95 protein-coding genes and 1 pseudogene are annotated in these 100,527 nt (G+C 64.0%); 59 read left to right on the top strand and 37 right to left on the bottom strand.

Annotation, left to right across the window (positions count from 1 at the left end; translation table 11 throughout):
• Positions 1-53: 53 nt before the first annotated feature.
• The 5 genes from V6M89_RS24270 to V6M89_RS24250 form a co-directional block, all read right to left on the bottom strand.
• The gene (locus V6M89_RS24270) at positions 54-482 is read right to left on the bottom strand and encodes a VOC family protein (protein ID WP_332855604.1); all 429 of its coding nucleotides are present in this window, start codon (positions 480-482) and stop codon (positions 54-56) included.
• Entirely contained in the window at positions 479-907 is a 429-nt protein-coding gene (locus V6M89_RS24265) for a DUF6265 family protein (RefSeq protein WP_332855603.1), read from the bottom strand. Before V6M89_RS24265 ends, V6M89_RS24270 begins: the two co-directional genes overlap by 4 nt.
• Before the next feature lie 79 nt (positions 908-986).
• A complete protein-coding gene (locus V6M89_RS24260) occupies positions 987-1,961 on the bottom strand; it encodes a sensor domain-containing diguanylate cyclase (RefSeq protein WP_332855602.1) in 975 nt (324 codons plus the stop codon).
• Entirely contained in the window at positions 1,958-2,584 is a 627-nt protein-coding gene (locus V6M89_RS24255; protein ID WP_332855601.1) for a chemotaxis protein CheC, read from the bottom strand. Before V6M89_RS24255 ends, V6M89_RS24260 begins: the two co-directional genes overlap by 4 nt.
• 2 nt (positions 2,585-2,586) lie before the next feature.
• Complete coding sequence (locus V6M89_RS24250) at positions 2,587-2,958, bottom strand: response regulator (RefSeq protein ID WP_332855600.1); 372 nt, start codon at positions 2,956-2,958, stop codon at positions 2,587-2,589.
• Between the two features lie 226 nt (positions 2,959-3,184).
• Between V6M89_RS24250 and rpiA the strand changes: the two genes are divergently transcribed.
• Together rpiA and V6M89_RS24240 are read left to right on the top strand one after the other, a co-directional pair.
• Positions 3,185-3,862 (top strand): ribose-5-phosphate isomerase RpiA, encoded by a 678-nt coding sequence (rpiA, locus tag V6M89_RS24245; protein ID WP_332855599.1) that lies wholly within the window; start codon positions 3,185-3,187, stop codon positions 3,860-3,862.
• 118 nt (positions 3,863-3,980) lie between these two features.
• Positions 3,981-4,343 carry a hypothetical protein gene (locus V6M89_RS24240; protein WP_332855598.1) on the top strand — a complete coding sequence of 121 codons (363 nt, stop codon included), beginning with the start codon at positions 3,981-3,983 and terminating at the stop codon, positions 4,341-4,343.
• Between the two features lie 44 nt (positions 4,344-4,387).
• Here V6M89_RS24240 and V6M89_RS24235 read toward each other — a convergent pair whose 3' ends face one another.
• Together V6M89_RS24235 and argA are read right to left on the bottom strand one after the other, a co-directional pair.
• Positions 4,388-4,660: an oxidative damage protection protein gene (locus V6M89_RS24235; RefSeq protein WP_116990319.1), complete on the bottom strand. Its 273-nt coding sequence runs from the start codon at positions 4,658-4,660 to the stop codon at positions 4,388-4,390.
• A 34-nt stretch (positions 4,661-4,694) separates the two neighbouring features.
• On the bottom strand, positions 4,695-6,005 hold the full coding sequence (gene argA, locus V6M89_RS24230; RefSeq protein ID WP_332855597.1) for an amino-acid N-acetyltransferase: 1,311 nt from the start codon (positions 6,003-6,005) through the stop codon (positions 4,695-4,697).
• Between the two features lie 55 nt (positions 6,006-6,060).
• Between argA and hrpA the strand changes: the two genes are divergently transcribed.
• The 4 genes and pseudogenes from hrpA to V6M89_RS24210 all read left to right on the top strand — a co-directional run bounded on the left by hrpA (position 6,061) and on the right by V6M89_RS24210 (position 12,359).
• Positions 6,061-10,356, top strand: a complete 4,296-nt coding sequence (hrpA, locus tag V6M89_RS24225) for an ATP-dependent RNA helicase HrpA (protein WP_332855596.1) — start codon at positions 6,061-6,063, stop codon at positions 10,354-10,356.
• Between the two features lie 78 nt (positions 10,357-10,434).
• Positions 10,435-11,616 carry an extracellular catalytic domain type 1 short-chain-length polyhydroxyalkanoate depolymerase gene (locus V6M89_RS24220; RefSeq protein WP_332855595.1) on the top strand — a complete coding sequence of 394 codons (1,182 nt, stop codon included), beginning with the start codon at positions 10,435-10,437 and terminating at the stop codon, positions 11,614-11,616.
• A gap of 131 nt (positions 11,617-11,747) precedes the next feature.
• A pseudogene (locus V6M89_RS24215) lies at positions 11,748-11,999 on the top strand (type II toxin-antitoxin system RelE/ParE family toxin); the annotation flags it as partial.
• Positions 12,000-12,005: 6 nt separating this feature from the next.
• On the top strand, positions 12,006-12,359 hold the full coding sequence (locus V6M89_RS24210) for an addiction module antidote protein (RefSeq protein ID WP_332855607.1): 354 nt from the start codon (positions 12,006-12,008) through the stop codon (positions 12,357-12,359).
• Here the strand turns inward: V6M89_RS24210 and V6M89_RS24205 are convergent.
• Positions 12,295-13,548, bottom strand: coding sequence for a putative Na+/H+ antiporter (locus V6M89_RS24205; RefSeq protein ID WP_332855594.1), 1,254 nt, complete (start codon positions 13,546-13,548; stop codon positions 12,295-12,297). The two genes, V6M89_RS24210 and V6M89_RS24205, sit on opposite strands and share 65 nt — an antisense overlap.
• 133 nt (positions 13,549-13,681) lie before the next feature.
• On the opposite strand from V6M89_RS24205, the gene imuA reads away from it, so the two are divergent.
• From imuA to V6M89_RS24185, 4 genes are all read left to right on the top strand, one after another.
• Entirely contained in the window at positions 13,682-14,401 is a 720-nt protein-coding gene (gene imuA, locus V6M89_RS24200) for a translesion DNA synthesis-associated protein ImuA (RefSeq protein ID WP_332855593.1), read from the top strand.
• Positions 14,331-15,809 (top strand): Y-family DNA polymerase, encoded by a 1,479-nt coding sequence (locus V6M89_RS24195; RefSeq protein ID WP_332855592.1) that lies wholly within the window; start codon positions 14,331-14,333, stop codon positions 15,807-15,809. Before imuA ends, V6M89_RS24195 begins: the two co-directional genes overlap by 71 nt.
• Before the next feature lie 31 nt (positions 15,810-15,840).
• Complete coding sequence (locus tag V6M89_RS24190) at positions 15,841-16,596, top strand: alpha/beta hydrolase family protein (protein ID WP_332855591.1); 756 nt, start codon at positions 15,841-15,843, stop codon at positions 16,594-16,596.
• Positions 16,597-16,666: 70 nt separating this feature from the next.
• A complete protein-coding gene (locus tag V6M89_RS24185) occupies positions 16,667-17,656 on the top strand; it encodes a thioredoxin fold domain-containing protein (protein ID WP_332855590.1) in 990 nt (329 codons plus the stop codon).
• Between the two features lie 21 nt (positions 17,657-17,677).
• Here the strand turns inward: V6M89_RS24185 and V6M89_RS24180 are convergent, their stop codons facing one another.
• The 4 genes from V6M89_RS24180 to V6M89_RS24165 form a co-directional block, all read right to left on the bottom strand.
• Positions 17,678-18,025 carry a hypothetical protein gene (locus tag V6M89_RS24180; RefSeq protein WP_116990312.1) on the bottom strand — a complete coding sequence of 116 codons (348 nt, stop codon included), beginning with the start codon at positions 18,023-18,025 and terminating at the stop codon, positions 17,678-17,680.
• 48 nt (positions 18,026-18,073) lie between these two features.
• Positions 18,074-18,712, bottom strand: coding sequence for a glutathione S-transferase family protein (locus V6M89_RS24175; protein ID WP_332855589.1), 639 nt, complete (start codon positions 18,710-18,712; stop codon positions 18,074-18,076).
• Positions 18,713-18,815: 103 nt separating this feature from the next.
• The gene (locus tag V6M89_RS24170; protein WP_332855588.1) at positions 18,816-19,685 is read right to left on the bottom strand and encodes a sensor domain-containing diguanylate cyclase; all 870 of its coding nucleotides are present in this window, start codon (positions 19,683-19,685) and stop codon (positions 18,816-18,818) included.
• Between the two features lie 117 nt (positions 19,686-19,802).
• The gene (locus V6M89_RS24165) at positions 19,803-21,677 is read right to left on the bottom strand and encodes a M61 family metallopeptidase (RefSeq protein ID WP_332855587.1); all 1,875 of its coding nucleotides are present in this window, start codon (positions 21,675-21,677) and stop codon (positions 19,803-19,805) included.
• A 267-nt stretch (positions 21,678-21,944) separates the two neighbouring features.
• Between V6M89_RS24165 and V6M89_RS24160 the strand changes: the two genes are divergently transcribed.
• From V6M89_RS24160 to V6M89_RS24135, 6 genes are all read left to right on the top strand, one after another.
• A complete protein-coding gene (locus tag V6M89_RS24160; protein WP_332855586.1) occupies positions 21,945-22,403 on the top strand; it encodes an Hsp20 family protein in 459 nt (152 codons plus the stop codon).
• Between the two features lie 231 nt (positions 22,404-22,634).
• Positions 22,635-24,137 (top strand): Do family serine endopeptidase, encoded by a 1,503-nt coding sequence (locus V6M89_RS24155; protein ID WP_332855585.1) that lies wholly within the window; start codon positions 22,635-22,637, stop codon positions 24,135-24,137.
• Between the two features lie 43 nt (positions 24,138-24,180).
• The gene (locus V6M89_RS24150; RefSeq protein WP_020701705.1) at positions 24,181-24,840 is read left to right on the top strand and encodes a response regulator; all 660 of its coding nucleotides are present in this window, start codon (positions 24,181-24,183) and stop codon (positions 24,838-24,840) included.
• Entirely contained in the window at positions 24,837-26,243 is a 1,407-nt protein-coding gene (locus V6M89_RS24145) for an ATP-binding protein (protein ID WP_332855584.1), read from the top strand. Before V6M89_RS24150 ends, V6M89_RS24145 begins: the two co-directional genes overlap by 4 nt.
• 32 nt (positions 26,244-26,275) lie before the next feature.
• Positions 26,276-27,424: a pantetheine-phosphate adenylyltransferase gene (gene coaD, locus V6M89_RS24140; RefSeq protein WP_332855583.1), complete on the top strand. Its 1,149-nt coding sequence runs from the start codon at positions 26,276-26,278 to the stop codon at positions 27,422-27,424.
• Positions 27,425-27,546: 122 nt separating this feature from the next.
• The gene (locus V6M89_RS24135) at positions 27,547-29,220 is read left to right on the top strand and encodes a phospholipase D-like domain-containing protein (RefSeq protein ID WP_332855582.1); all 1,674 of its coding nucleotides are present in this window, start codon (positions 27,547-27,549) and stop codon (positions 29,218-29,220) included.
• A 4-nt stretch (positions 29,221-29,224) separates the two neighbouring features.
• Here V6M89_RS24135 and V6M89_RS24130 read toward each other — a convergent pair whose 3' ends face one another.
• From V6M89_RS24130 to V6M89_RS24105, 6 genes are all read right to left on the bottom strand, one after another.
• A complete protein-coding gene (locus V6M89_RS24130) occupies positions 29,225-29,731 on the bottom strand; it encodes a hemerythrin domain-containing protein (RefSeq protein ID WP_332855581.1) in 507 nt (168 codons plus the stop codon).
• Positions 29,732-29,925: 194 nt separating this feature from the next.
• A complete protein-coding gene (locus V6M89_RS24125) occupies positions 29,926-30,669 on the bottom strand; it encodes a tetratricopeptide repeat protein (RefSeq protein ID WP_332855580.1) in 744 nt (247 codons plus the stop codon).
• 59 nt (positions 30,670-30,728) lie between these two features.
• The gene (locus V6M89_RS24120; RefSeq protein WP_332855579.1) at positions 30,729-32,825 is read right to left on the bottom strand and encodes a bifunctional 2',3'-cyclic-nucleotide 2'-phosphodiesterase/3'-nucleotidase; all 2,097 of its coding nucleotides are present in this window, start codon (positions 32,823-32,825) and stop codon (positions 30,729-30,731) included.
• 302 nt (positions 32,826-33,127) lie between these two features.
• Positions 33,128-34,903: a DUF3443 domain-containing protein gene (locus V6M89_RS24115; protein WP_332855578.1), complete on the bottom strand. Its 1,776-nt coding sequence runs from the start codon at positions 34,901-34,903 to the stop codon at positions 33,128-33,130.
• A 10-nt stretch (positions 34,904-34,913) separates the two neighbouring features.
• Positions 34,914-35,375, bottom strand: coding sequence for a DUF2844 domain-containing protein (locus tag V6M89_RS24110; RefSeq protein ID WP_332855577.1), 462 nt, complete (start codon positions 35,373-35,375; stop codon positions 34,914-34,916).
• Between the two features lie 139 nt (positions 35,376-35,514).
• Positions 35,515-37,917, bottom strand: coding sequence for a TonB-dependent receptor plug domain-containing protein (locus V6M89_RS24105; RefSeq protein WP_332855576.1), 2,403 nt, complete (start codon positions 37,915-37,917; stop codon positions 35,515-35,517).
• Between the two features lie 223 nt (positions 37,918-38,140).
• Between V6M89_RS24105 and V6M89_RS24100 the strand changes: the two genes are divergently transcribed.
• Positions 38,141-41,314: an error-prone DNA polymerase gene (locus tag V6M89_RS24100; protein ID WP_332855575.1), complete on the top strand. Its 3,174-nt coding sequence runs from the start codon at positions 38,141-38,143 to the stop codon at positions 41,312-41,314.
• On the opposite strand, the gene V6M89_RS24095 is transcribed toward V6M89_RS24100, so the two are convergent.
• Positions 41,311-41,496: a hypothetical protein gene (locus tag V6M89_RS24095; protein ID WP_332855574.1), complete on the bottom strand. Its 186-nt coding sequence runs from the start codon at positions 41,494-41,496 to the stop codon at positions 41,311-41,313. The genes V6M89_RS24100 and V6M89_RS24095 overlap by 4 nt on opposite strands.
• Complete coding sequence (locus V6M89_RS24090) at positions 41,496-41,915, bottom strand: PRC-barrel domain-containing protein (protein WP_332855606.1); 420 nt, start codon at positions 41,913-41,915, stop codon at positions 41,496-41,498. Before V6M89_RS24090 ends, V6M89_RS24095 begins: the two co-directional genes overlap by 1 nt.
• 223 nt (positions 41,916-42,138) lie before the next feature.
• On the opposite strand from V6M89_RS24090, the gene V6M89_RS24085 reads away from it, so the two are divergent.
• From V6M89_RS24085 to V6M89_RS24020, 14 genes are all read left to right on the top strand, one after another.
• Complete coding sequence (locus V6M89_RS24085; RefSeq protein ID WP_332855573.1) at positions 42,139-43,827, top strand: CTP synthase; 1,689 nt, start codon at positions 42,139-42,141, stop codon at positions 43,825-43,827.
• Positions 43,824-44,678 (top strand): 3-deoxy-8-phosphooctulonate synthase, encoded by an 855-nt coding sequence (gene kdsA / locus V6M89_RS24080; protein WP_116990293.1) that lies wholly within the window; start codon positions 43,824-43,826, stop codon positions 44,676-44,678. Before V6M89_RS24085 ends, kdsA begins: the two co-directional genes overlap by 4 nt.
• Positions 44,679-44,807: 129 nt before the next feature.
• A complete protein-coding gene (gene eno, locus V6M89_RS24075; protein WP_332855572.1) occupies positions 44,808-46,091 on the top strand; it encodes a phosphopyruvate hydratase in 1,284 nt (427 codons plus the stop codon).
• A gap of 43 nt (positions 46,092-46,134) precedes the next feature.
• Entirely contained in the window at positions 46,135-46,455 is a 321-nt protein-coding gene (ftsB, locus tag V6M89_RS24070) for a cell division protein FtsB (protein WP_332855571.1), read from the top strand.
• Between the two features lie 7 nt (positions 46,456-46,462).
• Positions 46,463-47,260: a hypothetical protein gene (locus tag V6M89_RS24065; RefSeq protein WP_332855570.1), complete on the top strand. Its 798-nt coding sequence runs from the start codon at positions 46,463-46,465 to the stop codon at positions 47,258-47,260.
• 24 nt (positions 47,261-47,284) lie between these two features.
• Complete coding sequence (locus V6M89_RS24060; protein ID WP_332855569.1) at positions 47,285-47,764, top strand: DUF2846 domain-containing protein; 480 nt, start codon at positions 47,285-47,287, stop codon at positions 47,762-47,764.
• A gap of 21 nt (positions 47,765-47,785) precedes the next feature.
• Positions 47,786-48,181, top strand: coding sequence for a VOC family protein (locus V6M89_RS24055; RefSeq protein WP_332855568.1), 396 nt, complete (start codon positions 47,786-47,788; stop codon positions 48,179-48,181).
• Between the two features lies 1 nt (position 48,182).
• On the top strand, positions 48,183-48,563 hold the full coding sequence (locus V6M89_RS24050) for a VOC family protein (protein ID WP_332855567.1): 381 nt from the start codon (positions 48,183-48,185) through the stop codon (positions 48,561-48,563).
• 64 nt (positions 48,564-48,627) lie between these two features.
• A complete protein-coding gene (locus tag V6M89_RS24045; RefSeq protein ID WP_332855566.1) occupies positions 48,628-49,542 on the top strand; it encodes a L,D-transpeptidase family protein in 915 nt (304 codons plus the stop codon).
• A 78-nt stretch (positions 49,543-49,620) separates the two neighbouring features.
• The gene (locus V6M89_RS24040; RefSeq protein WP_332855565.1) at positions 49,621-49,932 is read left to right on the top strand and encodes a DUF4124 domain-containing protein; all 312 of its coding nucleotides are present in this window, start codon (positions 49,621-49,623) and stop codon (positions 49,930-49,932) included.
• A gap of 52 nt (positions 49,933-49,984) precedes the next feature.
• Positions 49,985-50,374 carry a VOC family protein gene (locus tag V6M89_RS24035; protein WP_332855564.1) on the top strand — a complete coding sequence of 130 codons (390 nt, stop codon included), beginning with the start codon at positions 49,985-49,987 and terminating at the stop codon, positions 50,372-50,374.
• 93 nt (positions 50,375-50,467) lie between these two features.
• Positions 50,468-51,160 carry an aspartate/glutamate racemase family protein gene (locus V6M89_RS24030; protein WP_332855563.1) on the top strand — a complete coding sequence of 231 codons (693 nt, stop codon included), beginning with the start codon at positions 50,468-50,470 and terminating at the stop codon, positions 51,158-51,160.
• Between the two features lie 14 nt (positions 51,161-51,174).
• Entirely contained in the window at positions 51,175-51,801 is a 627-nt protein-coding gene (locus V6M89_RS24025) for a glutathione S-transferase (RefSeq protein ID WP_332855562.1), read from the top strand.
• A gap of 4 nt (positions 51,802-51,805) precedes the next feature.
• Positions 51,806-52,336, top strand: a complete 531-nt coding sequence (locus tag V6M89_RS24020; RefSeq protein ID WP_332855561.1) for a gamma carbonic anhydrase family protein — start codon at positions 51,806-51,808, stop codon at positions 52,334-52,336.
• On the opposite strand, the gene V6M89_RS24015 is transcribed toward V6M89_RS24020, so the two are convergent.
• Both V6M89_RS24015 and V6M89_RS24010 read right to left on the bottom strand, forming a co-directional pair.
• A complete protein-coding gene (locus V6M89_RS24015; protein WP_332855560.1) occupies positions 52,321-52,812 on the bottom strand; it encodes a hypothetical protein in 492 nt (163 codons plus the stop codon). The genes V6M89_RS24020 and V6M89_RS24015 overlap by 16 nt on opposite strands.
• An 18-nt stretch (positions 52,813-52,830) precedes the next feature.
• Positions 52,831-53,907 (bottom strand): extracellular catalytic domain type 2 short-chain-length polyhydroxyalkanoate depolymerase, encoded by a 1,077-nt coding sequence (locus V6M89_RS24010; RefSeq protein ID WP_332855559.1) that lies wholly within the window; start codon positions 53,905-53,907, stop codon positions 52,831-52,833.
• Between the two features lie 198 nt (positions 53,908-54,105).
• Between V6M89_RS24010 and V6M89_RS24005 the strand changes: the two genes are divergently transcribed.
• Genes V6M89_RS24005 through V6M89_RS23995 form a run of 3 tightly spaced genes read left to right on the top strand, consistent with a single transcriptional unit; the run spans position 54,106 to position 58,443 of the window.
• Positions 54,106-56,442 carry a TonB-dependent receptor domain-containing protein gene (locus V6M89_RS24005; RefSeq protein WP_332855558.1) on the top strand — a complete coding sequence of 779 codons (2,337 nt, stop codon included), beginning with the start codon at positions 54,106-54,108 and terminating at the stop codon, positions 56,440-56,442.
• 9 nt (positions 56,443-56,451) lie between these two features.
• The gene (locus V6M89_RS24000; protein ID WP_332855557.1) at positions 56,452-57,633 is read left to right on the top strand and encodes a hemin-degrading factor; all 1,182 of its coding nucleotides are present in this window, start codon (positions 56,452-56,454) and stop codon (positions 57,631-57,633) included.
• 57 nt (positions 57,634-57,690) lie between these two features.
• Positions 57,691-58,443 (top strand): DUF4440 domain-containing protein, encoded by a 753-nt coding sequence (locus V6M89_RS23995; RefSeq protein ID WP_332855556.1) that lies wholly within the window; start codon positions 57,691-57,693, stop codon positions 58,441-58,443.
• 8 nt (positions 58,444-58,451) lie between these two features.
• On the opposite strand, the gene V6M89_RS23990 is transcribed toward V6M89_RS23995, so the two are convergent.
• Together V6M89_RS23990 and V6M89_RS23985 are read right to left on the bottom strand one after the other, a co-directional pair.
• The gene (locus V6M89_RS23990) at positions 58,452-58,709 is read right to left on the bottom strand and encodes a Txe/YoeB family addiction module toxin (protein WP_332855555.1); all 258 of its coding nucleotides are present in this window, start codon (positions 58,707-58,709) and stop codon (positions 58,452-58,454) included.
• Positions 58,710-58,716: 7 nt separating this feature from the next.
• The gene (locus V6M89_RS23985; RefSeq protein ID WP_332855554.1) at positions 58,717-58,983 is read right to left on the bottom strand and encodes a type II toxin-antitoxin system Phd/YefM family antitoxin; all 267 of its coding nucleotides are present in this window, start codon (positions 58,981-58,983) and stop codon (positions 58,717-58,719) included.
• A gap of 152 nt (positions 58,984-59,135) precedes the next feature.
• On the opposite strand from V6M89_RS23985, the gene V6M89_RS23980 reads away from it, so the two are divergent.
• A complete protein-coding gene (locus tag V6M89_RS23980; protein ID WP_332855553.1) occupies positions 59,136-60,422 on the top strand; it encodes a selenium-binding protein SBP56-related protein in 1,287 nt (428 codons plus the stop codon).
• The gene (locus V6M89_RS23975) at positions 60,403-61,104 is read left to right on the top strand and encodes an SCO family protein (RefSeq protein WP_332855552.1); all 702 of its coding nucleotides are present in this window, start codon (positions 60,403-60,405) and stop codon (positions 61,102-61,104) included. Before V6M89_RS23980 ends, V6M89_RS23975 begins: the two co-directional genes overlap by 20 nt.
• Here the strand turns inward: V6M89_RS23975 and V6M89_RS23970 are convergent.
• Positions 61,098-61,877, bottom strand: coding sequence for a MipA/OmpV family protein (locus tag V6M89_RS23970; RefSeq protein WP_332855551.1), 780 nt, complete (start codon positions 61,875-61,877; stop codon positions 61,098-61,100). The two genes, V6M89_RS23975 and V6M89_RS23970, sit on opposite strands and share 7 nt — an antisense overlap.
• Positions 61,878-62,035: 158 nt before the next feature.
• On the opposite strand from V6M89_RS23970, the gene V6M89_RS23965 reads away from it, so the two are divergent.
• The 3 genes from V6M89_RS23965 (at position 62,036) to V6M89_RS23955 (ending at position 64,814) form a co-directional block, all read left to right on the top strand.
• A complete protein-coding gene (locus V6M89_RS23965; protein ID WP_332855550.1) occupies positions 62,036-62,731 on the top strand; it encodes a response regulator in 696 nt (231 codons plus the stop codon).
• On the top strand, positions 62,728-64,134 hold the full coding sequence (locus tag V6M89_RS23960; RefSeq protein WP_332855549.1) for an ATP-binding protein: 1,407 nt from the start codon (positions 62,728-62,730) through the stop codon (positions 64,132-64,134). Before V6M89_RS23965 ends, V6M89_RS23960 begins: the two co-directional genes overlap by 4 nt.
• A gap of 77 nt (positions 64,135-64,211) precedes the next feature.
• Positions 64,212-64,814, top strand: coding sequence for a PEP-CTERM sorting domain-containing protein (locus tag V6M89_RS23955; RefSeq protein WP_332855548.1), 603 nt, complete (start codon positions 64,212-64,214; stop codon positions 64,812-64,814).
• A 6-nt stretch (positions 64,815-64,820) separates the two neighbouring features.
• Here the strand turns inward: V6M89_RS23955 and V6M89_RS23950 are convergent, their stop codons facing one another.
• Together V6M89_RS23950 and V6M89_RS23945 are read right to left on the bottom strand one after the other, a co-directional pair.
• Positions 64,821-65,993, bottom strand: a complete 1,173-nt coding sequence (locus V6M89_RS23950) for a glycerophosphodiester phosphodiesterase (RefSeq protein ID WP_332855547.1) — start codon at positions 65,991-65,993, stop codon at positions 64,821-64,823.
• Positions 65,993-68,392 (bottom strand): TonB-dependent receptor, encoded by a 2,400-nt coding sequence (locus V6M89_RS23945; RefSeq protein WP_332855546.1) that lies wholly within the window; start codon positions 68,390-68,392, stop codon positions 65,993-65,995. Before V6M89_RS23945 ends, V6M89_RS23950 begins: the two co-directional genes overlap by 1 nt.
• Before the next feature lie 114 nt (positions 68,393-68,506).
• On the opposite strand from V6M89_RS23945, the gene V6M89_RS23940 reads away from it, so the two are divergent.
• Positions 68,507-68,830, top strand: a complete 324-nt coding sequence (locus V6M89_RS23940) for a hypothetical protein (RefSeq protein WP_332855545.1) — start codon at positions 68,507-68,509, stop codon at positions 68,828-68,830.
• A gap of 199 nt (positions 68,831-69,029) precedes the next feature.
• Here the strand turns inward: V6M89_RS23940 and hslO are convergent, their stop codons facing one another.
• Complete coding sequence (gene hslO / locus V6M89_RS23935) at positions 69,030-69,995, bottom strand: Hsp33 family molecular chaperone HslO (RefSeq protein ID WP_332855544.1); 966 nt, start codon at positions 69,993-69,995, stop codon at positions 69,030-69,032.
• A gap of 3 nt (positions 69,996-69,998) precedes the next feature.
• Entirely contained in the window at positions 69,999-70,523 is a 525-nt protein-coding gene (locus V6M89_RS23930; RefSeq protein WP_117014813.1) for a gamma carbonic anhydrase family protein, read from the bottom strand.
• 166 nt (positions 70,524-70,689) lie between these two features.
• On the opposite strand from V6M89_RS23930, the gene V6M89_RS23925 reads away from it, so the two are divergent.
• The 10 genes from V6M89_RS23925 (at position 70,690) to bamC (ending at position 80,162) form a co-directional block, all read left to right on the top strand.
• Entirely contained in the window at positions 70,690-71,574 is an 885-nt protein-coding gene (locus V6M89_RS23925) for an alpha/beta fold hydrolase (protein WP_332855543.1), read from the top strand.
• A 262-nt stretch (positions 71,575-71,836) separates the two neighbouring features.
• Positions 71,837-72,877 (top strand): threonine ammonia-lyase, encoded by a 1,041-nt coding sequence (locus V6M89_RS23920; protein ID WP_332855542.1) that lies wholly within the window; start codon positions 71,837-71,839, stop codon positions 72,875-72,877.
• A gap of 29 nt (positions 72,878-72,906) precedes the next feature.
• On the top strand, positions 72,907-73,740 hold the full coding sequence (locus V6M89_RS23915; RefSeq protein ID WP_332855541.1) for a 3',5'-nucleoside bisphosphate phosphatase: 834 nt from the start codon (positions 72,907-72,909) through the stop codon (positions 73,738-73,740).
• Positions 73,741-73,855: 115 nt separating this feature from the next.
• Positions 73,856-74,740 (top strand): protease HtpX, encoded by an 885-nt coding sequence (htpX, locus tag V6M89_RS23910; protein WP_332855540.1) that lies wholly within the window; start codon positions 73,856-73,858, stop codon positions 74,738-74,740.
• Between the two features lie 43 nt (positions 74,741-74,783).
• A complete protein-coding gene (locus V6M89_RS23905; RefSeq protein ID WP_332855539.1) occupies positions 74,784-75,407 on the top strand; it encodes an L-threonylcarbamoyladenylate synthase in 624 nt (207 codons plus the stop codon).
• 107 nt (positions 75,408-75,514) lie between these two features.
• On the top strand, positions 75,515-76,192 hold the full coding sequence (locus V6M89_RS23900; RefSeq protein WP_332855538.1) for a site-2 protease family protein: 678 nt from the start codon (positions 75,515-75,517) through the stop codon (positions 76,190-76,192).
• Between the two features lie 8 nt (positions 76,193-76,200).
• A complete protein-coding gene (locus tag V6M89_RS23895; protein ID WP_332855537.1) occupies positions 76,201-77,403 on the top strand; it encodes a tryptophan--tRNA ligase in 1,203 nt (400 codons plus the stop codon).
• The gene (locus V6M89_RS23890; protein WP_332855536.1) at positions 77,400-77,948 is read left to right on the top strand and encodes a class I SAM-dependent methyltransferase; all 549 of its coding nucleotides are present in this window, start codon (positions 77,400-77,402) and stop codon (positions 77,946-77,948) included. Before V6M89_RS23895 ends, V6M89_RS23890 begins: the two co-directional genes overlap by 4 nt.
• A gap of 84 nt (positions 77,949-78,032) precedes the next feature.
• Positions 78,033-78,908, top strand: a complete 876-nt coding sequence (gene dapA / locus V6M89_RS23885) for a 4-hydroxy-tetrahydrodipicolinate synthase (protein ID WP_332855535.1) — start codon at positions 78,033-78,035, stop codon at positions 78,906-78,908.
• A gap of 138 nt (positions 78,909-79,046) precedes the next feature.
• Positions 79,047-80,162, top strand: a complete 1,116-nt coding sequence (gene bamC, locus V6M89_RS23880; RefSeq protein WP_332855534.1) for an outer membrane protein assembly factor BamC — start codon at positions 79,047-79,049, stop codon at positions 80,160-80,162.
• A 110-nt stretch (positions 80,163-80,272) separates the two neighbouring features.
• Here bamC and V6M89_RS30450 read toward each other — a convergent pair whose 3' ends face one another.
• From V6M89_RS30450 to V6M89_RS23865, 3 genes are all read right to left on the bottom strand, one after another.
• Positions 80,273-80,515, bottom strand: a complete 243-nt coding sequence (locus V6M89_RS30450; protein WP_116990225.1) for a hypothetical protein — start codon at positions 80,513-80,515, stop codon at positions 80,273-80,275.
• Positions 80,516-80,812: 297 nt separating this feature from the next.
• The gene (locus V6M89_RS23870; RefSeq protein ID WP_332855532.1) at positions 80,813-81,289 is read right to left on the bottom strand and encodes a DUF7931 domain-containing protein; all 477 of its coding nucleotides are present in this window, start codon (positions 81,287-81,289) and stop codon (positions 80,813-80,815) included.
• Positions 81,290-81,310: 21 nt separating this feature from the next.
• Positions 81,311-82,432, bottom strand: a complete 1,122-nt coding sequence (locus tag V6M89_RS23865) for a cupin domain-containing protein (protein ID WP_332855531.1) — start codon at positions 82,430-82,432, stop codon at positions 81,311-81,313.
• A gap of 103 nt (positions 82,433-82,535) precedes the next feature.
• Here V6M89_RS23865 and V6M89_RS23860 point away from each other — a divergent pair, with 103 nt between their 5' ends.
• Positions 82,536-83,078 carry an FKBP-type peptidyl-prolyl cis-trans isomerase gene (locus V6M89_RS23860; RefSeq protein ID WP_332855530.1) on the top strand — a complete coding sequence of 181 codons (543 nt, stop codon included), beginning with the start codon at positions 82,536-82,538 and terminating at the stop codon, positions 83,076-83,078.
• Positions 83,079-83,163: 85 nt separating this feature from the next.
• Here V6M89_RS23860 and V6M89_RS23855 read toward each other — a convergent pair whose 3' ends face one another.
• From V6M89_RS23855 to V6M89_RS23845, 3 genes are all read right to left on the bottom strand, one after another.
• Positions 83,164-84,117 (bottom strand): hypothetical protein, encoded by a 954-nt coding sequence (locus tag V6M89_RS23855; RefSeq protein ID WP_332855529.1) that lies wholly within the window; start codon positions 84,115-84,117, stop codon positions 83,164-83,166.
• Positions 84,114-86,804: a DNA mismatch repair protein MutS gene (gene mutS / locus V6M89_RS23850; RefSeq protein ID WP_332855528.1), complete on the bottom strand. Its 2,691-nt coding sequence runs from the start codon at positions 86,802-86,804 to the stop codon at positions 84,114-84,116. The genes V6M89_RS23855 and mutS overlap by 4 nt, the downstream gene beginning before the upstream one ends.
• A gap of 118 nt (positions 86,805-86,922) precedes the next feature.
• Positions 86,923-87,708, bottom strand: coding sequence for a CPBP family intramembrane glutamic endopeptidase (locus tag V6M89_RS23845; RefSeq protein WP_332855527.1), 786 nt, complete (start codon positions 87,706-87,708; stop codon positions 86,923-86,925).
• Positions 87,709-88,143: 435 nt separating this feature from the next.
• On the opposite strand from V6M89_RS23845, the gene V6M89_RS23840 reads away from it, so the two are divergent.
• Positions 88,144-91,056 (top strand): M12 family metallo-peptidase, encoded by a 2,913-nt coding sequence (locus tag V6M89_RS23840; protein WP_332855526.1) that lies wholly within the window; start codon positions 88,144-88,146, stop codon positions 91,054-91,056.
• 88 nt (positions 91,057-91,144) lie between these two features.
• Positions 91,145-91,729 (top strand): cohesin domain-containing protein, encoded by a 585-nt coding sequence (locus V6M89_RS23835; RefSeq protein ID WP_332855525.1) that lies wholly within the window; start codon positions 91,145-91,147, stop codon positions 91,727-91,729.
• On the opposite strand, the gene V6M89_RS23830 is transcribed toward V6M89_RS23835, so the two are convergent.
• Positions 91,726-92,538, bottom strand: coding sequence for a substrate-binding periplasmic protein (locus V6M89_RS23830; RefSeq protein ID WP_332855524.1), 813 nt, complete (start codon positions 92,536-92,538; stop codon positions 91,726-91,728). The two genes, V6M89_RS23835 and V6M89_RS23830, sit on opposite strands and share 4 nt — an antisense overlap.
• A 93-nt stretch (positions 92,539-92,631) precedes the next feature.
• Between V6M89_RS23830 and V6M89_RS23825 the strand changes: the two genes are divergently transcribed.
• The 5 genes from V6M89_RS23825 (at position 92,632) to V6M89_RS23805 (ending at position 96,674) form a co-directional block, all read left to right on the top strand.
• Entirely contained in the window at positions 92,632-93,567 is a 936-nt protein-coding gene (locus V6M89_RS23825) for an alpha/beta fold hydrolase (RefSeq protein WP_332855523.1), read from the top strand.
• 105 nt (positions 93,568-93,672) lie between these two features.
• Positions 93,673-94,146: a VOC family protein gene (locus V6M89_RS23820; protein ID WP_332855522.1), complete on the top strand. Its 474-nt coding sequence runs from the start codon at positions 93,673-93,675 to the stop codon at positions 94,144-94,146.
• Positions 94,147-94,158: 12 nt separating this feature from the next.
• Complete coding sequence (locus V6M89_RS23815; RefSeq protein WP_332855521.1) at positions 94,159-94,572, top strand: YciI family protein; 414 nt, start codon at positions 94,159-94,161, stop codon at positions 94,570-94,572.
• Positions 94,573-94,606: 34 nt separating this feature from the next.
• Positions 94,607-95,419, top strand: a complete 813-nt coding sequence (locus tag V6M89_RS23810; RefSeq protein ID WP_332855520.1) for a YciI family protein — start codon at positions 94,607-94,609, stop codon at positions 95,417-95,419.
• Positions 95,420-95,450: 31 nt separating this feature from the next.
• Positions 95,451-96,674 carry an RNA polymerase sigma factor gene (locus V6M89_RS23805; protein WP_332855605.1) on the top strand — a complete coding sequence of 408 codons (1,224 nt, stop codon included), beginning with the start codon at positions 95,451-95,453 and terminating at the stop codon, positions 96,672-96,674.
• Positions 96,675-96,742: 68 nt separating this feature from the next.
• Here the strand turns inward: V6M89_RS23805 and V6M89_RS23800 are convergent, their stop codons facing one another.
• On the bottom strand, positions 96,743-99,427 hold the full coding sequence (locus tag V6M89_RS23800) for a TonB-dependent receptor (RefSeq protein ID WP_332855519.1): 2,685 nt from the start codon (positions 99,425-99,427) through the stop codon (positions 96,743-96,745).
• 287 nt (positions 99,428-99,714) lie between these two features.
• Between V6M89_RS23800 and V6M89_RS23795 the strand changes: the two genes are divergently transcribed.
• Positions 99,715-100,458, top strand: a complete 744-nt coding sequence (locus tag V6M89_RS23795; RefSeq protein WP_332855518.1) for a GntR family transcriptional regulator — start codon at positions 99,715-99,717, stop codon at positions 100,456-100,458.
• Positions 100,459-100,527 lie beyond the last annotated feature (69 nt).

The following is a 100,527-nucleotide window of genomic DNA, read 5'->3' as shown; positions in this document are numbered from 1 at the left end:
GAGTTCGGCTGTATCAGCCGAACTCATGCTCAAATGGGGGACCTGACCCCGGATTAAAGCAGCGTGCCGCCCCAGGCGGCTGGATCGACGTCGGCGATGGTTTGCGTGAAGGTCCACACGTGCCCGCCCGGATCGGCCACCGAATACTGCCGCTCGCCGAACGGATAGCCGGTCGGCGGACTGAGCGAGCGCGCCTTGGCGGCCAGCGCGCGCTTGTAGTGCTGGTCGATGTCGCTGATGCGCACCATGATCGAGTGGCAGGGATGCGGGCAGGGCGGCGCCGGCGCGGGCCCCTGCCCCACCACCACCGCGCCGGCCCCGCCGGCGATGTCGAGCTGGATGCGGTGGTCGCCGATGCGCAGCCGCTCGCTGAAGCCGAACGCCTCGCACAGCCATTGCGCCGCCACCGCCACATCCTGGTAGTGCAGCACCGGGATCACCATCACGTCCTGGATCGAACGGTTGGGCGCCAGCTGCGTCACAGGGTGCCTCCGCAGGCGCCGCGCACCAGCGGGAACTCGATGCGCTTGAGTGTGCCATTGCGCATGCCTTCGATGCTGGCGCGCAGCGTCGCCGGCGCTTCGTAGCGGTAGCTCACGCGCTGCGGAAAATCGTGCTCCAGGTTTTCAAACACCACTTCCGTGGCGTTGAGTTTGATGGCGCCGAAGCTGGCCGCCGGCTTGCCGGCCGGCTGCGCATGGAACACCGCCTTGCCGTCGCCGCCGTCGGCGATGCGCATGAATTCATACGTGACCAGCTTGCCGCCCTTGACGGTGCGGCCCATGCCCAGCATGGAGCCGCCGGCCTGCGTGGTCCATTGCTCGCCGGAGCCGGCCTCGCCGCCCGGGTCGACCCAGCAGCCGCTCAGCCAGGACAGCTGCTCCAGCGGCGCCGCGTGGGCGGACAAGATTGCGCTACAGGCTGCCAATAAAGCGACATTGCGCATGGTGATCCTCGGTGAAAGATACAGGTCGTAAAGGGGGAAATCAGGCCGGCAGCAAGGCTTCGGTGCGGTTGCGGCCGTTGCGTTTGGCGAGGTAGAGCGCGCGGTCGGCGGCGCCGATCAGTGCTTCTATCTCCACCGCCGCGTCGACCTTGCGCGTGGCGATGCCGATGCTGATCGTGACCTGGCGCGTGTCGCCGCTGTTGCGCTCGTGCGGGATGGCCAGCTCCTGGGCGCGGGCGCGGATCGCCTCGGCCATCATGGTGGCCTGCTCGACGTCGGTCTCGGGCAGGATCATGGCGAACTCCTCGCCGCCGTAGCGCGCCATCAGGTCGCACGGGCGCTTGAGCATGGCCGCCAGCGCGGCCGCCACCTGGATCAGGCACTGGTCGCCCTTCTGGTGGCCGTAGTAGTCGTTGTAGGCCTTGAAGTGGTCGATGTCTATCATCAGCAGCGACAGCGGCGTGCCGCCGCGCTTGGCGCGCCGGTGCTCCTTTTCCATCGCCACGTCGAAGTGGCGGCGGTTGGCGATGCCGGTCAGGCCGTCGGCGAAGGTCTGCGAGCGCAGCACCATGGCCTGCTCGCGCAGCAGCTTCTCGCGGCCGACGGCGAGGCTGACGTCGTTCACCTGGATCAGGCAGTGGCGCGGCGCGCCCTCGACCGCGATCGGCGTGATCTCCACCGCCTGCTGGATGCGCTCGTTGCGGGCGGCCGCCACCGGGCTGGCGTGCAGCGCGAACGGCGCCTTGTTCAGCGTCTGCGACAGCAGCGAGGGGAAGTTGTTGTACAGCGCCTGCTGGATCGCCGCCTCGACCCGGCCGCCGCGCAGGCCGGGGCAGACGGTGAAGAAATCGGCGCCGATCACCTTCTCGTGGCCCAGGCCGGAATGCTTGATCATCCAGGAATTCCACAGCACGATGCGGCGCTCGTTGTCGAGCACGATGGCGCCCAGGTTCACCGCGCACAGCACGCTGTGCAGCAGATGCAGGCGGTGGGCTTCGGGCAACAGACTCATCATGCCTGGCCCATGGCGCGGGCGATGTAGAGGTTGATCTGCTCCTTCAGGTCGTGCAGCGCCGTGACGTCCAGCACGAAGGCGACGTAGCCGTGGATCTGGTGCTTTTCCAGCAGGAAGTCGATGTGCAGCATCAGCACCACGGTGTCGGGCAGGCTGCCGGAGGCGACCAGGATTTCATCGCTGGTGCCGACGTGGTATTGCGGCAGCGAGCCGTGCAGCTCGCGCTGGAAGATGTTGGCCAGGGTGCCGACGCAGGAATTGAGGATGATGTTGCCGATCTCGCACATGGCCTCCTGCTCCATCTCGGTCAGCTCCTTCAGGGGCACCGATTCGCCCACCATCAGGCGCACGATCTCCAGGCTTTTATCTTCGGGGAACATGAGGATGGCCTCGGTCGCGAACGCGCCCTCGTAGTGCTGGCTGACGCCGCAGATGTTCTCGGCCTCGGGCGACTTGCCGTCGAGCAGGCGGGCGGCCTCGGTGCGGTTGATGAAGCTCACCGACGGCACCGACATGCGCACCGCCTCGTTGACGATGGCGCTCATCGAGGCGGCCGCCTGGCCGACGCCGATGTTGAAGATCTCGATCAGCGCGTCGTTTTCCAGCTCGGACAGGGCGAACATGGTCAGACCGCTTCCAGCGTGGCCAGCAGCTGCGCGATGCGCGCCTCGGTGATCGGCTTTTCCATGAAGCCGATGCCGAGCTGGCTGGCGCGGTCGCGCGTGGCCGACTGCACATTGGCCGTCAGCAGCGAGATCGGCACGGCGGGGAATTCCTGGCGCAGCAGCTCGGCGGCGGCGATGCCGCCCATGCCGGGCATGTTGACGTCCATCAGGATCAGGTCCGGCGGCACGGCGCGCGCCTTGAGCAGCGACTCCTCGCCGGTGCCCGCTTCCTCGACGATCCAGTCGGCATGCAGGCTGGCGATGTACTGGCGCGCCATCAGGCGCGAGACGCGGCTGTCATCGACTATCAAGACTGTTTTGGTAGGCGTCATGTCTCATCCCCGGCGATCGTTTCTAGGACCTGCGTGATGACCATTCTCGCATATCCCGCCCCGTCGCTGGCAACCATCGTTGCGTCGCCGCAGCGCTTGTGCGAGTCTGCGACACCGGCACTGGATTGGTGTTGTCTGAGCGCAATTTTTAGCCGAAAACGGTGGCGGGCAGGGGCGATCCGTTAAAATAGCGGAATTGAATTCCCCTCTCTCTTATAGAAACATCATGACCCAAGACGAACTGAAACAAGCCGTAGCCCGCGCCGCCATCGAATACGTGGTGGAAAACGAGATCATCGGCGTCGGCACCGGCTCGACCGCCAACTTCTTCATCGATGAACTGGCCAAGATCAAGCACCGCATCAAGGGCGCGGTGGCCTCGTCCGAAGCGACCGCGGCGCGCCTGCGCGGCCACGGCATCGAGGTGTTCGACCTCAACGACGTGCCGGAAATCGCCGTCTACATCGACGGCGCCGACGAGATCACCAATGCCGGCGCCATGATCAAGGGCGGCGGCGCGGCGCTGACGCGCGAGAAGATCGTCGCCTCGGTGTCGAAGCAGTTCGTCTGCATCGCCGACGGCTCCAAGCTGGTCGAGGTGATGGGCAAGTTCCCGCTGCCGGTGGAAGTGCTGCCGATGGCGCGCGCCTCGGTCACCCGCGCGCTGGCCAAACTGGGCGGCACGCCCAAGCTGCGCCTGAAGCCGGGCAGCGAGGAAGCCTTCATCACCGACAACGGCGGCATGATCATCGACGTGGCCGGCCTGGCGATCGCCGATCCGGTGGCGCTGGAGCAGCAGATCAACCAGATCGTCGGCGTGATCGCGGTCGGCCTGTTCGCCGCGCGCGGCGCCAACGTCTGCCTGCTGGGCATGGCGGACGGCGTCAAGACGCTGAAATTCTAACCCGCAAGGCGTGGTGGGGTCAGACCCCTGCGGGGTCTGACCCCTATGCGGCGGAGCTGGCTCCGCCGGGCATGGTTGCGGGGTCAAACCGCCGCCAATTACTCTGAGAGCTCCCCCTATGAAACGATCGCTGGTATTGCTGTTGTGCTGCGCCTCGCTGCTGAGCGCCTGTTCCTGGCTGCCATCGATAGGCAAGTCGCGCGACGAGCAACCGCCGCCGCGCAAGCCGGCGCCGCGCACCACGGCCGACGACGGCACGCCGCTCAGCTATGTGAACGGCGTCGAAATCCAGAAAGTACCGTTCCGCGCCGGCGTCTCGTCGGCGACGGTGGAAAGCCTGGCCAAGCAGCAGGGCTGCACGGGCGGCTGGGGCGCGGGATTGGTGAGCGAACCGGGACCGGTCGAGGTGTATCGCATGACTTGCGAAAACGGCAAAGTTTTCATGGCCAAATGCGAACTAAAGCAGTGTAAAGCGATGTAAGAATGACACGCCGGCAGCAGGCGCCGCCGGCGGTTCCAGCAGACTTATTCAGCCGGCGGCACGTAGCCCATGGCGGCGTCGGCGCCGTCGCCGAAGAAGTGTTTCTCCATCTGCGTCGCCAGGTATTTGCGGGCGCGCTGATCGGCCAGGTTCAGACGGTTTTCGTTGACCAGCATGGTCTGGTGCTTCAGCCAGGCCGCCCAGGCTTCCTTCGAAACCGATTCATAGATCTTCTTACCCAGTTCACCCGGATATGGTGGAAAGTCCAAGCCCTCGGCTTCCTTGTTGAGTTTGATGCATTGAACGGTGCGGGCCATCTGTGTTGCTCCTAAAGCGGTAGGTAAAACGAGATTATAAGGTCTTAATCAAAACCTGGGATTTGCGCTGCCAGTTATACATGCGCTGGCGGTCCTTCGGCAGGGCGTCCACGGTGGACGGCACGAAGCCGCGCTTCTGGAACCAGTGCGAGGTGCGGGTGGTCAGCACGAACAGCTTTTGCACGCCGATGGCGCGCGCGCGGTTCTCCATGTGCTTGAGGATGCGCTCGCCGTCGCCCTGGGCCTGGACTTCCGGGTTGACGGTCAGGCAAGCCATTTCCGCCATCTTCTGTTCCGGGAACGGGTACAGCGCGGCGCAACCGAAGATCACGCCATCGTGGTCGATGACGGAGAAGTAGTCGATCTCGCGCTCGATCAGCTCGCGGCCGCGCTTGACCAGCGTGCCGTCCGCCTCGAGCGGCTCGATCAGCTTGATGATGCCGCCGACGTCCTCGATGGTGGCCTGGCGCAGCGATTCCAGGTTCTCGTGCGCGATCATGGTGCCGACGCCATCGTGGGTGAACAGCTCCAGCAGGGCCGAGCCGTCCATCGCGAACGGCACGATGTGCGAGCGCTCGACGCCGTTGTCGCAGGCCTTGACGCAGTGCTTCAGGTAGAAGGCGGTGGCGTCCGGCAGGAAGCCGGCCTGCAGCACGGCTTCGGCCTGGTGCGAGGACAGTTCGTGGATCTCGGTGCCGCCGGCGTCGGTCATCATCGGCGTTTCGGTGATGAAGATCAGCTTGTCGGCGTGCAGGGCGATGGCGGTGGCGCACGCCACGTCTTCCATGGTCAGGTTGAAGGCCTCGCCGGTGGGCGAGAAGCCCAGCGGCGACAGCAGCACCAGGCCGTCCGAACCGAGGATGGAGTGGATGGTCTCGGCGTCGACCTTGCGGGTGATGCCGGTCAGCTCGAGGTCGACGCCGTCGATCACGCCCAGCGGACGGGCGGTGATGAAGTTGCCGGAAATGATACGGATGGCCGCGTGCGACATCGGCGTGTTGGGCAAACCCTGGCTGAAGGCGGCTTCGATGTCGAGGCGCAGCTCGCCGGCGGCCTCCTTGGCGCACTCCATGGCGGCGATATCGGTGATGCGCAGGCCGTTGTGGAAGCGGCCTTCGACGTTACGCAGGGCCAGTTGCTCGGCCACCTGCGGGCGCGAGCCGTAGACCACGGTGACGTTGATGTCGAGCGCGTGCAGCAGCGACAAATCGTGCGCCAGCACCTGCAGCGCGCCGGCGCTGACGAGTTCACCAGGGAAGGCGACCACGAAGGTCTTGCCACGGAAGGCGTGGATGTACGGCGCGACTGAGCGCAGCCATTGGACGAATTGGGTAGGGTTTTCCATTAGCCGCATTATAATTCGGTGCGCGACTTCCGCGCCAAAACCTTTGTAAAAAACAATGTCAGAAGCCAGCAACAAGTCTAAAGGCGCGTCCAGCACGCCCGCCAGCACGCAGAACGCCCCCTCCCGCACTCCGCAAGCGCCCAACGCCCGGCCAGGGCAGGGCCAGCCACGCCCGCAAGGGGAGGCGCGCCCGCGCAGCGGCGAACCGCGTCCGGCCGGCCAGCAGCAACCGCGCGGCCCGCGCCGCGCAACCCAAGGCGTGGCGGGGTCTGACCCCGTACGGGGTCAGACCCCTGTGGCTGCAGTGCGGGGTGGCGGCCGCGCGCCGCTGCCGGATGGCGAGGGCGGACTGATTGCGCCTCCGCGCCGCGAGCCACGGCCACGGCTGACTCCTGAAGAACAGGCCGCCCGCGATGCCGAACGCGCCTTCCGCAACCCGCTGCCGCCGATTACCTATCCCGAAGACCTGCCGGTCTCCGGCCGTCGCCACGAAATCGCCGAAGCGCTGCAAAACAGCCAGGTCATCATCGTCTCCGGCGAAACCGGCTCCGGCAAGACTACCCAGTTGCCGAAGATCTGCCTGGAACTGGGCCGCGGCCAGAAAGGCCTGATCGGCCACACGCAGCCGCGCCGTATCGCCGCCTCGTCCACCGCCAAGCGCATCGCGCAGGAGCTGGGCACGCCGCTGGGTGTAACGGTGGGCTTCAAGGTCCGCTTCGCCGACACGCTGACCAAGGGCGCCTCGGTCAAGCTGATGACCGACGGTATCCTGCTGGCCGAAACGCAAACCGACCCGCTGCTGCGCAACTACGACACCATCATCATCGATGAAGCGCACGAGCGCAGCCTGAACATCGACTTCCTGCTTGGCTACCTGAAGCAGCTGCTGCCGCGTCGCCCCGACCTGAAGGTGATCATCACCTCCGCGACCATCGACGCCGACCGCTTCTCGCGCCACTTCGGCACGCCGGAGAAACCGGCGCCGGTGATCGAAGTCTCCGGCCGCCTGTACAAGGTGGAAGTGCGCTACCGCCCGATCGAAAGCGACATCGTCAATCCTGCGGTGGCCAACGCCGAAGGCAAAGGCCAGCGCACCGCCGCCGCCCGCGAAAAGCGCGACCTGATGGACGCAGTGATCGACGGCGTCGACGAACTGTCCCGCCTCGGTTCCGGCGACGTGCTGGTGTTCCTGCCCGGCGAACGCGAAATCCGCGACGCCGCCGAAGCCCTGCGCAAGCACCATCCGCCGCACGTGGAAATCCTGCCGCTGTTCGCCCGCCTGTCGGCCGAAGAGCAGGAGCGCGTGTTCAAGCTGACCAACGCGCGCCGCATCGTGTTGGCCACCAACGTCGCCGAAACCTCGCTGACCGTACCGGGCATCCGCTACGTGGTCGACGCCGGCCTGGCGCGCGTGAAGCGCTACAGCTACCGCAACAAGGTCGAACAACTGCAGATCGAACCGATCGCGCAATCGGCGGCCAACCAGCGCGCCGGCCGTTGCGGCCGCGTGGCCGATGGCGTCTGCATCCGCCTGTATGAAGAGCAGGACTACTTGCAGCGGCCGAAGTTCACCGAGCCGGAAATCCTGCGCTCGTCGCTGGCCTCGGTCATCCTGCGCATGAAGTCCCTGCATCTGACGGACGTGGAGACCTTCCCGTTCATCGAACCGCCGCTGGCGCGCGCCATCGCCGACGGCTACCAGCTGCTGCAGGAACTGGGCGCGGTCGACGAATACAACCAGCTGACGCCACTGGGCAACAAGCTCTCCAAGCTGCCGCTGGATCCGCGCGTAGGCCGCATGATTTTGGCCGCGCTGGACAACGTCTGCCTGGACGAAGTGCTGATCATCGCCTCCGCGCTGTCGGTGCAGGACCCGCGCGACCGTCCGATGGAGCACCAACAGGCCGCCGACGAAGCGCACAAGAAGTTCGCCGACGAGAAGTCGGAGTTCCTCAGCTACCTCAAGATCTGGAAGTGGTTCGACAACGCGATTGAGCACAAGAAGACCAATCGCCAGCTGATGGACAACTGCCGCACCAACTTCCTGTCGCAGCTGCGGCTGCGCGAGTGGCGCGACGTGCACTCGCAGCTGCTGACCATCGTCAAGGAGCAGGGCTGGCGCATCAACGAAGCCCCAGCCACCTACGAGAACCTGCATATGGCGCTGCTGACTGGCCTGCTGGGTAATATCGGCTTCAAGGGCGAGGACGAACCGGGCGCCGGCTACCTGGGCGCGCGCGGCATCAAGTTCAATATCTGGCCGGGCTCCTCGCTGCTGAAGAAGCCTGGCAAGTGGATCATGGCGGCGGAACTGGTCGACACCACGCGCCTGTATGCACGCTGCGTGGCGCAGATCCAGCCGGAGTGGCTGGAGAAGGTCGGCGGTCACCTGTTGAAGAAATCCTGGGGCGAACCGCGCTGGGAGAAGAAGTCGGCGCAGGTCAGCGCGTCCGAACGGGCCACTTTGTACGGACTGGTGGTGTACAGCCAGCGCCGCATCAACTACGGCTTGTTCAATCCGACCGAGGCGCGCGAGATCTTCATTCGCGATGCGCTGGTCGGCGGCGACTACGAAACGCGTGCGCCGTTCTTCGCGCACAACCACAAGTTGATCAAGGAGATTGAGAACCTTGAGCACAAGTCGCGCCGTCTCGACGTGCTGGTGGACGATGAACTGATCGCCGCCTTCTACGACAAGCTGATACCGGCCGACGTGGTCAACGGCGCCGGCTTCGAGAAGTGGCACAAGGATGCGACGGCCGCCGAGCCCAAGCTGCTGTACCTGAACCGCGACGAATTGATGCGCCACGAAGCGGCCGGCGTGACCACCGACCTGTTCCCGAAGATGATGTCGGTGACGGGGCTGGAGATGCAGCTGACCTACCACTTCGAACCGGGCAGCGTGCGCGATGGCGTGACCATGGCGGTACCGCTGTTTGCCTTGAACCAGCTGCCGCGCGAGCGTTGCGAGTGGCTGGTGCCGGGTATGTTGAAGGAGAAGGTGCACCTGCTGCTCAAGTCCCTGCCGCAAAAGCTGCGCCGCCATTGCGTGCCGTTGCCGGATTACGCCGCCAAGTTCTGCGAGCGTGTGCATGAAGCGGGTGTGTTCGGCCGTGGCGACCTGGTTGACGCGATCATCGCCGATATCCGCAAGCAGATCACGATCTCGGTGCTGACCAGCGACTTCAAGCCGGAAACGCTGGCGGCTCACCACTTCATGAACTTCAAGGTGATCGACGAGCACGGACGCCAGCTGGAGATGGGCCGCAACCTGGCCACGCTGCAAGCGGAATTCGGCACGCAGGCGCGCGAGAGCTTCCAGAAGATGGCCGAGTCGTCGGGCGGCCAGGGCGTCAGCATGCGGGCGTTGGGCAGCGGTGGCAGTGCTGCGTCGTCTGCTGCATCGCCTGCGGCGTCGGCGAAAGCCGGCGCACCGGCGGCGCAAGGCAAGGGGGCTCCCGCAGCCGCCGGCGCCGCGCCGACAGCCACCAGCGGCATCACGTTGACCGGCCTGACCTCGTGGACCTTCGGCGAGTTGCCGGAGCTGCTGGAAATCGCGCAGGGCAAGCTGACGCTGATCGGCTTCCCGGCACTGGTCGACAAAGGCACGCACTGCGACCTGGAGGTGTTCGACGATCCGACCGTGGCTGCGCGCACGCACCGCATCGGCTTGCGTCGCCTGTTCTCCTTGCAGATGAAGGACCAGATCAAGTTCATCGAAAAAGGCATCCCCGGCTTGCAGCAGATGGGCATGCAGTTCATGAGCATGGGTACGCAGGAAGAACTGCGCGAGCAGATCATCAACAAGGCTTTGGACATCGCCTGCCTGCAAGATCCGTTGCCGCTGGATGCTGCTAGTTTCGCTAAACGCAAGGACGAGGGGAAATCGCGCCTGGTGCTGCTGGTGAACGAGATCGCGCGTTTGCTGTCGCAGGTGCTGACCGAGTTCCATGGTTTGCCGAAGCGCTTGCAAGGGCTGCCCGCGCAGGCGGCGGCCGACATGCAGTCGCAATTGCAGGGATTGGTCAACAAGCGCTTCTTGTCGGAGAACGAGTACAGTCAGCTGTCGCACTTCCCGCGCTATCTGAAGGCGATGAACGTGCGTATCGAGAAGCTGCGCGGCGATCCCGCGCGCGACGCCAAGCTGATGGCCGAATGGCAGCAAGCGGCGACGTTGTACCAGCGCGCCAACAAGGATAAATCGGCCGGCAAGAACACCGATCCGAAGATGGTGGAATTCCGCTGGATGCTGGAGGAGTTGCGCGTGTCCCTGTTTGCGCAGGAGCTGCGCACGCCGATGCCGGTATCGGCCAAGCGGTTGTTGAAAGTATGGGAGTCGATGCAGCGCTGATCGGCTGTTATGAGCGCTGCCGCACGCAGGATAGGGCGGGTTTCAGGGTAGACTTTATGGCAACAGGAGATCGTCGCCATGAAGAGAGCAGCCAGCAGTTTGTTACGCACTTTGGTCCGCTCAGGGACGCGGCAGAGCCGGTCCGTCAGCAAGTTGGTGACGGCGCTGTTCGCCGTCCCCGCAGCCGCCAAGCCCAAACGAAAACGCAAGCCGGCCGCCAAGGCCACGAGCACCGTCAAGCCGGCCAAGCCGGTCGCGCCACGAGTGCGCGCCACCACGCCCGCCGCGCCGCGCGCCAAGGCACGCAGCAGTGCCGTTCCATCGGTCGCCATACACGTGCCGCCATCGCCGGGCAAATGGCTGGCGTCACACTTCAGCGCACCGCCAGGCGTCGGCACGTCGGCGCGCCGCATGAGCTACTGGCTCTACCTGCCAAACAATCCGCCCGAAGAGACGCAACGCAAAGGCTTGCCGCTACTGGTGATGCTGCACGGCTGCCAGCAGACCGCGACCCAATTCGCGCAAGGCACGCGCATGAACCAGTGGGCCGAGCAGATGGGCTACGCCGTGCTCTATCCGCAGCAACTGGTCAGCGTCCAGGCGCAGCGCTGCTGGAAATGGTACGACCGCGCCACGCAGGAGGGCGGCGGCGACGTCCCCGTCATCGTCGGCATGATCAACAAGGTGATGTCGCAGTACGCCATCGACCGTTCGCGCATCTACATCGCCGGCCTTTCGGCCGGCGCCGCCATGGCCAACATCGTCGCGCTGAATCATCCGCAGCTGTTTGCCGCCGTCGGCCTGCATTCGGCCCCGGTGTTCGGTGCTGGCCACAACACCATCGGCGCGCTGGGCGTGATGCAGCACGGCGCCGCCACGCGGTCCGAGGCCGCCGCGCTCGAGGTGATGATGCGCCATCCACAATTTCCCGGCATGCCTGCGATTTTGATCCAGGGTGAGGGCGACAAGATAGTCCGCCCGATCAACCAGCTCCAGCTGGCGCGCCAAAGCCGCTTGTTGAACCGACTATCGGCCGCGCCGAAGACCACCCACAAGCCGCAAGGACGCGGCGGCCGCCACAACGCCCACCAGCTGCACGATTTTTACGAAGGAAGAAAACTGCTGCTGCGCGTCGCCCAGATCGCCGACCTGGAGCACGCCTGGAGCGGCGGCGATCCCTCCCTGGCCTTCAACGCCAAGGCCGGACCGGATGCCAGCAAGATGATGCTGGAATTTTTCTCACGCCACCAGCGCACCTGATTAGTAGTAGCTCGTTTCGATCTCGATTGATGGGATAACATCGTTCTTGTTTTGGTGTATCCCATGGAATACAATCGGATTGAGCCCTCCAGAATATGGATATCCTTCAGCCTTAACTTTTTAGCTCATGGTTTCATGGCCTGAAAGATCGCAGAGCCCGTGCTTACGTTCAGGCACGCATTGATCGCGCTGAGGACGGTAACTTGGGTGACCATAAGTTTGTAGGCGATGGTATTTCCGAGCTGCGTATCAATTACGGCCCAGGATACCGGGTGTACTACACGTTTCGAGGTGCTTCGCGGATTATTTTGTTGGCTGGTGGAGATAAGTCGTCCCAAGCCAAGGACACCGCGACTGCGCAAGCGCTGGCACGACAACTGTAGGAGGTCATCGTGGAGCTTAAGTTGAAAAAATGGGATAGTGCCGAGTATCTTCAGACCAAAGAAGACATGGCTCTCTACTTCGAGGTTTGCCTTGAAGAGGCAGAGGGCGACGTGGCGTTCATCGCCAAGGCATTGGGCAATATCGCTAGAGCGTACGGGATGACGCAGCTTGCCAACGAAACTGGAATGGGCCGCGAAAGCTTATACAAGGCTCTCTCGGCCGATGGCAATCCAAGCTTCGCGACTATCCTGAAAGTCATGCGCGCGCTTGGATTGAAATTCCAGGTTGAGGTGGCTACAGCAAAAAAGCCAGCGCAGCCACGGCCGTCGGCGCCAGCGCGCCGGCCAGCAGGCCGATAGCGCCTATCGATTCGTCCTGGAAGCCGCGCCGCAACAGCGATACGCCGGCCGGATTCGGCGCATTGGCGATCACCGTCAGGCCACCGCCGGCCACCGCGCCGGCCACCAGCATGTATTGCGACTGCGCCGAAATGCCCTGGATCAGCGAACCGAGATAGGTTAGCGCGGCGTTGTCGGTAATCGCCGTCAGGCCAAGCGCGCTGAAGAACAGCGCCACCGGCGGCAGGCTCTCGACGATGGGCTGCAACCACCACTGCTGCATGCCGCCCAACACCACCAGCCCGGCCAGGAAGAAGCCGACCAGCAAGCCCTCCTTGATGATCAGCGGATTCTGGTAGCGCTGGTAAGCCTGGGTGAATCCCAGGAACAGCATGAAGATGCCGAGGAACAGCACCGGGTGATGGCCCAGCACCACCACCGCCGCCAGGAAGACCAGATGGATCGCGGTGACCGTCAACGGCACGGCCGGCGCGGCCACGACGTCAGCCGACGGCGCGGCCGGCGCGCGCAAATGTTTGCGCAGCACGAAAGTGATCACGGTCGCGTTGATCAGCACCGCGATGGACGCCTTCCAGCCGAAATGCGTGGCCATGAAAGCGCTGTCCCATTGCCAGGTGCTGGCCACCATCAACACCGGCGGCGCGGCGTAGGCGGTCAGCGTGCCGCCGATCGAGACGTTGACGAACAGGACGCCCAGCGCGCCGTACTTCAGCCACTCCGGCATGCCGTCGCGGAAAATCAGCGGCGCCAGCATCAGCGCGGCCAAGGTCATCGCGGCCGGCTCGGTGATCAAGGAACCGGTCAGCGGCACCAGCGCCAGGCCGAACCACACCAGCGCCAGTTCGGCGCGCATCGGCAGCAGCCTGGCCAGCACCAGCAGCATGCGTTCCATGATGTCCAGCACCGGCCGCGAAGCCGCCACCACCATCACGGTGAACACGAACAGCGGCTCGGTGTATTGGCGCGATTCGGCGTACTGGATGGCGGCATCGCCTCCGCTCAGCAGCGCCATGGCGATAATCAGGATAAAGGCCCAGAAGCCGAACACCACTTCCACTTCGCCCAGCAGATGGAACAGGCCCGCATGGCGTGGATGTCGGTGCGACAGCACCTCGAAGGATTTGGCTGCGAAGGTGTGCAGCAGCGCCAGTCCGAACAGGATGGCGCCGACCAATTGTATGGTTTGCAAAGGAAGTCCTTGTTAAGTTGCCTGAGCTACATGGTACAGCATGGGGTGCACGATACAGATTGGCCTTGCCAAAAACGCCAACAAATAGTACTGTGTATTTATACAGTATTTGCGGTAAAATCAGTTTCATATCATGAACCGATCCGCCACCCCTTCCGCCACCCTCGCGCCCGAAGCCGTCCATCCGGCGTTATGGCTGGCGTCGCAACTGGCGCACAGCGCCACGCGCTGCGTCGACACCGGCTTTGCCGCCTTGTCGGCGCAGTTGCCGGGCGGCGGCTGGCCGCTGGGCGTGCTGACCGACCTGCTGGTGCAGCAGCACGGCATCGGCGAGTTGCGCCTGCTGCGGCCGGCCTTGCTGGGCCTGGGCAAGCGGCCCATCGTGCTGCTGCAACCGCCGCATGCGCCGCAAGCGCTGGCGCTGGCGGCCCTGGGGCTGGAGCCATCGCAGCTGATCTGGATACGCAGCGGCGCCAAGAGCGGCGACGCCTTGTGGGCCGCCGAACAAGTGCTGCGCAGCGGCTGTTGCGGCGCGCTGCTGTTGTGGCAAAACCATGCGCGCGGCGAAACGCTGCGCCGCCTGCATCTGGCGGCGCAAAGCGGGGACACGCTGTTCTGCATGCTGCGGCCGCTGGCTGCCGCGCAGGATGCCTCGCCGGCGCCGCTGCGGCTGTCGCTGCACACGGCGCCGGGCGGCATCAACATCGGCTTTGTCAAACGACGAGGACCGCAGCGCGACACCCCATTATTTTTGCCATTAACCCCATCGCTCTTACAACGCCATGCGCCTCTGGATCGGACTACACCTGCCACGGCTCCCGCTCGAAGTATTCTGCCCGCGCTGGTCGGATGACGGCTGCACCGTGGTGCTGGAGCAGGAGCGGGTAGTGGCCATGTCGGCGCTGGCGCGGCAGGCCGGCGTCGACGTCGGCATGCGGCGCGGCGGCGCGCTGATGCTGGCACCGCAGTCGCAGTTCCAGCAGCGCGCACCGCAGCGCGAGGTGGACGCGCAACAGGCGGTGGCGATGGCGCTGCTGCAATTTACGCCGCAGCTGGCGCAAGCGGAGGAGGCCACGCTGCTGCTCGATGTCGGCGCCAGCCTGCGCCTGTTCGGCGGTATCCGCGCGCTGTGCCGGCAGGTGTCGGCCAGCATGGAGGCGCTTGGTTTTACGGCCACGCTCAGCTGCGCGCCCACCGCGCGCGGCGCCTGGCTGCTGGCCCGCAGCGATGCCGGACGGGCCTTGACGATGGACGCGTTAGTGCGGCGCATGGACCGCTTGCCCAGCAGCCTGCTGCCTCCGGCTCGGCCCTACCTGAGCTGGTTCGAAGGCATAGGGTGCTTGACGCTGGGCGAGATGCGCCGCCTACCGCGTCCCGGCTTGCAGCGCCGCTGCGGCCGGGCCTTGTTGGATATGTTGGACGATGCCTACGGCGAACGCGCCGAGATGCATCGCTGGCTGGAAGCGCCGGCTAGCTTCAGCGCCAAGCTGGAATTGTTCGACCGCGTGGAGAACGCCGAAGCGCTGCTGTTCGGCGCGCGCCGCTTGTTGCAGCAGCTGACCGGCTGGCTCAGTGCGCGACAGTTCGCGGTCGAGCGCATCCGGCTGTTGCTGGAGCATGAACGCGGCAAGGTGGCCGGTCCTCCGACGGTGATCGACATCGTGCTGGCCGAGCCGACCTGGCGCGACGAGCACCTGGTGCGCCTGCTCAAGGAGCGGCTGGCCAAGCAGGTGCTGGATGCGCCGGTGATCGGCCTGTGCCTGGAGGCGCCGCAGGTGCAGCCGATGGCGCCGCCCAGCGATTCATTGTTCCCCGAGCCGGGCGGCAGCAAGGAGGACTGGCAGCGCCTGCTGGAATTGTTGACCGCGCGGCTGGGGCCGGACAACGTGCTGCAAGCGGCGCCGCGTGCCGATTACCGCCCCGAGCAGGCCAACGCCTGGGTCAGCGTGCAGGAAAAAATCCGGCCCGCCGACGCCCGCGCCCAGCTGCCGCCGGACATGCCCGGCCTGCCGCGTCCGGCCTGGTTGCTGGCCAAGCCGATCCCCTTGCTGATGCGCGACCACCGGCCGTTCTACGGCTCGCCGCTGAAGATCATGTCCACCGGCGAGCGCATCGAGGCCGGCTGGTGGGGCGCCATGCAAACCCGCGACTATTTCATGGCCGAAGGCGAGGACTTCGCCCACTACTGGCTGTACCGCGAGCGCACCGGCCACGAGGGTGAGCAGTCGGCGCGCTGGTATCTGCACGGTTTGTTTGGTTAAATAGCGTCTGGCATCAACAACGGGACAGCGCATGCGATCACAACGACAGGAATTCCTCGGCGCCGACGGCCAGAAGCTGGCGGCCCGGCTGGATGTGCCGGACGGCGACATCCGGGCCTACGCCTTGTTTGCCCATTGCTTCACCTGCGGCAAGGACGTGTTTGCCGCCAGCCGCATCGCGCAGGCGCTGACCGAGCATGGCTTTGCCGTGCTGCGTTTCGACTTCACCGGCCTGGGCGCCAGCGAGGGAGAATTCGCCAATACCAATTTCTCGTCCAACCTGGCGGACTTGCTGGCGGCGGCCGCGTACCTGCGCGCCAGCCACAAGGCGCCCAGCCTGCTGATCGGCCACAGCCTCGGCGGTGCGGCGGTGCTGGCGATGGCCGGGCAAGTGCCGGAGGCCAAGGGTGTGGTGACACTGGCCGCACCCAGCGATCCGGTGCGCGTGACCGGCATGTTCAGCCAGCATCTGGACGAGATCGCCAGCGAGGGCGAGGCGCAGGTGCAACTGGCGGGCCGGCCGTTTCGCATCAAGCAGCAATTTGTCGAGGATGCGGGCGGGCACAATTTGAAGCTGAAGATCGCGGGCCTGAAGCGGGCCTTGCTGGTGATGCACGCGCCGGGCGACGATACGGTGGGCATCAGCAACGCGATGGAAATTTTCACCGCCGCCAAGCATCCGAAAAGCTTCATTTCGCTCGACAGCGCGGACCATCTGCTGACCGATCGCGACGATGCCGTCTACGTGGCCAACCTGATCGCGGCCTGGAGCGATCGCTATATCTGAACAACGTTGTTATATAATATTTTCTTTTGTTTAATGCCTGGCTGCGCCGGCAAATCAGGAGAGGTTAGCGATGAACGTATTCAAACAGAGCTTCAGGCAATGGCGCGCACTGGGCGCGGTCGTGGGCATGGCCGGCGCGATGCTGGCGCCGCCGGCGCAAGCGGATGGCCGCAGCGCGACCCATAACCTGCTGGCCAATATGGCGCGCGCCAACCGCAGCCTGGGCATCACGGAAAACAATAGCCGCGCCATACCGACGCTGGTGCGCGGCATGTACGTGTTGAACGACAATAAGGGCGCATTCGTCGGCCTCATCAACGAAGCCGGTACGATCTACGGCGACGTCAATGGCTTCCAGGTACTGAGCACCACCAGCACCCCGCCACGCAAGATGACCAAAGAGGAAATGAACGATTTGCAGCAGGAAGTGATCGCGGCCATCGACTACGATAAGCTGATCAAGGTCAGCTACGGCGACGGCGGCGGTCGCAAGATGGTGCTGTTCTCGGCGGTGGATTGCGGCTTCTGCCAGCGCTTCGAGCAGGACTTGCTGAAAAAAGGCAGCGGCGTGAACACCACGTTCTACGTCGTGCCGATGTCGCTGCAGGATATCAATGCCGGTGCCGCGAAGTGGCAGACTGTGTCGCGCATCTGGTGCGCCGACAACAGCACCGCGGCATGGAAGAAATACTGGAACACGTTGGATGCGGCGCCGGGTCGCACCTGCGAATTCGATCCGAAAAACGCCGAGCAATCGGCGCGCCATCTGGAGCAGGTGCTGGCGGCGGTGGGCAGCCGCGTCGGCGGCACGCCAACCATTCTGCGCGAAGACGGTACCGTATTACAGAACAAGCCCGATATGGACTTGCCGTACATGAAGAAGAACTTCGGCAGCGACGGCATGCCCAAGCTGGCGGCGGCCAAGCAGCCGCAGTGGCTGGTGGCGGCGGCGGACAATGCCAACGACCCGCAGCAGCCGGCTGCCGCGCAGGCGGGCGAGCAGCAGCCGAAGAAAATCAAGATTGATGTGAAGGACGCGTTGAAGAAGCTCTTCAACTAAGAGCCCGCTTCAAAAAGAAGATTACTCGTCGTCGAATTCTTCGGCGAGGTCTTTCCAGCCCTTGCCGGCGGCGAAGGTGTTGAATTCGTCCGGCGCTTCCAGCACCAGCAGTTTGCTTTCCTGGAGCACGGAATCGCCGGCGGTCAGGGCAGGGCCCTTGTAGCCAACGGTGCGCAGCTGCGCGACCACGGCGTCGATCAGCGATTTGTCCTTGTGCAGGCCGCTGATCGAGGCAGAAAAGTCCACATACACGTCGATCGCGCCGTAACCTTCGTCGAAGATACGGATCGCCTTGGCGTCGTGGGCACGGCCGGAGCCGTCGGAGGCCTTGAAGGGGCCGCTGAGTTGGATGTCGGTGTCTTTGTTCATAGCGATTAGCATACACCAAAACAGCAAAACGCCAAGGCTACGCCCGTGTTAACCCAGCTTCGGCAAGGCCATGCCGCGCTGCACCGCCGGACGTTCGGCCATCAACGCCATCCAGCGTTGCAGATGGGGTTTGCTGGCCAGCTTGTCGCCCAGCGCCGGCTTCAGCATCAGGGTCAGGCCGAAGGTCCACGGATAGCTGGCGATGTCGGCGATGCTGTAGTCTTCGCCGGCCAGGTAGGTATGCTGGGCCAGTTGACGGTCCATCACGCCCAGCAGGCGGTCCGCTTCGTCGATGAAGCGCTGGCTGGCCAGCGCCGATTTCTCTTTCGAAAACACCTCGAAGAAGCCGACCTGGCCCAGGATCGGGCCGAGGCCGCCGATCTGCCAGTTCAGCCATTCCAGCACCTTGTAGCGCGCCGCGCCGGCGGCCGGCAGCAGCTTGCCGGTTTTCTCCGCCAGGTAGGTCAGGATGGCGCCGCTTTCAAACACGCTGACGGTTGCGCCGTCGGCGTCGGTGTCGACGATAGCCGGGATCTTGTTGTTGGGGGCGATCGCCAGGAATTCGGGCTTTAGTTGTTCGCCCTGGGTGATGTTGACGGTCTTGATCTCGTAGGGGATGCCCAGCTCTTCCAGCATGATGGAAATCTTGCGGCCGTTCGGGGTGGTCCAGGTGTGCAGCGTAATCATCGTGTTCCTTGATTGTTAAGTGCCTGCACTGTAGGCCTTTCAAGGGACGAGATAAAGCGGCAAAAGCTGACTACGGTGTTTCGATATCCTGAACAATGACGGGCTAGCGCGACACCGTGTTGCGGCCATTGTGCTTGGCCCGGTACAGGGCCTGGTCGGCCTGTTCGTAGATGTCTCCCTGGGTCAGCATCGCGTCCGGCGCGACGAAGGCCAGCCCCAGCGACAGCGTCACGTGGCCGCAGGGCGGGTTGCCCTGGTGCGGGATCAGGCGGGCCTCCAGGTCGGCGCGGATCTGTTCGGCCAGCGCCTCGCTCTCGTCGGCGCTGTTGCTGGCGAACAGGCAGGCGAACTCGTCGCCGCCAATCCGAAAGCTCAGGTCGCCCGGACGGCTCAGCGCCTGGCGCATGGCGTCGGCCACCGCCTTCAGCACCTGGTCGCCTTGCGGATGGCCGTAGCTGTCGTTGTATTCCTTGAAGCGGTCGACGTCGATCAGCAGCAGGGTCAGCAGGCGCTGGTCGCGGCGCGCGCGCTTCTGTTCTTCGTTGAAGCGGATGTTGAAGTAGCGCCGGTTCTTCAGTCCGGTCAGCTCGTCGGTCACGCTGTCGGCCTGAGCGGACTTGGCTTCCGTGATGTCGGTGGAGACGGCGCAGGTGGCGTAGACCTGGCCGTCGTTATCGAACAGCGGGAACTTCACGGTCATATAGGTGTGCAGCGTCTTGTCGCGGTGGTAGACCGATTCTTCTTCCTGGATGGCGCGCTGTTCCAGCGCGGCGATGCGGTCGTTGCGCCACAGCTGTTCGGCTATCTCGCGCGGAAACAGTTCGAAGACATTGGAACCGACGAAGGTGGCAGGATTGTAGCCGTCGAGGATGTCGAAATGGCGGTTGGCCATCGTCACCGTGCCTTGCAAATCCTTAGTCGAAATCAGGATGGGCGCGTTGTCGAGCAGTGCATGGAATATGCGGTCTGACACGCGCAGCTCGTCTAGCTCGGTGCGCGGTGGAGGATGGGTGTCGGTCCGATCGGGCATGGCACCAGTATAACCCGGTGGCGAGCCGGCACAATTCGCCGGCTCCCTCCAGGATGATAATTACTTCAATGGTTGCAGAATTGCATCAAGGCGGTCCGGCGTACCCTCGATGCGCTCAAGGCGCGGATACTTCAGGCCGCCGTGATAATCGAGCGCATAGGTCTGGTACAAACTGCCTTTTTTGACCAGCAAGTTGATAGGCTCCTTGCCGGTCTTGGCGGCGGTGACGGCGGCGCGCAGCACCTCGGCCTTGTAGGCGCGGCCGTTGACGGCCAGCAGCGTGCCGCCGCCCGACAGGCCCGCCTTGAAGCCCACGCCTTCCCATTGGAAGGCTTCCAGCTTGCCATCCGTACCGACCGAGAAGCCCAGCGAGTACTGGAAGTTGGCCGATTTGTTTTGCTCTTCCTGGGCTTTGAGGAAGTCGGTCGGTTTTTCGGTGTAGACCAGTTTCCAGCCGGCGCGCGTCAGGCCGTCCAGTGGCGCGCCGGGGCCGTGGCCGTCCAGGCGGGTGCGCAGGAAGCTGGCCCAGTCGTAAGGCTGGATCGCGTTGAGCGCCTTCACCACGTCGTCGAAGGTGTAGTGCTTGGCGACGTTGACGCCGTCGTCGACGCCGAAGAAGTTGCGGGCAAAGTCGTTGAGCGAGCGCTTGTCGCCGGATTTTTCGCGGATCAGCGTGTCGGCGTCTAGCCAGATCAGCTCGCCTTCCGAATAGTAATCCTCGGCGCGCTGCCAGTTGTTCCAGCCTTGCGGACGGCGGGCGTTGACAATCGGATCGTTGGTGGTGTCCTGCACCGCGCGCCATTCGCGGCCCTTGGTGTTGTCGTAGCGGGCGGCGGTGGCGGCCAGCAGGTCGCGCGTGTGCTCTTGCTTGATCAGGCCGGAACGGGCGGCGATCACCGCGCCCCAGTACTGGGTCTGGCCTTCGTACACCCACAGCAGCGTGTTCTGCAGCGGCGTGTTGAAGTTGGGGACGTTCTGGTCGGCCGGGCGGCGGAACTTGCCGTTCCACGAGTGGGTGAATTCATGCGGCAGCAGTTCGCGCCGCGCCTCGTGCTTGGCCCACTCGGCAAAGTAGCCCAGCTTGACGCCGTTCTCGCTCGACTGGTGATGTTCGCGGCCGATGCCGCCGAACTCGTCGCTGATGGCGAACAGGAAATCGTAGTGCTGGTAGTGCTGCGAGTTGAACAGCTTGTAGGCCTGCTGCACCATCGCGCGGTGCGGGGCGATCTGTTCCGGCGTCGCTTCCAGTTGCTCGGCCGAGTCGGCCACGACGTTCAGGTGCACCGGCACTTTCGCGCCCGGGTCGAGGTCGATGCGGCGGAAGTAGCGGCCGGCGAACAGCGGCGAATCCATCATCGCTTCCAGGTCCAGCGGCTTGAAGGCGATCTCGTCGCCGGTGCGCGCGGCCGTTTCCAGCGCGGTGCCGTACTGCCAGCCGGCCGGCACCGTCAGGTTGGGTTGCATGGTGATGCGGCGGCTGTTGTAGCCGGCCGGGTACAGGGTCAGCGATTGCCATTGCACGCCGACGATATCGTTGGTCATCGTGGTGCGGCCCTGGTTGGCCTCGGTCGGCGACAGGTACTGGAACTCCACGTCCACCGACGACGCATCTTTCGGCACCTCGATGTGGAAGGCGTAGACGTTGACCGTGTCGCGCTTCCAGTCCAGCGGCTTGCCGTTGGCGCTGACCTTGAGACCGGCGAACTGGTTCAGCGCGCCGCTGGGACCGTGGTTGGCCGGTATCCACTGCGGATAGAGCAGGGTCAGCTTGCCCGGCTTGGCGGGGATGCTCTCGCGCACGCGGAAGATTTGCTGCGCCGTGTTGGTGGCGTCCACTTTCAAGACGATGGTGCCTGGGTAAGGCTGTTCGGAGATGGCTTCTGCCTGGGCGCTGAAGGCGGTAGCCAACAGGACGGCGAGGGCGGCACGGGACATGGACATGTGGTCGATAACGAGGTTGGACAAGAAGGCGAGTGTAGCACGCAGGCAACTTGCAAATCTGGCAAAAAGCTGGAAAAAGCGTGGCGCGGTGCAGCGAAAATATTTTTAAAAATTTTGCGGCTCTGGGGATCTTGTGGCCGTTTTTCAAGGCCTTGAAAGGCCGGAAAACCATCCTATATCGGACTCAGTGGTTGCCCAGATGGGGACCACGGAGGGGAATCTTCCCCGCCCATATCGCTTAACTTGAAAAGGATATTCACCATGCGTACTTTTGACCTGACCCCACTGTATCGTTCCGCCATCGGCTTTGATCGTCTGGCACAACTGCTGAACGACGCCCAGCGCGGCGACGCCACCCCGAGCTACCCACCGTACAACATCGAGCTGGTATCGGACGACCAATACCGCATCGTGATGGCGCTGGCCGGCTTCGACCGTTCGGAAATCGACATCACCTTCGAACGCGATTCGCTGCACATCGTCGGCCGCAAGCAGAAGGACGCCACCGAGCGCACCTATCTGCACCGCGGCATCGCCGCCCGCGATTTCGAGCAGCGCTTCCAGCTGGCCAACCACGTCAAAGTGACCGGTGCCACTTTCGACAACGGCATGCTGAACATCGAACTGGTGCGTGAAGTGCCTGAAGCGCTGAAACCACGCAAGATCGTCATTGACGGCAGCGACAAGGTCACCGCCCTGGAGCAGCGCCAGGCCGCCTGATCCGCTAATGCGTCATTCCCGCGCAGGCGGGAATCCATACTGAGCCGGCTAAGCCAGCGTTCTATGGGTTCCCGCCTGCGCGGGAACGACAAACCAGAACTGGCCGGTATATCCGGCCAGTTTTGCGTTCCCCCGTCTTGGTTGTAAGCAATTGTATTGTTAAGACGGGTCTAAGTTTTTACCCTCATATTGGATACATCTACAAACCTCAGTCAATTCAGGAGTGCAGCTATGTCCGAATCTACTCTCAAACGTGCAGCCCTCGCCGTGGCAGTGTTGGGCGTGATAGGCGTCGGCGGCGCCGTCGCCGTCAAACAAGGCAATGCCGTTGCCGCCGCCCCAGTTGTGCTGCAAGCCGCAGCACCGGTCCAGGCCGCACCAGTCGCCGTGCCTGCGCCGATGATGGCGCTGCCCGACTTCAGCGTCATCGCCGCCCATAACGGCCCGGCGGTGGTCAACATCAGCGTCACCGGCAGCACCAAGACCGCCTACGACGGCGCCGAGCAGACCGGCCGAGCCGATCCGTTTGCCGACGATCCGTTCTACGAATTCTTCCGCCGCTTCCAGGGCCCGCAGCAGCGCGGCGGCCAGCGTAGCGTGCCGACCCACGGCCTCGGCTCCGGCTTCATCATCAGCGCCGACGGCATCATCCTGACCAACGCCCACGTGGTGCGCGACGCCAGCGAAGTGGTGGTCAAGCTGACCGACCGCCGCGAGTTCCGCGCCAAGGTGCTGGGCTCGGATCCGAAAAGCGACGTCGCCGTGCTGAAGATCGACGCCAAGAACCTGCCTGTCGTTCCGCTGGCCAAGGGTAACGACCTGAAGGTGGGCGAATGGGTGCTGGCGATCGGCTCGCCATACGGCCTCGACAACACCGTCACCGCCGGCGTGGTCAGCGCCAAGGGCCGTTCGCTGCCGGACGGGAACGTGCCGTTCATCCAGACCGATGTCGCCGTCAACCCCGGCAACTCGGGCGGTCCGCTGTTCAACACGCGCGGCGAAGTGGTCGGCATCAACTCGCAGATCTACAGCCAGACCGGCGGCTACCAGGGCCTGTCGTTCGCGATCCCGATCGACGTGGCCGGCAAGATCAAGGACCAGATCGTCTCGACCGGCAAGGTTACCCACGCCAAGCTGGGCGTGACGGTGCAGGAGATCAACCAGGGCTTTGCCGACTCGTTCAACCTGGCCACGCCGGAAGGCGCGCTGGTGTCCAACGTCGAGAAGGGTGGCCCCGGCGACAAGGCCGGCCTGAAGTTGGGTGACGTGATCCGCACCCTCAACGGCAACAAGATCGTCAGCTCGGGTGATTTGCCGGCCATCGTCGGCCTGGCCACGCCGGGTGATAAAGTGACGATGGAAGTCTGGCGCCAGGGCAAGCCGGTACAATTGAGCGCCACGCTGGGTAATGCCAACGACAAAGTCGCGGCGGCAGCCGACGGCGAGCGCGGTGGGCAGGCCAGCGCCAAGCTGAAGCTGGGCTTGTCGCTGCGTCCGCTGGAAAGCATGGAGAAGCGCCAGTCCGGCATCGCCAACGGCTTGCTGATCGAGGATGCGCGCGGCGCGGCGGCCGATGCCGGCGTGCAGCCGGGCGATGTGCTGCTGTCGGTGAACGGCCGTCCGGTCAACACGGTGGACCAGGTGCGCGAAGTGGTCGACAAGTCCGGCAAGTCGGTGGCATTGCTGATACAGCGCGGCGACGATAAAATCTTCATACCGGTGCGACTCGGATAAGTCGGATCGGCAGAACGCAACACAAAAACAGAAAGGAAACAATATGCGACTTCTGCTGGTGGAAGACGATACGATGATCGGCGAGGTAGTGCTCGACCTGCTGAGGGCCGAGCACTACGCGGTCGACTGGGTCAAGGATGGCGCGATGGCCGACACCGCGCTGCAAACCCAGACCTATGATTTGGTGCTGCTGGACCTGGGCCTGCCGCGCAAGGACGGCCTTGAAGTGCTGCGCTCGATGCGCGCGCGCAAAGAGCTGACGCCGGTGCTGGTGGCCACCGCGCGCGACGCCAAGGAACAGCGCATCGCCGGCCTCGACGCCGGCGCCGACGATTATGTCCTCAAACCCTACGACCTCGACGAGCTGCTGGCGCGCATCCGCGCCTTGCTGCGCCGTTCGGCCGGCCGCGCCGAGCCGATCTTCGAACACGGCGGCGTCAGCGTCAATCCGCAAACCCGCGAAGTGCTGGCCGACGGCAAGGCAGTCAGCCTGTCGGCGCGCGAATGGGCGGTGCTGGAAGCGCTGATCGCGCGGCCCGGCATCGTGCTGTCGCGGCATCAGCTGGAAGAAAAACTGTACAGCTGGAAGGATGAAGTCAACAGCAACGCGGTCGAAGTCTACATCCACGGCCTGCGCAAGAAACTCGGTGCGGAACTGATCCAGAACGTGCGCGGCCTGGGATACATGGTGCCCAAGCTATGAAAGTGAAGATGCCGTCGATGCCGTCGATGCCGTCGCTGCCGCGAGTGCCCGTGGTAACGCACTCGCTGCGTGGACGTTTGCTGTGGTTCCTGCTGGCCGCCATCACGATGGCGGCCATTGCACAGGCGATGATCGCCTACCGCAGCGCGCTGAGCGACGCCGACCAGATCTTCGACTATCACATGCAGCAAATGGCGATGTCGCTGCGTTCCAGCGCCACGCTGACCAACAAGGCCGCCGACACGGCGGCCGATCCCGAGAACGACGACCTGGTGGTGCAGGTGTGGACGCCGGACGGCGCGCAAGTGTTCCGTTCGCTGTCGCGCGCGGCGCTGCCGCAGCGCGCCGTGCTGGGCTTCGACACGGTCAAGGTCAACAAGACCACGTACAGGATTTTCTCGGTGCAGACCAGCAACCAGACCGTGCAGGTGGCGCAGGACATGGCGGTGCGCCAGCGCATGGCCGGTACGCTGGCGTTGCGCACGGTCGGTCCGATCGCCGTCATGGCGCCGGTGCTGATGCTGGTGGTGTGGTGGGTGGTCAGCGGCTCGCTGGCGCCGGTGTCGCGCGTCAAGCGGCAGGTGGCGGCGCGCCAGGCGGACGATCTGTCGCCGGTCTCCGAAAACGATTTGCCCGATGAAGTGCTGCCGCTGGTGCACGAGCTGAACCTGCTGTTCGGCCGCGTGCGCACCGCCTTCGACGCCCAGCAGCACTTCGTCGCCGACGCCGCGCACGAACTGCGCTCGCCGCTGGCGGCGCTCAAATTGCAGGTGCTGAGCCTGGAACGCGCGCAGGACGAGGCGGCGCGCAGCGTCGCCATCGGTCGCGTCACGGCCGGCATCGAACGCGCCACGCGGCTGGTGGAGCAGCTGCTGGTGCTGGCGCGGCAGGAAGGCTCGGTCAACGACGTCAAGCTGGAGCCGGTCGATCTCACCGAGCTGGTCAAGCGTTCGCTGGGCGACATGGCCGGGCTGGCGCAATCGCGCCAGATCGACCTCGGCCTGCACCACGCGGACCAGGCCTCGGTCGACGGCCAGCCGGATGCGCTGATCATCCTGCTGCGCAACCTGATCGACAACGCCACCAAGTACACGCCGGCCGGCGGCACCGTCGATATCGAGCTGCGGCGTAGCGCCGGCGCCACAAAAGCCGCGCCGGGCCGCGTCATCCTTACGGTCGAGGATTCCGGCCCCGGCATCCCGCTGGAAGAGCGCGAGCGGGTGTTCGGCCGCTTCTACCGCGTGCCGGGCAGCCAGGCCGGCGGCAGCGGGCTGGGGCTGGCGATCATCAAGTCGATTGCCGAACGCCACGGCGCCGCGCTGACCCTGGGCGAGTCCGAACGCCTGGGCGGGCTGCTGATCAAAGTCGATTTTCCTGAGACTGCAAGGGCCGCTCCAGTCTAAAATGCTACTTTGACATGGCGTTGGAGTGGCGTATGAAGAAAATCGGCTTTTCGGGCACCCTGGACCCGATCACCAACGGTCACATGTGGGTGATGAACGAAGCCCGTTCGCTGGCGGACGAGGTGGTGGTCTTCCTGTCTGAAAATCCGGCCAAGAAGCCCAAGTTCTCGGCCGAGGAGCGCAAAAGCATCATCGCACTCAGCTGTGCCGAGCAGGGCTGGGACAATGTGCAGGTGGTCATCGTCAAGGGCGACTACACGGCGCGCGCCGCCAAGAAGCAGGGCGTGCATTGCCTGATACGCGGCATCCGCACCACCGCCGATTTTGACTACGAAAACCTGATCCAGCAAACCAACGTCGACGTGCTGCAAGGCGCCAAGACCATCTTCGTCATGCCGCCGCGCGACCTCGGGTCGGTCAGCTCCAGCTTCGTCAAGGCGCTGGAAGGGCCGATCGGCTGGAACTGGATCATGAAGAAGTTCGTGCCCGGCCCGGCCTACCACGCCTGGGTGCTGAGCTGGCTGCGCAAGGAGTGGGAAACGCTGTGGGACTACGAGCACCGCGACGCCACCGCCATCGCCCACGCCGACCAGTGGTTCGTGCAGCTGACCGGGGCCACGGCCTACGGCGGCCCGGCGCGCCACTATCACAACCTCGACCACCTGGTGCACGGCCTGTGCGAGATCCGCGTGTGGGCCGCCAATACCCGGCCCGATCCGGCCGACGTCGACATCGTCAAGCAAGCCTTCTGGTTCCATGACGCCGAGTACGGCCACAGCGGCGAGCCGGGCGCGCTGACCAATGAGGAAGCCAGTGCCCAGCTCTGGCTGGGCAGCCACCTGGGGCAGGAGATGGGCGACGCCGCCGAACTGATACGCGCCACCGATCATTTCCAGGAAGCCTCGATCAGCCACCGCCTGAAGGACACTTTGCTCAGCGTCGACCTGGCCATCCTCGGGCAGGACGATGAGGTCTACCAGAACTATGCGCGCGCCATCCGCCAGGAATACATCCACCTGCCGGACCCCAAATACCGCGAACAGCGCGGCGGCGCGCTGGCCCATTTGTGCCGCAAGGCCGATGCGGGCCAGTTGTTCGGCAACGACTATTTTGCCGATCAGTACAACGAGCGCGCCATCGACAACATGCAGCGCGAGATGGAACGGCTGGCGGTGAAGTGAAAATAAATCACGTGGCGGACGTCATAGGTGCGCGGCATCCGCGGTGATAAAGTGTGTAGATTCGATGCAGATTACGAACTATAGTGCATTGACTTTCCGCAAACTTTCTCACCGGAGGAGTTATGCCTGCTCATCTTCAAGTGATCGCCAATTCCGATGATGCCTTGCTGGCCTGGACGCCAGAACCCTGGACCGATGACATCGTCGGCTTCCGCCTGGAACGCAAGGATTTGCTGACCGGAAGCATCAAAGTACTCAACAACCGCATTCCCGCCAGCTCGGCGGGGACGGCCGTGCCGGCCGGCGGCATCGCCTCCACCGCCTCGCCGATACGCCGCTGCATGTGGGTGGACCACGACGTCGAACAGGCCGGCAAGGCCGCCTACCGGGTGACGCCGATGGCGGCCGGCGCGGCCGGCGCGAGCAGCTTCGTGCTGCGCGAGGACGAGGCCTCGGACTGGGTGGCGCCGCAGGCGGCGGAACAGCCGTCGGAAGGCGTGGCCGTCTATTTCAATCGCGGCACCATCATGTCGCAGGTCGTGACGCGGCTGGCCGGTGGCGAAGTCAGCGTCAAATCGCTGAAGGCCTTGAAGGCGCAACTGGCCGAGCCCGGTTATCCGGGGCGTCGCTACCTGGCGGGCCAGGCCCGTCATGCGCTGCTGGATTTCATGGCCAGCGCCGACCGTCGCGGCAACCACATCTACGCGGCCTTGTACGAGCTCAACGATCCTGAGCTGATCGCCGGTCTCAAGGCTTTTGGCGAGCGCTGCCATCTGTTGCTGGGTAACGGCAGTTCCACCTTCGACGACACCGCGCACGAATTGGAGGCGGCCGGCGTCATCGTCAAGCATCGCGATCTGTCGCACAAGGGCGCGTCCAGCCCGAGCGTGCACAACAAGTTCGTGGTCGAGGTCGATGTTGCAGGCGGCCAGGCGCAGCGCGTGCTGACCGGCAGCACCAACTGGACCACCACCGGCCTGTGCACTCAGTTGAACAACGTGCTGGTGATCGAGCGTCCCGTCACCGCCGACCGTTTCTACCAGCAATGGCGCAAGCTGGCCGAAGTGGGCGACGATATGCCGGACGAGCTGCGCGTCGCAAACGGCCGTCCCACCGACGACGGCAAGGTGACGACCTTGTTCGCCGCCACCAAGGCCCAGGCGGAATTCGCGCCGGTGCTGGAGGCGATCGCCAACGCCAAGCAGGGCGTGCTGTTCCTGATGTTCATGCCGGGGCAGTCGCCGCTGTTGCAGGCGCTGCTGGCGCGCGTGGCCGAAGCGGACGGGCCCTACATACGCGGCGTGGTGTCGGCGGTGACGCAGAGCGAGAAGGGCGTCGTTACCGAGCACAACGCGCAGGTGATCGCCAACGGCGCCGACCTGAATCGCTTCCATAACGAAGTGTTGAAGCCGGACGGCGCGCCACCGGCCAACCTGCCGGCCTGGGCGTTGGAAGAATTCCAGCGCAGCATGTACCTCAGTGCCGGACTGAACGCGATCATCCATTCGAAGACGCTGGTGATCGATCCCTTCTCCGACGACTGCGTGGTGGTGACGGGGTCGCACAACTTCTCGCCGGCGGCGTCCAGCAAGAACGATGAGAACCTGGTCATCATCCGTGGCGACAAGGCGCTGGCGCAGGCGTATGCGGTGCATATCGAAGGCGTGTACGACCACTTCGCGTGGCGCGCTTTCCTGTCGAACGGCGGCGATCCGAAATCCATCTTCCAGCCGCTGACCGGCTGGAAGAGCGGCAACCGCGCCAAGGAACTGGCGTTCTGGATGAGCCAGGCCTAGTGCGTTAGTGCGGAGGCAGTTCGATCTGCTCCTTGCGCGCGGCGATGGCGGCGCCCAGCGCATCGAGGTCCAGCTTGGCCTTGCGGGCCTTGGGGAACATCTCGGTCTCTTCTTCCTTGACGTGATGGTCGATCAGTTCGGACAGCACCTTGACCTTGGCGTCGTACAGATCGTCGGTGGGCTCCATTGAAATGATCTGCGCGATCAGGTCTTTGGCCGAGGCGTGCTCGACGACGGCCTCGTCGAGCATGTCGTCATCCTTGGTCGCGGCGCGCACGGCGGGGTAGAAGATTTCCTCTTCGGCGGTGGCGTGCTTGGTCAGCTCGGTGCAGATCTGTAGGGCCAGTTTCTGTTTGCTGACATGCGCGCGGTCGCCCAGCTCTTCGTACTGTTCGAACAGCGACTTGACGTGCTCATGGTCTTCGATCAGCAGCGTGATCGCATCCTGAACATCGGTCTCGGTCGGGATAGGCTTGGGGATTTTGTCCTGCGGGCGGGCGGTGGTTCTCATGTCGGCTCCTTGCGTGGCGAATGATTGGGGGATACTGCATACCCAGTCTAGGAGCGCGATCAATGGCAGTCTGTGCGTTGCTCAACGTTGCCGCCAACCATCCGGGGTCAGGTCCCCCATTTGCGCACGAGCTGAAGCGTAATGACAGTTACGGTCGAGGCCGTGAACAAATGGGGGACCTGACCCTGGGTTTCTTAGAAGCGATTCCAGTTGTTGTGGCGGTGCTCGGTGGCTTCCTTGAGCAGGTAGCCGGCGCGGCGTTCGTCTTTGGGGCTGAGGGCGTCGCCCAGTTGCACCGTCATCGCCAGCTCCTGGATTGCCGGCGGATATTCGTGTTCGGCGGCTTCTTCCAGCAGGTGGCGGGCCTGGGCGCCGTCCTGCGCGACGCCGCGGCCTTCCCGGTAAATGTAGGAGAGCAGGAACATCGCGTGTGGATTGCCCTGCTCGCTGGCGATGCTCAGCCAGTGCGCGGCTTGACCATCGTCGCGTGCGACGCCGTCACCGTTTTTGTAGAGCATGCCCAGCATCAGCGCCGCCCGCGCGTGATTCTGTTTGGCCGCCATGGCGTACCACGGCGCCGCGTCTGCCGGTGCCGCCGGCACGCCAACCACGCCCACTCGCAGCATCTCGCCCAGCTGGTAGGCGGCATCGACGTCGCCGCCGCGCGCGGCCTGCTCGAACAGCTTCAGCGATTCCGTCCGCTGCTCCGGACGCGTTTGATACAGCAACGCCAGCTCGCGCTGCGCCACCGGCATGTTCTGCGCCGACCACGCCATCAGCTTGCGCTCGGCGCTGGCGTCGGCCTGCTGCATGGATTTCATGCCCACCGTCTCGATTTGCGCCGAGTTCGGCTTTTCCTGTTGCAGCTGGCAGCCGAACAGGAACACGCAGGTCAACAGACCGATCAACGCTACGCCGGGATAATTTTTAACTTGCATGATAAGGACCTCACGATAAGCGGGGCCGGCGTTCACCGGCCCCGCGCACCACGCTCGATTTACTTGCTCAGATCCACCGAGTACTTGGCGAAGCCGCTGGCGTCCAGCGCGCCTTCGGCCGTCACGGCGGTGATGCCGCTGCTCTTCGCCAAAGCCAGGTGGCCAGGCGCCGAACGCAGGATCACCGGACCAGCGGTCGCCACCTTGACGAAGCTCCAGCTGCGCGCGCTGCCGTTGCCGGCCAGCGTGACCTTGCCGCTGGCCGCGCCTTGCGCCGTCAGGTAGTTGCTGACCACGGTCTGGTTGGCGTCCGGCGACTTGATGATGGTCTTGCTGCCGTCGATGCCAGGCACGGCGCCGCCGCCGCCCGCGCGGTAGTCGTTGGTGGCGACGATGAAGTCGTCACCATCGGCCACGGCCTTGCCCAGGTAGGTCAGGTTGACGATGCGGCTGCCGACCGGCTTGGTCACGTCGATCTGGTAGGTCAGCGCGTTGTTTTCGGCGTAGAACACGTCGTAGTTGTAGATCGTGCCATACGTCGGCACCAGGTCCTGCTCGGTGGTCTTGGCCGGATCGATCTGGCCGAACTGCTTGGCCGCCGTTTCCAGCCAGGCCTTCAGGTCGGAACCCTTGATCTTGACCGCCTGCAGGTTGTTGTTGCTGTACAGGTAGAGGTCGCCGGGATTGCGTACCTGCAGGCCGACCGGCGCGGCGGCGCTGGCGCCCGGCGCGACGTCGGTGAAGTCGGAAGGACCGTTGCGGCCCGCCTTGAACGGCGCGCTGCACGAGATCACCGGAATGTTCTTGTAGCTGGCGATGGTGGCATCGGTGCTGGCGGCGATGAATTTCTTCACGTAGTCCAGCTGCGCCTGGTTGACCAGCTGGATCGCGCTGACGTCGCCGACCAGCGAGAAGTAGGCCGACATCTCAAAGTCGGTGGTCACGCCCAGCGGCTGCTTGGCGTAGGCGATGGTGGCCGCGTGCTCGGTGGCGACGATGGGGGCGATGGCCGGATCGGCCTTGACGATGGTGGCGCCATCGGTGTACTTGAAGCCGCGCGATTCCACGCTGGTCTTATCCTGCTGCACCACCCACTTGCCACCGGTGAAGACCAAGGTCAGCTTGATGATGCCCAGACGGCGGCCCCAGCTTTGCGCCATCACGGTCGGCACGCCGTTGACGAAACCGTTGACGGCGTCGATCTTGGCGCTGGCCGGGAAGGCGGCGAACGATGGATCCAGTGCGGCCGCGCCGGTCTCTTTGCCTTTCGGGAAGATCAGGTGCGAGTGGCCGATCAGCAGCGCGTCGATGCCGGTGCTGGTCAGGTGATAGCTGCCGTTTTCCATTTTCGGGCTGTAGGCGCTTGGGTCGAGGCCGCCGTGCGACAGCGCCACCACCAGGTCGGCGCCCTTGGCGCGCATCTCAGGCACGTACTGCTTGGCCGCTTCCTGCACGCCGGTCACGGCGACTTTGCCGGCCAGGTTCTTCTGGTCCCAGTCCAGGATCTGCGGCGGCACGAAGCTCATGATGCCGATGTTGAGCTTGACGTCGACCTTGGTGCCATCCAGCTTGGTGGCGGTGAAGGTGCGCGGCAGCAGCGTGTACGGCTGCACGATCGGCTTGCTGCTGGCCACGCCGGTGACGTTGGTCAGTACCAGCGGGAAGGCCGGCGCGCCGCAGGTGCCGGTCGGCTTGCTCACGCCCGGAATGCCGAAGTCGGTATTGGTGATCTGGCTCAGCAACGGCAGGCCGTAGTTGAACTCGTGGTTGCCGAAGCCGCCGCCGTCGTACTTCATGGCGTTCATGACCTTGTGCACGGCCATGGTGTCGGTGCAGGCGATCGGCTTGGTGACCGCTTGCAGGTCGCCCAGCAGGGTGCCCTGGATCACGTCGCCGTCGTCCAGCAGCACGTTGTTCGGGTTTTCCGCGCGGGCCGCGCTGACCAGGGTCGAGGTGCGTTCCAGGCCCAGGCTGGTGTCTTCCGCCAGTGAGTAGTAGTTGTAGCTCATCACATTGGCATGGATGTCGGTGGTTTCCATCAGCGCCAGCGTGACGGTCGTGCCTTCCGCGATCGCCGGGGGCGCCGTGTAGTCGCCGCCGCAGCCAACCAGACCCGCTGCCGTCAACGCAGCCAACATCACCAGATTTGTTTTCATTGCACCCTCAAATTAAGAAAATTCAAGGTGGCGACTGTACCCAACGCGCATGACATGGTCGTGACAAAACGCAAACAATTGGCGCGATTTAACAGGGGTTTGTCGTGATTTCGCGATACCGCCCAGACCTCGCTCGCTATTCTGGCAATTCGTACCGGCGTCACAAACGCCGGTGCGCGCAGAGATGCATCATCCTTCGACCAGACACCCACGGAGAGAAGGTAGGCAGCTACCCAAAAGATGGACCACAACAGCGGCTCTGACGGCAGCGCTTATCGGGCGCTGCCGGCACTGTGTGACGTCTAATATGCCCACAACGGCCCGCTCTTGCCGTTGACGGCGCCCCCTTCGAACACGACGAACACGCGGCGGCCGTAGAAGAAGGGCAATCCCCAATCAAAGTAATTGCCCGCGTTGGTGCCGCTGCCCACCGTGCCGCCGACCTGCGCCGCCGAGATGGTCGACGCCAATTGCACCAGGTTGGCGACGTTGAAGTTGACCACGCCGCTGGCGCTGCCGTCGGCTGCGGCGTTGGTGGCGCTGAGCGAGAGCGTCGCGGCCGGGCAATAGAAATCCCCTCCCGAGCAGGTGCGTATCGTGCTGTCGCTGAAGAAGTAGCCGTTGGAGCCGCTGTCGATGAAGCTGGCGCTGTAGGTCTTGCCCTTGTAGGTGGTGCTGAAATCGCCGCTGCTGTTGGTCTTGTACAGCGTTTCGCTCGCGATGGTGTTGTTGCTCTGGGTGTTGACGCCGAAGATCAGCGTGCCGCTGACCGAGGTCAGGCCGGCCGTGCCGACGCTGGGCAGCACCAGCAGCACGCCGTTGTTGTTGACCGCGAACGAGGCCACCGGATTGCTGACCTGCGACGCCAGCGCCATGCTGCTGGCGGTGCAGCCGTTGCTGGTGCAGGCGTAGTAGGCGCCGCTGACCGCCGACTTGGCGCAGCTGTCGCCGCAGTCCTGCTTGAACAGGCCGACGCCGAGGATGCCCTTGGCGCCCATCGCCGCCAGCGTGCCGAGGTTGTTGCCGGCGCTGCTGCAACTGGACGGCGTGGCGGCGTAATTGGCGCCGCTGTCGGCGATCACCTGGATCGAAATGCCGGCCGCCTTTTCATCCGCCAGCCTGACGTCGGCCTGGCGCACCGCGCCCCAGGTGTAGCCGCTGATGAACTTGGCGCACTCGCCGGCGTCGGCGCCGGACGGCGTCTTCACGGCCGGCAGGTTCAGCGCCGCGTCGAGCGGCGCCAGCAGGCGCAGGCCGTAGGAGCCGGTGTCGAGCAGCACGTGGTCGATGGTCTGGCAGGTGCTGGTGCCAGGCTGGCACACCGTCACGCTGACGTACGGAATATTGATCGAGCCGTTGATGCCGGTGGGGCCGCTGTCGACCACGATGGCGGTGCTGTTGCTCAGTGGCGCAGTCACGCTGAGCGCGGCGCTGGCGTTGACGTTGCCGCCGTCACCGGTGCAGGACAGGGTGTAGACAAAATTGCCCGCCGCATTGGGCACGATGTTGATCGAGCCCGACGTGGCCTTGGCGCCGCTCCAGGCGCCGCTGGCGGTGCAGCTGCTGGCGTTGGCCGACGACCAGCTCAGCACCGAAGTCTGCGCGGTGGTGATGCTGGCCGGCGCCAGTGTCAGGTTGACGGTGGGCGAGGGCGGCGGCGTGCTGATGACCACGCTGGTGGTCTTGCTGACGCCGCTGCAGGTGACGGTGTAGAACGCGGTCCCGGCCGCGCCGGCGGTGACGGTCTGCGAGCCGCTGTTGTCCAGCGCGCCGCTCCACGCTCCCGAGGCGGTGCAGCCGGTCGTGCTGGGATTGCTGACGCTCCAGCTCAGCGTGATGACCTGGCCGACGGTGGTGGCGGTCGGCGTGGCGCTGATGCTGACCACCGGCGTGACGGCGGCGGCAGCCTGGCTGGTGGTGGTGGCGGTGCTGCTGTCGCCGCCACCACCGCCGCAGGCGCTGAGCATCAGCGCGAGCAATGCGCCGGCGAGGTAGATCGTCCAGGTCGAACTGGAAGCGGCCAGCAAGGCCGCGCCGGTGCGATGCAGCAGCCGGTCGAGGGGGAGGAAACGGACCATGCGCGTATTCCTATTCGATGGTGGAAGTATCGAAGCCCGCCGGCAGCGCGCTCGGTATCCACGCATGGCCGGCGTAGGCGCGCATGTGGCCGCCGGAGACGATCACCAGGTCCGATTGCTCGACCGCCAGCTGCGAGTGGCCCGCCTTGGGACGCTTGCCGGCGGCGCCGGTCAGCACCGCGAACTTGTCGCCCAGCAGGGTGCGCAGATCGGGTAGGGCCGGGCCGCTCCAACTGACGGCGAACACCGTGCCTTGCGTGTTCACATATTCGCGCACGACGGTGCCGCTATCGAGCGTGCTCTGGCTGACGGTGTAGACCGCCGTGCTATCGCTACTGGCCGCCGCGAGGCTGCGTGCGCCCTGCCTGACCGGCGTCGTACCGAAATTGGATGGAGCCGTGCCCAGCGCGGCATAGGCCAGAGCGCCTTGCAGCAGGGGAAGTAACAACATGAGTAAGAGTGCGCGGCGCATGAAACGCTCCTGTGCCTAAGATGTAGGCAGTGTAGAACGACCGCGGGTTGGATTAAGTTAGCGATGTGTAAGCAAACGTTACGGCCGCCGCAAATGAAAACGGCGCCCGAAGGCGCCGTCGATTCCAGTAGCGGGAAGCTTAGAACTTGACGTACAGGCGGCCGAAGTACGAAGCACCGTTCAAACCGAACTGCACGCTTTCATACTTGAAACCGTTGTCGGTCTGGTCGGCGTTCTGCGACGTCGGCTTGACGTTGAAGATGTTGTTGCCGCCGAAGGTGAACTTCATGTTCTTGTTGATGCTGTAGGTGAAGCTCAGGTCGGCCGAGGTTTTCGACTCGTAGTGCTGGTTAGGCACGCCGCCAGCCGTACCGTCGAAGGTACCCAAGGTCTGCGGACCGAAGTGGATGATCTTCAGGTCGCTTTCCCATGGGCCGGTCACGTAGTCGAAGCCCAGCGTGGCCTTGGAGCGCGGCGCGCCTTGCTCGATGTACAGGCGTTCCTTCTCCGACAGCAACACGTCCTCGAAGCCTTTCAGCGCAGCCGGCGCGTGGATGCCGGTCACTTCCGTCTTGCTGACGTTGAGCGCCAGGAAGGTGGTCAGCTTGTTGGAGCCGAAGTTGGTCTTGTGCGACGCGGTCAGGTCCAGGCCCTGGGTCTTGGTGTCGACCGAGTTGACGAAGAACTGCGCTTCGCCCACGCCCAGCTTGGCCAGGCGCTCTGCCAGGTCAGGGTAGGTGTCGGCATTGAAGCGGCCCGACAGCACGATGCGGTCCTTGATCTTGATGTTGTACAGGTCGGCGGTCACGGAGACGGCGGCGTTCGGCGTCCAGGTGGTGCCCAGCGTGAAGCTGGTCGACTTTTCTTCCTTCAGTTTCGGCAGGCCGGCCGCGTTGGCGACGGCGCCGCCGTTGGGCGCCAGCACCACGTCGGTCGGCACGCCACCGATGAAGTCGGTGAAGGTCGACGAGAAATAAACTTGTTGCAGCGACGGCGCGCGGAAGCCGGTGCTGCCCGAACCGCGCAGCAGCACGCTGTCGGCCACGCGCACGCTGCCGGCCAGCTTGCCGGTGACGGTGGAGCCGAAGTCGCTGAACTTCTCGTAGCGCAGCGCGCCCTGCAGCTTGACGGTCTTGCTCAGGTCCGCTTCCAGGTCGAGGTAGGCGGCGGTGCTGTGGCGCTTGGCGTTGACCTGGTCGGCCGGCTGGAAGCCGGGGAAGCCCTGGCTGCCGGCGTTGCCGCCGAAGCCAATGCCGTCGACGTCGTTGTAGGAGCCCGGCTCGCCGGCGAAGATCTTGTAGTTCTCGCTGCGGTACTCGCCGCCGAAGGCGACGTTCAGGCCGTCACCGACCAGGCCGTCGTAGTAGTGGTTCAGGTCGAGGTTGGTGGTCAGCTGCTGGAACGAGAAGCCGCCCGCGTCGAAGCGGTCCGGGCTGATGCCCTTGCCGCCGGCCAGCAAGTCCTTGTTGGCGATCGAGGCGTTGATCGTATGGCTGATGTTGTAGCGCATCTTGTTGTAGCCATAGGTCTGCGACACATCCAGGTTCCAGTCGCCCACCGTGCCGCGATGGCCGAGGATGGCGTACTGGTCGTCGATGTCGGCGTTGATGAACGGCACGAAGCCGTTCGGGTACATGGCCGCCGAGTTGCGGCTCGGGATGTCGTCGGAACCGATGCCGCCGCGCGCGAAGGCGGCGCTGGAGGCGTTGCGGGTCTGGCCGCCGGCGGTGAAGTACAGCTTGCCCGCGCCGGTGGTCGGCAGTTCGCCGTTCAGGTAGATGGTCTGGTTCTTGGTCTTGGTGTCGCCGATGATGCGCGGGTTGTCCGCTTCGGCGCGGTTGGAACGGCCGCGGTCCAGGTATTCGCCGGTGATGCCGAGCACGCCGCCGTTGCCGATCTCGAAGCCGCAGTAGGCCGAAGTCATGTAGTTCTTGCCGTCGCGCTTGGAGTATTCGCTGAAACCGGCGACGGCTTCGCAGCCCTTGCTTTTCTTCAGGCCGATGTCGATCACGCCGGCGATGGCGTCCGAGCCGTACTGGGCGGCGGCGCCGTCGCGCAGCACCTGCACGTCCTTGATCGCCAGCAGCGGGATGGTGTTCATGTCGGTGCCGGTGTTGCCGCGGTTGCGCGCGCCGAACAGGTTGACCAGCGCGGTGGTGTGGCGGCGCTTGCCGTTGACCAGCACCAGGGTCTGGTCGGAACCGAGGCCGCGCAGCGCGGCGGAGTCGACCAGGTCGGCGCCGTCGGAGCCGCTCTGGCGGGTCGAGTTGAACGATGGCGAGATGTAAGTCAGCGTTTGCGCCAGGTCGAACTGGCCGCCTTGTTCTGTGGACTTGCTCATCGGAATGATGTCGACCGGCACCACGGTGTCGGTGGACGAAGTGGTCGCGCGGCGCGAGCCGACTACGCTGACCGATTGCATGGTGGTGTCTGGCTTGGCTTCCTGTGCGGTCTGCGCGAAAGCGGATGGTGCGAGGCTGAGGGCGGCTGCGCCGTAAAGGCTGAGCAGTACTGCATGACGTAATGGCGTGTTGGCGAACAAGTTTTCTCTCCCGTGAAAAAACCGATTCTAGTCAAATAGCTCATTAGCACATGACTTTTTTGATAATTTTGCATTCAAACTTTATTTACTGTTGTTTTGCCGCGCCAGAGTGGCGTCGGCACTACGTAATGCTACGTAGTGCCATAGTTTTAGCCAATTATTGCTTCATCTATCAGGTAGCGATTGGCGTACGGTGTATTATACTGTATAAAAACACAGTATCATGATGCCGATCACCACACCGACCACGCAAGGCTTGCCGGCATATGCCGAGCTGTTCTGCCTGACCAATTTCTCCTTCCTGCAAGGCGCCTCCAGCGCCGAGGAGCTGGTCGCGCGCGCCGTGCAGCTGGACTACGCCGCGTTGGCGATCACCGACGAATGCTCGCTGGCCGGCGTAGTGCGCGCTCACGCCCAGGCCAAGGCGGCCAATCTGCCGCTGCTGATCGGCAGCCATTTCCATCTGAAGAACCCGGACGGCAGCCCGGCGCTGTCGCTGATCGCGCTGGCGCAGGACCGCGAGGGCTACGGCAATCTCTGCGAACTCATCACGATAGGGCGCAACCGGGTCGCCAAGGGCAGCTACCTGCTCACGCCGGCCGACCTGGCCGCGCCGCCGCCGGCCTACGCCCATTTGAAGGGCTTGCCCGGTTGCCTGATGATTTTGCTGCCGCATTACCCGGCGTTCCAGCCGGACGATGTCGACCGCCTGCATGCGCAGGCGGCGTGGATGGAAGTGACGTTTCCGGGCCGCAGCTGGATGGGCCTGAACCTGTTGCAGCGCGCGCTGGACGAGGCGCACCGCCTCAGCATCGACGAGGTGGCGCTGCAGCATGGCATGCGGGTGGTGGCGCTGGGGCATGTCTGCATGCACGTGCGCTCGCGCAAGCCGCTGCATGACACCTTGTGCGCGGTGCGGGTCGGCAAGCCGGTGGCCGAGTGCGGCTACGCGCTGGCGCAGAACGCCGAGCAGCACCTGCGTTCGCGGCTGCGGCTGGCGAACCTGTATCCGCCGCAGGCGCTGGCGGAAACGCTGAATATCGCGCAGCAGTGCAATTTCAATCTGAGCCAGCTATGCTATGAATATCCGCGCGAGCTGGTGCCAGCAGGCCATACGCCGGCCAGCTATCTGCGGCAGGAAGTGTATGCCGGCGCGCAGCGGCGCTTTCCGGCCGGCGTGTCCGACAAGGTGCGCGGGCAGATCGAGAAGGAGCTGGAGCTGATCGCGGATCTGACGTACGAGCCGTACTTCCTGACGGTCTACGATATTGTCCGCTACGCCCGTTCGCAAAACATCCTGTGCCAGGGCAGGGGATCGGCGGCCAACTCGGTGGTCTGCTATTGCCTCGGCGTGACCGAGGTCGATCCCGAGCGCAGCAATATGCTGACCGGGCGTTTCATTTCCAAGGAGCGCAACGAGCCGCCGGATATCGACGTTGACTTCGAGCACCAGCGGCGCGAGGAGGTGATCCAGTACATCTACAAAAAATACGGCGCGGACCGGGCCGCGCTGGCGGCCGTCGTCATCAGCTATCGTCCGAAGAGCGCGCTGCGCGACAGCGGCAAGGCACTGGGTGTGGACCTGGCGATCGTCGAAAAGGTAGCCAAGGCGCACCACTGGTTCGACAGCCGCAACGACCTGCTGGGCCGGCTGGCCGAATGCGGACTGGACCCGGAATCGCAACTGGCGCAGCAATGGGCCGCGCTGGCGGTGACCTTGCTGGGCTTCCCGCGCCACCTGTCGCAGCATCCCGGAGGCTTTGTCATCTCGCATGAAAAGCTGTCGCGGCTGGTGCCGATCGAGGCCGCCACGATGGAAGGGCGCTGTGTGATCCAGTGGGACAAGGACGATCTGGAGGAACTGGGCCTGATGAAGGTGGACGTGCTGGCGCTGGGCATGTTGTCGGCGTTGCGGCGCACGCTGGCGCTGGTCAGCGCGCGGCGCGGCGCGCCGTTCCGGATGCAGGACATCCCCAAGGAGGACGAGGCCACCTACGACATGATGTGCGAGGCCGACACCATCGGCGTGTTCCAGATCGAATCGCGCGCGCAGATGAGCATGCTGCCGCGCCTGCGCCCCCGGGAGTTTTACGACCTGGTGATCGAGGTGGCGATCGTGCGGCCGGGGCCGATCCAGGGCGGCATGGTGCACCCGTATCTGCAACGACGCATGGAACGCGAGAAGGTGCATTGCCCGCCCGGGCTGGAGGAAGCGTTGGCCCGCACGCTGGGCGTGCCGATCTTCCAGGAACAGGTGATGCAGATCGCCGTCATTGCCGCCGGCTTCAGCGAGGGCGAGGCGGACCAGCTGCGGCGCGCCATGGCGGCCTGGAAGCGCAAGGGCGGCGTGGACAAGTACGAGCAGCGCATCAAGGACGGCATGCGCGAGCGTGGCTACGAGGCGGATTTCGCCGACGCGATCTGCAAGCAAATCGAAGGCTTCGGCGAATACGGTTTCCCCGAATCGCATTCCGCCAGCTTCGCGCTGCTGACCTATGCCAGTTCCTGGCTCAAGTGCCACGAGCCGGCCGCCTTCCTGTGCGCCTTGCTGAACAGCCAGCCGATGGGCTTCTACAGCCCGTCGCAACTGGTGCAGGACGCCAAACGCCACGGCGTCCAGGTGCGCGAGATCGACGTCACCGTCAGCGGCTGGGATTCATCGTTGGAGGAGCGGGTGGGCCGGCGCGGCCAGCCGGCGGTGCGGCTGGGGCTGTCGCTGCTGAAGGGCATGCGCGCCGAAGCGGCCGAACGCATCGAGCAGGCGCGTGCCGCGCAACCGTTCGCCAGCGTGGCCGACCTGGCGCGCCGGGCCGACCTGGACCGCCACGACCTGCAAGTGCTGGCCGGCGGCAACGCGCTGCAACATCTGGCCGGCAACCGGCGGCAAGCCCTGTGGCAGGCGGTCGGCGCCACGCCGGACAAGGATCTGCTGCGGCCGACCACGCCGGACGAGGAAATCCCGCTGCTGAAGCCGCCGACGGAAGGGGAGGAAATACTGGGCGATTACCGCTCGCACGGGCTGACGCTGGGCCGGCATCCGCTGGCGCTGCTGCGCCCCAAGCTGCTGGAGCATCGTTTCCTGCCGGCGTCCACGCTCAACACCTACACCAACGGCATGCTGGCGCGTGCTTGCGGCATGGTGACGGTGCGGCAACGTCCGGGCACGGCCAAGGGCGTGCTGTTCATCACCATCGAGGACGAGACCGGCAACGTCAACGTCATCATCTGGCCGTCGCTGGTGGAGCAGCAGCGGCGCGAAGTATTGAGCGCGCCGTTGCTGGGGGTGTATGGGGTCTGGCAGCAGGAGGGCGTGGTGCGCCACCTGGTGGCCAAGCGGCTGGTCGACATGTCCCACTTGCTGGGACGGCTGCCGACCGTCAGCCGCGATTTCTGCTAGCGCTGGCCGCGCCGTAAATGCACCGCCACCGTCGATTCGTGCCGGCCGGACCAGCTGCTGAGCATGACGGGCACGCCGGCCTGCAGCCGCTGCGGGCGGCGCGCATGGCGGCGCAACAGCCAGCCGGCGGCGAGGCCGGCGCCAACGGCCACGCTACCCAGCACGATGATGGCGGCGAACATTACCGGAGGCCGGCGCTGCGGTTGCCGCTGGTGCCGTAGTAGGTGTGGATCTGGCTGGCCCAGGTCTGGTTGGCCATATTGGGCCATTGGTCGCTATTGAAGCCGGGCGCCGCTTCGATGCGTTCCTTGTCCAGGTTCATCGAGAAGCGTTTGTTGACGGTGTCCAGGGTCAGTGCTTCCCACGGCACGGCGAACAGCTTTTCGCCCAGCGTGAACACGCCGCCGAACGACATCACCGCATAGGCGATGTTGCCGGTGCGCATGTCGAGCATGATTTCCTTGATCTCGCCCAGGTGCTCGTCCTGCAGGTTGTGGACGTGATTGCCGATCAGCGTATCGGCGCCCATCAGTTCCGGACCGGGGCCTTTGTGGCCGTGGTCGACATACATGCCCAAGGCATCGAGTTCTTCGTAGTTCATCATGACCTCCCTGATTGAGTGAGTTGTCATTTTTGCCTTGTTGAGGGCGCCGGTCTGTACGGTGCAACACAGTGCTGGCGGATAGGCAAACTGGCTATTTTTGCACTTTCTTTCATAGGAGTTTCCCCGCCGGTTGCGGATTTTTCCGGGCAGGAAGGTGAAGAATCGGACGTTTTAGGGTATAATTTCAATTTCCCGCACGTGCCGTTCGGCACCATCTGCAATGACCAAATTTGTCTTCGTCACCGGCGGCGTCGTGTCTTCCCTTGGTAAAGGGATTGCCGCCGCCTCTCTCGCCGCGATCCTCGAATCGCGCGGCCTCAAAGTCACCATGCTCAAGCTCGACCCGTATATCAACGTCGATCCTGGCACGATGAGCCCTATGCAGCACGGTGAAGTATTCGTCACCGACGACGGGGCCGAAACCGACCTCGACCTCGGCCACTACGAGCGCTTCATCTCCACCCGCATGAAAAAGGTGAACAACTTCACCACCGGCCAGATCTACGAATCGGTGATCCGCAAGGAACGCCGCGGCGAGTACCTGGGCAAGACCGTGCAGGTGATTCCGCACATCACCAACGAAATCCAGGACTACATCCGTCGTGGCGCCGAAGGCTACGACGTGGCCCTGTGCGAAATCGGCGGTACCGTGGGCGATATCGAATCGCTGCCGTTCCTGGAAGCCGCACGTCAGCTGAGTCTGCGCGCTGGCCGCAAGAACACCGCCTTCGTCCACCTGACCTTGGTGCCGTTCATCGCCTCCGCCGGCGAACTGAAGACCAAGCCGACCCAGCACTCGGTGCAGAAGCTGCGCGAAATCGGCATCTCGCCGAACGCGCTGCTGTGCCGCGCCGACCGTCCGATCCCGGACGACGAACGCGCCAAGATCTCCTTGTTCTCGAACATCGAAGAGCAGGCCGTGATCTCCGTATGGGACGTCGACACCATCTACAAAGTGCCGCAGATGCTGCACGACCAGGGCCTGGACGCGATCATCTGCGAAGCGCTGGACCTGAACCCGGCGCCGGCCGACCTGTCGGTCTGGAGCCGCTTGATTTACACGCTGGAACATCCGAAGACCGAAGTGTCGATCGGCATGGTCGGCAAGTATGTGGAACTGACCGAGTCGTACAAGTCGCTGACCGAAGCGCTGCGCCACGCCGGCATCCACAACGAATCCAAGGTCAACATCGAGTACATCGACTCGGAAGAGATCGAGACCACCGGCTGCGCCGCGCTGGGCAAGTACGACGCCATCCTGGTACCGGGCGGCTTCGGCAAGCGCGGCGTGGAAGGCAAGATCATGGCCGCCCAGTTCGCCCGTGAAAACAAGATCCCTTACCTGGGCATCTGCCTCGGCATGCAGGTGGCGCTGATCGAATACGCCCGCCACAAGGCCGGCCTGACCCACGCCAACTCGACCGAGTTCGACCTGGAAACCTCGCAGCCCGTGGTCGCCCTGATCGACGAATGGCAAGGCCAGGACGGCAAGGTCGAGAAACGCGACGAGAATTCCGACCTGGGCGGCACCATGCGCCTGGGCGCGCAAACCTGCGCCGTCAAGCCGGGCACGCTGGCCTCGGAAATCTACGGCGGCGTGGTCACCGAGCGTCACCGTCACCGCTACGAAGCCAACAACCACTACCTGCCGCGCGTCGAAGCGGCCGGCCTGGTGGTCGCGGCCCGTACCCCGACCGAAGACCTGTGCGAAATCATGGAACTGCCGCGTACCGGCGAGAATTCGCACCCTTGGTACATGGGCGTGCAGTACCACCCAGAATTCAAATCGACCCCGCGTGACGGCCATCCGCTGTTCACGTCCTACATCAAGGCAGCACTGGCCCACAAGGCCGCCGGCGGTAATCGCCTGCACGCTGTCACCGATGCCCTGCAAGGAGATGCAGCATGAAACTGTGCGGATTTGACGTTGGCCTCGACCAGCCGTTCTTCCTGATCGCCGGCACCTGCGTGATCGAATCGCGCCAGATGGCGTTCGATACCGCCGGCGCGCTGAAGGAAATGACGGCCGCGCTGGGCATCCCGTTCATCTACAAGTCCTCGTTCGACAAGGCCAATCGTTCCTCCGGTACCACCTACCGCGGTCCCGGCCGCGAGAAGGGCCTGGAGATCCTGGGCGACGTCAAGCGCGAACTGGGCGTGCCGGTGCTGACCGACGTGCACTCGATCGACGAAATCGCCGAAGTGTCGGCGGTGGTCGACGTGCTGCAAACCCCGGCCTTCCTCTGCCGCCAGACCGACTTCATCGTCGCCTGCGCCGAGTCCGGCCTGCCGGTCAACATCAAGAAGGGCCAGTTCCTCGCCCCGCACGACATGAAGAACGTCATCGACAAAGCCCGCCTGGCCGCCAAGGCCAAGGGCCTGAACGAAGACAACTTCATGGCCTGCGAGCGCGGCGCTTCCTTCGGCTACAACAACCTGGTCTCGGACATGCGTTCGCTGGCCATCATGCGCGAATCGAACTGCCCTGTGGTGTTCGATGCGACCCACTCGGTGCAGCTGCCGGGCGGTAACGGTACTTCTTCGGGCGGCATGCGCGAAATGGTACCGGTGCTGTCGCGCGCGGCGGTGGCGGTCGGCGTGGCCGGCCTGTTCATGGAAACCCATCCCAACCCTGCAGAAGCCCTGTCGGACGGCCCGAACGCCGTGCCGCTGGGTCGCATGAAGGAGTTGCTGTCCACGCTGATCGAGCTGGACCGCATCACCAAGAAAGCTGGTTTCCTGGAAAACAGCTTCAACTAATGCAACATACCTGGCGTACGAGTTTTCGTATGAGTGGCGCTCTTGCGCCGGGTACAATTCCCGTTATTTCGTCCGCAACGCGCATCAGAACGCGGAGCGACTTCGCATCGCCTAACTTTGGAGAATGACATGAGTGCTATTGTTGACATCATCGGACGTGAAATCATTGACTCGCGCGGCAATCCTACCGTCGAGTGCGACGTGCTGCTGGAATCGGGCGTCATGGGCCGCGCCGCCGTACCGTCGGGTGCATCGACCGGTTCGCGCGAAGCGATCGAACTGCGCGACGGCGATCCGAAGCGTTATTTCGGCAAGGGCGTGCTGCAAGCCTGCGAGAACATCAACACCGAAATCTCGGAAGCCATCATGGGCCTGGACGCCAATGAGCAAGCTTTCCTGGACCGCACCCTGATCGACCTGGACGGCACCGAAAACAAAGGCCGCCTGGGCGCCAACGCCATGCTGGCCGTGTCGATGGCGGTGGCCAAAGCCGCCGCTGAAGAAGCCGGCCTGCCGCTGTACCGCTACTTCGGCGGTTCGGGCGCGATGCAACTGCCGGTGCCGATGATGAACGTCATCAACGGCGGCGCGCACGCCGACAACAACCTGGACATCCAGGAATTCATGATCATTCCAGTCGGCGCACCTTCCTTCAAGGAAGCGGTCCGCTACGGCGCCGAAGTGTTCCACACGCTGAAAAAGATCCTGCACAAGAAGGGTCTGAGCACCTCCGTCGGCGACGAAGGCGGTTTCGCGCCATCGCTGGCCAACCATGAAGAAGCGATCAAGCTGATCATCCAGGCGATCGAAGAAGCCGGCTACGAGCCAGGCACCCAGATCGCCATCGGCCTGGACTGCGCTGCTTCCGAGTTCTACAAGGACGGCAAGTACGAGCTGGAAGGCGAAGGCCTGAGCCTGACCTCCACCGAGTTCACCAACCTGCTGGCGACCTGGTGCGACAAGTACCCGATCATCTCGATCGAAGACGCGATGCACGAAGGTGACTGGGACGGCTGGGCGATCCTGACCAAGGAACTGGGCAAGAAGATCCAACTGGTGGGCGACGACCTGTACGTCACCAACACCAAGATCCTGAAAGAAGGCATCCAGAAGGGCATCGCCAACTCGATCCTGATCAAGATCAACCAGATCGGCACCCTGACCGAAACCTTCGCCGCCATCGAAATGGCCAAGCGCGCCGGCTACACCGCCGTGATCTCGCACCGTTCGGGCGAGACCGAAGATTCGACCATCGCCGATATCGCCGTTGGCATGAACGCCCTGCAGATCAAGACCGGCTCGATGTCGCGTTCGGACCGCATGGCCAAGTACAACCAGCTGCTGCGTATCGAAGAAGATCTGGGCGATATCGCTTCCTACCCAGGCCGCGACGCGTTCTATAATCTGAAGTAATTAAGCAAGCGCGGCCGGACTAGCTCCGGCCGCTGTCGACTCCATGCGTTTGATCACCCTCGCACTGGCAGCCCTGCTGCTGTTGATACAGTACCCGCTCTGGCTGGGGAAGGGGGGATGGCTGCGCGTGAAGGACTTCGAGGGCCAGGTCGACACCGCCCACAAGAAAAACACGGAACTGATCGCCCGCAACGCCAAGCTCGACTCCGAAGTGCGCGACCTCAAGGACGGCACCGGCGCAGTGGAGGAGCGTGCTCGCTACGAGCTCAGCATGATCAAGCAAAACGAAATCTTCATCCAGATCGTCGGCAAAGGCCAGGCTGCCGCACCGCCGCCGCTGGCGCCCAAACCTCCCGAACACTGAGTCATCCATGACGATCCGTGCTGGCATACTGCTGATGTTGGCCACGCTTGTCCCGATTGCGCATGGCGCAGGCCTTTGCACGCCGCTGCGGGTTGGTTATATGGACCAGAACCGTCCGCCGTACTGGATAGGCGAGGGCGAGCAAGTGCCTGAACCGCCGGGCGCGGCGGTCGACCTGATCCGCAACGCGGTGATGGGTTCCGGCTTCAACTGCCTGCCGACGCTGGTGCGCCTGCCGGTGGCGCGGCTGCGGGTGGCGCTGGAGGCGGGCGACATCGACATGACGCCGCTGGGCGAGCAGCCCAGCTACGCGGCCGAGATCGCGCTGCCGCGCGACAAGGACGGCAACGTCGACCGCAACCGCGCGCTGCACAACACGCTGGTGGTGCTGGTGCGCGTCAAGGATAAGCTTCCGGCCAGCACCAATCCCAACGACTACTTTCGCGGCAAGGTGCTGGGTTCGGTGCAAGGCAATGGCTACAACGCCCGCCTGCGCGAATCCGGCCTGACGCTGGACGATGGCGCCCGCGACCTGGAGCGTAACATCGAGAAGCTCAAGCTGGGCCGGGTGGACGGGGTGGTGGTCAACCTGGTCAAGCCCGAGCACTTGGCGGCGACGCTGAAACGCTATCGCGGCGCGGTGGTGCAGCTGCCGCAGCCGCTGATCAACACCCGGCTGTGGCTGGCCTTCAACGCCAATTATTACCGCGCCCATCACGAGCAAGTCGAGGCGCTGTGGAGCTGGCTGGACTCGCACCGCGGCCGCCTCGGTGACGTGATGCAAAAATACCGCAAGCCTGAGTAATCTGAATAAAATCTAAGGACTATATTGAAATCTATTTTTATCGCTGTGATGGCTACTGCTACATTGGCATTAACCGGTTGCGCCGCAAGCGGTCCGGCTTTTCAGGAAGCAGCGTCGGCGCCCGCAGGCAAAGCACTGGTCTATATTTATCGTCCTAGTGGATTTGTGCTGGCGGCACGCGATGCTCATTTCTTTATCGATGGCCAACCTCTCGTTGACCTCAGCAATAACGGCTATACCCAGACCTATTTGTCGGAAGGACGCCATCAGATTATGGAGCAATGGAGTAGCTTCAGTCTGTTCGAGGCACTGCCGGGCGTTCCTGTGCAGAAAGTGGAGCTGCCCCTTGATGTTAAAAGCGGCGAGGTGTACTACTTCCGATTCAGCACGGGAGGCGGCCAGTCGGTTGCTCCGGGTATTACTTTGGCATGGCGGCTTGAACGGGTGATGCCGCAGCAGGGCGCGGCCGAAATTACGCTGACGAAGTATCAACCAGCAAAATAAGTCTACACACAGCGAGGCATCATGGCATCTCCGCTCAACCATATCAGCGCCATCAGCCTGTTCGTCGAAGACGTGGCGGCGGCGAAGGCGTTTTATCTCGACGTGTTCGGCGTGCCGGTAGTGTATGAGGACGCGGTATCGGCCGCGTTGAAGTTCGACCAGTTGATCGTCAACCTGCTGCACACGCGCAGCGCGCCGGAGATTATCTCGCCGGGCATGGTGGCGCAGCGCGACGCCGGTTCGCGCTTCCAGATCAGCATCTGGGTGCCGGATGTGGACGCGGTCTGCGCGTATCTGCAGCAGCGCGGCGTGACCGTGCTGGCCGGCCCCATCAACCGCCCTTGGGGCATGCGTACTGCTAACTTCGTCGACCCTGCTGGCCACAGCTGGGAAGTCGCACAACAATTGGATTCCTAATATGCTGCATCACATTTCTTTCGGCGTGCGCGACCTCGCGCTCGCCGGCGCCTTCTATGACGCCGCCTTGGGCGCGCTGGGTTTTCGTCGTGTATTCGAAGATGATGACGCCATCGGCTATGGCCTCGAAGAAGACAAAGACCTGCTGTGCCTGAAGTTGCGTGACGACGCCGCAGCGCCGGGCGCCGGCTTCCACATGGCCTTCGCCGCGCCGAGCCGCGCCGCCGTGGACGCCTTCCATGCCGACGCGCTGCGCATCGGCGGCAGCGACAACGGCGCCCCCGGCCCGCGCCCCGACTACGGCGACCATTACTACGCCGCCTTCCTGGTCGACCCGGACGGCCATCGCATTGAAGCCGTCATCAATAAAACACCTCTCTGATGAACCGTTGCGGCGATCAGGCTTAAGCTAGAATAGGCGCCCACATCGTCATACGAGTTTTGGTTTGAGAGTCTTATTTTTTGCAGTAGTGTTGGCGGTGGCCGGCATCGCCAACGCGGCAACCATCGGTCCGCATGCCAAAGGCGAGCAGGTGTTGCGGGCACAGGTGCTGCTGGACCGCGCGCACTTTTCATCCGGCGAAATGGACGGCGCCTACGGCAGCAATATGCGCCAGGCCATACGCGGCTTCCAGAAGCTGCACCAGTTGCCGCTGACCGGCGTGGTCGATGCCGCTACATGGACCGAGCTGGAGCGCGATCAGGCGCCGGTGCTCGACACCTACACCATCACCGCGCAAGACGTCGCCGGTCCCTACACGCCGGTCCCGGCCGGCATGATGGCCAAGTCCAAGCTGCCCGCGCTGGGTTACGCCAGCCTGGCAGAAGCGCTGGGTGAAAAATTTCATAGCAGTCCGGATCTGCTGCGCCGCCTCAATCCCGGCAAGTCGCTGACCCGCGCCGGCACCCAGCTGACCGTGCCCAACGTGGCCGCCGCCAGGCCGCTGCCGAAAGCCAGCTCCATCCTGGTCGACGCGCGCGAGGGCACGCTGACTTTGCTCGACGCCGGCGGCATGCCGTTCGCGCAGTTCCCCGCCAGCACCGGCAGCAAGCACGATCCATTGCCCGAAGGCCGCTGGCAGGTGCGCGGCGTCGCCACCAATCCCGAATACCGCTACAACCCCAAGCTGTTCTGGGACGCCAGGGCCGGCGACGCCAAGGCGCGCATCGCGGCCGGTCCCAACAATCCGGTCGGCCTCGCATGGATAGAACTGAGCAAGGAACACTACGGCATCCACGGCACGCCCGAGCCGGGCAAGATCGGCAAGACCCAATCGCACGGCTGCATCCGCCTCACCAACTGGGACGTGATGGCGGTGGTGCGCTCGATCACGCGCGGTGCGGTGGTGCTATTGCAATAGTGGTGACATTTCAATAGATTTCTACGTAGAAATTTTTCGTACAATCGGCGGGTCGATTCTTCATGAGAACAATCCTCCATGTTCCGCACACTACTGACTATCACCTTGCTGTGCGCCGGCGCGAGCAGTCACGCACAGATCTACAAATGGGCCGACGCCCAAGGCCGCATCCACTACACCGATAACAAGGACGATGCCGGCGACGCGCCCATCGCCGAGTTGAAAATGAACGGTGAGCCGACCGTGCTGCCGGCGCCGCCGGCCAACGGCCCGACCTGGCAACAGCGCGACGCGGAATTCAAACGCCGCCAGCAATACAAGCTGCTGGCGCCGAACTATCGTCCGCGCCATCAGGCTGCGCCGGCGCAGGCTTCCCTTCAAAAGTCCTGATACCGCGTGCCTGCCTTCACCACGTTGTTTTAAAATGGGGGTGGAGGTGCTTATGACTATTCATCTTGATCATTTGTTGGTGCCGGTACGCGACAAGCTCGCGGCGGCAAAGCAGCTGGCGGAATTGCTGGACGTGCCGTGGTCGCCCACCGGCGTCGGTCCGTTCGCGCCGGTGTTCGTCAACGACGGCCTGACCATCGACTTCGACCAGTGGCCGGAACCCATCCCGCTCCAGCACTACTGCTTCCGCGTGGACCAGGCCGAGTTCGACGCCATCCTCGGCCGCATCAAGGCCGCCGGCATTCCGTACCGCAGCTCTGTGCGTGCCGAGGTCGATCATCAGGTCGGCAGCTACAACGGCGGCAGCATCGTCTACTGGAACGAGCCGGACGGCCACCAGTGGGAAATCCTGACCGTCAGCTACGCCCGTCCAGAGGCCTGAGGCGCCCGCGTCCGCAGCGCAAAAGCGCAGCGCCGTGTATGCTTGCGTCCAGCCGCCGCGGATCGCAAGGCCGGGTTTCTTCAAGGAGCGCAGTTGAAAACAATCGGACTGATAGGCGGCATGAGCTGGGAGTCGACGGTGCCTTACTACCGTCAGGTCAACGAGACAGTCAAACAGCATCTGGGCGGCCTGCATTCGGCCAAGGTGGTGTTGTACAGCGTGGACTTCCATGAAGTCGAGCGCTTGCAGCATGCCGGCGACTGGGACGCTGCCGGCACGCTGCTGGCCGACGCCGCGCGCTCGCTGCGCGCCGCCGGCGCCGATTTCCTGGTGCTGTGTACCAACACCATGCACAAGGTGGCGCATGCCATCGAAGCTGCGGTGGACATTCCGCTGTTCCACATCGCCGATCCCACCGCCATTGAAATCAAGCACGCCGGTTACGGCAAGGTCGGCCTGCTGGGCACCCGCTTCACGATGGAGCAGGCGTTCTACAAGGACCGCCTGCGCGAGCGCCACGGCCTCGACGTGATCGTGCCGGACCAGCACGACCGCGACATCGTCCACCGCATCATCTACGAAGAGCTGTGCCTGGGCCGCATCGTCGACGCCTCGCGCGACGAGTACCGCCGCATCATCGCCGGCTTGGTGGCGCAGGGCGCACAGGCTATCATTCTGGGTTGCACCGAGATCTCGTTGCTGGTCGCGCAGCCGGACGCCGACGTGCCGCTGTTCGACACCACCGCCATCCACGCGCGCAAGGCCGCCGAGTGGGCGCTGGCTTAACTTTTGGAGAAAACATGAAATTAATCGGCATGCTCGATTCCCCCTATGTCCGCCGGGTGGCGGTGACCTTGCAGTTGATGGGCGTGCGCTTCGAGCACCAGTCGCTGTCGGTGTTCAGCACCTTCGAGCAGTTCCGCCAGCTCAATCCGGTGGTCAAGGCGCCGACCTTCGTGGCCGACGACGGCACCGTGCTGATGGACTCGACGCTGATCGTGCAGTACGCGGAAGCGCTGGCCATGCCGGCCAGCCGCCTGACGCCGTCGATGCCGACCGAGTTGCTGCGCTCGCTGCGTGTACTGGGCCTGGCATTGGCCGCCTGCGACAAGGGCGTGCAGCTGGTGTACGAGCGCATGGTGCGCCCGGCCGAGAAGCTGCACCAGCCGTGGGTGGAGCGCGTGACCGTGCAGATGCTGGCGGCGTTCGATGCGCTGGAAGCCGAGCTGCGCGCGCATCCGCTGTCGGCGGCGCAGATGGACCATGCCGGCGTGATGACGGCCGTGACCTGGCACTTCATGCAGCAGATGCTGCCGGAAGTGGTCGATGCGTCGCGCTATCCCTTGCAAGTTGAATTCTCGCGCCAGGCTGAAGCTTTGCCTGCCTTCCACGCTGCGCCGCACGGCGACAGCACCTACGTCGCTTAATGCCATGCCTGTATCCAGCTATCTGAACACCAGCCCCGTCCTCGGCGAGGACATCTATCTGCACGCTTCCGCGCAAGTGATCGGCGACGTGCGCATCGGCCGCGACAGCTCGGTCTGGTGCAACACCGTGCTGCGCGGCGACGTCAACCGCATCGTCATCGGCGCGTGCAGCAACGTGCAGGATTTCGCCATGGGCCACGTCTCGCACAAGAACGCCGCCAAGCCGGACGGCTCGCCGCTGGTCATCGGCGACTACGTCACCATCGGCCACTCGGTGCTGCTGCACGGCTGCACCATCGGCAATGAGTGCCTGATCGGCATGGGCTCCATCATCATGGACGACGTTGTCGTGCAGGACCGCGTGATGGTCGGCGCCGGCAGCCTGGTCTCGCCCGGCAAGGTGCTGGAGAGCGGCCACCTGTACGTTGGCCGCCCGGCGCAGAAGGTGAGGGCGCTCACCACCGAGGAAATCGCCTACCTGAAATACTCGGCGGAGCACTACGTGCGCGTGAAGAACAACTACCTGGCAGGCTGATCCTGCCGTAGTTTCTGGCTGGCCCAGTAGCCAAAATCGACGTCGATGTTTTCCAGCAGCGCCATGAAGTTCGTGGTCTGGCTGGTCAGCAGCGCGGCCGATTGCGAGACCAGATTGCCCTGCTTTTCCACCAGCTTGGACATGGTGTTGGCCTGCCGTATCTGCCCATAGTCCTCGACCAGGATCGCGCAACCCTTGTGCCAGTCCTGGTTCTGGGTGTACAGGCGCTGCGCGATGGCCGCCTGCAACTGCGTCCACTCGCTCCAGACCACGGGATCCCACAGCTTGGCCGCCAGCGCCATGGTCATGGCGCCGTTGTTGACAAGGTGGGTGGCGTCTTTTTGCACCAGTCTTTGCGTGGTCATCGCATGCGCCAGCGGCGCAAACGTGTTCGCCGCCAGCGCCATGGATTCGGCGACGACGCCTTCTTTTTTCTCAATGGAATTCGATCCGACGGTAATGGGAAATTTGCTCATTGCATACTCCTGGTTCGCTCAAGCGCAAAGGCGGTCAAGCATGGCGTGGATCGCTTTGATCTGGACGGCATCGCGCGAATAGTAGGGTGAGTTTGCATCCTTGTTGCTATAGCCCCACCAGTCCCAGCAGCCGTCCGGATTCTGGATCTGGCCGTTGTCCGTGCCTTCGGCCTGCGGATAGAGCACGATGATGTCGTTGCTTTCGGCGATGTGGTTGTAGCCGGTGGTGGTGATGTAGCGGTTGCCGTACGGCGGCTGGTTGGCGGTGTCGGCGCGGCCGTTGACGTAGTCGGTGTAGTTGTAGCCTTGCTTGCAGCCGTGCAGGGCGATATGCACGCGCGGTTCCTTCACGTCGCCGGCCAGCACCCTGGACGGAATATAGGCGTAGCCGAACTGGCTCATGCTGGCCCACGGCGCATCCGCGCCAATAAATTCCCGCTGGTCGAAACACAGCAATTTTCCGGTGAGCTGCTCGGCGGGCTCCTTCAGCTCGCCATAAATATGGCGCAGGATGTCGTGCGATTGCATGAAGCCGCCGTTGTTGATGTAGGGCGGTTGATTGAGATCGAGCTCCGAATCTTCCGGGTTGTCGGTGATGATGCTGTGGCCGGCTGGCACGTCGTCACGGTAGCTGATGTTTTGCTGCTGCACGCCCAGCATTTCGTAGAACTGCCGGGTTCTCTCGACGACGTCGGAATACACCACGTCGTCCTTGCTGCCGGTGAAGATGTAGAGCCGGTCGTCGGCGAGATTGGCGATGTCGTCGATCAGCCCCGCCTCGGCCGTGTTCCTGGCCATGGCGACCAGGAGCTGCGCATCCGGGCCGGTTTGCGCGGTCAGCGGATTCATGCAGATGTACAGGGAGTTCTCGATGCGGGAATCTTCCGGCGTCACCAGCCCGCTCGGCTGGTAGGTTTCGGCGCAGCGGAACGGCCCGCCCGCGATGATGCCCGCGCCGGTAAAACTGGCCGAGCGGGCCAGGTGCAGCTGCACCGTCATGAAGGCCCCGGACGACAGGCCGGAGATGGAATTATTCTGTTTCGACGCCTTGTACGATCCGAGTTGAACAATTTTCCCGTTTGCATTTGCAGCCATCGTGGACCTCCTGGTGGGGTTGAATCATCGCGTAGAAGCGGTATTCTGCGGGCGCCCCATGGAAGTCTGTTGAGCCATATCAAGCTACCCGAAGATTGAATAGGTGCTTGTAAATGAGAATCATTATTGTTAAGATGTGTTTTTGCCAGCAATCGCCGTAGGTCCGAGAGCCAGCCGTCACCCCACTCCTGGAACTCTATGGCTGCTATCACTTCGGGCGCCCGGCATACGGCCGCGCCTTTGACTCTCCACGCCGTCACGCTGGCGGTGCAATCCGCCTTGCTGACCCTGCTGGGCGCCGCGTTGCTGCCCGCTTATGCCGCCGAAACCGCCGCCGACGCGCCTGTCGCCACCGCGCTGGGCGAGATCCTGGTCAAAGCCAAGCGCGATGACAGCGGCAACACCCGCAGCGGCGCCACCGTCGTTATCGGCGCCGAGCAGATCAGCCAGAACAACGCCATCGACATGGCCAACATCGCCCGCTATTCGCCGCTGATCAGCGTGCCCGCCGCCGCCAGCGGCTCCGGCAATATCTGGGATGGCGCCGGCAATACCGGCTTCAATATCCGTGGCGTCGAAGGCAACCGCGTCAGCCTGGAACTGGACGGCATCGCGCTGCCCGACGCCGCGCCCAAGCCGGACGGCACCAGCACCAACGCCTTCGGCATCGGCCGCGACTACTTCGATCCAGAAACCTTCCGCGAAGTGCGCATCGGTTCCTGCACCAGCCCGGCCGGCGCCGGCACGCCCGGCATCGGCGGCTCGGTCTCGTTCATCACCAAGGCGCCGGAAGACTACCTGAGCACGCGCAATCTCTACGCCGACTACAAGTTCGGCTACACCTCCGACCACGCGCAGCGCATGCACGCGGTGACCGCCGCCGCCAAGCTTAGCGAAAACCTGAAAGGCCTGATCGTCGGCGTGCACCGCGAAGGCGAGCAAAGCAAGAGCAAGGGCAGCGCGCCGCAGAACCCGGACGACTGGAGTTCGGACGCCGTGCTGGCCAAGCTGAACTGGAAGCTGGCGCGTGACCAGCAACTGAACTTCACCGTCGACAACTACAAGGCCCAGCACGACCGGATCTTCGCCAACAAGCTCGGCCCGTCCTATCCGGAAGGCACGACCCAGGATTCGCGTACCGAGCGCACGCGCTACAGCATCGAGCATCGCTACACGCCGGGCTCCGGCCTGCTGTTCGACACGCTGGACACCCGCGCCTACACGCAGAACTCGTCGGTGGTGGGCCTGACCCGCGCCAGCTACCTGACCGGTGGCCAACCCTATCTGCGTAACATTTCGACCGGCTTCTACAACAACAGCAAGGGCATGGCGCTGGACGCCACCAAGCAGCTCGATCCGTTGAGCTTGCTGAGCTACGGCATCAGCTACGAGCAGCAGGAGTCGCGCCGTCCGTGGCTGGAAGACCGCACCGTCATCAAGACCGGCGCGCACCAGATCACCATGAAGAACCGCATGGCCGACATGGACGCCGACAAGCTGGCCGCCTATGTACGCGGCGAGTTCGGCTTCACGCTGCTGGGCCGGCAGGCCACGCTGACGCCCGGCCTGCGCGGCGAGCAGCGCAAGCTGACGCCGAAGAACCTGGCGGCCTACCTGATCGCCGTGCCGAGCGCGGCCAAGGAAATCACGGAGAGCACCGATTCCTTCTTCACGCCCAGCCTGAACTTGTCGGTCGAGCTGGCGCCGGGCTTTAGCGCCTACGGGCAGTACAGCCGTGGCACACGTCTGCCGACCTCGGCCGAACGCACCGGTACTTACGATTCGTTCAGCTACACCGGCGCCGGCAACGGCTACGCGGTGCTGGGCAATCCCAACCTGAAAAAGGAAACCAGCAACGCCTTCGAGCTGGGCCTGAAAGGCGGGCCAGGCAGCGGCGTGGAACTGAGCTCATCGGTGTTCTACACCAGCTACAGCAACCTGATCGAATACGCCGCGCAAGCGCCCGATCCGGTCAACTATCCGACCATCACCTTCGGCCTCTATCGTCCTGAAAACGTCGGCAAGGCCACCACCTGGGGCGGCGAGGTGAGCAGCCGCTTCCTGCTGGGCCAGTGGATCGAGCAGATGAAGGGCTACAGCGTGGCACTGGCCGGCGGCGTATCGCGCGGCACGGCGGAGAACCGCCTGACCGGCAAGAAGGGCGAGCTGTCGTCGATCCAGCCGTACAAGGCCAATGCCACTTTCGCCTACGACGACCCGGCGTTGCGCGGCGGCGCTGCCTTCGTGGTCAGCACCGTGCGCGGCAAGAAAGCCGGCGACGACATCATCGCCGACGCCGCCGTCGCGCGCTTCGCCGTGCCCGGCTCGACGGTGATGGATCTCACCGCCTATTGGAACATCGGCAAGCACGCCGTCATCAATGCCGGCGTCTACAACCTCGGCGACAAGAAGTACTGGGATTACGCGTCGGCGCGCGGCCTGCCGGCCGGCAGCACCGCCGCGACGCTGGCCGATATCGAACGTAATGTCCGTCCGGGCCGCAACTACGCGGTCAACCTCAAAGTGATCTACTAAGGAGTCCACATGAAAGCTCATCACCGTTTTGCCCTGGCGCTGACCGGCGCCTTGCTGCTCACAAACCTGCCGGCCAACGCCGCCAGCCTGGCCGAGCGCTACGACGCGCTGCGCGCCGAACAACCGAAGTTGCAACTGCGAGACGCCGCCAAGACGCTCAACGTTTCCGAGGCCGATCTGCTGGCGGTCGGCATCGGCAAGACCGTCACCCGCTTGCAGGAAGGCGAAAACGTGCCGCGTGAAATCATGCGCCGCGCGCTGGACCTGGGCACCGTCCTGGCGCTGACCCGCAACGACAACGGCGTGCTGGAACGCACCGGCGTCGCCACCCGCCTCAAGCCGCAGGAAGAAATCGTCGGCCTTGACGCCGACAAGGAAAAGGAACGCGAAGCCCGCCTGCGCAACATCGCCGGCGGCTACCTGGGCGGCGAGATCGACCTGCGCTTCACCTTCAAGAACTGGAAGTATGCGTTCGCTGTTGTTCAACCCGGCAAGGACGGCGCGGTCACGCGCAGCCTGCAATTCTTCGACACCCACGGCAACGCCGCCCACAAGATCTACGTGAAGAGCGAAGCCGGCGTGCCGGTGTTCGACAAGCTGGTGGCAGAGTTCCGCAACCCGGTGCAGAGCGCGGAGCTGAAGGTCCTTGCAGCGCCAGCCAAGGTGGCCGAGAAACCGGACAGCGCGGTCGACGTCAAGGAATTCCAGCTGGCGTGGAACGAGCTGACCGACGTGCACCAGTTCAACCGCCTGTTGAGCGAGTTCGGCGTATCGCGCGAGCAGGCGATGCGGCTGGCGCCGGCCAGCGCGGTGCAGCGCGTCACGCCGCTGGCGGTGCGGCAGTTGCTGGAACAATCGGCCAAACAGAAGCTGGACATCATGGCCTTCCTCGGCAATGAATCGACGATCCAGATCTTCAGCGGCAAGGTCAACAAGGTGCAGGAAGCGGGCGGCTGGTTCAACGTGCTGGACCCGGAATTCAATCTGCACCTGCGCGACAACGCCTTCAACAGCGGCTACGTCATCAAGCGCGCCGGCGTGACATCGGTGGAATTCTTCGACAAGAACGGCGAGCTGGTGGTGAGCTTCTTCGGCGTGCGCGAGCGTAACAAGCCGCAGCCGCAGAGTTGGGTCGACATGACGGCCGCGCTGCCCAAGCCGGATAGCGCCGCACGTCAGGCCAGCCGTTGATTGCTTTAATGTTAATATTTCGCTATGCTGGGTCTCCATCGAATCAAGGAGAATTCCATGTGGACCCATGTATCAAGCATAGAAACCAGCGCCACGCCGGCGCAGGTCTGGGCGCTGTTCTCGGACGTCGCCGGCTGGAAGCGCTGGAACGCCGGCATCGTTAACATCGAGCTGCACGGCCCGTTCGCGGAAGGCAGCAGCTTCACGATGCGGGTGCCGGGCGACGACCTCTTCACCAGCACCTTGCGGACGGTGCGCGAGAACCAGGAGTTCACCGACGAGACCGTCGTCGACGGCAATCGCGTGCTGGTGTTCCACCGCATCGAAGCGCTGCCATCCGGCCAGACGCGCATCAGCTACAGCACCGAGATCACCGGACCGCAGGAGGCCGAGTTCGGTCCGATGGTGGTGGGCGACTTCCCCGAGGTATTGGGCGCGTTGAAGCGTCATGTGGAAATCCGCGCGGCCGAAGAACGCCTGCGGCTGGCCATGCTGGCCTCGGACGTGAAAGAGCTGGACCAGATCCTGGCCGACGACCTGCTGTTCACCAACCACATGGGACAGGTCATCGACAAGGCGCAGGACCTGGAGCTGCACCGCTCCGGCACGCTGCGTTTCCGCAGCGTTGAAACGGTCGAGCTGCAAGTGCTGGGCAATGCGGCGCTGCCGATGACTTCAATCTGCGTCAAGCTCAGCGGCCATTACGCCGCACAGGACTTCGAAGCCTTGCTGCGCTTCACCCGCATCTGGCGGCAGGCGGACAACGGCCAGTGGCAATTGGTGGCCGCCCACAGCAGCGCAGTGCTGTAAATGCAGTACTAGTAATGGTATCGACAAGAAATGATCACCAAGTCCTCTTCCGTGGCTTCGTAGACCAGGCGATTTGTCTCGTCTATTCTCCTGGACCAAAAACCAGAGAGGCTATGCCTTAACGCCTCTGGCTTTCCGATGCCACTGAAGGGGTCTCTCTGCGCGTCTTTGATCAGATCATCGACGCGTTTGAGGGTCTTCTTGTCTTGCGTTTGCCAATAGATGTAGCTGTTCCAGGCCTCATCAGTAAACTTCACGTTGCGCATGTTGCGCTTACTCCGCAGCGGGAATATCGATGAGTTCCCGCTGCTGCGCCTGGCCTGCGCGCGCCTGAGCGATTGATTTTGCCAGGTGCGCCGCGTTAGCAGGCGAACTCAACAGATGCACCGTCTCCATCAGGCTGCTGTAATGGTCGAAGGACATGACTACTGCATCTGGTGCATCGCGGCGAGAGATAACGGTGACGTCTGCATCCTCAACCACCTGGTCGATCACAGTCCGTAGATTGCTGCGAGCATCGGAAAAGCTGATGATTCTCATTTTGCACTCCATCGTCTCAATTTAGGCAGCCATCACCTGTACTGTGGATTGTACAAGTCCAAGTGTGTATGAACAAACGCAAAAGTAACGGTTGATTTTTCAAACGGACGATGTCAAATTGTATATATTAATAAACATATACGGAGTCCGGAATGAAATTGCTGCCTATCGCCAGTCTGCTCGTTGCCGCATTGTTGGCCGGCCCGGCCGGCGCCGACGAAACCTGCAACTCTCCGTATATGTCCAACCTGATCAAGGGTCAGGAAGACTACGTCCAGGTCTGGACGCTGGGCATCAAGGGCATCGGTGACGGCAACGACAAGCTGGTCACCATCGACGCCAACCCGGCCTCGCCCCAATACGGCAAGGTGATCAACAAGCTGTCGGTGCCGGGCCGTGGCGACGCCCACCACGTCGGCTTCACCGAAGACCGCAAATACCTGTGGGCCGGGCGTCTGCAGGACAGCAAGATTTTCGTGTTCGACGTCGGCACCGACCCGGCCCATCCCAAGCTGGTGAAGACCATCAATGACGTGGTCGACAAGAGTGGCTTCGTCGGCCCGCACACCTTCTATGCGCTGCCGGGCCGGATGCTGGTCGGCTTCCTGTCGAACCCGCGCGACATGGGCGGCGCCACCGGCATGGCGGTGTACAACAACAAGGGCGACGTGGTGGCCAGTTATCCCAACCCGACCGGCAAGATCGGCGAGGTGCAGGGCGACGGCTATGGCTACGACCTGGCGATCAACCCCGCCCGCAACGCCATGCTGACCTCCAGCTTCACCGGCTACAACAACTACCGCACCGACCTGGGCAAGCTGATCAAGGACCCGGCGGCGATGCAAAAATTCGGCAACACCATGGTGCTGTGGGACTTCAAGGCCATGAAGCCGTTGCAGATCTTCAGCACCCCTGGCGCGCCGCTGGAAGTGCGCTGGTCGCAGGCCAGCGGCGACAATTGGGCGATCACCGCCACCGCGCTGACCTCCAAGCTGTGGCTGGTCAAGCCCGACGCCAGCGGCCGCTGGCAGGCGCGCGATGTCGGAGCGATCGGCGATCCGGCCAAGATTCCGCTGCCGGTCGATATGTCGATCACGGCCGACGGCAAGGGCCTGTGGGTCAACACCTTCATGGACGGCAAGACCCGCTTGTTTGACCTGAGCAATCCGGAAGCGCCGCGCCAGGTCTATGAAAAGGTCACCGGCAAGCACGTCAACATGGTCAGCCAGAGCTGGGACGGCAAGCGCCTGTACATCACCACCAGCCTGCTGGAACACTGGGACCTGGACAACGACGACCATTTCATCAAGCTCTTCCACTGGGACGGCAAGGAGCTGGTCCAGCAATGGAAGATCGATTTCTACAAGGAGAAGCTGGGCCGTCCGCACCACATGAAGTTCAGCGCCAAGCCGACCCCGAATGTGGCGTTGGCGCGTTGATCTCTGGCCGTTGCTGCTGGCGTTGCTGCTGTTGAGCGGAACCGATGCGGCGCCGCCGGCCGGCGCGGCGCAGCGGCCTACGGCCGTGCCGTCACCCGCGCCGTCGCAGCTGATCGTGCCGGCGGCCGGCAGCTACAGCCTGCCGGTGATCCAGGCCGGCCCGCGCGGCGTGGTGCTCGACAGCGACGGCCGCGACATGCCGCTGGAACGCTACACCACAGGCCGGGTCACGCTGCTCAACTTCATGTACACCTATTGCAGCGACCCGGTCGGCTGTCCGGCGCTGTTCTCCACTTTGCACGACCTGCGATTGCGCTTGCTGGAGACGCCCGCGCTGGCGCGCCGGGTGCAGTTCGCCAGCATCTCCTTCGATCCGGTCAACGACACGCCGGAAGCCATGCGCAACTACGGCGGCGCGCTGGGGCGCCCAAACCAGCCGCTGCGCTGGCACTTCCTGACCTCGCGCTCGGTCGGGCAGTTGCAACCCATCCTCGACGAACTGGGGCAGAGCACCTCGGTTCAGCTCGACAATGAGGGCAAACCTACGCGGCTGTACTACCACCAGGTCAAGCTGTTCCTGCTCGACCGGCAGGGGCGGGTGCGCGAGATCTACAGCCCGGCCTTCCTGCAGCCCGAGCTGATCTACCGCGACATCCAGACCCTGCTGCTGGAAAATCAGTAGGCGTAGCTCACGTAGACCGCGCCGGTCGGGCTGGTCTTGCGCTGGGTGAGCGGGCTGCGCGAAGCTTCGCGCAGCAGGTGGTTGGCGCCCAGCATGGTGGTCACGCTCCACTTCTGGTCGATCTTGTGCTGCCAGGACAGCATCAGGTTCGCTTCGTACAGGCCTGACTTGGCCTGGTAGGCCTTGAAGTTCGACGTCGTCGCCTGCTTGGCCGTCACGCCGTAGTAGGTCTGCGCGTACTTGCTGTCCGCAAAACCCGCCGCTGCGCTCAGCGACAGCTGGTCGTTGGGCGCGTCGAGCAGCTGGGCGGTCACGCCGGCGTGGAAATTCTTGCCGTTCTCGCGCTGCGACAGTGGAACGTCCGCGCTGACGTTCAACTCCAGCATGGACACGGGCTTGTAACCCAGGCTCAGCATGGCGCTGGCGCTGCCCTTGATGTCGCCCATGCCCTTCAGCTCCGCGCTGCCGGTATTGCCGAACACTCCCTTCTCGTTTTTTTCCTTGCGTTCGCCGCGATAGCCCAATGCCGCGCTGTAGCTCAGCGGGCCTTGCTGGCCGCCGTAGCCGATGCCGCGCATGGTGCTGGCGAAGAAGCCGCTGGCATGGCTGTAGTCCAGCAGGATCAGCGGCGCGACGGTGTTTTGCTTGGAGCCGGAATAGCGCGCGCCGGCCGCAACGCCGCCGCCGAGCAGGAACTGGCTGTCGTCGGCCGCCAGGGCCAGGGAGGGAAGCAGCAGGCAGGCCGCTGCGGTGGAGATCAGGCGTAAATTCATGGTTGTATCCATTCAGAAGTAGCGCCGGCGCCCCGATGGCCCGGTCAACTGGGTGCAGTATGGAGAGCCGCCATGAAGGCAATCTGAGCCTTTGATGAAGAAAACATGAAGACGGCTTCTTTAGCTCATCTTCAGATTCAGATGTTCTAATACGCCCTATGAAAATCCTGTTGATAGAAGACGACCTGGACCTGGGCAACGGCGTGCGCATCGCGCTGTCGGAGCAGGGCATGGAGGTGGTGTGGGTGCGCACCCTTGACGACGCCGCACGCAGCCTGGCGCGCGACGGCTGTGACCTGGTGTTGCTCGACCTCGGCCTGCCCGACGGCGACGGCCTCACCTTTCTGGGTCAGCTGCGCCGCAACAAGGCGCAGGGCGACAGCAGTGGCGGCCTGCCGGTGCTGATCCTCAGCGCGCGCGATACGCTGGACGACCGCCTGTCCGGCCTGGATGGCGGCGCCGACGATTACCTGGTCAAGCCTTTCGTGCTGGCCGAGCTGCTGTCGCGCGTGCGCGCGCTGGCGCGCCGCAGCTACGGCTACGACGGCGAGACCATCGACGTGCGCGGCCTGGTGTTGCATGCGCCGACCCGCCGCGTCAGCGTGGCCGGCCGCGCGGTGGAGCTGACGGCCAGCGAGTACTCGCTGCTCAAGATGCTGATGATGCGCACCGACCGCGTGCTGACCCGGCGCGTGCTGGAGGAACAAACCCTGCCCGGCAGCCAGACCAACGCCAGCAACACGCTGGACGTCCACATGGCCAACCTGCGGCGCAAGATAGGCGAGGGCTACATCCGCACCGTGCGCGGCATCGGCTATGTGATCGACCAGCAGGCGCCGGGCGGTGCCGCGTGAGTTGGCTGCGTTATTGGCTGCGGCGCCTGTGGCGCGTGGTCGCCGAGCCGACCCTGGTGCGGCGGCTGATGCTGGTGCAGGTGGCGCTGGTGCTGGTGATGTGGGGCGGCGTGATCGCCATCGTGGTCCACAACGGCGGCGACAGTCCCAGCTACCTGAACTCGCTCAGAACCTTCGATGCGGTCATCAGCGTGGCCGAGAACCTGGCCAGCCAGCCGGCCCGGCAGCAACAGAGCCTGGCCTTGATCGACGGCGCGCTGCGCGAGGAGTTCGATGACAGCAAACTGGAGTCGCTCGGTCCGCTGCTGCTGGTCTGGCAAGGCGAGCGGCTGGTCTATCATACGCAGGCGATGCCACCGGGCCTGCGCCGCGGCGACGCCGAGGGCATCCATACCGTGCACCTGCTAGGCGAACGATTCCGCACACGCACGGTCCGCTCGCGCACGTCGGACACCCAGGTGATGGTGGCGGCGCCGGTCGGCATCCTGAATGTGTTTATGACGATCAATTCACGCGGCTACTTCCTGCTGCCTTTGTTGATCAGCTTGCCGCTGCTGCCCTTGCCGGCCTGGTGGTCGATCCGCATCGCGATGCGTCCGTGGCGACGCGTGGCGCAGGAGGTGGCGGCGCGCGGCCCGCAGGACTTGACGCCGCTGACGTTCAAGCCGCCGCACCGCGAGCTGGCGGCGATGGTCGACAGCGTCAACGCCTTGCTGCTGCGGGTCAGCCAGAGCGCGCTGCGCGAACGCAGCTTCATCGCCGACGCCGCGCATGAACTGCGCACGCCGCTGGCGGCCATGCGGGTCAACGCGGAAGCCATGCAGGGACAGGCCAACGGCCCGGTGCAGCGTGAATTGTTGAACGGCATACTCAGCAGCGGCAATCGCGCCGGGAGGCTGGTCGGCCAGCTGCTGCAACTGATGCGCAGCGACGCCACCGGCAGCGAACCGCATGGGCGGCTGGCGCTGGATGCCTTGTTGCAGGACCGGCTGGCGGCGTTGTCGGGGCTGGCGTCGCGCGAGGGCGTGGAGCTGGAGCTGGAGTTGGCGGCGGCGGAACCGGTCTGCATCATGGGGCAGCACGAGAGCCTGGTGTCGCTGGTGGACAATCTGGTGGAGAACGCGATCAAGTACAGCCCGCCGCATGGGGTGGTGCGGGTCGGCCTGGCCTGTGTTGCGGGGCAGGCGGTGTTGACGGTGGAGGACCAGGGACCGGGCATTGCGCCGGAATTGCGGGTACGTGTGTTCGACCGCTTCTTCCGCGATCCGCAGCAAGCCAAGAGCGGCAGCGGACTGGGCTTGGCGATCGCGGCCTCGGCGGCGGCCAGTCACGGCGGGACCATCGAGCTGAGCGATGCCCAAGGCGGCGGCTTGCTGGCACTCGTTACATTGCCAATGGCCTGACCGATACGTGAAATATGTTGTTAAAACTTTCATGATTGCCTATCATGTGGTTATCAAATAAACCACATAGGAAAATCATGAACAAAGTCTGGCGTATCGTTATTGCGTTGTTCGTTTCGGTGCTGTGCTCCGCTGGCGCCGGTGCGGCGTCGATCACTATCGATTTTGAACACCTGCCGGGGGCCGATGGCGTCCTTGGCACGGCCGACGACGTGCCGACGGCAGATACGTTTATCGATACGCTGGATGAAAAATATGCCGCCATCGGCTTGCACTTTTCCCAGGGCTCGCTGATGCAGTTTGCCTTCTTCGACGGCAATCCGTTGAATCATTTCATCAGCTCGACCAACCCGATCGCCACGCTGTCGGTGCCGGTGTACGGCATTTCGATCAATACGCGTTCATCCTGGAAGGCGACGCTGACTGGGTATGATGCCCAAGGCCATGTCCTTGCGATGGATGTGCTGGATACTCCGGGCTCCTTTGACGGCAGGTTGAGCATCAGCAGCAACGTGCCCATTTACCGTTTCTCGATACTGCCTCCGGCAAGCAATGAAATTCTCAATCTGGATAACATGGTGCTGACCACCACCGCGCCGGTGCCCGAGCCGTCGCAGTATGCAATGCTGCTCGCCGGCGTGTTGCTGACGGCGGGCTGGGCCCGCCGTCGTTCGCGCTAAACCAGATCAGCCGTTGAGGGCGGCGCGACCCAATGCCGGATCGTCGGTGAAGAACCCATCCAGGCCGGTGGCGATGTAGCGCTTGATTTCGGCGATCGAGCCGGCCTCGTTGCGCGCGGCGTCGCCGGCGTTGTTGCGGAAGTCCGCCGCCAGGAAATGGTTCTCCGGACGGAAGGTCCACGGCTCCACCCGCAAGCCCGCCTTGTGCGCATCCTCCACCAGCGAGCTTGGCTCGCCCAGGCTGCCATCCTTCTTCAGCGGAATCAGCGAGCGTGTCGGCGGCGCCACCACGTCGGCGTACTGCGCGATGTCGCGCAGGCCGGCCGGCGTGCACATCTGCGAGAAGGTCAACGTGCCGCCGGCCTTGGCCACATCCATCGGCCGCACATTCTCGCCGATCACCAACTGCATCAGGCGCAGATTGGCGCGCTGGCCCAGCTTGCCGCGCAGGTATTTCAGGTTGGCCACTTCGAACGATTGGATCTCGACCGGATTGCGGCGCGTGTAGTCGTGCGCCGCCAGGATGGACAGGAAGCGGTCCTCCAGCGGCAGGCCGACGCTGGCGAAATAAGTCGAATGCTTCAGCTCCGGCACCAGGCCGATGATGCGGCCGCGCGCCGCCGCTTCCGCCGCGGTGAAGTCGATGATCTCTTCAAACGTCAGTACCTGGAACATGCCGTTGTACTGCGCGCTGGCCGGACGGTACTGCGGCAGGCGTTCCACCGCGCGCAGCGTCTTCAGTTCGGTCAGCGTGAAGTCGTCGACGAACCAGCCTTCATGCGTTTCGCCGTCGATGGTCTTGCGGGTCTTGCGGCTCGCAAATTCGGGATGGCTGGCGACGTCGGTGGTTTCGCTGAGGAAGGCTTCATGGCGCGCGACCAGCACGCCGTCCTTGGTGCTGCACAGGTCCGGCTCGATGTAGTCGGCGCCGTCGGCGATGGCCTTGGCGTACGAACCCAGCGTGTGCTCGGGACGCAACGCGCTGGCGCCACGGTGGCCGAACACCAGCGGGGTCTTGGCGCCGGCGCCGACCGGGCCGATGCCCGGCATGCCGGACAGGTCCGAGGTGGTCGCCGCCAGCACCGAGCCGGGCAGGATCAGCGTAGCGCCGGCGGTCACCGCCGCCGCTTGAATGAAGCCGCGCCGCGACAGGCGCTTGGGCAAATAAAGATTGTTCATCAGAAGTCAGCCATCAAAGTCAGGAAGCCCTGGCGTGGAGCGATCGGGAAGGTATTGTAAGTCCCGCTGGCCGCGCCGACCACCACGTTCAGGCTGCCTTCGCGATTGGCCAGGTTGCTGACGTTCAAACGATAGCGCGCATTCTTCACCCAGCTGTTGTTCAGGAAGGGCAGCTTGCCCGATACGCCCAGGCTCATCAGGAAGTAGCTCGGCACGTCCAGGTCGTTGGTGTAGGTGGCGTAGCGCTTGCCGACGTAGTCGCCGATCAGCTGGAACTCGGTGTCGGCCACGGTGGCGGTGGCGACGAATTTGTTCATCCACTCCGGGCTGCCCGGCACGGCCTTGCCGGCGGTCTGCACGATGTCCTTGCCGTTGCTGTAGTTGTCCGAGTAGGTCGAACGGTTGAACGACAGTGCATCGTAGAACGAGAACATGCGGCCGAAATGCAGCGTGCCGGAGATGTCGATACCGTCGGTCTTGACGCTGCCGACGTTGGCCAGCACCGGATTGCCGCCGATGATGGAGGTGATCACCGGCGTCGGGCTGATGGTCAGCAGGCGGTCCTTGAAGTCGACGTGGTACAGGTTGACCTGGCCGTCGATGGCCTGCAGCGGGCCGAGGTCCAGCTGGTGGCTGGTGCGCATGCCCAGTTCGTAGGTGATCGAGGTCTCAGGCTTGGCGCTGCTCTTGAACAGGTCGAACGCGGCCTGGCTCGCCAGGCTCCACGGCGAAGCGCCGCCGCCGCCGTAGGTGACGAACTGGCGCATGTTCTTCTGCACGTTGACGAACAGCTGGTCTTGCGAGGTGATGTCCCAGCGCGCGCCGACCTGCGGCAGGAACCATTTCTTGGTGATGATCTCGCCCACCGGCAGGGCCAGCGAACCGTTGGCGATCGCGCCCTTGGCCGGTTGCACCGGGAACTGGCCTTCTGCAAATTGCAGGCTGGACTTGAAGCCCGCCTGCAGCGCCAGGTCGTCGCGCACGCGCCATTCGTCCTGCAGGTGGATCTGGGCGACCTTGTTGTTGATCTCGCTGCCGTACTGCGTGATCAGCGGATTGCTTGGGCGGTCGTATGGCGAGCTCGGGTTGTTCACGTCCAGCGCGTACCAGCGGCGGTAGGCCGACGAACGATTATGTTCCAGCCACAGGCCGCCTTGCAGCTTGTGGTTGCCGAATTCGCTGGTCAGGGTCGACAGCCAGCCGTTGCGGTTGATCGCGTATTCGGTGGTGCGGGTGGCGTAGCCGGAGTTGCCGAACACCTGCTTCAGGTTCTGGCCAGGGAAGTAGACCGCGAACAGGCCGGGCAGGCCGGCCACGCCGATCGGACCGGCCACCACGCCGACGCCGTCGTCGTTGTGGTAGTAGACCTGGTTGGACCAGGTGGTCGTTTCGCCGAGGTTCATGTCGTACTTGGCGTAGGTCAGGTAGTCCTTGCGCTGGGCGTCGCTGTAGTAATTGCGGTAGTTGTTGCCTTCGGCCGCGGGCGTGGCGCCGGTCGGCGACAGGTAGGCCAGCGCGGTCTGGAAGTTCGGGTACATGAACGGACGGGTGTAGGGCTGGTATTTCTCGGCGGCCGAGCGCACGGTGGCGTCTTCGTTCGGCTCGATCTTGTCCGAATAGTTGAAGTACAGGGTCAGCTTGCCGGCGTTGCTCTGGTTGATGTACTTGGCGTTGACCTGGTCGCCGCCCTGGCGGCCGTTGAAGTCCCACGCCTTCTGCTCGTGGTGGACGGCCGAGATGTAGGCGCTGTTGCCGTTGCCGAAGTCGCCGGTGTCGTAGCGCAGGAAGGTGCGCGAGGTGTTGTAGCTGCCGACGGTCTGCTGCACGGCCAGGTTGCGGCTGCGCTGCGGATCGCTGGAGAAGGTCTCGATGGTGCCGCCCAGGTTGCTGGTCGATGCGGTCGACAGGTCGCCGGCGCCGGACGACAGGATCACGCTGCCGACGTTCTCGCTGATGACGGCGCGTTGTGGCGACAGGCCGTTGTAGTTGCCGTATTGCTGGTCGCCGAGCGGCACGCCGTCCATGGTGTAGCCCAGTTGCGGGCCGCTGAAGCCGTGCACGAACAGCGACAGGTTCTGCTCGTTGTTGCCCCAAGGGTCGGCGGTCTGGAAGCTCACGCCTGGCAAGGTTTCCAAGGCCTTCAAAGGATTAATCCCTGGCAGGATTTTCTGCATATCGCCCTTGGTCAGCGCGACCGAGGAGCGGGTTTTGCGGGTGGCGATTTCAATCGTGGCGACCGGCGCGGCGGCGGCCGCTTCGGCTTCCGTAGCGTGGCCTTGCGCGGCGGCTGCGGGCGCATCGGCGGCCATGTCGGCCACGGCGGCGGCGACGTTGGCGGCCATCGCCAGCATGGGGAAGCTCAGCGCGGCGAAGCACACTGCGGATAATTTCTTGTTCATGATCTGCCTTGGATATGGAGGAAATGGAAACTTTGCGCATGATAGGCACCGAGTGTTACCGGATCATGACGCCGGTGCGATACACTGCTGGATGGAAATAACGAGAGGATCGCGATGCGCAAACTTTTGATGCTGGCGTTGGCGGGGCTGGTCGCTCAGCTGGCCGGCTGCTACACGGTGAACCAGGCGGCGCTGGGCAACTTCGTCACGCAGACAGTACAGCCGGGCATGCCGCTGGACCAGGCGCTGGTGCGCATGCGCGCCGAGGGATTCTTTTGCAGTACCAGTACCGCCGGCTCGGTGACGATCTGCACCCGCAACCAGGAGCGCTTGCTGCGCGGTTCCTGCGTCGAGCGGGTCGACCTGATGCGCAGCGCCACGTCGACGCAGACGCTGGGCGCGATCGAAGTGATGGAAACCCGTTGTACGAAGATGTGAGTCGAGCAGGGGAGTTGAGCGCGCTCGCCCCACCGACGTAAAAAACGAAATGGGGTCAAGTCTGACATTCGGACACGAGCTTAACTGTAGATCCCGAAATGGATGACCTCGTGTCCGAATGTCAGACTTGACCCCCGTTGTAAAAAAACGCGCCGGACGGGATCGTCGGGCGCGTTTTTTTTGAGTGCAACTTTACGGCTTAGTGCTTCACTTCGCCCGCCGGGATCAGCGCTTCGACCGGCGCGTCGGTGGCGAACAGCTGGGCGCAATCGACCTTGTCGTAGTCATAGTGCTGGCCGCAGAAATCGCAGTTGACGCCGACATGGCCCAGTTCTTCCAGCACGCTGTCGACTTCCGGACGGCCCAGCATCTTCAGCATGTTGCCGACCTTCTCGCGGGTGCAGGTGCAGTGGAAGGACGGATGCAGCGGATCGAACACGCGAATCGTCTCTTCCCAGAACAGGCGCTGCATCAGCACGTCGATGGTGGTCGACAGTATCTCTTCCTGCTTCAAGGTCGAGCCCAGGATCACGGCGCGGTTCCAGGTTTCCAGTGCTTCGTCTTCGGTCAGCGGCGTCGTCTCGACGGCGGTCGTGCCGCCGTGGTAAGGCAGCTTTTGCAGCAGCAGGCCGCGCGAGACGTTGTCGTCCGCCGCCAGCCACAGCTTGGTGTCCAGCTGTTCCGAACGCAGCATGTAGTTTTCGATGACGGTGCTGACATCGTCGCCGTCCAGCGGCACGATGCCCTGGTATGGCTGCTGGCCCGGCATCTTGTCGGCCGGGTCGAGCGTGATGACGAAGCGGCCCTTGCCGCTCGCGTTCAGCAGCGACGGCAAGGTGGCGTCGTCGGCGATCACGGCGTCGGAAGCGAGCTTGGCGGTGGCGCGCAGATGCAGGTCGGCGTCGCACTCGACCACCAGCAGGTTCACCGGACCGTCACCGTGGATCTGCATGATGATGGTGCCGTTGAACTTCAGGTTGGCCGACAGCAGCGCGGCGGCGGCCACCATTTCGCCCAGCAGTTTCTTGACCGGGGCAGGGTAGGCGTGGCGCGACAGCACCTCGCGCCAGGTGGCGGAAATGTCGATGAACTCGCCACGCACGGAGGCGTTGTCGAAGATGAATTTTTGCAGGGTGTCCTGGCCGATGATGGGGGTGATGCTCATTTTTTATCCAATCTTTTTGAGTTGCGTCTTGAACAGTTGGCCGCGTTTGACGTAGCTGTCGGCGCTGGCGAGCAGGCGTGCGGCGTCTTCGTCGGTCAGCGTGCGCACGGCCTTGGCCGGCGAGCCGATAATCAGCGAGTTGTCCGGGAATTCCTTGCCTTCGGTGACCAGCGCACCGGCCCCGACCAGGCAGCCCTTGCCGATCTTGGCGCCGTTGAGGATCACGGCCTGGATGCCGATCAGGGCGCCGTCGCCGATGGTGCAGCCGTGCAACATGGCCTGGTGGCCGATGGTGACGTTCTTGCCCACCGTGAGCGGGTAGCCCATGTCGGTGTGCATGACCGTGCCTTCCTGTACATTGCTGTTTTCGCCGATGGTGATGCGTTCGTTATCGCCGCGCAGCGTCGCACCGAACCACACCGACGTGTTGGCGTGCAGGCTGACTTTGCCGATCACTGTGGCAGTGTCGGCAACAAATGACGATGCATCGATCTCGGGCGCATGTTCGCCCAGTTGATATATAGACATTGGAAACCTTACTTAGTTGAGCTGAACGTGCTGAATTCAGCGCTGATGAGCGGTGGGATGGTGCTATTTTACGCTTGAGCGGCTATCGAACGGTCGTGCTATTATTTTACTTCATCGCCAGCAAGCAACTGATATTGCGCCGGCTTACGCATTTTCAAGGACCATCATGACCTTCACTTCGTCCCGTTCCGAATTCCTGACCATCCGCGGCCTGCGCTGCCACCTGCGCCACTGGGGCCGGGACGGCGCGCCCAAGATCTTCATGCTGCACGGCTGGATGGACGTGGGCGCCTCGTTCCAGTTCGTGGTCGACGCCCTGCAGGGCGACTGGCACGTGATCGCGCCGGACTGGCGCGGTTTCGGCCTGTCGCAGCGCTGCGGCACCGATACCTACTGGTTCCCCGACTACCTGGCCGACCTGGACGCCATCCTGCGTCATTACTCGCCGGATCAGGCTGTCAACCTGCTGGGGCATAGCATGGGCGGCAACGTGGTTGGCATCTATGCCGGCGCGCGGCCGGAGCGCATCCGCAAGCTGATCAACCTGGAAGGCGGCGGCCTGCGTTCCAGCAAGCCGGAGCAGGCGCCGGGCCGCTACGCCAAGTGGATGGACGCACTGCTGGAGCAGCAGGAAATGCGCAACTATCCATCGCAGGCGGCCGTCGCCGCACGACTGCAAAAGACCAATCCGCGCCTCAGCGACGAGCGCGCCGCCTTCCTGGCGCAGCACTGGTCGGCGCAGAACGATGCGGGCGAATGGGAGATCCTCGGCGATCCGGCCCACAAGCAGCCGGGCCCGCTGCCTTACCACGTCGAGGACATCATGGCTTGCTGGAGCGCCATCACCGCGCCGACGCTGTGGGTCGAGGCCGAGCAGACCAATATGTGGACCTGGATGGGCGGCGAGCAGGAAGGGCGTGCCGAACTGGAGCGCCGCCTCGGCCATTTGCGTGACGTTGAGTGCAAAGTGCTGGCCGATGCGGGCCATATGCTGCATCACGACCAGCCGGAGGAGCTGGCGCACCTGATCGAAGCTTTCCTGGCGCGCTAGCAATAATCGCCAGGAATCGCTTGCCAAGGCTTTGCTTATTTGGCATGATTAAACCCATGACCTCTTGTCCGACCATCTTGCCAACCCGCCGCCACGTCGCTTCCGACGCTGGTGCTGCCGCGTTCGCCGGTCGGAGTCTGTCCGCCGTCTCCATTATTCGAATTATTCAGGGTCGCTGAGCTGCGGCTGCGCCGGTGCTCGGCGCCCCCAGCCCCTCACGCGGCTGAGCCGCATTCCCTCGAATATTCTATGGAGCAGCACCATGACCCAACTCTATCCCTCGCTGGCCGAGATCCGCGCTACCGCCCAACGCCTGCAAGGCAAAATCCTTGAAACGCCCGTGTGGCGCTGGCAGACCGGCGTCGTCGAGCAGCAGTTTGCCGGCGGCGAAGTCTGGCTCAAGCTGGAACTGTTTCAAAAGACCGGCACCTTCAAGCTGCGCGGCGCCCTCAACTGCGTTGCAGCGCTGGATGAGCCGGCGCGGCAACGCGGCATCGTCGCCGTCAGCGCCGGCAACCATGCGATCGCCGCTGCCTACGCCGCCAGGCTGGCGGAGTGCAGCGCCAAGGTGGTGATGCCGCAGCACGCCAGCCCGGCCCGTATCGCAGCATGCCGCGATTTGGGCGCTGAAGTGCTGCTGATGCCCGACGTACACCAGGCTTTCGCGCGCGGGCGCGAGATCGAGCGCGACGAGGCGCGCACCATGCTGCATCCCTACGAGGGACCGCTGACCGCGCAAGGCACGGCGACGGTCGGGCTGGAACTGATGGCGCAGGTGCCGCATCTGGACGCGGTGGTGGTGCCGGTGGGTGGTGGCGGCCTGTGCGCCGGCATCGCCGCCGCCGTCAAGCAGATCAATCCGGCCTGCGCGGTGTACGGCGTGGAACCGTTCGGCGCCGACGCGCTGTACCGCAGCTTCGCCTCCGGCCAGCCGGAAGCGCTGGAGCGGGTCGACACCGTGGCCGACAGCCTGGGTGCGCCGTATGCGATGGCTTACAGCTTCGGCGTCTGCCGGCGCTTCGTCAACGAAGTGGTGCGGGTGACCGACGACGAGATCTGCCTGGCCATGCTGCATCTGTTCCGCGACGCCAAGCTGGTGGCGGAACCGGCCGCAGCGGTGGCGACGGCCGCCCTGTTCGGACCGCTGCGCGAGCGGCTGGCGGGCAAGCGCGTGGCGCTGCTGGTGTGCGGCTCCAACATCGATCCGGTGCGCTTTGCCGAGCTGCTGGCGCGCGGTGCGCGGGTCCGCAGCGCCGACCTTGATGTAGCAATGGATGGCTTTTGCGCAGGCAGCGTACAATGATCACTTCATTGCCGTAACCATAGAGCCATATGTTGAAAGTCGATCTGCATTGCCATTCCAACGTTTCCGACGGCGTCCTCGCACCGGCCGCCGTGGCGCAACACGCGCGCAAGGCGGGGGTGGACGTGTGGGCGCTGACCGACCATGACGAAGTGGGCGGCATTCCGGCCGCCCGCGTCGCCGCGCAGGAGCAGGGCATGCGCTTCGTGACCGGGGTCGAGATTTCGATCACCTGGGCCAACGAAACCGTGCACATCGTCGGCCTGCAGATCGATGAAAATAATGCCGGGCTGGTCAACGGCCTGGCCCGCACCCGTTCCGGCCGCGACAACCGCGGCCGCGAGATCGCCAATCAGTTGGCCAAGGTCGGCATCGTCGGCGCCTACGAGGGCGCGCTGAAATATGTCGGCAATCCCGACCTGATGTCGCGCACCCACTTTGCCCGCTACCTGGTGGAAATCGGCGCCTGCGCCAATATTCCCGACGTGTTCAAGAAGTACCTGTCCGAAGGCAAGCCTGGCTATGTGCCGCATTGCTGGGCCACCTTGGCCGATTCGGTCAACTGGATACGCGGCGCCGGCGGTATCGCCGTGATCGCCCATCCGGGCCGCTACAAGTTCAGCCAGCTGGCCCAGGGGCAGCTGTTCGACGAGTTCAAGCAACTGGGCGGGACGGCGATCGAGGTGGTCACCGGCAGCCACACGCCGGAGCAGTACGGCGTCTACGCGCAGCTGGCCAACAGTTACGGCTTCCTGGCTTCGCGCGGCACCGATTTCCATGCGCCGGGCGAGTCCCGCGTCGATTTCGCGCTGCTGCCGCCGCTGCCGGCCAGCGTGACTCCGGTCTGGCACGACTGGTTTTAATCGGTAAATTACCGCGCCGATTACCGGCGCAATGTAAAACCTTGTATCTTGAATTTGCGTTCGCCCGGTCATACCTTATGATTTGGACAAACTTTGTCCGTACCGGAGACCTCCAATGAAACGCATCATCCTGTTTATCGCCACCAACTTCGCCGTGATGCTGGTGCTGTCCATCGTCCTGTCGCTGCTGGGTATCGGTCGTCCGGGATCGGGCAACACGCTGCAACTGGGCAGCCTGCTGGCGTTTTCGCTGGTGGTCGGCTTTGCCGGCGCGATCTTCTCGCTGCTGATCAGCAAACCGATGGCCAAGTGGTCGACCGGCGCCCGCGTGATCGCCGCGCCGTCGTCCTCGACCGAGCTGTGGCTGGTTAACACCGTCAAGGCGCTGTCCGAGCGCGCCGGCATCGGCATGCCGGAAGTGGCGGTCTACGACGGCGAAGCGAACGCCTTCGCCACCGGCGCGTTCAAGAATTCGGCGCTGGTGGCCGTCTCCACCGGCCTGCTGGAAAACATGAACCGCGACGAGGTGGAAGCCGTGCTGGGCCACGAAGTCGCCCACATCGCCAACGGCGACATGGTGACCATGACCCTGATCCAGGGCGTGGTGAATACCTTCGTGGTGTTCCTGGCGCGCGTGGTCGGTTTCTTCGTCGACAACATGCTGCTGAAAAATAACGACAATGAACGCCGTGGCCCCGGCATCGGCTACATGGTGACGGTGTTTGTCTGCGAAATCATCTTCGGCCTGGCCGCGTCGCTGATCGTGGCCTGGTTCTCGCGCCAGCGCGAATTCCGCGCCGACGCCGGTTCCGCCAAGCTGCTGGGCAGCAGCGTGCCGATGCAGCACGCGCTGGCGCGCCTGAACGGCATGGAGCCGGGCGCCTTGCCGCAGTCGATCGCGGCGGCCGGCATCACGGCCGGTAGTGGCTGGACGGCATTGTTTTCGACCCATCCGCCGTTTGAGCAACGTATTGCCGCCTTGCGTAGCGTACAATCTTAACCGTTAATAACAGCGGCCGGCAGCTTGCCCCGGCAGCGGCCATATGAGTCAATTTTTTCAGGTCCATCCCGTTAATCCGCAGCCGCGCCTGATCAAGCAGGCGGCGCAGATTGTGCACGACGGCGGCATCGTCGCCGTGCCGACGGATTCCTGTTACGCGCTGGTCTGCCATCTGGACGACAAGGCGGCGGTCGAACGGCTGCGGCGCATCCGTGGCATCGACGAAAAACACCACCTGACCCTGCTGTGCCGCGACCTGAGCGAGATCGGCGTCTACGCGCGGGTCGACAATCGCCAGTTCCGCCTGCTCAAGGCGGCCACGCCGGGGCCGTTCACCTTCATCCTGGAAGCGACCAAGTGCGTGCCGCGCCGGCTCAGCCATCCATCGCGCAAGACCATCGGCCTGCGGGTGCCGGAGGACGCCATCGTCCACGCGCTGCTGGAAGAATTGCAGCAGCCGCTGCTGGGCACGACCCTGATCATGCCGGGCGAGGAAGACGCGCTCAACGACGCCGACACCATCTGCGAGCGGCTTGGCAAGCAGATCGAGCTGATCATCGACGGCGGCGCCTGTAGCCTGGAACCGACCACGGTGATCGACCTCAGTGGGGCGGGCGCCGAGCTGGTGCGCCAGGGCAGGGGCGATGCGGCCATGTTTGGCCTGTAAGCCTGGCCTAAGCCTGGGCTGTCATTGTCAGGCTTTCAATTGGGCACGTGCGCCGGCCCTTGACGGCGCAGCAAGAACACTCCGTAGCCTCTGGTAAAATCCCCCTCATGAACGAAACCGACAGTATTATCCAGACCATCGCGGTCTACCTGATCCCTGTTCTTTTTGCAATTTCCCTGCATGAAGCCGCACACGGATACGTCGCCCGCTACTTCGGCGACCCCACCGCCGCCAATGAAGGCCGCCTGAGCCTCAATCCGCTGCGCCACATCGACCCCTTCGGCACAGTGATCCTGCCGCTGATCCTCAGTCTGCTGCACCTGCCCGCGCTCGGCTATGCCAAGCCGGTGCCGGTCGACTACGGCCGCTTGCGCAACCCGAAAAAGCAGATGGCGCTGGTCGCGGCGGCCGGTCCGGCGGCCAACTTCGCCATGGGCCTGGCGTGGATGGCGTTGTGGGTGGTGCTGACCTACGCGCTGAGCGTGCCGCAGGATGACTTCTTCATCGAGATGAGCAAGGCCGGCATCGGCGTCAATTCGGCCATGTGCATTTTCAACCTGATTCCCTTGCCGCCGCTCGACGGCGGCCGTATCGTCACCGGCATCCTGCCGTTGCCGCTGGCCCGTAAATATGCGCAGATCGAGCGTTATGGCATGTATGTGTTCATCGGTCTGATCCTGATGATGCAGTTTGGTATGCTGACCGGTTTCCTGATTGGCGGCATGCACATCTTGCAGAGCATTTTCCACGTGCTGTTGTACCCCCTTATTTTCCTACTGAACTGAGTCTGATTATGTACCCCGATCGTGTTGTATCCGGCATGCGCCCCACTGGCGCCATGCACCTGGGCCACTACCACGGCGCCTTGAAGAACTGGATCAAGATGCAGTCCGAGTTGCCTTGCCTGTTCTTCGTGGCCGACTGGCACGCGCTGACCACGCATTACGACGATCCGTCCGTCATCGAGCGCAGTACCTGGGAGATGCTGGTCGACTGGCTGGCGGCCGGCGTCGATCCGTCGCAATCCACGCTGTTCATCCAGTCGCGGGTGCCGGAGCACGCCGAACTGCATCTGCTGCTGTCGATGGCCACGCCGCTGGGCTGGCTGGAGCGCGTGCCGACCTACAAGGACCAGATCGAGAACCTGTCCAACAAGGACCTGGCCACCTACGGCTTCCTCGGCTACCCGCTGCTGCAGGCGGCCGACGTGCTGATCTACCGCGCCAGCCAGGTGCCGGTGGGCGACGATCAGGTGCCGCATATCGAGATGATGCGCGAAATTGCGCGGCGTTTTAATCACTTGTACGGCAAGGAAAAAGGCTTTGAAGAAAAGGCGCAGGACGCCGTCAAGAAGCTGGGCAGCAAGCGCGCCAAGCTCTACAACGAACTGCGCACCGAATACCAGCAGGACGGCAAGGACGAGGCGCTGGAGCAGGCCAAGGCCATGCTGGACGACGCCCAGAGCCTGTCGATGGGCGACCGCGAGCGCCTGTTCGGTTACCTGGAAGGCAGCCGCAAGCTGATCCTGGTCGAGCCGCAGGCCCGCCTGACGGCTGCCTCGCGCCTGCCGGGGCTGGATGGCCGCAAGATGTCCAAGAGCTACGGCAACTCGATCGCGCTGCGCGAGGACAAAGCCTCGGTCGAAAAGAAGATCCGCACCATGCCGACCGACCCGGCCCGCGTGCGCCGCACCGACGCCGGCGATCCGGCCCGTTGCCCGGTCTGGCAGTTCCATCAGGTGTATTCCGACAACGCCACCCAGGAATGGGTGGTAAAAGGATGTAAATCCGCCGGCATCGGCTGCATCGAGTGCAAACAGCCGGTGATCGACGCCATCGTCAAGGAGCAGGAGCCGATGCACGAGCGCGCCCAGCAGTACTTGGACGACCCGTCGCTGGTGCGTGCCATTGTCGCCGATGGCAACGACGCGGCCCGCAAGCTGGCGCTGGAAACCATGCGCGACGTGCGCGAAGCGATGGGCCTGGCTTACACATGAGTGAACAGATCTCAGCTTGGGTGCGGCGTTACGCGCCATTGATACCGGGCGGCGAAGTGCTGGACCTGGCCTGCGGCAGCGGCCGCCATTCGCGTCACCTGGCCTCGCTCGGCCATGCCGTGGTGGCGGTGGACCGCGATGCCGAAGCGCTGGCCGCCGCGGCCGGACCGGAAATCATCACCTCCGCCATCGACCTGGAAGAGGCTGGCGCCGCCTGGCCCTTCGGTCCGGATCGATTTGCCGGCATCGTGGTCACAAACTACCTGCATCGGCCGCTAATCGCCGATATGTTGGACAGCCTGGCGCCGAATGGCGTGCTGATCTACGAGACCTTCGCGGACGGCAATGCGCAGTTCGGCAAACCATCGAATCCCGCCTTTTTGCTGCAAGCCGGCGAACTGCTGGAATGGGCAGCCACCCACGGTTTGCGGGTGGTGGCCTTCGAGGACGGCGTCATCGATACGCCAAAAGCTGCCATGGTGCAACGTCTATGCGCCGTGAAGCCAGATTTCCCCCGCGTGGCGGCCCTTTTGCCACCATTTTGATGGCCGATATGTCACCCGGAATGCACCATATTCGCGGCCTATCGTCTACAATCGTTGTTTTAATACTTTATGCAGTGGTTACCTATGATTAAGGGCAGCATAGTAGCAATCGTCACCCCGATGAACGCAGACGGCAGTCTGGACTTCGAGGGTCTGAATCAGCTGATCGACTGGCACATCGCCGAAGGTACGGACAGCATCGTCATCGCCGGCACCACCGGCGAATCGGCCACGGTGAGTGTGGAAGAGCATTGCGCGCTGATCAAGGCGACGGTCGCTCACGCCAAGGGCCGCATCCCGATCATCGCCGGCGCCGGCGCCAACTCGACCGCCGAGGCGATCAAGCTGACCCGCTACGCCAAGGAAGCCGGTGCGGACGCCACGCTGCAAGTGGTTCCCTACTACAACCGTCCTACCCAGGAAGGCATGTACCAGCACTTCAAGGCCATCGCCGAAGCGGTGGACCTGCCAGTGATCCTGTACAACGTGCCGGGCCGTACCGTAGCCGACATGAGCAACGAGACCATCCTGCGCCTGGCGCAAATCCCGAACATCGTCGGCGTGAAAGACGCGACCGGCAACATCGGCCGCGGTTACGACCTGCTGCGCCTGGCGCCGAAATCGTTCGCCGTGTATTCCGGCGACGATCCGACCGCGATGGCCCTGATGCTGGCCGGCGGCGCCGGCAACATCTCCGTCACCGCCAACGTCGCCCCGCGCGACATGGCCGACATGTGCGAAGCGGCGATTGCCGGCAACCTCGCCAAGGCCGTGGAGCTGAACAATAAAATGTTCCCGCTGCACCAGAAACTGTTCATCGAGCCGAATCCGGTGCCGGTCAAATGGGCGCTGGCGGAAATGGGCAAAATGCCAGCCGGCATCCGTCTGCCGCTGGTGCCGCTGGCGGCCGAATGCCACGAAGCGGTACGCGCGGCCCTGCGAGAAGCCGGCGTACTGTAAAAACCTTAGCAACAAGCCCCGACTTCGGTTCGGATCATCCCTGATTTGCTGCTTTTCAGCTTCTTAAACAGTAACGACATGACTATTCGCAAGACAGCTTCTATTTCCTCGCAGCGCGCCGTCGTAGTAGGCGCATTGATGGCCAGTTTGACCGGTTGCGGCATGATCAGCTCCGTAGTCGGTAATGATAAAGTGGACTACAAGTCCGCCAAGAAGGCCAGCACGCTGGACGTGCCGCCGGATCTGACGCAATTGCAGAAAGATAACCGCTACTCGCTGCCGGATTCGAACAACGGCGTCGCCACCGCTTCCGGCTACAACGCCTCCAAGGGCATCGCCAGCGGTCCTGCCGCCATCATGCCGGGCACGCCTGCCGCCGGTACCGTGGTGCCGACCAGCATCAACGATATCAAGGTCGAGCGCGACGGCAACCAGCGCTGGCTGGTGATCAAGCAGACGCCTGAGCAACTGTGGCCGCAGCTGAAGCAGTTCTGGGAAGATTCGGGCTTTGTGCTGGGTAAGGAAAACGCCACCGCCGGCACCATGGAAACCGAATGGAACGAAAACCGCGCGAAGATCCCGCAAGATTTCATCCGCAATACCATCGGCAAGGTATTTGACTCGGTCTATTCGAGCGGCGAGCGCGACAAGTTCCGCACTCGCATCGAGCGCCGCGCCGATGGCGCCAGCGAGATCTACATCAGCCACCGTGGCGCCCAGGAAGTTGTCACCGGCGCCCAGAAGGAATCGACCACCTGGACTCCGCGTCCTAACGATCCGGGCCTGGAGGCTGAATTCCTGGCGCGTCTGATGACCAAGCTGGGCAACGGCTCGGAAGTGGCGCAAGCCAAGACCGCCGTCGATACCGCCATTGTGCAACCGCAGCATGCATCGCTGGTGGGCGCTGGCGCCGACCGCGCCGTGCAGGTGGACGAGGGCTTCGACCGCGCCTGGCGCCGTGTAGGCCTGGCGCTGGACCGTGCCGGCTTCACCGTTGAAGACCGCGACCGTACCCAGGGTACTTACTTCGTGCGTTATGTCGACGATGCCACCGAAACCAAGGGCTTCTTCGGCAAGCTGTTCAGCTGGGGCTCGTCGTCGGAAGCCGATAAGGAAGCGCAGCGCTATCGTATTTCGGTGAAAGCCGGCGCGGGTAACAGCAGCACCGTTACCGTGTTGAGCAATGCCGGTAAAGCGGAAACCACTCCGGTCGCAGATAAGATCCTGACGCTGCTGCACGAGCAACTGAAATAAAGCGTTTCATTAAAAAGAAAACCGGCTGCTAGCCGGTTTTTTTATGCTTGTACAAAAGCTTGAGACGAAAAAAAACCGACCCGAAGGCCGGTTTTTTTTTCGCAAGCTGATTACTTCGAAGCAGCAGGAGCAGCAGCAGCCGAAGCGGCTGGAGCAGCAGCAGCGTCCGAAGCAGCAGGAGCGGCGGCAGCAGGAGCAGCAGCGTCAGCAGCTGGTGCTGGTGCTGGAGCAGCAGCTGGAGCAGCGGCTTCTGGAGCAGCTACTGGAGCTGGAGCAGCAGGAGCTTCTTCTTTTTTCGAGCAAGCAGCCAGAGCAACAGCCAGCAGGGAAACGATCAGCAGGGATTTTTTCATGGGGTTTTCCTTAATTAATTCAAAATTAAACACAATTGTTGCGATTAATAATTACCGGTAATTATCGCTCATTAGGTCGTCTTCGAAGGCTTTCGTAACCTGAAATGGTGCCTGCCAGACAACGGAAACTTCCTAACCGAATATTATAGCGATTTTTAGTGCGTCGCAATAGGACAAACAGCTGTAAGCACAACTATTTTGCGATATCGCAACATTTCGGTTTCGACTCTACTTTAGCAGAATCAGCACAGAATACCAGCGTTCGCATCGAACTCCGGCATTTTACCTTGAACTGACTCATAATCCAGTTGAGTTTGCGAACAAACCGGGCGTAGATTCTAACCAAATCGTAATAAAACGGTCGGCACTGGTTTGGGTATCTTCCGGCCCGTCAAAAACTGCTTCGCCACGGAAATGATCGGCATGAAAACGGCGCACGATATCGCGATCGTCGGCGATGCAGAACGAGTCCGTCAGCTGGCGCAACTGCTGGCTGCTGCGGCGCACCTCAACCAGGTGGCCGTAGTCCTTGATCAGGCGCAGGAAACGGGGCGCGTCGCGCTCGACGCCATGGCCATCGTGCGCCACCAGCTGCAAATGCCCGCCGGCCCTCAGGAAGTGGCGCAGCAGGGCGTCGGTGGCGCTGCTGCCCAGCTCCCAGATGGCGAAATCCGGATCGAACATGGTCAGCTTGTGCTCGGCGCGGGTGATGCAGCTGGACAAATGCTGGAGAAACTCCGCCTTCGTGGTGAATGGAATACTTTGCCTTTCCATGCTGCCTCCCTTTGCCAGTGTTTAGCCCAACTCGATCCAGCCGTCCGTGTACCAGGTGTACAGGGCGTCCATGACGTCGTCCGACGCCTCGGCCAGCGCAGCGCCGTCCAGCGCGCGGGTGTTGGCCAGCAGCTCCAGCGTGACCTTGTCGGCCCGGCCGACGCCGAACGATTCGCCGTTGATGAAGACATTTTTGCCGCGGTACAGCATTTGCGTCTTGCGCGACAGCACCAGGCCTTTTTTCGCCGCACTTTCGGCGAACTTGCCGACCGTTAGCGGCTTGGCCGGGCCGGTGAAGAACACGTTGTGCTTAGGCTCGGACATGTATTCGCCCAGGAAGATGGTGATGTCTTCCTCGGTGAAGCGGACCTTGTTCATTTCGTCGGCGATCGCGCTCAGCATGTGGCGCGGGATTTCCGCCGGCTTGGAGGTCGCCTCCAGCTCCGGATCGGCGTAGCGGCCCGGCAGGTCGATCGAATCGGCCATGAACTGCAGGAAGGCTTCGCCCAGCTCCTGGTAGGACGGCGAGCGGAAACCGATCGAATAGGTCTGGCAGTCGCCGATGGCGATGCCGTCGTGCGCGTAGTGCGGCGGCAGGTACAGCATGTCGCCCGGATTGAGCACGAACTCCTCGTTCGGCTTGAAATTGGCCAGGATCTTCAACGGCAGGCCTTCGACCAGGGTCAGGTCCTTCTGCGGGCCGATGCTCCAGCGGCGCTGGCCCTGCGCTTGCAGCAGGAACACGTCGTAGGAATCGAAGTGCGGGCCGACGCCGCCGCCGTCGGTGGCGAAGCTGACCATCAGGTCGTCCAGGCGGGCATCGGGAATGAAGCGGAACTGGCGCAGCAGCGCGTCGGCCTTGGCGTCGAACAGGTTGACGCCCTGGACCAGCATGGTCCATTCCTTCTGGTCCATCGGCGGCAGGCTTTCCAGCGGGCCGTGCTGCATATTCCACTGGCCGTCGACATTGGTCACCAGGCGCGATTCCGCGTGGTTGGTCGTGGCCAGCTTGGTCAGCGCCTCCATGTTCAGCAAAGGCTTGAAGCCGGGGATGGCGTTACGGATCAGCAGGGGCTTCTTGTGCCAGTAGTCGCGCAGGAACTGCGCCGGCGTGATATCGCCGAGGAGAGGTAATTTTTTCATGCGCTCATTATAACCATCGCGGCGTCGATTGTCGGGCTGGCGGCGGTTCGCCTGGCGATCCAAGGTATAATTCCGGGGCTTATATACAGAAAGGAATTACAAAATGAAGATTGCCAAGAACACGGTCGTGACTGTGAATTACAAGCTGTCCGATGCCCAGGACAATCTGATCGAAGACGGCCGTCAGCCTATGGTCTACCTGCATGGTGGCTACGAGAACACCCTGCCAAAAATTGAAGAAGAACTGGACGGCAAGGAAGTCGGCTATTCCTCCATCATCCAGATCGAGCCGGAAGATGCGTTCGGCGACTACGACGCAGCGCTGGTCAAGGTCGAGCCGCGCAACCGCCTGCCGGAGCCGCTGGAAGTGGGCATGCAGTTCGAAGGCATGCCGGATGGCGACGATGGCGACGAAGCGATGATCTTCACCGTCACCGAAATCGCCGACGACAAAGTGGTCCTGGACGGCAATCACCCGCTGGCCGGCATGGCGCTGCGTTTCGCGCTGAGCGTAGCCGAAGTGCGTGAAGCCTCGGACGAAGAAATCGCCCACGGCCACGTGCACGGCGCCCACGGCCACCACCACGGTGACGAAGACGACGAAGGCGAAGAGGGCGATCACGTCGCCATCCACCCGATCCACTAAGCTTCAGTGTCATACCCGCGCAGGCGGGTATCCATGCTGAGGCTGAGTATAGTCGGCATGGATTCCCGCTTTCGCGGGAATGACGTCAGGGCGTCGTCTCGGCGCTGCCGCCCTTGAGCGTGAACAGGGTGGCGGTGCCGGGTGCGACGCGCACCTCGGCCCATTCCGCGGCCAGGCTCATATGTCCCACATTGCCGCGCCAGACGATGGACGGCTCGGTCCCGGCGCCGCCCTGGGTATCGACCAGCAGCACCTTCCCTTTGAATTTTTCCGCCATCGCCCGTATCTGCCGGCGCGGTTCGGCGAAGCCATCCTGTTTCGACTGAAAACTCGGCAGCAGCGAGAAGCCTTGCTCCACCTGCACGCCGACGTCGCCGTCCGAGAACAGCACCAGTCCCTGCATCTTCTGCCGCTCCGCCAGCGTGAACAGCCGGTGCAGCCAGGCGCGGTTGGCCACCAGCCGGTCTTCATACTCGCTGTTGCGGCCCGCCTCGGCGCGGAAGTGGTTGTTGTTGGCCGGCAGATTGATGGTGGCGAACAGCACCTTGCCGTATTCCCAGTGCGCGTTCTCGGCGTAGCTGCGGAACTTGGCGCTGGACGATAGTCGCGTCAACGGCAGCCGGCGCTCGCCCAGCGATTCGCCGTCGGCGTAGAACAGTTCGCGCAGGCGGTTCAGGCGTTCGATGGCGTTCGAGCGGCCGATCGAATTGACGCAAGCGCTCCAGTCGCTGCCGGCCAGCGAGACGATCATCGGCGGCGCAGCCTCGCTCAGCAGCGCGCGGCGCTGGGCATACAGCTTGTCGCTGCAAGGCTCCGTGCTGGACTTGATGCCGGTGGCGACGATGAAGGCGGGCGCGGTCTGCGTGGCGTCGGCGATGGCGCGCCTGAGCACCGATTCATCCGGGCCGCTCTTGAACGAGTGGCCGATCACGCCGAACTGGAAGCCGCGCATGGCCGGCTGCACGGCTTGCGCCTGGCCGGCGGCCAGCGCGGCCAGGCCGGCCAGCGTCGCGGTCAGCAGGACGCGCAGCGGCATCATGCCTGTGCCGTCTCCGTCAGGCGCTTGATCTGATACAGGCGCTCCAGCGCTTCGCGCGGGGTCAGCGCATCGGGATCGAGATCGTCGAGCGCTTCCAGCAGCTCGCGCATCGCCGGGCTGGCGGCTGCGGGCGCGCTGTGCGCCGGCGCGTCGAGTTCCTCGTCGTCGGCGTCGGTGGTCGGCGCGGCGAACAGGTCCAGCTGCGGCGTGGCGTCCAGCGCCTGCGCTTCCAGGCGCGCCAGGTGCTTGCGCGCGGCCTTGATCACCGGCTGCGGCACGCCGGCCAGCTGCGCCACCTGCAAGCCGTAGCTCTGCGACGCCGGGCCGTCCTGCACCGCATGCAGGAACACGATGCTGTCCTTGTGCTCGACCGCCGACAGGTGGACGTTGGCCGCGGTCGGATGGCTTTCCGGCAGCTGCGTCAGTTCGAAGTAGTGGGTGGCGAACAGCGAGAAGCTGCGGCTGGTGTCGATCAGGTGGCGCGCGATCGCCCACGCCAGCGCCAGGCCGTCGAAGGTCGAGGTGCCGCGGCCCACTTCGTCCATCAGCACCAGCGAATGCTCGGTGGCGCCGTTCAGGATCGCCGCCGATTCGGTCATCTCCACCATGAAGGTCGAACGGCCGCCGGCCAGGTCGTCGGTGGCGCCGATGCGGGTGAAGATGCGGTCGATCGGGCCGATGGTCGCGCTGGTGGCCGGCACGTAGCTGCCCACGTAGGCCAGCAGCGTGATCAGCGCCACCTGACGCATGAAGGTCGATTTACCGCCCATGTTGGGACCGGTGATCAGCAACAGGCGGCGGTCTTCGACGAAGCGGCAATCGTTGGCGATGAAGCGTTCGATCTGGTTTTCCACCACTGGATGGCGGCCTTCGGCGATGTTGATGCATGGCGTATCCACCAGCTGCGGCGCGCACCAGTTGTGGCGCAGCGCGTGGTCGGTCAGCGAGGTCAGGGCGTCCAGCTGCGCCAGCGCCTTCGAGATCGTTTGCAGGCTGCCGATGAACGGCGCCAGGTCACCCAGCAGCTGGTCGTACAGCATCTTCTCGCGCGCCAGCGCCTTGTCCTGCGCCGACAAGGCCTTGTCTTCAAAGGCCTTCAGTTCCGGCGTGATGTAACGCTCGGCGTTCTTCAGGGTCTGGCGGCGGCGGTAGTCGTCCGGCACCTTGGTGGTTTGGCCGTGCGTGACTTCGATGTAGAAGCCGTGCACCTTGTTGTACTCCACGCGCAGGTTGGCGATGCCGGTGCGGGCCCGTTCGCGTGTCTCCAGGTCGACCAGGAACTGGCCGGCGTTCTCGGACAGCGCGCGCAGTTCGTCCAGCTCGGCGTCGAAGCCTCGCGCGAACACGCCGCCGTCGCGCACCATCGCCGCCGGTTCCAACGCCACCGCGCGTTGCAGCAGATCGAGGCAGGCTTCGGGCGTGGCCATGTCGGCGTGGATCGCGGCCAGCAGGCCGTCGGTGTCGCCCAGCGCGCGCTGCATCGCATGGCGCAGCGCCGGCAGTTGCTGCACGCCGTCGCGCAGGCTGGCCAGGTCGCGCGGACGCGCCGACAGCAGCGCGATGCGGGTGGTGATGCGTTCGATATCCGGCACCTGCGCCAGCGTGTGCGACAGCGTGCCGGTGGCGTCGGCCTGGCCCAGCGCGGCGATGGCCTGGTGGCGCGAGCGGGCGATGGCCTGGTCGCGGCGCGCGTGGTGCAGCCAGTGGCGCAGCAGGCGCGAACCCATCGCGGTGCGGCAGTGGTCCAGCAGCGAGAACAGGGTAGGGGATTCCTGGCCGCGGATGGTCTCGGTCAGCTCCAGGTTGCGGCGGGTGGCGGCATCGAGGCCGATGAATTCGTTTTCGGTTTCGGTGGTCAGCGTGCGCACGTGTTGCAGGCCGCGTCCTTGCGTGGACTGGGCGTAGCGCAGCAGCGCGCCGGCCGCGCCGAACGCCGCGCCCAGGCCGTCGGCGCCGAAGCCGGTCAGCGTGGCCACGCTCAGTTGGTCGAGCAGCGCCTTGTGACCGCCGACGACGTCGAAGTGCCAGTCCGGCACGCGGTTGACGTGGCAGCTCAGGGTTTCTTCGAACAGGTCGGCGTTATCGCCGCGCAGCACCTCGGCCGGCGCGATGCGCTCCAGCTCCTGCTGCATGCGGGCGGTGACGGTGCGGGTGTCGCCGGAGAATTCCATCAGCTTCAACGCGCCGCTGGCCAGCGACAGCCATGCCAGGCCGGCCGTGGCCACCTTGCGCTGGCTGATGATGCACATCGCCAGCAGCGGACGTTCGGCCTTTTCCGGCAGCAGGTCGGCGTCGGTCAGCGTGCCTGGCGTGACCACGCGCAGCACCTTGCGTTCGACCGGGCCCTTGCTGGTGGCCGGGTCGCCGATCTGTTCGCAGATCGCGCACGACTCGCCGATCTTGACCAGCTTGGCCAGGTAGCCTTCGAGCGAATGGAAAGGCACGCCGCACATCTTGATCGGCTGGCCGCCCGAGCTGCCGCGCGCTGTCAATGTGATGCCCAACACGCGCGCCGCCTTTTCCGCGTCGGAGTGGAACAGCTCATAGAAATCGCCCATGCGGTAGAACACCAACATGTCCGGGTATTCGGCCTTGATGGCGAGGTACTGGGCCATCATGGGAGTGACTTTTTCTGTAGGGCTGTTCTTGACGGCGGCGGCGTTGATTTCGTTCGGGACGGTGGTCATTGGTTCTTTTTCGGCGATGCGTGAGTCTGGTTTTGCAGAGGCTGAAATAGCCCCCGCGCGTAACCCGTCATTTTACCGCTTTCGGCCGCGCCACTGGTGAAAGATCGATGGGAACTCTCTAGCTTGCGACCGAGTTTTCTCCTGCCGACACCGGGCGCAGCAGCGCCCGCTGGCTGCCGCGCAGCAGGAATACGCCATACAGGCAAAGTGGCAGCACCGCCAGCACGGCGGCAAACGGCAGCACCGAACCCTCACCAGTGCTGGACGCCGTCAGCGCCGACGTCACCAGCGCAAAGTCCCACAGGCCGTGCACCACCACCATGGGCCACACCGAGCGCGTGCGCAGGCGGATGGCGGCGTAGCCCACGCCCTGCAGGAAGGCCGCCACCGATTGCCACAGCGCGCTGCCGAAGTCGCCGGTAGCCCAACCATTGAGCGTGTGCACCACGCCGAACAGCAACGACGAGATCAGCACTGCCGGCCAGATCGCATGCCGGTCCAGCAGGCTTTGCAGCAGTACCGAACGGAACATCAGCTCTTCCGACACCGCCACCAGCGCCGTATTGCAGCCGACGATCAGCAGCACATGCGACGGCGGCCAGCCGCCCGCCCACGCCACCAGCAACATCAGCAGCGAATAGAGCAGGGGCGGCCAGACCAGCCACAGCGATTTCCACGATTCGGGAGCGCGCAGGCCGGCGGCGCGGCGTTCGCTGGAAGCCAGCGCCACCACCAGGGCAAACAAGGCCGCCAGCACCCACGCCGGCCCGATGCCGCCGGCCACCGAATCAAACAACGATTGCTGCCGGCCGCCGCTGAACAGCCTGCCGACGCCCAGGGTCAGGCCCAGCCATACCACCAGCGCGCCCAGCGCCAACGGTAACGTAATTTGGAGTCTTTTCATGTGGCAATAGTACATGAACGCAGCTCAGCGGCGATCAAACGAAAGCCGTTTCAATCTCCCGCCTTCGCTTTCCCCAAGCTTGACTAACATACAAACAAAAACTGTGTATTAAAGACAACAGTGATTTTTTTGTGTTTGCGCCTGAAACGCCCATGTTTCCAGTGCTTCGCTAAAAAAATCTCCGCTAACTGTTGTGACGAAAAATTAATTAAGTAATACTTAAATTGAAACTTTTGCATGTATTGTTTTCAGTGCATTAATGTTTCATTGGGCATATTTTCCCTTGGAAATGGATATGTTCAGGGTGAAATTGGCAGGCTTTTTCGGATCAACAATAAAATTAAGGGTATAGCAGGCATGAAACTTTCAGTGAACCCGTCACCGACTCCCCGCCTCAAAAAGGCCGGGGCAACGCTGCGTCCTACCGCTGGACGCATGTTATTCGCCTTCATGGCATTGGGCTGGACCATCTCCAGTTCCGCCGCCGTCATCGCCAAGGATGGACCGACCGCCAGCCAGCCGACCGGCGACTTCTGGCAGGACGTGGGCGCCGCCAACGGCCGAACCGCACAGTCCGCCAGTACTTCCGGCCCGCGCCGCTTCCACGCCGCCAGCCTGAACCGCAACGGCCTGAAGCAACTGGCCAAGTCGGCGCCGCTGGAACGCACCGACGCCGCCGCCGTCAGCCCGTTGATTATTTCCCTGCCGCACCCGGACGGCGGTTACCAGCGCTTCGCCATCGTCGATTCGCCGATCATGGAAGCCGGCCTGGCCGCCAAGCACCCTGAAATCAAGACCTATGCCGGTAAAGGCATCGACGATCCGAACGCCAGCCTGCGCATGGACATCACCCCGCTGGGCCTGCACGCCTCGGTGCGCACGCCGACCGGCGCCTGGTATGTCGATCCGCAAACCGCGCTCGACGACAGCGTCTACAACAGCTATCACAGCCGCGACCTGGTCAACAGCCACGGCGCGCTGCGCGAAGCACCGCTGACCGAGGCGCAGATCGCCTTGTCGCAGGGCTTCTACCACGCCGACGACAAGGTCGAAGTACGCGGCGCCGGCTTCACGCCGGGCGCCTCGGTCACCGTGTCGGTACGCAACGAAGGCGACAGCGGCACGCGCCAGAGCGTGGTCGTCACCGCCGATGCGGAAGGCGTGATCAACACCTCGCTGGTGGCCGATCCGTCGCGCAACACCGGCGCCTTCGAAGTCAGCGCCACCGACGGCAACTCGACCAGCACCGTGGCCTACCACGTGGTGGACGACCAGGCCGTGGCCGGTCCCACTTCCGGCAACCAGCTGCGCACCTACCGCCTGGCGCTGGTCACCGATCCGTCCTACGCCACCTACTTTGGCGGCTCGGCCAACGTGACGGCGGCCAAGGTCACGCTGATCAACCGCGTCACCCAGGTCTATGAAGACGAGACCGCGATCCGCCTGATGTTGATCAACAATACCGACGCCCTGAACCTGGACACCGCCGCGCAAATGACCGGCGCCAACGGTCCGTGCGGCGCCACCGCCTGCTACACCGCCACCCAGGCGGCCAGCTGCGGCAGCGGCACGCTGTCGCGCAACCGCGTCGTGGCGGGCCTGCTGGCCGGCGCCGGCAACTTCGATGTCGGCCACATCGCGCTCGGCCTCAACGGCGGCGGCATCGCCAGTCTGGGCGTGGTCGGCGGCAACAGCAAGGCGCAGGGTTGCACCGGCATTCCCACCCCGGTCGGCGACTTCTACGCGGTCGACTACGTGGCGCACGAACTGGGCCACCAGTTCTCCGGCAACCACACCTTCAACGGCGTGATCAGCAATTGCTCGGGCGGCAACCGCAACGCCGGCACCTCGGTGGAACCGGGCAGCGGCTCGTCGATCATGGCCTACGCCGGCATTTGCGGCACCGACAACCTGCAAACCCACAGCGACGCTTATTGGTCGCAGCGCAGCTTCGACGAGATCGTCGCCTACACCTCGGGCTCGGAAAGCGCGATCAACGAAGTGCAGATGCTGGCGCTGACCAACTTCGGCGGCACCCAGCAGTTCAAGCTGCGTTACAACGGCAACGATTCGGCCGCCATCATCCGTGGCACCAACTTCACCACCGCCGGTATCAAGGCGGCGATCCAGGGCATCAGTGGCTGGCCTGCGGGCGCCACCGTCACCGTCAGCTCGCTGAGCGACGCTGCCGCCACGATCACCTTCGGCGGTACGCTGGCCGGCACCAATGTCCCGATGCTGGAGCTGGTCAATTGCAGCGGCGGTTGCAGCGGCTATGTCGGCGAGATCGCCTCCGGCGGCGCCACCACCCGTCGCGGTTCCTTGTCGTTCACCGGCAACACCACGCCGGTGGTGAGCGTGCCGGCCAGCTACACCATTCCGGTGCGCACGCCGTTCGCCCTGACCGGCAGCGCCACCGACGGCGAAGGCGACACGCTGACCTACTTGTGGGAGCAGAACGACCGCGCCAGCGGCACCGGCACCGGATTGATCAGCAACACCAAGACCAATGGCCCGCTGTTCCGTCAGTTCGGCGTACAGGCCGTGGTCAGCAACGACGACACCATCAAGTACGGTTCGCCGGGTGAAAACCACGTCACCACCAACCCGACCCGCGTGTTCCCGGACCTGACGCAAATCCTGTCCAACAACACCAACGCGGAAACCGGTGTTTGCCCGACCGCCGCCGCCAGCCCGACCGCCGCCGACATCGCGTGCTTCTCGGAGTTCCTGCCGACCGCCGACTACGTGGGCTTCGGCGCCAACGCCTCGCCGGCCGCGCTGAACTTTCGCCTGACCGCGCGTGACGGCCGTGGCGGCGTCGGCAACGCCAGCACCAAGCTGGTGCTGGCGCCGAACGCCGGCCCGTTCCTGGTGACCTCGCCGAACAGCGCGGTGTCGCTGGACGGCGGCTCGACCCAGACCGTGACCTGGAGCGTGGCCAACACCGACGTCGCACCGGTCAACACCGCCAACGTGAAGATCTCGCTGTCGACCGACGGCGGCAACACCTACCCGTACACGCTGGCGGCCAGCACGGCCAACAACGGCAGCAAAGCGGTCACGCTGCCGCTGGTGGCCAGCACCACGGCGCGCATCAAGGTGGAAGCAATCGACAACGTCTTCTTCGATGTGTCGAACGCCAACTTCACGATCCGCCTGGTGGGCGATGTCAACGGTGACGGTACCCTCAACTGCGACGACCTGGCGATCATCAAAGCCGCGCTGGGCAAACGCACGGGCCAGGCCGGCTACGATGTGCGCGCCGATCTGAACAAGGATGGCGTGGTCGATGCACGCGACCTGGCAGCCGAGTCGCAACGCATACCAGGCGGTTGCCGCCTGTAAGCCGCCACACACTAGCGGCGCCGCCGCCGGGCACACCCGGCGCGGCGCCGATGCTGAATCTAAGCCTGATGGGCAAAGGAAAATGAATATGTTGAGTTTGAATAAATGGAAATACCAGGCCGGCGCCGCACTGCTGGCCGCCGCTTTCGCCGCACCGTCGGCCTACGCGGCCGATCCGGTGCTGAGCATCGTCGCCACGCCATCGAGCGGCGTGGTGGGCTCGACCATCGAGCTGGACATCCGCCTCACCGGCGTGTCCGACCTGTATGGCTATAACTTCTCGCTGGTGTTCAATCCGGCCTACCTGCAGGCGACCGGCGCCACTGAAGGCGGATTGCTGGGTTCCGACGGCGGCGCCACCGATTTCGGTGTGGCCGATGTGTCCGGCACGCCGGGCGTGGTGTCCTATGTGTACGGCTTCAAGTTCGGCGCCGTGCCCGGCGTCAGCGGCAGCGGCAGCCTGGCGCACCTGAGCTTCAACGTGATCGGCGCCGGCACCAGCACGCTGAGCTTTACCGACGCGCTGTTCCTGAATTCCAGCCTGGGCGACATCAACACGCAGCTGGGCACGCAAACGCTGGTGACCACCGCCGTGCCGGAACCGGAGACCTACCTGATGCTGGGTGTCGGCCTGATCGGCCTGGCGGCGCTGCGCCGCCGTCAAGTCGGCTAATGTTTCGCCGCGCTGCCGCCTTGCTGCGGCAGCGCTTCGTACTTCTTCAGCAGTTGCGGCAGGCGCTTGCGGCCCTTGCTGCCGAGCCAGTTCCACATCTCGTCCACGGCGGCGCCGTGCGCGCCATAGTAGTCCTTGTTGACCATCAACCACAGCGAATGCGAACTCAGCGGCTGCTCCAGCCGCACCAGCTCCTTGCCATGTTCGCGCGCCAGCAGTTCGTCCATATCGCCCGCCACGTTCAGCGACATGGCCACCGCATCGACTCGGTTGCGTTTGAGCTTGTCGAAATTGCGGCGGGCGTCGGCGGCGCCGTCGTCCACCTGCATGCCGGCCGCGCGCAGCTCGCCCGCGAACGACACGCCGTGCGACACGCCGACCCGGCGGCCGCGCAGGAAGCCGTTCAGGTCGGCGCTGGCCGCCGCCCGGTCCGCCGCGCGCACGATGATCACCGTGGTGTGCTGCAAGCCGCGCGCGGGATCGGGCCGGCCCTGGCCGTCGAGCGGATAGACCACCGACGGCAGCCCGGCGGGCGGCGTCGCCAGCGCGGTGGCGTCGATCTGGCCGGCGTTCAGCGCCAGCAGCAGGCGCGCGGTTGGCAGGCGCACCAGTTCGGTCTTGCAGCCGGCGGACGCGGCCATCTCGTTCAGCAGGTCCACGGTGGCGCCGGGCGCCGCCGGGATCGTGTCCGTCCCGATGAAATAGGGCGGGGCATTTTGCGAGGTATAGCCGATGCGCAGCACGCAGGAATGCGCCCAGGCACTTAGGATAAATAGAGGTACCAGCAGTATCTGGTGCTTTAGATTCATAAATTATGAATTATCACTTAACTTTTAGCCGATTGTTCATGAGGAACTTAAACCATATAGTGAATGCAGTACCCACCCACTCAGGAGCCTAACATGAACACCAGCACCACGATTATCCGCCGCAGCCTGGCTGCCGCCGCCCTCATACTGAGCACCGGCCTGGCCGCCGCGGCCGCCGCGCCGATCGACGTCAAGGTCAACGGTTTTACCGACAAGTATGCGCAAGCGAACGGCGTCAAGCTGCACTACAAGATCGGCGGGCAGGGCAGCCCGGTGGTGCTGCTGCACGGCTATGGCGAGACCGGACACATGTGGGTACCGGCCATGGCCGAACTGGTCAAGAACCATACCGTCATCGTGCCCGACCTGCGCGGCGCCGGCGGCTCGGAAAAGCCGGAGGGCGGCTATGACAAGAAAACCATGGCGGTCGACATCCACGAACTGGTCAAGGGCATCACCAGCGAGCCGGCCGTGGTGGTCGGCCACGACATCGGCCTGATGGTGGCCTACGGCTACGCCGCCCAGTTCCCGGCCGACACCCGCAAACTGGTGCTGATGGACGCCTTCATCCCCGGCGTCGGCGACTGGCGCAACGCCTTCCCGGCCAAGGCCGTGTGGCACTTCCACTTCTACGGTCCGACCCCGCTGGCGCTGGTCAAGGGCCGCGAACGGATCTACTTCGAGCACTTCTGGAACGACTTCTCGGCCGACAAGACCAAGTCGGTCAAGGAAGCGGACCGCAAGCTGTACGCCGCGGCCTACGCCCAGCCGGGCGGCATGCGCGCCGGCTTCTCCTACTTCAGCGATTTTGAAAAGGATGCCGCCGATTTCGGTCCGATGTCGCAGACCAAGCTGACCATGCCGGTGCTGACGCTGGCGGGCCAATACTCGGCCGGCGAATTCCTCGGCAAGCAGGTCGGCACCGTGGGCACGAATGTGAAGAGCGTCATCATCCAGGGCTCGGGCCACTGGCTGATCGACGAGGCGCCGGAGCAAGTGGTGCCGGCGCTGGTCGAGTTCAGTAATTAATTTAAAAATATTTAAAAAAATCTGTCGATTTGACGCGTGCTGCTTCGTCGTGGAGGTAGAGTGAGGATTCTCACTCGCCTCAACCCCCACAAAAAGGAGAGCATCATGACTGCAAAAGTAGATCCGATTCCAGAAGGCATGCACAGCGTCACCCCCCACCTGGTCGTCGATGGCGCGGCAGACGCCATCGAGTTCTATAAAAAGGCCTTCAAGGCCACCGAGTGCGCGCGCATTCCCGGCCAGAACGGCAGGCTGATACACGCCGCCGTGCGCATCGGCGATTCCACCGTCATGCTGGTGGACGAGTTCCCCGACTTCGGCAGCGTCGGCCCCAAGAAGCTGAACGGCAGCCCGGTCACGCTGCACATCTACGTGCCCGACGCCGACGCCACCTACGCCCAGGCGATCGCCGCCGGCGCCACCGAGAAGATGCCGCCGGCCGACATGTTCTGGGGTGACCGCTACGGCCAGGTCACCGACCCGTTCGGCCACATCTGGTCGATCGCCACCCACACCAAGGACATGACGCCGGAGGAAATGAACGAGGCGATGAAACAGCAAATGCCTGATTGCGGCTAACCGGAGATCGCCATGCGTTTCATGATTATCGTTAAAGCCACCGAGGATTCCGAGGCGGGCAAGATGCCGAGCGTCGAGCTGCTGACCGCGATGGGCGCGTTCAACGAAGAGCTGGTCAACGCCGGCGTGCTGCTGGCCGGCGAGGGCGTGCATCCCAGCTCCAAGGGCGCGCGCATCCTGTACGACGGCCCCAAGCGCACCGTCATCGACGGCCCGTTCGCCGAGACCAAGGAACTGATCGCCGGTTTCTGGCTGCTGCAGGTGAAGTCGAAGGAGGAGGCCATCGAGTGGATGAAGCGTTGCCCGAATCCGTTCGACGTGCCGTCGGAAATCGAAATCCGCCAGGTGTTCGAGATGGAGGATTTCGCCGATGTCGCCACGCCGGAGCTGGTGGCGCAGGAAGAAGCCTTGCGCGCCCGTCTGTGATGCTGCTACCTTAGCGGAAAACTAGGAGTACGCGATGGAATTCATGATACTGCGCCGCGCCAACCAGAGCACCGAACGCGGCCAACAGCCGCCCGCGCTGGAGCCGGGAACCTTTCTCAAACCCAGCACGGAGGCGGTGCGCCTGCTGCGGCGCGACGGCGAGTGGAGCGTGCTGCGCGGGCCGTTCGCGCCCAGGGAACTGGTGGCCGGCTTCACGCTGATCGAGGCCGAATCGAAGGAGGACGCCATCGAACAGGTGCGCTGGTGGCCCTTGTTCGACAGCGGCGCAGTGTATGAAATCCGCGACGCCGGTTGTCCCGGCAATTGTCTCGGCTTCGACGAACGCGGCACGGCGGCGGGCACGCTGCCGCGCCGCGACGAAGCCTTGACGCGCTATGTGATCTTCATCCGTTCCGATGCCGACCTGGAGGCGGACCTGGTGCCGCCGCCGGAAATCATCGACGTGATGAACGCCTACAACGAAGCGGGCGTGCAGCAGGGCGTGCTGCTGGCCGGCGAGGGCCTGAAGGCCAGCGCCTCCGCCACCCGCGTCCACTTCGCCAATTCGAAAACCTCGGTGGTCGACGGCCCCTTCGCCGAAGTCAAGGAACTGATCGCCGGCTACTGGATGGTGCAGGCGGCCTCGCTCGACGAGGCCATCGCCTGGGCCAAGACCTATCCCTATCCCAGCCCAGGCGACCTGACGCTGGAAATCCGCGAAGCCTGCGAGCGCATCACCCACCAGGAATTTACGCCGGAAATGCGCGCCGCCGAGGAACGCCTGCGCGCCGAACTGCTGGAGAGCGGCCTGCGCGAGGCCTTCAGGAAGAAAGCCCGTGGCGGCTGACGTCCCCAGGATCGTCGAGGCGGTATGGCGGATGGAGTCCGCCAAGATCATCGCCGTGTTGGCGCGCATGCTGCGCGACGTCGGCCAGGCCGAGGAACTGGCGCAGGATGCGCTGGTGATGGCGCTGGAGCGCTGGCCGGAAACCGGCGTGCCGGAGCAGCCGGCCGCCTGGCTGACCACCGTCGCCAAGAACCGCGCGCTGGACGTGCTGCGCCGCCGCCAGCTGCACCAGGAAAAGGAAGCCGAACTCACCTACGAAATCGAAGGCGTGCTGCAGGACGCCGCGCCCAACCTCGATGCGGCAGTGGCCGACGCGCTGGAAAACGATATCGGCGACGACCTGCTGCGGCTGGTGTTCGTGGCCTGCCACCCGGTGCTGCCGACCGACGGCCGGGTGGCGCTGACCCTGCGCATGTTGGGCGGCCTGAGCACCGAGGAAATCGCCCGCGCCTTCCTGGTGCCGGAAGCGACGGTGGCGCAGCGCATCGTGCGCGCCAAGCGCACGCTGGCCGAGGCCAAGGTGCCGTTCGAAGCGCCGCGCGCGCACGAGCTGGTGGAGCGGCTGGCGTCGGTGCTGCAAGTGATCTACCTGATCTACAACGAAGGCTATTCCGCCAGCGCCGGCGCCGACTGGATGCGGCCGGCCTTGTGCGAGGAGGCGCTGCGGCTGGGCCGCATCCTGGCCGAGCTGGCGCCGGACGAAGCGGAAGTGCACGGCCTGGTGGCGCTGATGGAGATCCAGTCCTCGCGCGCCCGCGCCCGCGTGGGGCCGAAGGGCGAACCTATTTTGCTGCTGGAGCAGGACCGCGCGCGCTGGGACCAGCTGCTGATACGGCGCGGCCTGGCGGCGCTGGCGCGCGCCGAGCAAACCGGGCGCGGCCTCGGCTCTTACGGCGTGCAGGCGGCCATCGCGGCCTGCCACGCGCGCGCGCGACTGGCGGCCGATACCGACTGGCAGCGCATCGCCGCGCTGTACGACGCGCTGGCGCAGCTGACGCCGTCGCCGGTGGTGGAGTTGAACCGCGCGGTGGCGCTGGCGATGGCCTTCGGGCCGGAGGCCGGGTTGGAAGTGGTGGATGGCTTGATGGATGTGGCGGCGTTGAAGCACTACCACCTGCTGCCCAGCGTGCGCGGCGACTTCCTGTCCAAGCTGGGACGACATGACGAAGCGCGCCACGAATTCGAACGGGCCGCGCAGCTGACGCAGAACGAACGCGAACGCACCTTGCTGCTGGCGCGCGCCGCCGCCCAATAAAAAAAGCTGGCCCCACGGGAGTGAGGGCCAGCAAACCTTGGTACAACAACCTTGTTACAACCCAGCGATTACAGCTTGGCGCGCAGGCCCAGGTAGAAGGTGCGGCCGTTCGAGTAGAACGCGCGCGGCTGGTCAGGCGTTTCCGCGTACATCTTGATGGTGGTGTTGGTCAGGTTCAGCGCGTCGAAGGTGATCGTCAGCTGCTCGTTGATCTTGTAGTTCAACGATCCTGCCAGGTTACCCGCGCCCTTCACGTGCTGGGCGGCGCCACGGTCGACGCCGGCCTTGTAGCTGGAGCGGTAGTTGTACGCCAGGCGAGCGCTGAACTTGGCATCCTCGTAGAAGCCGGTGACGTTGTAGGTGCTCTTCGAGGAATTCAGCAGCTCGGTGCCGTCAGCCAGCTTGCCATCGGCGTAGGTGTAGTTGGCCAGCACGCCGAAGCTGCTGAACAGCGGCTGCTGGTAGCTCAGCTCCACGCCCTTGTTCTTGCCGCTGGTGGTGTAAGGCGAGGTGATCTGGTACTCCGTCATCTTGCCTTGCTTGTTGTTGAAGAAGGTGCCCACGCTGCCGCCTTGCGCCACCACCGACACCAGGTCCATGTAGAACAGGCCGGCCGACAGCGAGGATTTCGGTGCGAAGTACCACTCGGCGCTGACTTCCGCGTTGTTGGAGCGGACCGGATCGAGCTTGACGTTGCCGCCGGAAGCGCTCAGCGCATCGTCGTTCAGCGACACCGAACCACCCAGCGCGCTGTAGTCGGGACGCGAGATCGCCCGCGCCACCGCGCCACGCACCACCAGGTCCTGGTTCACGTCGAACTTGACGTTGGCGCTAGGCAGCACGTCGTTGTAGGTGCGTTCGAAGGTGGTCGGGGTGTAGTCGCCGAAGGCCGAACCCTTGATCGGGTTGGTGCCGCCGGACAGGTTGACGATCGACGTCTGCTTGGTGCGCACGCCGCGCAGGCCGACGTTGCCGCTCCAGCTGTCGCCGGCCAGGTTGGCCATGCCGTACAGCGCGGTGGTCTTCTCGTTGACCTTGAATTCGTCCTGCCAGTTGTGGCGCGCCACGAAGTCGATCACGCGGTTGCCCGGCACCGCGCCCCAGGCGCCCAGCGCCGCGCCGTCGTAGCGGAAGTAGGCCGACGACAGGCCGCCGCCCAGGTTGGAGGCGAAGTCGCTCGGATACTGCTGGCCGCTCCAGGCCGGGCCGGGATTGGTGGCGCCCAGCGGGCCCAGCTTGGATTCCAGCGGGTGCTCGGCGCTGCGTTTGTGGTCGGTGGCGCGGACGCCGAACTTGACCGAATCGAACACGCCCTGGCTGATGCGCAGCTCGCCGTCCAGTTGGGCGTAGTGTTCCTTGTCGATCGATTGCGACTCGCCGCCGCCGGCCCAGGCGGTGCTGCCTGGCGATGTGGTGACGCCGCCGGGATAGGACACGCTGGCCGGGCTCAGGCCGTTCAGCTGGTAGGTCATGCCGCCGCTGACATTGTTCTGGTAGTAGACGTCGCCATGGTCCCAGCCTTCGCCGTGGGTCATGCCGGCCTTGCCGCTGAAGGTCAGGTCCGACGTGGCGCGGTAGCGGAAGTTGAAATCGACGTAGTAGGCTTCGCCGCCGGCATCCGGACGGTAGATGTTGTCGACCTCGCCCGAGTTGGTGGCGAAGGAGGCGCCGGTGATGGTGTTGCCTTTGGTGACGACGCTTAATGGCACGCGGTTGTCGCGGTTGAAGGAGTTGCCCGGCGCCGCCAGCCAGTTGGTGTTCTGGTGCGGTGCGTCCAGCTTGGAGTAGAAGCCGTTCAGGTCCAGCGTCAGTTCTTTCGACGGTTTGAACTCGACGTCGAAGGCGCCGCCTTCACGTTTTTTCTTTTGCTCGAACAGCGAGGCGCCGATGAAGGTCGGCACGTACATGCCGGCCAGCGCAGGATTGGCCTTGGCGGCCGCGCTGTTCTTGCCTACCGTCACATAGCCCAGCACTTCCTGGCCATCGCGGCGCACCGTGGTTTTTTCCGAGAAGGCCTGCACCAGCACGCCGGCGGTGTTGGTGTCGTTCTTCCAGTTGAACAGGCCGGAGAATTGCGGCTCGGTCTTCTTGGCCAGATCGTTGTACACCGCCTGTACCGACGCTTCCAGCGTCAGCGCTTTCTTGAATTCCAGCGGACGGCGGGTGATGACGTCGATGGCGCCGGACACGCCGCCTTCGACCAGGTCGGCGGTCTGCGATTTGTGCACCACGATCGAGCTGACCAGCTCGGACGGCAGCAGCGAGAAGCTGCTGGAGCGGCCGACGTTGCCGCCGAACTGGTTCAGCACGAACCAGTCGCCGGTGCTGATGGCGTGGCCGTTGAACAGGGTTTGTTGCAGGGATGGGCTGGTGCCGCGCAGGCTGACGCGGTCGTTCTCGCCGAAGCCGCCTTCACCGCCGGCCGACGACTGGATGTTCACGCCGGGCAGGCGCTGGATGGCGTCGGCGACGTTTTTGTCGGGCATCTTGCCGATGTCTTCAGCGGTCACCACTTCGACCACCGAGTCGGCATTGCGCTTCTGCTTCAGCGACTGTTCCAGGGCGGCGCGTACACCCGAAACGGTCACGATGGCGGATGGGGCGTCGGCATCGGCAGGCGGCGTCGCCTGTTGCGCCATGGCCGGCGTTGCGTAGACGGCGGCGGCGATCATCATGCCGACTGCGGCGGCGATCGGTGTCAGGCCAGCGCGGGCCGAGGTGGTGTTGCTTGCTGCGTGCTGTCGAAACGTCATTGCAAATCTCCAAAATGGCCCAGGACGGGCCTGTTCACTTCTTGTGATGATGAATCTTTCGCAAGATTCCCCCTTGCAAACCAAACAACCAAACCAGTTCGATGCCAATATACTGTAAACAATGATACCAAAGCGCTACCAGTTGTGAAAAATAATGTGGTTGTGGTGTTTTTTAGACAAAAAATCGCTTAATATTCACCTGTTTGGTGCGAAATGTTAAAAATACTTCAAGACGACCGTCAATTTTTGGTACTTAATTGGTACTGGTGCAGGGCAAAGGGAAGCATATGGTGACATTGACCAACATCATGAAAGTGCTCAGCGATACCAGCAGCCTGCCGCTGTATCACCAGTTGCAGCGCGCCTTGCGCGAGGCCATCGCCCAGCGGGTGCTGTTGCCGGATGACGCCCTGCCGCCGGAACGCAAGCTGGCCAGCGACTTGAACGTGTCGCGGCTGACGGTGCGCAAGGCGCTCGATGGCCTGGTGGCGGAAGGCCTGCTGGTGCGGCGTCCCGGTTCGGGCAACTTCATCAACCACACCCGCATCGAACAGAATTTTTCCAAGCTCAGTTCATTTTCGGAGGATATGCGGGCGCGCGGCCGGCAACCCGGCAGCACCTGGCTGGACCGCAGCGCCGGCGGCGCCACCAGCGAGGAGGCTGCGCGGCTGCGCCTCAGCCCGGGCGACCCGGTGTATCGCTTTCATCGCATCCGCTATGCCGACGACACGCCGATGTGCGTGGAATATGCGACGGTGCCGGGCGACTGCCTGCCGTCCCTGGAAGCGGTGGATAAATCGATGTACGAGGCGCTGAACCGCAGCGGCAACCGGCCGGTGCGGGCCTTGCAGCGGCTGTCGGCCTTGCTGTTGAGCGCGGAACAGGCACGCCTGCTGGAGGCGCGGGAGGCGGATGCGGGACTGGCCGTCGAACGCTTGGGTTTCCTGTCCGACGGCCGGGTGGTGGAGTTTTGCCGCTCGTATTTCCGCGGCGACGCCTACGATTTCGTGGCGGAGCTCAGTTCGGTCTGAAACCCGGGGTCAGGTCCCCCATTTGAGCATGAGCTCGGCTACTAAAGCCGAGCTCATGCTCAAATGGGG

Source organism: Duganella sp. S19_KUP01_CR8 (assembly GCF_036688705.1).
Taxonomy (GTDB): domain Bacteria; phylum Pseudomonadota; class Gammaproteobacteria; order Burkholderiales; family Burkholderiaceae_D; genus Rugamonas.
The sequence above is the reverse complement of the archived record's forward strand: the minus strand, read 5'-3'. Positions and strand labels throughout refer to the sequence as shown.

Excerpts from the sequence above, each read along its gene's own strand:
- V6M89_RS24260 (WP_332855602.1), bottom strand. The coding sequence starts at position 1,961 with ATGATGAGTCTGTTGCCCGAAGCCCACCGCCTGCATCTGCTGCACAGC.
- V6M89_RS24255 (WP_332855601.1), bottom strand. The coding sequence starts at position 2,584 with ATGTTCGCCCTGTCCGAGCTGGAAAACGACGCGCTGATCGAGATCTTC.
- V6M89_RS24250 (WP_332855600.1), bottom strand. The coding sequence starts at position 2,958 with ATGACGCCTACCAAAACAGTCTTGATAGTCGATGACAGCCGCGTCTCG.
- rpiA (WP_332855599.1), top strand. The coding sequence starts at position 3,185 with ATGACCCAAGACGAACTGAAACAAGCCGTAGCCCGCGCCGCCATCGAA.
- V6M89_RS24240 (WP_332855598.1), top strand. The coding sequence starts at position 3,981 with ATGAAACGATCGCTGGTATTGCTGTTGTGCTGCGCCTCGCTGCTGAGC.
- V6M89_RS24235 (WP_116990319.1), bottom strand. The coding sequence starts at position 4,660 with ATGGCCCGCACCGTTCAATGCATCAAACTCAACAAGGAAGCCGAGGGC.
- argA (WP_332855597.1), bottom strand. The coding sequence starts at position 6,005 with ATGGAAAACCCTACCCAATTCGTCCAATGGCTGCGCTCAGTCGCGCCG.
- hrpA (WP_332855596.1), top strand. The coding sequence starts at position 6,061 with ATGTCAGAAGCCAGCAACAAGTCTAAAGGCGCGTCCAGCACGCCCGCC.
- V6M89_RS24220 (WP_332855595.1), top strand. The coding sequence starts at position 10,435 with ATGAAGAGAGCAGCCAGCAGTTTGTTACGCACTTTGGTCCGCTCAGGG.
- imuA (WP_332855593.1), top strand. The coding sequence starts at position 13,682 with ATGAACCGATCCGCCACCCCTTCCGCCACCCTCGCGCCCGAAGCCGTC.
- V6M89_RS24195 (WP_332855592.1), top strand. The coding sequence starts at position 14,331 with ATGCGCCTCTGGATCGGACTACACCTGCCACGGCTCCCGCTCGAAGTA.
- V6M89_RS24190 (WP_332855591.1), top strand. The coding sequence starts at position 15,841 with ATGCGATCACAACGACAGGAATTCCTCGGCGCCGACGGCCAGAAGCTG.
- V6M89_RS24185 (WP_332855590.1), top strand. The coding sequence starts at position 16,667 with ATGAACGTATTCAAACAGAGCTTCAGGCAATGGCGCGCACTGGGCGCG.
- V6M89_RS24180 (WP_116990312.1), bottom strand. The coding sequence starts at position 18,025 with ATGAACAAAGACACCGACATCCAACTCAGCGGCCCCTTCAAGGCCTCC.
- V6M89_RS24175 (WP_332855589.1), bottom strand. The coding sequence starts at position 18,712 with ATGATTACGCTGCACACCTGGACCACCCCGAACGGCCGCAAGATTTCC.
- V6M89_RS24165 (WP_332855587.1), bottom strand. The coding sequence starts at position 21,677 with ATGTCCCGTGCCGCCCTCGCCGTCCTGTTGGCTACCGCCTTCAGCGCC.
- V6M89_RS24160 (WP_332855586.1), top strand. The coding sequence starts at position 21,945 with ATGCGTACTTTTGACCTGACCCCACTGTATCGTTCCGCCATCGGCTTT.
- V6M89_RS24155 (WP_332855585.1), top strand. The coding sequence starts at position 22,635 with ATGTCCGAATCTACTCTCAAACGTGCAGCCCTCGCCGTGGCAGTGTTG.
- V6M89_RS24150 (WP_020701705.1), top strand. The coding sequence starts at position 24,181 with ATGCGACTTCTGCTGGTGGAAGACGATACGATGATCGGCGAGGTAGTG.
- V6M89_RS24145 (WP_332855584.1), top strand. The coding sequence starts at position 24,837 with ATGAAAGTGAAGATGCCGTCGATGCCGTCGATGCCGTCGCTGCCGCGA.
- coaD (WP_332855583.1), top strand. The coding sequence starts at position 26,276 with ATGAAGAAAATCGGCTTTTCGGGCACCCTGGACCCGATCACCAACGGT.
- V6M89_RS24135 (WP_332855582.1), top strand. The coding sequence starts at position 27,547 with ATGCCTGCTCATCTTCAAGTGATCGCCAATTCCGATGATGCCTTGCTG.
- V6M89_RS24130 (WP_332855581.1), bottom strand. The coding sequence starts at position 29,731 with ATGAGAACCACCGCCCGCCCGCAGGACAAAATCCCCAAGCCTATCCCG.
- V6M89_RS24125 (WP_332855580.1), bottom strand. The coding sequence starts at position 30,669 with ATGCAAGTTAAAAATTATCCCGGCGTAGCGTTGATCGGTCTGTTGACC.
- V6M89_RS24120 (WP_332855579.1), bottom strand. The coding sequence starts at position 32,825 with ATGAAAACAAATCTGGTGATGTTGGCTGCGTTGACGGCAGCGGGTCTG.
- V6M89_RS24115 (WP_332855578.1), bottom strand. The coding sequence starts at position 34,903 with ATGGTCCGTTTCCTCCCCCTCGACCGGCTGCTGCATCGCACCGGCGCG.
- V6M89_RS24110 (WP_332855577.1), bottom strand. The coding sequence starts at position 35,375 with ATGCGCCGCGCACTCTTACTCATGTTGTTACTTCCCCTGCTGCAAGGC.
- V6M89_RS24100 (WP_332855575.1), top strand. The coding sequence starts at position 38,141 with ATGATGCCGATCACCACACCGACCACGCAAGGCTTGCCGGCATATGCC.
- V6M89_RS24095 (WP_332855574.1), bottom strand. The coding sequence starts at position 41,496 with ATGTTCGCCGCCATCATCGTGCTGGGTAGCGTGGCCGTTGGCGCCGGC.
- V6M89_RS24090 (WP_332855606.1), bottom strand. The coding sequence starts at position 41,915 with ATGAACTACGAAGAACTCGATGCCTTGGGCATGTATGTCGACCACGGC.
- V6M89_RS24085 (WP_332855573.1), top strand. The coding sequence starts at position 42,139 with ATGACCAAATTTGTCTTCGTCACCGGCGGCGTCGTGTCTTCCCTTGGT.
- kdsA (WP_116990293.1), top strand. The coding sequence starts at position 43,824 with ATGAAACTGTGCGGATTTGACGTTGGCCTCGACCAGCCGTTCTTCCTG.
- eno (WP_332855572.1), top strand. The coding sequence starts at position 44,808 with ATGAGTGCTATTGTTGACATCATCGGACGTGAAATCATTGACTCGCGC.
- ftsB (WP_332855571.1), top strand. The coding sequence starts at position 46,135 with ATGCGTTTGATCACCCTCGCACTGGCAGCCCTGCTGCTGTTGATACAG.
- V6M89_RS24065 (WP_332855570.1), top strand. The coding sequence starts at position 46,463 with ATGACGATCCGTGCTGGCATACTGCTGATGTTGGCCACGCTTGTCCCG.
- V6M89_RS24055 (WP_332855568.1), top strand. The coding sequence starts at position 47,786 with ATGGCATCTCCGCTCAACCATATCAGCGCCATCAGCCTGTTCGTCGAA.
- V6M89_RS24050 (WP_332855567.1), top strand. The coding sequence starts at position 48,183 with ATGCTGCATCACATTTCTTTCGGCGTGCGCGACCTCGCGCTCGCCGGC.
- V6M89_RS24040 (WP_332855565.1), top strand. The coding sequence starts at position 49,621 with ATGTTCCGCACACTACTGACTATCACCTTGCTGTGCGCCGGCGCGAGC.
- V6M89_RS24035 (WP_332855564.1), top strand. The coding sequence starts at position 49,985 with ATGACTATTCATCTTGATCATTTGTTGGTGCCGGTACGCGACAAGCTC.
- V6M89_RS24025 (WP_332855562.1), top strand. The coding sequence starts at position 51,175 with ATGAAATTAATCGGCATGCTCGATTCCCCCTATGTCCGCCGGGTGGCG.
- V6M89_RS24020 (WP_332855561.1), top strand. The coding sequence starts at position 51,806 with ATGCCTGTATCCAGCTATCTGAACACCAGCCCCGTCCTCGGCGAGGAC.
- V6M89_RS24015 (WP_332855560.1), bottom strand. The coding sequence starts at position 52,812 with ATGAGCAAATTTCCCATTACCGTCGGATCGAATTCCATTGAGAAAAAA.
- V6M89_RS24010 (WP_332855559.1), bottom strand. The coding sequence starts at position 53,907 with ATGGCTGCAAATGCAAACGGGAAAATTGTTCAACTCGGATCGTACAAG.
- V6M89_RS24005 (WP_332855558.1), top strand. The coding sequence starts at position 54,106 with ATGGCTGCTATCACTTCGGGCGCCCGGCATACGGCCGCGCCTTTGACT.
- V6M89_RS24000 (WP_332855557.1), top strand. The coding sequence starts at position 56,452 with ATGAAAGCTCATCACCGTTTTGCCCTGGCGCTGACCGGCGCCTTGCTG.
- V6M89_RS23995 (WP_332855556.1), top strand. The coding sequence starts at position 57,691 with ATGTGGACCCATGTATCAAGCATAGAAACCAGCGCCACGCCGGCGCAG.
- V6M89_RS23990 (WP_332855555.1), bottom strand. The coding sequence starts at position 58,709 with ATGCGCAACGTGAAGTTTACTGATGAGGCCTGGAACAGCTACATCTAT.
- V6M89_RS23985 (WP_332855554.1), bottom strand. The coding sequence starts at position 58,983 with ATGAGAATCATCAGCTTTTCCGATGCTCGCAGCAATCTACGGACTGTG.
- V6M89_RS23980 (WP_332855553.1), top strand. The coding sequence starts at position 59,136 with ATGAAATTGCTGCCTATCGCCAGTCTGCTCGTTGCCGCATTGTTGGCC.
- V6M89_RS23975 (WP_332855552.1), top strand. The coding sequence starts at position 60,403 with ATGTGGCGTTGGCGCGTTGATCTCTGGCCGTTGCTGCTGGCGTTGCTG.
- V6M89_RS23970 (WP_332855551.1), bottom strand. The coding sequence starts at position 61,877 with ATGAATTTACGCCTGATCTCCACCGCAGCGGCCTGCCTGCTGCTTCCC.
- V6M89_RS23965 (WP_332855550.1), top strand. The coding sequence starts at position 62,036 with ATGAAAATCCTGTTGATAGAAGACGACCTGGACCTGGGCAACGGCGTG.
- V6M89_RS23955 (WP_332855548.1), top strand. The coding sequence starts at position 64,212 with ATGAACAAAGTCTGGCGTATCGTTATTGCGTTGTTCGTTTCGGTGCTG.
- V6M89_RS23950 (WP_332855547.1), bottom strand. The coding sequence starts at position 65,993 with ATGAACAATCTTTATTTGCCCAAGCGCCTGTCGCGGCGCGGCTTCATT.
- V6M89_RS23945 (WP_332855546.1), bottom strand. The coding sequence starts at position 68,392 with ATGAACAAGAAATTATCCGCAGTGTGCTTCGCCGCGCTGAGCTTCCCC.
- V6M89_RS23940 (WP_332855545.1), top strand. The coding sequence starts at position 68,507 with ATGCGCAAACTTTTGATGCTGGCGTTGGCGGGGCTGGTCGCTCAGCTG.
- hslO (WP_332855544.1), bottom strand. The coding sequence starts at position 69,995 with ATGAGCATCACCCCCATCATCGGCCAGGACACCCTGCAAAAATTCATC.
- V6M89_RS23930 (WP_117014813.1), bottom strand. The coding sequence starts at position 70,523 with ATGTCTATATATCAACTGGGCGAACATGCGCCCGAGATCGATGCATCG.
- V6M89_RS23925 (WP_332855543.1), top strand. The coding sequence starts at position 70,690 with ATGACCTTCACTTCGTCCCGTTCCGAATTCCTGACCATCCGCGGCCTG.
- V6M89_RS23920 (WP_332855542.1), top strand. The coding sequence starts at position 71,837 with ATGACCCAACTCTATCCCTCGCTGGCCGAGATCCGCGCTACCGCCCAA.
- V6M89_RS23915 (WP_332855541.1), top strand. The coding sequence starts at position 72,907 with ATGTTGAAAGTCGATCTGCATTGCCATTCCAACGTTTCCGACGGCGTC.
- htpX (WP_332855540.1), top strand. The coding sequence starts at position 73,856 with ATGAAACGCATCATCCTGTTTATCGCCACCAACTTCGCCGTGATGCTG.
- V6M89_RS23905 (WP_332855539.1), top strand. The coding sequence starts at position 74,784 with ATGAGTCAATTTTTTCAGGTCCATCCCGTTAATCCGCAGCCGCGCCTG.
- V6M89_RS23900 (WP_332855538.1), top strand. The coding sequence starts at position 75,515 with ATGAACGAAACCGACAGTATTATCCAGACCATCGCGGTCTACCTGATC.
- V6M89_RS23895 (WP_332855537.1), top strand. The coding sequence starts at position 76,201 with ATGTACCCCGATCGTGTTGTATCCGGCATGCGCCCCACTGGCGCCATG.
- V6M89_RS23890 (WP_332855536.1), top strand. The coding sequence starts at position 77,400 with ATGAGTGAACAGATCTCAGCTTGGGTGCGGCGTTACGCGCCATTGATA.
- dapA (WP_332855535.1), top strand. The coding sequence starts at position 78,033 with ATGATTAAGGGCAGCATAGTAGCAATCGTCACCCCGATGAACGCAGAC.
- bamC (WP_332855534.1), top strand. The coding sequence starts at position 79,047 with ATGGCCAGTTTGACCGGTTGCGGCATGATCAGCTCCGTAGTCGGTAAT.
- V6M89_RS30450 (WP_116990225.1), bottom strand. The coding sequence starts at position 80,515 with ATGAAAAAATCCCTGCTGATCGTTTCCCTGCTGGCTGTTGCTCTGGCT.
- V6M89_RS23870 (WP_332855532.1), bottom strand. The coding sequence starts at position 81,289 with ATGGAAAGGCAAAGTATTCCATTCACCACGAAGGCGGAGTTTCTCCAG.
- V6M89_RS23865 (WP_332855531.1), bottom strand. The coding sequence starts at position 82,432 with ATGAAAAAATTACCTCTCCTCGGCGATATCACGCCGGCGCAGTTCCTG.
- V6M89_RS23860 (WP_332855530.1), top strand. The coding sequence starts at position 82,536 with ATGAAGATTGCCAAGAACACGGTCGTGACTGTGAATTACAAGCTGTCC.
- V6M89_RS23855 (WP_332855529.1), bottom strand. The coding sequence starts at position 84,117 with ATGATGCCGCTGCGCGTCCTGCTGACCGCGACGCTGGCCGGCCTGGCC.
- mutS (WP_332855528.1), bottom strand. The coding sequence starts at position 86,804 with ATGACCACCGTCCCGAACGAAATCAACGCCGCCGCCGTCAAGAACAGC.
- V6M89_RS23845 (WP_332855527.1), bottom strand. The coding sequence starts at position 87,708 with ATGAAAAGACTCCAAATTACGTTACCGTTGGCGCTGGGCGCGCTGGTG.
- V6M89_RS23840 (WP_332855526.1), top strand. The coding sequence starts at position 88,144 with ATGTTATTCGCCTTCATGGCATTGGGCTGGACCATCTCCAGTTCCGCC.
- V6M89_RS23835 (WP_332855525.1), top strand. The coding sequence starts at position 91,145 with ATGTTGAGTTTGAATAAATGGAAATACCAGGCCGGCGCCGCACTGCTG.
- V6M89_RS23830 (WP_332855524.1), bottom strand. The coding sequence starts at position 92,538 with ATGAATCTAAAGCACCAGATACTGCTGGTACCTCTATTTATCCTAAGT.
- V6M89_RS23825 (WP_332855523.1), top strand. The coding sequence starts at position 92,632 with ATGAACACCAGCACCACGATTATCCGCCGCAGCCTGGCTGCCGCCGCC.
- V6M89_RS23820 (WP_332855522.1), top strand. The coding sequence starts at position 93,673 with ATGACTGCAAAAGTAGATCCGATTCCAGAAGGCATGCACAGCGTCACC.
- V6M89_RS23815 (WP_332855521.1), top strand. The coding sequence starts at position 94,159 with ATGCGTTTCATGATTATCGTTAAAGCCACCGAGGATTCCGAGGCGGGC.
- V6M89_RS23810 (WP_332855520.1), top strand. The coding sequence starts at position 94,607 with ATGGAATTCATGATACTGCGCCGCGCCAACCAGAGCACCGAACGCGGC.
- V6M89_RS23805 (WP_332855605.1), top strand. The coding sequence starts at position 95,451 with ATGGAGTCCGCCAAGATCATCGCCGTGTTGGCGCGCATGCTGCGCGAC.
- V6M89_RS23800 (WP_332855519.1), bottom strand. The coding sequence starts at position 99,427 with ATGACGTTTCGACAGCACGCAGCAAGCAACACCACCTCGGCCCGCGCT.
- V6M89_RS23795 (WP_332855518.1), top strand. The coding sequence starts at position 99,715 with ATGGTGACATTGACCAACATCATGAAAGTGCTCAGCGATACCAGCAGC.